Genomic DNA, 105,700 nt, shown 5'->3' on the forward strand with positions numbered 1-105,700 from the left:
TTCGATGAGAACAACCCGCCGCCTTCGGTGCTCCAGGTGCCCGGCGCGATCGACGTCACCGTCGAGTTCACCTCGATGTCGAAGACCTATTCGATGGCCGGCTGGCGCATGGGCTTTGCGGTCGGCAATGACCGTGTCATCGCGGCGCTCGCCCGCGTCAAATCCTATCTCGACTACGGCGCCTTCACGCCGGTGCAGGTCGCCGCGACCGCCGCGCTGAACGGCCCCGATGATTGCATCAAGGAGATGCGCGAGACCTATCGCAAGCGGCGCGACGCGCTGGTGGAATCGTTCGGCCGCGCCGGCTGGGAGATCCCGCCGCCGGAAGCCTCGATGTTCGCCTGGGTGCCGCTGCCGGAGGCCTTCCGCAGCGTCGGCAGCATGCAGTTCGCGACCCTGATGGTGGAGAAATCCGGCGTCGCGGTCTCGCCCGGCGTCGGCTTCGGCGAGCATGGTGAAGGATATGTCCGCATCGCCATGGTGGAAAACGAGCAACGGATCAGGCAGGCCGCCCGCGGCGTGCGCCGCTTCCTTGAAAGCGGCATCGAAACGTTGCACAACGTCGTTCCGCTCGCCAATCGGCGCTAATTCTCTTCTGCAGGTTCTCTAAAGCATCATGGTTGCACCCCTGAAAGTGGGCATAGCGGGGCTCGGCACCGTGGGCGCCGAAGTTGTCCGTTTGATCGAAACGCAAGCGCGCGTGCTCGCGGGCCGCAGCGGCCGCGGCATTCGTGTCGTCGCCGTCACGGCACGTTCGAAAGCGAAGAAGCGCGGTGTCGATCTGCGCGGCGTCGAATGGGCCAAGGATCCGATGGCGCTCGCCACGCATCCCGGCATCGACTGCTTCGTCGAGCTGATGGGCGGCGCGGGCGATCCGGCGCTCTCCGCGGTCGAGGCGGCGCTGGGCTGCGGCAAGTCGGTCGTCACCGCCAACAAGGCATTGCTCGCCAAGCACGGCCTCAAGCTCGCCAAGGCCGCCGAAAAGCACGGCGGCGCGCTGAATTTCGAGGCAGCGGTCGGAGCGGCGATCCCTGTCATCAAAACGTTACGCGAGGGTCTTGCCGGAACCGGCATCGATCGCGTCTACGGCATCCTCAACGGCACCTGCAATTACATCCTGACCCGGATGGAGCAGGAGGGGCTGTCCTTCGCCGAATGCCTCAAGGATGCGCAGCGGCTGGGATATGCCGAAGCCAATCCGTCCTTCGACGTGGACGGCCACGACACCGCGCAGAAGCTCGCGATCCTCGCCAGCCTCGCTTTCGGCACGAAAGTTGCTCAAAGCGCTGTGTATGTCGAAGGTATCTCATCCATTGCACCGGAAGATCTCCGTGCGGCCGACGATCTCGGTTACCGGCTCAAGCTGCTCGGCGTTGCGGTTCGCACCGCCAAGGGCATCGAGCAGCGCGTGCATCCGACCATGGTTCCAAAATCCTCATCGATCGCGCAGGTGATGGGTGTCACCAATGCGGTCACGATCGATGGCGAGGGCATTCCGCCGATCACGCTGGTCGGCCCCGGTGCCGGTGGTGCGGCGACCGCATCCGCCGTGGTCGCCGATATCGCCGACGTCGCGCGCGGCATCCGCGCCAATCCGTTCGGCCGGCCGATTGCGCAGCTCCGCGACACCAAGAAGGCGCCGATGGAGCGCCACGAGGGCGGCTACTACATTCGCCTCCTGGCGCGCGATTTCCCGGGCACTGCGGCTGCGATCGCGACCCGGCTCGCAGAACAGAAGATCTCGATCGAATCGATCGTGCAGCGTCATCCCAATGGCGGCGCTGCCCCCAGTGACGGCAAGGCGGTCCCCGTGCCCGTCATCCTGATCACCTACGCCACGCATGAGGACGCGGTGCGCCGCGCACTCGCCGCCGTGCAGAAGGACAAGGTGATCAGCGGGCGGCCGCAGGTGATCCGGATCGAGAAGAACTGAGCGTGAAGCACGGGATGCGGTTTGAACGAACCGCTGATGTTGCGAGTTGATGCGGACAGAGACCTCTGTCCAAAACCGTTTCGAAGGAGTTAGCCGATGTCGACCCATATTTCAGTCCCGCCGCAAGCACTGCTCGAGCGCATTCTCACGCTGGAGATCGTGCGCGTGACGGAGCGGGCGGCGGTGTCTTCGGCGCGGCTGCGCGGGCACGGCCAGGAGAAGGCGGCCGACCAGGCTGCCGTCGACGCCATGCGGCGCGAGCTTAACAAGCTGCCGATCCAGGGCACCATCGTGATCGGCGAGGGCGAGCGCGACGAGGCGCCGATGCTTTTCATCGGCGAGAAGGTCGGCGTGAACGCCGGTCCGGAAGTCGATATCGCGGTTGATCCGCTCGAGGGCACCACGCTGTGCGCCAAGAACATGCCGGGCTCGATCGCCACGATGGCGATGGCCGACGGCGGCACGCTGCTGCATGCGCCCGACGTTTACATGCAGAAGCTCGCGATCGGTCCCGGCTACGACAAGGGCGTCGTCGATCTCGATGCGAGCCCTGCCGACAACGTCCGCCGCCTCGCCAAGGCCAAGGGCGTCAAGCCCGAAGGCATCACCGTTCTCGTGCTCGACCGTCCGCGCCATGCCAGCATCATCGAGAGCGTGCGCTCGACCGGGGCTGCCGTGCGCCTGATCACCGATGGCGACGTCGCCGGCGTGATCCATTGCGCCGACCCCGACAACACCGGCGTCGACATGTATCTCGGCACCGGCGGTGCGCCGGAAGGCGTGCTCGCGGCCGTGGCGCTGCGTTGCATCGGCGGCCAGATGCAGTGCCGCCTGATCCTCGATTCCGACGAGAAGCGCGAGCGCGCCGCCAAGATGGGCGTCAACGATCCCAAGATGATCTACGGCATCGAGGACATGGCGCGCGGCGACTGCCTGTTCGCCGCCACCGGCGTCACCACGGGCTCACTGCTCTCCGGCGTCAAGTTCCGCAAGGACGGCGTGATCGAGACCGAGACGGTGGTGATGCGCTCGGTGACCGGCACCGTGCGCTACATCAAGGCCGAGCACCGCGAGCTCGCGAAGTTCCATCTGGACTGACGCGCTCCCTCATTCCGGGGCGACGGGACACCGCAATGCGCGCCCCGGAATGACAAAAAGAACAATACAAAAAGAACAATAAGAGGGAAGCGCCATGTCCGATCTCTCCGCCGTCAAAGCCCTCGTCTTCGACGTGTTCGGTACGGTCGTGGACTGGCGCACCAGCCTGATCACCGACTTCATGTGGTGGGCGAGGGGCCGCGGCATCAGTGCCGACTGGACCGCCCTGGTCGACGGCTGGCGCGGCATGTACATGGCCTCGATGGACGACGTGCGCCAGCATCCCGAGCGTGGTTATGTCATGCTCGACGACCTGCATCGCCGCTCGCTGGAAAAGCTGGTCGAGCAGTTCGCGATCAAGGGCTTGACCGAAGCCGATCTCGATTACCTCACCAAGGGCTGGCATCGCCTCAATCCCTGGCCCGACAGCGTCGCAGGCCTGACGCGCCTCAAGACGAAGTTCGTGATCTCCCCGCTGTCGAACGGCAATGTCGCGCTGCTCACCAACATGGCGAAGTTCGCAGGCCTCCCGTGGGACCTCGTCATGTCGGCCGAGCTGTTCGAGCACTACAAGCCCGATCCCGAGACCTATCTTGGCGCAGCAAGGCTGCTGTGCCTGAAGCCGGAAGAGGTGATGATGGTCGCCGCCCACAACGGCGACCTCGCCGCCGCCCAGAAGAACGGGCTGAAGACGGCGTTCGTCGCAAGACCGACAGAGTATGGCCCGCTGCAGAAGGTCGACTTCGAGGCGACCGGCAACTGGGACGTCGTCGCCAAGGATTTTGGTGGGGTTGCCGACAAGTTGGGGTGCTAGCGGCGTACCAGGCTCCTGAACTCCGGAAGACGTCAGATGAAGCAATCAGTGTCTTTGATCGTCGCTGGAATCGCAGCCCTGATGAATACTCTCGTCGCTGCACATGCCGAGGAGCGGGTGATTTCCACCAAATCGGGCGGCCAGGTCGACTTTCAGATCGACGGCAACGGTCCCGTCATCTTGATGATCGCATCGCTGGGGCGCGGCGCTTCCGACTTCGATGATTTGTCAAATCGTCTGGTTGCATCAGGGTTCACGGCTGTTCGTCCGCAGCCGCGTGGGATCGGCAAGAGCACCGGCCCGACCAATGGTGTCACATTGCATGATCTCGCTGCGGATGTCGCAGCGGTCATCGAGTCCCTCGGTGCCAAGCCCGTCATTGCAATCGGTCACGCTTTTGGACAACGGGTCGGACGGACGCTTGCATCTGATCGCCCGGACCTGGTCCGGGCCATGATCATGGTCGCCGCGGGAGGCAAGGCTCCGCTCAAGCCCGGTGCGCAGGAAGCCTTGGCTGGCAGCTTTCGCCTCGATCAACCGATCGAGAAGCGGATGCAGGACGTGAAATTCGCGTTCTTTGCCCCGGGCAACGACGCGAACGTTTGGCGCGAGGGATGGTATCCTGACGTATCGAAGGTCCAGATGTCGGCGTTGCGCGCGACCCCCGTCGAGGGCTGGTGGAATGCCGGTTCGACGACTCCGCTCCTGGTGATCCAGGGATTGCAGGATGCGGTAGCGCCGCCTGCGAACGGCCACATGATGAAAGACGAAATGGGTGATCGCGTCGAATTGGTCGATATCGACGGCGCAGGCCATGCCATGCTGCCCGAGCAGCCGGAAGCAATTGCTTCGGCAATTGTCAATTTCTCGCGCAAGCTGCCCAGCAAGACCCCGAAGCAGTAAGCGCAGGAACGATGACGGTTCGTCTTAATCTCATCACGCTTTAGGCGCCGTCTCGTCGACGCCGCCCGCTTCGCCCATCGTGTCCGGCAGCGTCATCGGCCTGCGGCATGCCGTCTTCGATACGCGCAATAGCTGCGAGCAGATCGCCGCCGGACGCAATCTCGTCGACGCCACGCCGCACGCGGCGCGGCAGCGCCTGCGCCCGATCCTGATGACGTCGCTCGCCTTCATCCTCGGCGTGCTGCCGCTGGCGGTGGCGACCGGGGCGGGCTCCGCCAGCCAGAACGCGGTCGGCATCGGGCTCGCCGGCGGCATGATCGCGGCAACCGTGCTGCGCATCTTCTTCGTCCCCGCGCTGTTCATTCTGGTGAAGGGGATATTCCCCGGCGGGCGAACGGAGACGGCCACCTCGAATCCTCCAACGGCCGCGGAGCTCGCGGAATAGACGGGCACCATGAATCCGGACGGCGCGTGCGCCGCCCGGATTTGATCTGACGAACTACAACGTCATCTGCATCGGTTCGGGATAATAATGGAAGCCCTCTCCGGCCTTGGCGACATGGCCGTAGCCGGGCCAGGCGAAGTGATAGGACATCACCGGCGTCTTGTTGGCCGCAAGCATGGTCAGCAATTTGACGCGCGATTCAGCCGCCTGCTTCGGATCGGTGTCGTAGGAGAATTCCATCCGCGGCCGCTCCAGCAGCAGCACGGAATGGTGCGAGAGGTCGCCGAGGAAGGCAAACGACTTGCCGGCCGACGAGACCATGAAGATGGTGTGGCCAACGGTATGACCGGGCGCCGAGATCGCCTGCACGCCGGGCAAGAATTCCTGACCGTCCTTGAAGAACACGATGCGGTCGCGGACCGGCAGCAGGTTCTTGCGGGCGTGAACCACGAAGTCCTTGGCCGGACTGCCGAGCTTGCCTTCATCGGTCCAGAAGTCGAAATCGGTCTGCGAGATGTAGATCTGCGCGTTCGGAAACAGCGGCTTGCCGCCGTCGTCCACGATGCCGCCGATATGGTCGATATGGGCATGCGAGCACACCACCGCATCGATATCCCCCGGCTTGATGCCGGCCTCGGTCATGCTCTTTTGTTGCCGTCCGGTGGTGGCGCCGAACATCTTGGAGCTGCCCATGCCGGTATCGAAGAGGATGAGCTTGTCGCCGGTGTTCACGATCGGTGAATTCTGCTCGAGCACCACATTGTCCGGCGACAGGAAATTGTCCGCCAACATCTTCTTCACCTCCTCCTTGGGAACGCCGGTGAAGGTCCCGGAGGGATCGCCGAGCGGCAGCGGCCCGTCGGAGACAATGGTGACCTCGGCATCGCCGAGAACGAAGCGGTGCCAGTAGGGAGTCTGAGTGCCGAGTTTGGGAGCCCGCGCCATCGCGCTGCTGCCGAACATGGCACTGGCACCAAGGCCAGCTCCGAGGGCGAGTAGGGACCGACGTGAGACATCGAGTGTCATGCGTTTCCTCCACTTTTCTTTTGATCTGCGCGAGTTTTCGCGCGTCATGTTCGGCCTGAGGCCGGCAGTGGGGATGCTGCGAATGAATGTGTCGCGATTGTGTCTGCTGACCGCGCGTTGCGGCAGGAGCGCACGAATCTTTTGACGTCACGATGGCGCGCGCGTCCCCAGCCGTTCGACGAAGCGCACGAGGTAACCATCCGGGTCCTGGACGAGGAATTCGCGTTGGCCGCATTCGAGCTCGCCGACCCGGTACCAGGCTTCGTTCGGCTGCTCGTAGAGCGGCCAGCTGGCGTCGCCGAGAGTCTTCAGCATCGGATCGATGCGATCGACGACCATCTGGAAATTGACGCCACGTCCGAATGGACGCTGCATCTCGGCGGTCTCCCAGCGTCGGTTCAACTCGCAAAGCATCACCTGCAAACGTCCCCTGACGAGATAGGCAAACCGTGCATCGGGGCGGTCATAAGCGATTTCGAAGCCGAGCAGGTCCCGCCAGAACGACAGGCTGGCTTGAATGCTGGAAACGCCGAGTTCGGGGACGAGATCGGCAAAGCCGCCTTGCGGCGCGCTTCCCGTGCTGTCGGAGGTCGCGCGCGCGACGGGATCTGAGAGCAGCGGGTCGGACATTGCGGCCTGGCCTGAAGTCGTGATCGATGTGCGAGGCGGTTATGGCAGCGAAACGGCACGATGGATAGAAGCCGGATCGTCGAACGGATGTCTCATGCGATCTTCAGCGTGAGGTCGTTGCCTTCCGTTTCGGCAAAGCCCGCCTGCAGCACCTCTTCGCGCTTGTGGCGCAGATGCGCGCGCAGGATGTGGGAGAGGCCGGCACCGTCGCGGCGCTGGAGCGCGTTGAGGATCGCCTCGTGTTCCTTCACGGCGAGCGCCCAGCGTTGCGGCGTCATCGGCGTGACGTAACGCGCGCGGCGAATGCGCGCGGTCACGGACGCATACAGCCCCGCGAGCGCGGGGTTTCCGGCCGCGGCGACGATGGCCTCGTGGATGGCGCGGTTGCCGCGGTAGTACTGGATCAAATCGCCTTCGCGATAATGCTGCACCATGTCCGCATGCGCGGCCGCGATCGCGTCGAGCTCGGCATCGGTGATGCGCTCGCAGGCGAGCTCGCCGGCGAGGGCTTCCAGCCCCTGGCAGACCTCGAACAGGTCGCGCATGTCCTTGTCGGTCAGCTTTGCCGCGCGCGAGCCGCGATGCGGCAGTAGCTGCACGAGCCCTTCGGCGGCGAGCACTTTCAGCGCCTCGCGCAGCGGCGTGCGCGAGATCTGGAGCCGATCGCACAGCTCGCGTTCGGGAATTCGCGCGCCCGGCGTGATTTCGCCGTCGAGCAGGATGGCGCGGATGCGGCCGACGACCTCCTCATGAAGCATGGGATCGATCTCTGTTTTGCATGCAAAAATTGAGAAATAGGCTCATGAGACGAAATTATAGCTTGAATATCTGAATTTTTGCATTCAAAAATGCAGAAAACAAGAGGACATGAGGAAATGGACAGGGCACCGGAGGCGGACGACCTCGTTTTTGAATGCAAGGATGGCATCGGGCGGATCACCTTCAACCGCCCGCAGGCCCGCAACGCCTTCACCTTCGCCATGTACGAGCGCCTCGCGGCGATCTGCGAGGCGGCCAACGACGATCGCTCCCTCAAGGTGCTGGTGCTGCGCGGGGCCGGCGACAAGGCCTTCGCTTCCGGCACCGACATCAACCAGTTCCGCGCGTTCAACACGCCGCAGGACGCCATCGACTACGAGAACCGGATCGACCGTGTGCTGACCACGCTGGAGCAGTGCCGGGTGCCGACCATCGCGGCGATCAACGGGTTCTGCACCGGGGGCGGCGCGGGCATTGCCGCCGCCTGTGACCTCCGCATCGGCACCAGAAGCGCGAAGATCGGATTTCCCATCGCCCGGACGCTCGGCAATTGCCTGTCGATGTCCAATGTCAGCCGTCTCACCGCGCTCATCGGCGCCGCGCGCGTCAAGGACCTGATCTTCACCGCGCGTCTCGTCGAGGCCGAAGAGGCCGCAAGCGTCGGGCTGCTCGGCGAGGTCGTCGAGGATCTTGCTGCGCTCGACAAGCGCGCCGAGGAGGTCGCCCGGCTGCTTGCCGGTCACGCGCCGCTGACGCTGACCGCGACCAAGCAGGCCGTCGCCCGCCTGCAACGGCGGCTGATGCCGGACGAGGGCGAGGACCTCATCCTGATGTGCTACACGAGCCAGGATTTTCGCGAAGGGCTCGATGCTTTCCTCAACAAGCGCGCGCCGCAATGGCGCGGTCAATAGGACGCTCCGATGCAAAGCGATCGATCGCAATCCTCCTCCCGCCGGTCGGGACCGCTCGCCGGCCTCAAGGTCGTCGATCTCACCCATGTCATGGCTGGGCCGACCTGCACGCTGATGCTGGCCGACATGGGCGCCGACGTCATCAAGATCGAGAAATCGCCGAACGGCGACGACACCCGCCATTCGGTGCCGCCGAAGATCGGCGATGAGGCCGCCTCGTTCCTGATGATGAACCGCAACAAGCGCGGCATCGTGCTGGATCTGAAGACCGAGGGCGGCAAGCAGGTGCTGCGGCGGCTGATCGCGGACGCCGACGTGCTGGTCGAGAATTTTGCGCCGGGCGCGATGGAGCGTCTCGGCTTCGGCTATGAGGCGCTACACCAGCAGTTTCCGTCGCTGATCTACTGCTCGTTGTCCGGCTTCGGCCGCACCGGTCCCTACAGGCACCGCAGGGGATTTGACCTCGTCGCGCAGGCCATGAGCGGCATCATGAGCTTTACCGGCGAGCGCCCCGACGGTCCGCCCGTGAAATGCGGCCCGCCGCTGTCGGACATCACCGCCGGACTGCTCGCGAGCATGGGCATCCTCGCGGCCTACACGCACCGCCTCAAGACCGGTGAGGGGCAATGGGTCGAGACCTCGCTTTTCGAAGCCGCGCTGGTGCAGACCTATTGGCAGTCCACGATCGCGCTGGCGGCGGGCACTGCGCCGCGCGCGATGGGCTCGGCGCATCCGCTCAACGCGCCGTATCAGGCGTTCGAGGCTTCCGACGGCTGGCTGGTGGTCGGCGGCGCCAACAAGAAGCACTGGCTGTTGATGCTGGAGGCGCTCGGCGCGAGCGAGCTTGCCGGCGATCCGCGCTTCGTCAACGGATCCGACCGCATGGCGAACCTGACGCAGCTCGAAGCGGTCTTAAGCGAGCGTTTCCGCACAAAATCGCGCGCGCATTGGCTGGCGGCACTGGACGAGAAGGGCGTGCCCTGCGGACCCGTGCACGACATGCTGGAAGCTTTAAGCGATCCGCAGACGCTGGCGCGCGAGATGGTCGTCGAGGTCGAGCACTCCACGCTCGGTCCCGTCAAGACGATCGGTCTTCCCGTGAAGTTTTCGGAGACCCCGGGGAAAGTGCTGACAGGCGCGCCGGTCTATGGTGAGCACACAAGCGAAGTTCTGGCCGAGCACGGGTTCGACCAGAAGCAGATCGAAGCGCTCGAACAAGAAGGCGCGATCGTCCTGGGCTCAGCAAGACGCGAGGAACGCGTCGCCTGAGCCGGCATCGACACAACACAAAGCAAACAAAAGCTGGAGGAAATCATGGGTCGGACGTCAACGTTTCTGCTTTCCGCGGCCGCTTCCGTGCTTGCCGGCACGATGCCGGCGCTCAGCGCCTGGCAGCCGCAAAAGCCGATCGAGTTCATCGCCACTGCCGGCCCGGGCGGCGGCACCGACAATCTCGCGCGTGCCGTGCAGAACATCGTCACCAAGTACAAGCTGACGGAGCAGCCGATCGTCGTCGTCAACAAGGGCGGCGGCAGCGGTGCGGAAGGCTATGTCTACGGCAAGGCGTCCGCCGGCGATCCGCATAAGGTGATCTTCGGCACCTCGAACGCCTGGCAGCAGCCGCTCGTCTCCAAGGTCGCCTTCAACTACACCGATCTCACCCCGATCGCGGCGATGGCGCAGGACGAGTTCTTGCTCTGGGTGAAGCAGGACGCGCCCTACAAGACGGCAGGCGACTATCTCAAGGCGGCCGCATCCGGTGAATTCAAGATGGGCGGCGCGCAGTCCAAGGACACCGACGAGGTGTTGACGCGCATGATCGAGAAGGCCGGCAAGGTCAAGCTGACCTACATCCCCTTCAAGAGCGGCGCCGAGACCGCCGTGCAGCTCGCCGGCGGACACCTCGATTCCCACGTCAACAATCCCAGCGAGAGCCTCGGGCAGTGGCGTGGCGGCACGCAGCGGCCGCTTTGTGTCTTCAGCCCGAAGCGGCTGCCGCAGGGTCCGAAGGTCACCGCGACCGAGGGCTGGAGCGACGTGCCGACCTGCGTCGAGCAGGGGCTCGACATCAAGCAATACGAGCAGCCGCGCACGGTGTGGCTGCCCGGCAAGGTGACGCCGGATCAGTCCGCGTTCTATGTCGACCTCATGAAGAAGGTGCAGGCGACGCCGGAATGGAAGGACTACATCGAGAAGACTTCCCAGGTCGACACCTTCCTGACCGGCGCCGAGCTCGACAAGTTCATCAAGGACGACCTCGAACACGTGAAGCAGGTTGCGGGCGAGCAGGGCTGGCTCGTCAAGTGAGGCGGGGCGGGCACATCGCCTGCGGCTATCCTTCGAGACGCCCGCCTGCGGCGGGCCCTCAGGATGAGGTCGCGCGTTGCGGCGAGATATCAGTCCCTCATGGTGAGGAGCCCGCCAAAGCGGGCGTCTCGAACCATGCAGGCCGAGTTCGTTCGGCGCGCTCGCCGCTATCGCTTGAGACAGCCCATGCCTTCAGAGGTATCGCGCCATGATCTCGCGCCGCGCGCTCGAACTTGCGACCGCTGTCCTCACCGGCGGCTTTGGTATGGCCGTCGTCGTCTCCAGCCTCGACAACGGCATCGGCTGGTCGAGCGCGGGCGTGGATGCCGGCACGTTCCCGTTCCTGACCGGAATCATCATCGTGCTCGGAAGCCTCACCAATCTGGTGCGAGGTGTGCTGCCGGCTGCAACGCTCGCCAGCGTTCCCATCGCCATCACACCGCTTGAGCTGCGCCGTCTCGCCGGCCTGTTCGTGCCGGCGGCGATCTTCGTGGCCGCGATCCCGCTGGCCGGGATGTATGTCGCCTCGTCGCTCTATGTCTTCGCGGTGCTCGCAATCCCCCGGCATCAATCCGTGCCGCGTGCGCTGGGTATGGCGGCGGCCACGGCGCTCGCACTCTACGTCGTGTTCGAGCGCATGTTCCAGGTCAGCCTGCCGCACGGCGCGCTCGCTGCCGCGCTCGGCTTCTGACGGAGCGGTCGATGGATAATCTCCAGGAACTCCTGCACGGCTTCACCATCGCGGTCACCGTGCCGCATCTGCTGCTGATGGCGGTCGGCGTGCTGCTCGGCATTCTCGTCGGTGTGCTGCCGGGGCTGGGCGCGCCGAACGGGGTGTCGCTGCTGTTGCCGCTGACCTTCGGCATGCAGCCGGTCTCGGCGATCATCCTGCTCTCCAGCATGTATTGGGGCGCGCTGTTCGGCGGCTCCGTGACCTCGATCCTGTTCAACATCCCCGGCGAGCCGTCGTCCGTCGCAACCACCTTCGACGGCTACCCGATGGCGCGTGACGGCCGGCCGACCACGGCGCTCGCGACCGCCTTCGGCTCGGCGGCGTTCGGCGCGCTGATCGGCGTCATCCTGATCACCTTCCTGGCCTCCTGGGTGGCGCAGGTCGCGCTCGCCTTCGGACCGGCTGAATATTTCGCGGTCTATTTCCTGGCCTTTGCCAGCTTCGTCGGCATGGGCGGCGCGGCGCCGGTCAAGACCGTCGTGGCACTCGCCATCGGCTTTGCGATCGCCGCGATCGGCATCGACACGGTGTCCGGCAGCGTCCGCCTCACCATGGGCGTGGACGAGCTGGTCAAGGGCGTGAACTTCGTCGTCGCGGTGATGGGCCTGTTCGGCATCGGCGAGCTGCTGGTCGCCGTCGAGGAGGAGTTTCATGCCCGCGCGGTGTCATCGAAAATCGACTGGCGCGAGGTGTTTCGTGCGGTCGGCCGGCTGCCGCGGCATGGCGTGGCGCTGCTGCGCAGCGCGGCGATCGGATGCTGGATGGGGATCACGCCGGGCGGCCCGACCGCGGCATCCTTCATGAGCTATGGCATTGCCCGCCGCTTCTCGCGCCGCGGCCGCTATTTCGGCACCGGCGAGGTCGAAGGCATCATCTCGCCGGAGACGGCCGATCATGCCGCCGGCACCAGCGCGCTGCTGCCGATGCTCTCGCTCGGCATTCCCGGCTCGGCAACCGCGGCCGTGATGATGGGCGGCCTGATGATCTGGGGACTCAACCCCGGACCGATGCTGTTCGTCGACCAGAAGGACTTTGTCTGGGGCCTGATTGCCTCGATGTATGTCGGCAACATCGTCGCGGTCGCGCTGGTGCTGCTGACCGTTCCGGTCTTCGCCGCCCTGATGCGGATTCCCTTCGTGATCATCGCGCCGCTGATCGTGATCATCTGCGTCGTTGGCGCCTATTCGGTGTCGAACTCCTATCTCGACGTCGTCATGATGCTCGGCTTCGGGATCGTCGGCTATCTCTTCAAGAAACTGTTCTATCCGCTGGCGCCGCTCGTCCTCGCGATCGTGATCGGCGACAAGGCCGAGGATGCGTTCCGGCAATCGATGCTGATCTCCAGGGGATCGCTGGGGATCTTCTTTGCCAACAAGCTGGTGACGTGCCTGGTGGTGGGCGGCATCGTGCTGTTGCTGCTTCCGCTGGTGCTTCAGTTTGCGCGTGTCTTCCGCAAGCCCGCGCCATCCACCGACGAGACGACGACCCAAGAGACAACTCGAGAGAAGGTGATCATATGACCGCGAAGTCGCTGATTGCGCTGGCGATGGGAGATCCCGCCGGTATCAGTCCCGAGCTGACCGCAAAGCTCGTGGTGCAGGACGATATTCGCGCCTGCGGCCGGATCGTCGTGATCGGTGACCGCCGCATCTTCGACGCGGGCGCCCGCATCGCCGGCGTCAAGCCGGAGCTAACGGTGGTGAAGCAGGGGAGCGACCTTCAGGCAGCGAAGGGAGAGCTGTTGTTCGTCGATCTCGGCCATCTCGATCCCCAAGACGTCGAACCGAAGACGGCGACCCTCGCCGGCGGAAAATTCGCGCTGGCAAACTACAAGCATGCGCTCGAGCTCGGTCGCGACGGCCGCGTCGATGCCGTCTGCTTCACGCCGTTCAACAAGCAGGCGATGCGGCTGGCCCGCGCCGAGTATGACGACGAGATCGCGTTTTCCGCCGAGGTGGTCGGGCTCAAGACTCCCGCCAGCGAATTCAACGTGCTCGACCGGCTCTGGAACGCGCGCGTCACCTCGCACATTCCGCTGAAGGACGTCGCAGCAAAGCTGTCCAGCGAACGCATCCTTCGCGCGCTTGAGCTGACCGACGCCTGCATGCGCAATGCCGGCTTTGCGCGGCCGCGCATCGCGGTCGCCGGGCTCAATCCGCACGCCGGCGATGGCGGCAATTTTGGCCGCGAGGAGATCGACATCATTGCCCCGGCGGTTGCGGCCGGCCAGCGCGAAGGCATCGCCGCCGAGGGGCCGTTTCCCGCCGATACCGTGTTCCTCCGCGCCAAGGCTGGCTCATTCGATGCGGTGCTGACCATGTACCACGACCAGGGCCAGATCGCGATGAAGCTGATGGGCTTCGATCGCGGCGTGACCTTGCTCGGCGGTTTCCCATTCCCGATCTGCACGCCCGCGCACGGCACGGCCTATGACATTGCCGGGCAGGGTGTCGCGTCCATCGGTGCGAGCCGGGCTGCGCTGCTGCTCGCGGCGGAGATGGCGGCGCGGCGCGTCGCTTGATTTCCTCCGATGGGAGGAGGACGCTTGATTGTGCCTCTGCCGGTCGCGCGCAGCTTCAGGCGTTCCGGGAAAAAGTAGAAACTTCCGTCGTCGTCAAGAGTTGCCGTCCCATGAACGTCTCCATCCCGGAGCTGCAACATGGTCGACGACGACCCGCTACGAATGGCGGTGGATATTGCTTGGTCCGTCTACCGGGCCCGGCATCGCCACGTCGATGCCGCGGATAGTCGTCGTTGCCTGCTCGAGCGTCATCTGCACGGGAGATGGGAAGCGGGCGAGAGCGATGCCGAAGAACTGACGGGATTCGGGATTGCCTACCTCGATCGGCTTCCCGACGACGAATGTTGAGGCTCATGGAGGGGCTCGTCTGCCGGGTCGCGGCCGCAAGTGCCAGGCCGAATTGGACGCTGCTCGCAATTTCGAACCTTCTGTCCGCCGCGATCGTGCTGATCGTGCGTGCGGCGGTTTAGCGGGAGGCTTCCATGCGCATCGCTCAGCTTGCTCCCCTGGCCGAAAGCGTCCCTTCGAAGCTCTACGGCGGCACCGAGCGGGTCGTGGCCTGGCTGGTGGATGGGCTGGTCGAACTCGGCCACGAGGTTACGCTGTTTGCGAGTGGCGATTCCTGGACGAACGGCAAGCTTCATCCGGTCTGGCACGGAAGGTGCGCGCCCGACTCGAGGAGCGCTTCTCCGCGAGCCGAATGGCGAGACAATACGAAGACCAGTACCGCAGGCTGGCTGCCGCCGCAGCTCGGGAATTCAACAAAGAGCCGGCAGAAATGTGAAAGGACACGGCGATGTCGCTCGGAAAAGCGGGGCAGATTTTCGTCTTTCTTCTTTTCGCGCTGGCGGCCCCGCCAGTGTTCGCTGCCGAGATGACCGCGGACGCCATCAATTCCGCCCAGCCATCGAAGAAGACGCTCTCGAATGAAAAACCAACCCCGGCGGGGGTACGGCTGCAGGTCCTTCTGGACAGGGCGCACTTCTCGCCCGGCGAGATCGACGGCAGGTTCGGAGAGAATGCCAAGAAGGCACTGCGAGCCTATGCGGAAGCACGGCAATTACCGAGCTCGGACGTCCTGACAGAGGATGTCTGGAAGGCGATGATGCAGGCGGACGGTCGGCCTGTGATGGCGACCTACACGGTCATGGAGCAGGACGTGGCGGGCCCGTTCCTGCGCAAGCTGCCGTCAAAAATGGAGGACATGAAGGAAATCCCGAAGCTTGGTTTCACCAGCCCGCGCGAGGCGCTCGCCGAGAAATTTCACATGAGCGAGCAATTGTTGATCGCGCTCAACCCGGGACGGCACTTCGATCGTGCCGGCGACAGCATCGTTGTGGTGGACACCTCCAGCGGGGGCGGCGGCGCACCCGCCAAGGCCGATAGGGTCGAGGTCGACAAGGTCAGGCAGACGGTGAAGCTGTTCGACAAGTCGAATGCGCTGATCGGATTTTATCCGGCGACCGTCGGAAGCGAAGAGAAGCCTTCGCCTTCGGGCACGCTCAAGATCACGGAGATTAGCCGCAATCCCTATTACCGTTACAATCCCGCCTATCACTTCAAGGGTGTCCGTTCCCGCAAGCCCTTCACGATCAAGCCCGGTCCGAACAATCCGGTCGGCACGGTGTGGATCAACCTGTCCGCTGAAGGCTACGGCATTCACGGTACGCCTTCGCCCGAAAAGATATCCAAGGCGGAGTCCCATGGCTGCGTGCGTCTCACCAATTGGGACGCCGAACGTGTCGCAGCAAGCGTGTCGAAAGGTACGCCGGTCGCGTTTGCAGAGAGCTCCCCATGATGCAAGCGGCTGTCGGCGGCCGCTCGCTGACACGGCGCTACTTCACGATTGGCGTGGTCAGCTCCTTGTCGGCCGTATCCACCACGAACACGGCCAGCAGCTTTGCGGGCTCGGTGTCGCTGGCATTGGCGCTGACGGCATGGCGGTCGCCGGGCTTTTCGAAGAAGTTCTCGCCCTTGTGAAAGACTTTTGCGGGGCCGTCATTGACCTGGCTGCGGATCGTGCCTTCCAGCACCGTGGCATAGATGAAGGCCGAGGGCGCGTGGATGTGGGCCGGCGACGAGCCTCCGGGACCATACTCGACCAGCACGCCTTTCATGCTCTTGCCGGGCACATTCGGCAGCGCCTGGTCGAACACGACCGACACTTTTGCCTGTGGCGCCGGCTCGGCCGCGTGCGTTGTCAGGATAGATGCGGCATAAACCGCGGTTGCGGCCAGCAATGTACGCATGGGGATCTCCTTCTCAGAGGTTCGCGAGCCATCTTGCGAGCGGGATTTTTCCGAGCCGCGCCTCGCCGAGCGGGTTCAGCGATGTGTCGTCGATGGCGGCGCCGTAATACGGCGCCTTCGAGTCTCCCACCACTGGCCGGGCGTCACCGGACGCCTTCAGGCGGCGCGCGATGAAGTCGTTGAAGGGGGCTTTCTCGGGCCCCGCGATGTCGATCGTGCCGTTGAGCGGCCGGCCCGTTGCGACCTCCGCGAGGCGATCAGCGACGTCTTCGGCGGCGATTGGCTGAAATTGTGCGGACGGGACAACGATCTTTCCTTGGACCACAGCCGTTTCGGCAATGGCGCCGAGGAATTCGAAAAACTGCGTGGCGCGCACGATCGAGTAAGGGACCGAGCCGGATTTGATGATGGTCTCCTGGGCGAGCTTGGCACGGAAATACGCATTGTCGGGAGACCGCTCGGTCCCCACGATCGACAGCGCCACGTGATGCTTCACGCCCGCGGCCGCCTCCGTCGTGACGAGGTTCTTGCTCGACCGCTGGAAGAAATCGAGCACGGCGGCGGGCTCCCAGGACGGCGCGTTGGCGACGTCCACGACGACATCGGCACCCGTCAGCGCCGCAGCGAGGCCTTCACCGGTCACGGCATTCACGCCGGATTTCGGCGAAGCTGCCACGGCGTCTTGGCCCTGCTGCTTCAACTTCGCCACGAGCTTGGACCCGATCAATCCGGTCCCACCAATCACGACGATCTTCATGGCATGTCTCCCTCGGTCAGTCAGGAACGCGAGACGATCACAGTCGGTGGAAACTCGCACGCCCGCGTCAATGAACGTGATGCAGGGGCGACTCTATCCGGCCCATGGCACCGGCTCTTGCCTGGACCGTGCGCGGTTTGCCGAAAAATGCTCAAGCGAGGGCGCGGGAGGTCACGTTGGCGTGGGGCCTATCGTGCCAAACCAAACGGGGAAAAGTGTGGCGCGCCTCACTGACTGCTTTGGGTTGTGAGATGGTTTGGGCCGCATTTCACTTGTCAACGAGCATCGCATTCTGCCGGTGTTTTGCCCGACGAGTCAAAGTGCTTCGAAGACGCCAAACGCCGAGGACGCGCGCCCGAAAACACCAAGGAAAACAATCCCCCGCTTACTGTGCATGGGGTTGTTTTTCCGATTTTTGATCCGGGCGTGGGCTACGCCGTGCGATTTTGGCGCGGGCGCCTCACGCCCCGCAGATGATGACGCCGTACCAGCCGAGGCCCCGATAGGTCTCGTAGCCCGGAGTTGCATGGAACGCGACCATCGTGCCCGAGCGGTCCTGATAGAAGCCGGAGCGCTGGCCGTTGAGCGACAGCGAGATGCGCTCGCTCAAAATACCCTGGCCGTCGGAGGCGGCGATGACCCGAAGGTTCGAGTCGACCAGCAGCACGCGGGCCTTGTCGCTGTCGCCGACGCGGACGCCCTGGACGATGGCGCGGGCCTGCGCCTCCCAGTCGAAATGGATGGCGAGAACGCCGATCGGCGCGCCGCTGGCCTGGCCGCCGGCGCGGACGCTGGCGCAATAGGTGGCGACCTGCGCGTTGCCGAGCAGCGGCTGGTTCTCGACGTCGCCGGCGACGTAGTCGTCGCCGGAGCGCAAGGTCTTCGCCTCGCGAAACCATTTGGTGTGGGCGACGTTCTGGCCGACGGCGCGAAAGCGGTCGGCACGCCCGTTGGCGATGACATTGCCGTCGAGATCGCAGAGCCAGAGGTCGAGATAGACGGTGTAGGCCCCGAGGATCACGCCGAGGCGTTGCGAGACATGGGAGACGGCTGCGGCGCTGGGGGAGGCCGCGCAATCGACCACTGCGGAATCGGTCGCCCACCAGCGCACGTCGCAGGTGCGCTCATAGAGGTTGCGGTCGATCAGCTCGATGGCGTTGAGCGACAGGTCGACCATACGCTCGCCACGCGAGCGCTGGCTCATCCGGTCGATCGAGGCGACGAGATCGCCGGTACGCTTGGTCAGCTGGCTCTCCAGCTCGCGGGCGATGGTCTCGACCTGCTGGCCGACGCCGCGCACCTCCTGCGCCACCACCGCGAAGCCCGCGCCTTGCGCGCCGGCGCGCGAGCTCTCGATCAGCGCATTCAGTGCCAGCATCTTCATCTGGTTGGTGATCTGCTGGATCGATTTGGTCTTGTCGACTGCGATCTGGTTGACCTCCGCAGTGAGGCGATTGATCAGCGCGGAGATGTCGGAATCATCGTCGGCGGGTTCGGCGGCAATCGGCTTGGCTTTCAGACCCAGCGCAGCAGACATCGGGGACTTCCCTTGGCAATGAGGTCTGATCTGCAATGAACCCGGAACAAATCACGTCAGATCGAATACGAATCTTTTTCGAAGATTTCGCCTAACGCCTGCTTAATTTGCTGTTCCTCCGACTGCCCAAATGATAGTCAGCCGGCGCAGCAAAGTGGCAATCCACCGCTTTGTGCGGCGCGGACATTGCAAACCCCAGGGGATTCCGGGTCAATCGTTCCGCCAGCGGATCGATGCGATACCTCCGCCTACGGGTTCCTCAAGCCAACCGCAACTCATGACGCCACCCACCACCGCCTTGCCCGTCGAGACGCCCCAGGCGTTCCTGGGGGTGGCGCGTTCGCTTACCGACAAGCTCTGGCGCGACCGGCTGGATGGGCGCGGGGCGGCCAGGGCGCTTGCCATCGTGCAGCGGCACCAATTGCCCGAGTTGCTGGCGCGGGTGCTGGCGGGCCGCGGCGTCGACATCGACGCGGTCGCCGACTTCCTCGATCCGACCATCCGCAAGCTCCTGCCGGACCCCTATACGGTGACGGAGATGGAGGCTGCTGCGAAGCGGATTGCGGATGCGGCGGCTAGGAGCGAGAAGGTCGCGATCTTCGGCGATTACGACGTCGACGGCGCGACCTCGGCGGCGCTGCTCGCCTGGCATTTGCGCCATTGCGGGCTCGATCCGCTGATCCACATTCCCGACCGCATTTTTGAAGGCTACGGCCCCAATGTCGAGGCCGTGCGCGGGTTGGCGGCCAAGGGCGCCACGCTGCTCGTGACCGTCGATTGCGGCACCACCAGCCTTGAGCCGCTGGCCGAAGCAAAGCGGCTCGGCATGTCCGTGGTCGTGATCGATCATCACCAGGCCGGCGACGTTCTTCCTGAGGTCGACGCACTGGTCAACCCGAACCGGCTCGACGATCTCTCCGGCCTTGGCCATCTCGCCGCAGTCGGCCTCGTGCTGGTGACGCTCGTCGCCGTCAATCGCGAGCTGCGCCAGCGTGGCTTCTGGAGCAGCGAGATGCCCGAGCCGGATCTGCTCGGCATGCTGCATCACGTCGCGCTCGGCACCGTCGCGGATGTGGCGCCGCTGATCGGCCTCAACCGCGCCTTCGTCGCCAAAGGGCTGATCGCGATGCGGCGACGCGACCATGTCGGCCATACTGCGCTGATGGACGTGGCGCGGCTCAACGGCCCGCCGGAGGCCTGGCATCTCGGCTTCATGCTGGGGCCGCGCGTCAATGCCGGGGGTCGCATCGGCCGCGCCGATCTCGGCGTGCGGCTGTTGCTGGAAGGCGATAGCGTCGAGGCCGCGCGGATCGCAGCCGAGCTCGACCGCCTCAACAGCGAGCGCCGCGTCATCGAGCAGGCCGCCGAAGCCCAGGCCGAAGCCGAGGCGCTGGCCTCGATCGGGCTTGAGGACAAGCTCGGCGTGATCGTCACGGCGTCCGAGGGTTGGCATCCCGGCGTGGTCGGCCTCGTCGCCTCCCGGTTGAAGGAGAAGTTTTCGCGGCCCGCCTTTGCCATCGCGCTCGAGCCCGGCGGCATCGGCACCGGCTCGGGCCGCTCGATCGCCGGCGTCGACCTGGGCAAGGCGGTGCGGCAGGCGGTCACTGATGGCATTCTGTTGAAAGGCGGCGGCCACGCGATGGCCGCGGGCGTGACGCTGCGGAAAGAGAAGCTCGCCGAATTCCGCGCCTATCTCGAAAATGCGTTGGCGCAGGACGTCGCCGAGGCGCGTCATGTCAACGAGCTCTATATCGACGGCGCAGTCTCCGCGCGCGCGGTGACAACGGAGCTTGCGGCGACGCTCAACCGCGCGGGGCCGTTCGGCAGCGGCAATCCGGAAGCCGTGCTGGCGCTGCCGGCGCATCAGCTCGTCTATGCCGACGAGGTCGGGCAGGCGCATCTTCGCCTGCGCTTCAAGTCGGGCGACGGTGCCATCGTCAACGGCATCGCGTTCCGTTCGGTCGGCCAGAAGCTCGGCAATGCTTTGGTGGCGAACCGCGGCCAGCAATTGCATGTCGCGGGATCGTTGTCGGTCGACCGCTACCAGGGTGCCGAACGCGTGCAGTTCCGCGTCGTCGATGTCGCACTGCCGGACCAGGGGCCATCCGTGATCAGATAACGCAAGATCCGACGAGGTCATGCGGCAAAAATAAACCGCTCAAACAACAAAAAGGGAGTGAACATGGCAGGGCAGGTTGAGGGCAAGGTCGCGCTGGTGACGGGCGGCGCCTCGGGCATTGGCGAGGCCATCGTCGAGCTGTTCGCCCGCGAAGGCGCAACAGTTGTCATCACCGACATCGACGAACTGCGCGGCCCCGAGCTCGCCAAGCGCGTGACAAAAGCCGGCGGCAAGGCCATCTTCCTGGAGCAGGACGTCACCTCCGAGGAGCGCTGGATCGAGATCGTCGCCGACGTTGCGAAGCGTTACGGCCGACTCGACATCATGGTCTCAAATGCCGGCATCGGCATTGCCGTGCCCTCGATCGTCGACATGACGCTCGCGGACTGGCGCAAGCAGAACGCGATCAACCTCGACGGCGTGTTCCTGTCGGTCAAGCATTGCCTGCCCTTGATGCGCAAGACCGGCGGCGGCTCGATCGTCATGATGTCCTCGCTCGCAGGCCTGCGTGGTTCGCCCGGTCTGTCAGCCTATTCGCTGACCAAAGGCGGCGTGCGGCTGTTCGCCAAATCGATCGCGATGGAATGTGCCGCAGCAGGCGACGGTATTCGCGTCAACTCGGTCCACCCCGGCATCATCGACACGCCGATCTGGGGCAAGATCCCGACCGGGGCGACCGGCGCCGGCCAGAACGCACCGATCGATCCCGAGGAGCGCGCCAAAGTCGTGACGCCGCTCGCCCGCGCCGGCCAGGCTTCGGAGATCGCCAGCGGGGTGCTGTATCTGGCCTCTGATGCCTCGCGCTATGTCACCGGCAGCGAGCTCGTCATCGACGGCGGCATGAACGCGGGTGGCGTGCCGCGTCGGGCGTAGTCGACGCAGGGCAGGGTGGCGGGACGAGGGGCTGACGCTGGCGCGTCCCCCCTGTACAAGGCCGGGAGCCGATCAAACGAGGTTTCTCTCTGCCATGGCGCACAGCCTGTCTCACGCCGCTTCATCCGCGTCCGCAACCGCTTCAGTGGGGTCGAACCGGCCGGATCTCGCCACCGACGCCATTCGCACGGCGCGCGAGGATCTCGCCGCCTGTTTTCGGATGGCGGCGCGCAACGGCTTTGAGGAAGGCATCTGCAACCACTTTTCCGCCGTGGTGCCCGGTCATGACGATCTCTTCCTGGTCAACCCGTACGGCTACGCCTTCCGCGAGCTGACGGCGTCAAAACTGCTGATCTGCGACTTCCACGGCCACGTGCTCGATGGCGAGGGCGTGCCCGAGGCGACCGCCTTCTACATCCACGCCGAGATGCACAGGCGCCTGCCGCGCGCCAAGGTCGCCTTCCACACCCACATGCCCTACGCCACGGCGCTGTCGATGACCGAAGGCGATCCGCTGATTTGGGCCGGCCAGACCGCGCTGAAGTTCTACGGCCGCACCGCAGTAGACCGCGACTATAACGGCCTCGCGCTCGACAACCGCGAGGGCGCGCGCATCGCCTCAAGCGTCGGCGATGCCGACATCGTCTTCATGAAGCATCATGGTGTGATGGTGCTGGCCCCGACCATCGCGGAGGCCTGGGACGATCTCTATTATCTCGAACGCGCCGCCGAGGTGCAGGTGCTGGCGATGTCGACCGGGCGCAAGGTGCTGCCGGTCGACCCCGCGATCGCGGCCGAAACCTACAGGCAGATGCGCGAGGGTGATTCCGAATCCGCGCGGCTGCATCTCGCGGCGATCCGCCGGCAGCTGGATGCCGAGGAGCCGCAGTACAGGCACTGAGGCGGCTTACGACCCCTGCCGCAGCTTCGCCAGCACCTTCAGCCCGCCATAGCCATCCGCCGGCGTGATGCCGGCGCGTTGCTGGAAATCCTTGATCGCCTTCATGGTGTCGTTGCCGACGCGGCCGTCGGTGCCGCCGGTGTCGAAGCCGGCCTTGGTCAGCCGCGTCTGCATCTCCTGCACCTCGGCAAGCGTCAGCGCGCGTTCGGAGCCGGGGAAGGGCTGGATGAAGGGCGGCGCGCCGAGGCAGCGGTCGCCGAGATGGCAGATCGCCAGCGCATAGTTCATCGAGGGATTGTAGCTTTTCACCGAGTAGAAATTCGGTCCGAGCAGGAAGGTCGGCCCGCCCGCGACCGGCGTCCACATCTGCGCGGAGGCATTCGGCTGCGGGAATGGCTGACCGTCGGCACGGCTGACGCCGGCCGCCTGCCAGGCCGCATAGCTCTTGCTGCCACTCATGTTGCCGGCGGCGCGCACCTCGTAGCCCCAATGCTCGCCGCGGTGCCACTTGCCGCGATTGACGAGATATTTTGCGGTCGAACCCAGCGCGTCGTCGGGCTTGCCGAACGGCGACACCTTGCCGTCGCCGTCATAGTCGATGCCGACATTGAGCCAGACCTCCGGCATCCATTGCGAATGCCCCATCGCGCCGGCCCAGGAGCCCTGCATCTGCTCCGGCGTGCTCCAGCCCTTGTCGACGATGCGCAGCGCGTTGATCAGCTCGGTCTCCCAATAGGCCTTGCGGCGCGGCTCGTTCCAGGCGAGCGCGGCGAGTGAGGGAAATACCGGCGTCATGTGGTTCTGCTGCACCAGCGGATCGCCATAGGCGGACTCGACGCCCCACAGCGCCAGCAGCGTGCCGCGCTCGACGCCGAAGTCGCGCTCGATGCGCGCCAGCAGCGCCTCGTTGTTCTTCAGCGCGATCTTGCCGTTGATGATGCGCCAGTCGGAGACACGGCGATTGATGTATTGCCAGACCTGCTCGTGGAATTCGGGCTGGCTGCGCATTTGCTTGAACACGCTCATGTCCGGCTCGACCCGCGCCATCGCCCGCTGCCACGTCGCAGCGGAGATGCCCTTGGCCATGGCGCGTGCGCGAAAACTCTCGCGCCATTCATCGAAGCCCGGAGGCGCGGCGAGGATTTGCGTTGGCGACGCGAGCAGGGCGGCCGCGCCGAGCGTGGATTTGAGCAGGGCGCGGCGGGTGTGATGGGCCGAGGAATCAGCTTGTTTCATGGAGGTATCCTAGCCGGAAACATGGCTCGTGTGAGTCGGTTCCTGGAACGCGGGGAACAGGCCTGTCCGCCGGAACAAAGTGTCGCACTGAGGCATTCCCTCCGCACGACAATGAGGAGGACGAGATGAAGAAATATCTGTTTGCCGCTGCATTAGTCACCGCTGTTGCGGCGCCTGCGTTCGCCGATGAAGTCGGCGTTCATGTCGGCCCGGTCGGCGCCGGCGTGACGGTCGGACAGTCCCACGAATATCGTGAGCGGGACCGTGATCGCGACCGCACCACGGTCATCAAGGAGCGCGAGCCATCGAACCGCACCACCGTGATCAAGAAGGAAGATGAATTCGGCAATCGCAGCAAGACCGTGATTCATCACGACAACGACTGACGGAACAGGGCCCCGGCTTGGCCGGGGCCGCCTTCCGCACGCAGCCTGTTCTCGAGCATTCGGGGTGGAATGAAGATACGCGCACATGCCGAGAGCCATGTCGTCGAACTCGACGACGGATCGCAATGGAAGATTTATCCCGGCGATCTCGCAACGACGCTGAGCTGGAAGCCCGACACCGATCTGCACCTGGAGCGAAGCGGCGAGCGGGTGAGTTCGCATGTGCTGGTGAATGGCACCGATCAAAGCCGCGTACGCGTGATCGCCGCGGGTGAGAGCTGGCCCGACGGCGAGGTTAAGAAAGCGTTGAAGGGTGGCTAGCTCGCGCCTGCGCCGCGCCGGATATCCCCAATTTTAAGCCTGCCGCTTACGGTCGGTTCGCGTCCGTCTGCGTAGGATACGCGCATGCGGGAGCTGTTCGACATCATCCGTGCCAATCCCTGGCCGTTCGGCGCAGGACTGTTCGTCGTGATCCTGATGATCATTGCCGAGAACTTCGGCCGCGGCATTCAAGGCGGCGGCGACCCCGGTGGCGACTTCTCGGATGCCGGCGGATGCGACGGTGGTGACGGAGGCGGCGGCGACTAGGCTTGGTCGTCCTGCAATTCGGTTGCGACGTTAGCGAGCCAGCGGCGAATGCTCGCCTCGGCCTTGGCATCGAGGCCGGCCGCAAGCCGCTTCTCCAGCGCGATCACGCGCTCCCTGCAAGCCTTCAACAATGTCGTGCCCCGCGGCGTCAGCGTCCATTGCTGGATGCGGCCGTGGACGGGATGCGGCGTCATCAGAATCGCGCCGTCGCGCTCGAGATTGCGGATGATCACGCCGACCGTCTGCGGCGTCAGGAAGGTGAGGCGGGCGACGTCGGCGCCCGACAGGCCCGGATAGGCATTCAGCATCGTCAGCACGGCAAATTGCGGCGAGGTCACGCCGAGATCGGCAAGGGTCCGTTCCATCGTCAGCCGGACGGCGGCATGGGCCTGGCGCAGGAGATAGCCGAGATAGCCTTGTTCGCCGCGCTTGCCTTCGCCTGCGGCAGGCACGCGAACGGCGCCGCCCTCGGCGGGCGGCGGCGACTTGCGCAAGGTTTTCGATCTCGTGATGTCAGCGGTCTTGCGTATCATGTAAGAGCTCTTATACAGTGTAAGCACACTTACAATAAGACGAGATGAACGGCAATGTCACACGCCCGCAGCGAATACGAGGATTTCAAGACGATCGCGCCCGATGCGTATGAGCTGGTGCTGGCCCTCGGCCAGCTGGCGGCCAAGGCGGGTCTCGACAAGCAGCTCCTCGAGCTCGTCAAGCTGCGCGCCTCGCAGATCAATGGCTGCGCCTTCTGCGTACAGCATCACATCCTCCTCTCCGAGCGCATCGGCGTTCCCGTGGACAAGCTCAATCTGGTCGCAGTGTGGCGCGAGGCGCCGGTCTTTTCCGCGCGCGAGCGCGCCGCGCTGGCCTGGGCCGAGGCGCTGACCTTCCTGCCCGACGGCGTCAGCGAGGAGGTCTATGCGGAGGCCTCCCGTGAATTTTCCGCGACCGAGCTGATGTACCTGACCTCGGCGGTCGCCTCGATCAATGTCTGGAACCGGTTTGGCGCGGCCTATCGCTGGACCCCGGCGAAGCGACCCGTCGCGAATGCCGCGCCGTCTTGACTGCCACAAGGGGAAAACAAAGGGAGGTTGTCATGACAGCAATCAGTTTGGCCGCCACGCAGCGCCCGATGCCATCGCGCGCGATGGCGTTCGCCGTCGTCGGCGGGCTCGCCTGTGCACTGGCCGTCGGCAAGGCGCTGCCGGTGACGATGGACACGGTGTCCGGCGTGCTGGCGCCGCTGTGTGCGACGGCGGCGGAAAGCTCGCCGCTCGACAAGGTCGAGCCGATCGGCTCCTACGCACTGCCGAACGTGCCGGGCAAGCGCGTCACCATCGTGCGTGTGTTCTACGGTCCCGGCGGATTCTCGCGGCCACATCGTCACGCCGGCTCGGTGACGGCCTACATCACCAAGGGCGAGATCCGCTCCCAGCTCGGCGGCGGTCCGGTCGAGACGTTCGGCGTCGGCCAGTCTTTTTTCGAGCCGCCGGGTTCGACGCATCTGGTCTCGGCCAACGCTAGCATGACGGAGCCCGCGGAATTGATCGCGGTGTTCGTGGCGGATGAGGGCGCGCAGCTCACGACGCTGTTGGAGTAGCCGGCACTCGTAGTCCGGATACAGCGAACAGGAAGGCTAGGATCGCCTCAGCCGTTTCCATGCCGGTGAGAGACCGTATTCGACTGCGGGAATCGCAAGTGCGCCGACAAGCAGGCCAAGCACGCCTGAGATGGCCGCCTCGACCGACCATTCGATGATGCCGGCAACGGATGGAAGAAGGTGTGCGGCAGCCTCTGTTGCTGCGTGGACCGTGCGGCCGATTACGGGCGGGCCATATTGTTCGATGCCGTGCAGGATGATGCCGCCGCCGACCCAGACCATAGCGGCGGTGCCGATAGTGCTCAGCACCGCCAGGAAGGCAGGCATGCCGCGGACCAGCGCGCGCCCAAGCAAGCGGATCGCGCCGCCGATGATTGAGGCGCTGGTATAGCCCGCAAGGGCCACTCCGACATCGTCAGCCTTCACGATCAGGGCCACCACGCCGTAGACCCCGACCGTGATACCGAAGCCGACCAGTGCCAGCACCACCGCCTGTGTCCAGATGTTGCCCGCCGGGAGAGCCGCCAGCGTGATCGCCATGATCTCCGCCGACAGGATGAAATCTGTCTTGATGGCGCTCGCGACCTTCTCGTCCTCGACCGATCGGGCATTCAGCGCAATCGGCTGGAGCTGAGCTTCGTGGTGGTGCGCCTGATGCGGCATCACGGCTTCGAGCACCTTCTCGGCCCCCTCGTAGCAGAGAAAGGCTCCGCCCAGCATCAGCAGCGGCGTGACCGCGGCGGGAAGGAAATAGCCAAGCAGCAGCGCAACGGGAAGCAGGATCAGTAATTTGTTGCGCAGCGAGCCGACCGCAATCTTGCCGACGATCGGCAATTCGCGTTTCGCAGCAAAGCCGATCACGTAGTTCGGCGTGACAGCCGCGTCATCGATGACCACGCCGGCCGCCTTTGTTCCCGCTTTGGCAGCCTGGCTCGCTACATCGTCGAGCGAGGCGGCTGCCACCTTTGCAATCGCCGCGATATCGTCGAGAAGACCGAGCAGGCCGACACTCATCAAGTCTGTCCCTTCATGGTCCGAGCCGGCGGTGCGCGCGACGACACGCTCTTGCCCCCGGCATCGGAACGAGCAAGTCGTCAGTTCTCCTCGCCGCCCGATCCCTCGCGCAGGTCGGGCTTGATCACGTCGTCCGGCAACGCGTGCGCCACCGGCTGCGGCGTGCCGGCGATCTCCGGGCCGACCTCGCGGCCGCGGGCGTGGATCAGGCGTTCATAGGCCGAGACCAGCGTGACGTAGGGGCTGACCCAGATCCAGCCGTCGCGGGTGAACACCTGTACGTCGAAATGCAGGTGCATCGAGGTGCCGGCGGGATGGTCGAGATAATTCGAGACCACGCCGATCTTCTCGCCCTCGGTGACGATGCGGCCGTTGAGCACGCCGTCGGCATTCATCGCCTGCGGGTTCATGTGCATGTAGCGGAATCGGATGTGCTCGGTGCGGCTGTTGACTTGAAGCGTCGCGGCCTGGTCCTTGGAGCTGCGGATCACGATGGCGTCGCGCACGGCGACGACGCCGCGCTGCTTGGGATCGCAGGGGGCGCGGCCTTCGCCGGGCGGCGGGCAGTCGGCGGCACGGATGTCCTCGCCCTGGTGGCCATAGCCGCCGCTGCATTGCCAGACCTCGAAACTGCGGGATTCGCAGAAATTGTCGCGCCAGGGATAGGCGGTCGGGCCGTCGGTCTTGTCGCGCTTGCCGTAGGATTGCGAGCGCACGAATGCCGGCGCCTTTTCGAGCGGAAAGCGGATCTGCGCGTAGGCCATCACATCGGGATGGCCGGCCTTGTTGCGGTAGCCGGTGTTCGGGATGATGTCGCCGCTTGGCCGGTAGATGAAATCCGGCGAACGCATTGAGGGACGATCGATGATGCTGGAGGCCATGTCTGCGAGCGGCCGCAGGCGCTGGCCGCCGGCGATACGGAGCGCTTTCAGGAAGCGCTCGGCAACGGGATAGGCTTCCTTGCAGGCCAGCCGCCGCGGTTTTGCGACGCTGTCCAGGCACTGGATGGAGACGACATAGGCGACGCCGAAGCGGCTGAAGGCGTAGCGCACATAGCCTTCCCGGATGAACCTGCGCAGGTCCGGATAGATTGTCGCGAGCGGCTTGACCGGCTCGCCCTTGCCGCCGGCAGGATCGGCGATGTCGTAAACGAGTGCCGAGCCCGTGATCTGCACCTCGACCGGCCTTGCGTAGACGCGGCTCAGCATGCCGTCACCGGTGCCGGGCTCGAACGAGAAGGTCGCGCTGTAGCCGGCAGGGCCGGCATCGAACATGTCGACAGAATTGAAATCAGCCTGGTAGCGCGACAAAGCGAGAGTCGCGGGCGCGCCGCTGCGCTGCGCCTCGACATACGCGGCGGCGTCGAACGGCAGCAGCACGGGCACGGAGCTGCGCGCGATCCCGGTGAAGAATTGTGAGGAGACCGCGTTGACCTGCACCAGCGCCGGCATCGCGCGCGGATCGTAGCGCGGCACGGAGCGGCGGGGTACGAAGATGAAGTCGCCCGCGACCATCGGGCGGTTGTTGATCTCGGTGCGGAGCTGATCGAGCGCTGCGCGCCAATCGACGCGCAGGGCCGTCAGTGAAGGGCTGCGGATTTCGTCCGCAGCGAGCGGTGAGGCAGTGAAGAGCGAAAGCGACGCCAGAAGCAGCGAGACGAAGCGGAAACTCTTCCCAACCACTGTCTCGCCCCCCGGCGGCACCTGCTGCTCTGATCCCTCGATTAGTCCTTGGCGCGCTCGGAGTAGGAGCCGTCTTCCGTCATCACGACGATGCGGGTGCCGACTGCGATGTGCGGCGGCACCGTGGTGCGGATGCCGTTGGAGAGCACCGCCGGCTTGTAGGACGAGGAGGCGGTCTGGCCCTTGGTCACCGGCTCGGTCTCGACCACTTCCAGCGTCACGCGCTGCGGCAGCGCGAGCGAGACCACATTGACGTCGTGGGTCGACAGCTTGACGGTCATTTCCGGTTGAAGATAGGCGGCGGCGTCGCCGACCACGTCCTTGGGGACCTGGACCTGATCGTAGGTCTCGGGGTTCATGAAGTGGAAGCCGTCGCCGTCTTCGTACAGGAAGGTGAAGTTGCGCTCTTCGATCGTGGCCTTTTCGACCTGGTCGGTGGTCTTGTAGCGCTCGGAGATCTTTACCCCGTCCGAGATTCGGCGCATTTCGATCTGGCTGACCGGCGTGCCCTTGCCGGGATGGATGTTCTCGGCGCTCACGACGACATAGAGCTTGCCGTCTTGCTCGATCACGTTGCCCTTGCGAATAGAACTGGCGATGACTCTCAAAGCTATATTTCCTGCTTGCTTGGCCCGGCTCCGGCCAGGACGTGGTCAAATTTCGGGGGGACTCGGGGCCTCAAATCGGACCTCGGCGCCTGTTTCGGGCCGCAACATACTGATTTTGCCGTTGGATGCCAGCGTTTTGCTGGCCTGCGGAGTGGTCGGTTAATGGCTGGGGACAAGCTGATTTCACCGTTCTGGTCACCCGACCGGCACCTCGACCGGCGGCCGTTCCTCCAGGCCAGGGGGGCCATTACCGGGGCTTTACGGGGCTTTTTCGCCGAGCAGGGGTTTGTCGAGGTCGAAACCTCCATCCTCCAGGTCTCTCCGGGCAACGAGACCCATCTGCACGCCCCTCGGACCGAGATCATGCGGCCCGATGGCAGTCGGGCCAGCCGCTATTTGCGGACCTCGCCGGAATTCGCCTGCAAGAAGCTGCTGGCGGCCGGTGAGGAGCGGATTTTCGAGTTCGCCCGGGTGTTCCGCGACCGCGAGCGCGGCGACCTGCATCTGCCCGAATTCACCATGCTGGAATGGTACCGGGCGAGCGCGCCCTATGACGCCATCATGGCCGATACCGTGGTGGTCATCGCCCGGGCCGCGCAGGCGACCGGGATCGGGACCTTCTCCTTCCGGGGCCGGACCGCCGATCCCTTCGCCGAGCCGGAGCTTCTGACGGTCGCGGGCGCCTTCGAGCGGTTCGCAGGGGTCGACCTGCTGTCGACAATCTCGGGCGACGAGGGTAACCGTGCCGCGCTCGCCCAGGCGGCCGGCGGCAAGGTCCGGGTGGCCGAGGACGACACCTGGTCGGACATCTTCAGCAAGGTCCTGGTCGAGCATGTCGAGCCGCATCTGGGGCAGGGCCGTTTGACCATTCTGTTCGAATACCCATCTCCAGAGGCGGCGCTGGCACGGGCGAAGGCCGATGACCCACGGGTCGCCGAGCGCTTCGAGGTCTACGCCTGCGGTGTCGAGCTCGCCAACGGCTTTGGCGAGCTCACCGATGCCGAGGAGCAGCGCAAGCGCTTCACGGACTCGATGGCGGAGAAGCAGCGCCGCTATGGCGAGGCCTATCCGCTGGACGAGGATTTTCTGGCCGCGGTCGCCGCAATGCCGGAGGCGAGCGGTGTCGCGCTCGGCTTCGACCGGCTGGTGATGCTGGCGAGCGGCGCAGCGAGAATTGATCAGGTGGTGTGGACACCGCCTGCAAATGAAACGTTAAGTGAGACATGACGAAGACCAATCTTGCACGCACCTTGCGTGAGCCGGCCGAGCTTGTGGCCGCGCAGCTTGTCCCCGCTACGGAGTTGCCCGCGCTCGAGCGTGTCGCCGCGCGTTATGCGATCGCGATCACGCCGGCGCTGGTCGAGCTGATCGACAGCTCCGATCCCGATGATCCCATCGCGCGGCAATTTGTTCCGAGCGCAAACGAACTGGAGATGCAACCGGGCGAAAGCGCCGATCCGATCGGCGATCACGCGCACTCGCCGGTATCAGGCATCGTGCATCGCTATCCCGACCGCGTGCTGTTCAAGCTCGTTCACGTCTGCGCGGTCTATTGCCGCTTCTGCTTCCGCCGCGAGATGGTGGGGCCCGGCAAGGAGAATGTGCTTTCGGACAGCGCCTATCGCGCGGCCATCGACTACATCCGCACGCACAGCGAGATCTGGGAGGTGATCCTGACCGGCGGCGATCCCCTGATGCTGTCGCCGCGGCGCATGGGCGAGATCATGGCCGATCTTGCGGGAATCGATCACGTCAAGATCATTCGTCTGCACACCCGTGTGCCCGTGGCCGAGCCCGCGCGCATCAGCGACGAGATGGTGGCGGCGCTGAAGGTCGAGGGCGCGACCACCTGGCTCGCGCTGCATGCCAACCATGCGCGCGAGCTGACGGGACCGGCCCGCGCGGCCTGCGCGCGGATCGTCGATGCCGGGATTCCCATGGTGAGTCAGTCCGTGCTCTTGCGCGGGATCAACGACACCATCGCCGCTTTGTCGGATTTGATGCGGGCGTTCGTCGAATGCCGGATCAAGCCCTATTATCTGCATCACGGCGATCTCGCGCCCGGCACCGCGCATCTGCGCACGACGCTGGCGCACGGGCAGGACTTGATGCGAGAGTTGCGCGGGCGGGTGTCAGGGCTGTGTCAGCCTGACTATGTCATCGACATTCCGGGCGGTTCCGGCAAGTCGCCGGTGGGGCCGAATTACGTGTTGGTGGCACAAAATACCGCAGGCGATGCGCGTGAAGCGGTGGCGGAAACGCGCTATCGTATCGTGGACTATTGCGGCGACGTTCATCTCTACCCGCCCGAGACGTGAGCGGTGAGGGGATGCCGGTTTGAGAATGGAGGATCGGACATGAAGAAGATCATGCTGGCAGCATCGCTCGTGGCCTTGCTCGGCGGCACGGCGATTGCGCAGACCGGCACCAAGGGATCGACGTCGGGCGGCGCCACGTCGGGATCGCTGCCGCAGGCACCGGTCGGTCATCGCCAGCCGCGCGCCAGCGACGTGCCGAGCGAGAAGAATCTGAGCGATCCGAACAATCCCGTAAACAAGGAAGACGCTCTACTCGACAAGAAGATCAAGAGCATCTGCCGCGGCTGCTAAGACCCGACTGAGCCGGCGGGCAGGGCGCGACAGCTCGCCCCGCCCGCGCTTTTCAGGCTTATGCCGTACGCTCGTGCAGCCCCGCACGCTGGGCGTTGCGGCGGATCTCGACCGCGTCAGCGAGCTGCTCGAGGACCGTCGCCGTCGTCGCCCAGTCGATGCAGCCGTCGGTGATGCTCTGGCCGTAGACGAGCGGCTTGCCCGGCACCACGTCCTGGCGGCCGGCGACGAGATTGCTCTCGATCATCACGCCCATGACGCGGTTCTCGCCGCCCGAGATCTGTCCGGCAATGTCGGTCATGACCAGCGGCTGGTTTTCCGGCTTCTTGCTCGAATTGGCGTGGCTCGCATCCACCATCACCAACGGTGCGACGCTCGCCTTCGCCAGATCGTTGCAGGCCGCCGCGACGCTTGCCGCATCGTAGTTCGGCTTGCTGCCACCGCGCAGGATGATGTGGCAGTCCTCGTTGCCCGCGGTCGAGGCGATCGCGGAGCGGCCGAGTTTTGTGACCGCCATGAAGTGATGCGGATGCGAGGCTGATTTGACGGCATCGGCCGCGATGCGCACGTTGCCGTCGGTGCCGTTCTTGAAGCCGACCGGGCAGGAAAGCCCCGAGGCCAGCTCGCGATGGATCTGGCTCTCGGTCGTGCGCGCGCCGATCGCGGCCCAGGACACGAGGTCGGCGATGTATTGCGGCGTCGTCATGTCGAGGAATTCGGTACCCGCGGGCAGGCCGAGATTGTTGACCGCCGACAGCACGTTGCGCGCCAGTCGCAGGCCCTTGTTGATGTCGAAGCTGCCGTCGAGATCGGGATCGTTGATCAGGCCTTTCCAGCCGACGGTGGTGCGCGGCTTCTCGAAATAGACCCGCATCACGATCTCGAGCTGGTCGGCGAGATCCTCGCGCAGGGCTGCGAGGCGCTCGGCATAGTCGAGCGCGGCCTTGGGATCATGGACCGAGCAGGGGCCAACCACGACCAGCAGGCGGTCGTCCTGGCCGTTGAGAATGGCATGGATGGCGTTGCGCGCCGCCATCACCACACGCGTCGCGGTGAGCGTGCGCGGGACTTCCCGCATCACCTCTTCCGGCGTGCTCAGCTCTTTCAGTTCGCGGATACGAAGATCGTCGGTCGTGCTCAGCACGGCGGGCTCCTGTTGTTTCGAGAACCTGCCGGCCAATAAAAAAGCCGCCAGGTCTGGCGGCTTGTTCGGACGTTTGCTTCAATATTCAGATTGAGCGCGATCCTCCTGCCGCCAGCGAGCTGTCGTAGCTAAAGTACCAAAAATAGCTGGTGACGAGGGTGATCATGGCCGCTCATATAGCGTGCGATTGGCGGGTTGTCACCCCCCAAAACGGCGCAGGGCGCGACGAGGCGTCTCAGGTGTTGCTGTTGCGTGCCGCCAACGCCATGCCGATCAAGGTGGCGCCGCCGAACAGCAAATTGATACCGACGAGGATGCCGATCGCCCATTCCGCCGAGCTCGGCAGTCCCGTGATCACCATGAACGAGATCGCGATATCGACGAGGCCCGAGATCAGCAGCCACGTCCAGCGCCCGCTCGGCTCGCGGCGGTGCTCCAGCGCATACATGATGGTGGCGACGCCCTCGGCGAGGAAATAGGCGCCGAGCACGATGGTCAGCGTCAGCACGGCCTGCATCGGCCGGGCCAGCAACAGCATGCCGGCGAGCACGGCGAGCGCGGCCGAGAGCAGCGACCACCAGAAGCCCGGCGTGCTGCGCGCCCAATAGGTCACGATCAGTCCGCCGATACCGCTGATGAGGAACATCCAGCCGAGAAAGATCGCGATCGCAAGGCTTGCGAGCGGCGGCAGGATCAGCGCGGCGATGCCGAGCACGGCCAGCAAAATGCCTTCGAACAGGAATGCCTTCCAGTGCGCCTTCACGGTCTGGCTCATCGCGGATTGCAGCCGTGAAAAATCCTCGGGCGATGTCATCGGCAGGCTCCGTATCGAAAGATGTGTGCCCAATCTACTATGCGTACACCGCTCTTGCCATCCCGCGGCTCAGCCGCCGCCGTGCGCTGACGAAAAACCCTCGCCACTGGTGCGAACGCGGTTGCGGCCGAGAACGTAGATCGCGATCGTGACGATCAGAAGCGCAAGGCCGAGCAGGATCGAGACGAAGCCGATCGGGATCAGGGCCAGCGTCAGATTGCGCTCGGGGTTGATCAGCCAGTGATGGATCGAGGTCAGCACGAAAGCGAGGCCCAGAAAGCCGACGCCGCCGCCGGCGAGCAGCAGCGCCCACATCCGGCGGAGCTGGCTCAGCCGTTCGCGCGCGATGTCGGTCCGCGGCGCGTGGTGGCGCGCAACCCGCCGCACGAGGCGGATGGCGAAGGCGATCGAGCTGAAGCCGATCAGCAGGCTCCCCGCGCCCAGCCACATCCGCAAGCTGGGATCGAGGTCCGGCATGCGCTGGAGCGTGAGCAACGGGAAGTCGAAGGCCGAATGCAGCGCGAGCGGGCCTGCGAAGATCAGCAGGCGGCTGGACAGGCGGGCCCAGTCGCGATGGTGGCGGTTGGCGCCCAGCGCCGTGCCGGCCCGTGCGATCGTCAGGTAAGCGCCGGCGATGATGCCGAGCGCGCCGTGGAACGGCACCGTCAGCACGCTGCGCAAGGCGGCCAGCGAGCGCCACATCTCGGCATGCTGCACCAGATAGGCGAGGTTCTCGTAAGCGGCGAAACCGAGGCCGACCGCGGCGCCATAGACCACGGTATCCATGGGGTTGGCGAAGGTCCGCCGCTTGGCCGAGGAGACCAGCACGATGGCGATCACCTTCACGGCTTCCTCCGGCAGGGCGACGCCGAAGACCGAGTGCATCGCGAGCGCCGCCCAGGGGTCGTCGGGGGCGGCCACCATCTTGGCGAAGGGGGCACGGGCGAGACCCAGCAGCGAAATGCTGGCCGCGCCGAGCAGGAAGGCGGTCCAGACCTGGGCCGGCGGTCCCGGGCGCTCCTCGGCGGCGATGACGAGCCAAAGCATCAGCAGCGCCGGTGCGATGGCGGCAGTTCCGATGACGGTGGGTAACGCTTCAATCAGGTACATCGGCGCCGAAAATAGGTTCCCTTGAGCCGCTAATCTACGCCCAGCGATGCGACCATGTGTCATGCGCTTGCTGTCGGCTCGCTTAACAAGCGCGACAGCCGGCGTTCATCGGGACTGCCAAATGTAGAATACGAGCGTATTCAACCGCATGGCAGAGCCGGCTCGTCACCGACGCCAACAACCGCGCGGCCGTCGGCGGATCGCGATTGGCTAGTCAGATCAAGGTAATGTGCAGGTTTCTTCGATTCACGATGCACCTGCACGGGTGGCGAGTCCAGAGGCGGGATTGACCTCGCCCGGACAACGCGCTGCCGCGCAGATCGGCCCGGTCACGCCTAGTGGGTGGTGAACCGCGGCGGCGCGTCGGGCGCGATATCGAAGGCGCCGAGATGGAACTCCTCACCGATGGTCTCATCCGGCTCGGCATGGTGCGCGAGCAGCGTGAAGGCGGCTTGCGGGTATTGCTTCCAGATATCGAGATCGCCGGCGGTGATGGTCAGCCAGCCGAACGTGTACATGTAGCGCCCGGGCTCGGTGACCCGGCCGACCCTGTCCCAAGTGATCTTATCAACTGTGATTTTGTCGACTGCCATCCGGTCCCCCGATCGCAGGTCTGCAAAAGACGTCCGGCCCGAGGCCGGGACGTTCAAAAGCTGATCCCGCAATGGGGCCGCGATAGGGCAAGGTCGCGGAGGCAAGACGGCCGGTAGCCGGCCGCCGCCTGCCGCTTCGCGCGCCGTCAGGCCGACTGCAGCAGGGGCGTGCGGACAATCAGCCGGACGAGGTCGTCCCGGTGCTGCTTCTCGGCGAACTTGACCGCAAAGCCGTTGTCGAATTTGCGGATGACGCGCCCGACGCAGGCACCGACCGCAAGCGCGGTTCCGATCGGCGGATCGTATTCGCAGGATATCGCGACGCCGGCCGTGGAGACGTCGATGATGAAGCAGGGATGGGTGCTGCGGTCGACGAGGGTCAGGAAGGTGTGGGAGATCTGGGGAACGAAGCGTGCGTCGTTGCGCAGCTCCTGAACGGTAGCGTCCTTCTGCTTCTTTTCCAGCCAGGTCAGCTTTTCCGACATCCAGGCGCGCCGCGCCCGCGTCATGTCGAGCTCCATCAGGAAGCCCGATTTGAGCGTCGCGCTGATGGTACACTGGAATTCGCCGAAATCCTGGAAATAGGAGGTCACGCGCTCGCCGACCTTGCCGACGACGGGCACGTCCACGATCATGCGGAACGGAGAGACACGTTTGGTGCGGCAGGCGAAGGTGCGCAGCTTGCCCTCGCAATCATACCAGCGGGGCAGCGAGTAGCTGCCGTCCACGGTAACGTCCACCGCACGCTGCCTGAGGAACTCGGAGACGGACATAAGCGCCAATCGTGTTTCGGAGGAACTCCCGTAAATCCACGGTAGCGGTCAAATTCTAAGCAAATGATACCGGCGTTCATGAGCAGGGGTAAATTTCCGGTAAATGCGCGCGCGGCACAGAGCCGCGTTTGTTCGGCTCACGGCCTCACGATCGCGTCATCCGAGCAGCACCAGCAGCGCCACTGCGCCAAGGGCCATGACGAGCTTGATCGCCGTCCAGGTCAGGCTGTCCGGCCTGATCGGGAGTCCGAACCACGGCCATGCGCGCCGCATCGCGCGCGTTGCGAATGCTTCGACGATGGCGAGCACGACGGCGAGGCCGGCGATGATAGACCATGTCTCGGTTGGAGGCAGCCACGGTGCGAGCCAGGCGGGCAGGGAGCCTTTCAAGGACGCGAGCAGCGCGAACCACCCGAACAGGGAGACGAAACCCTTGATGATGTCGGGCCCGATCGTATCCGGCTCGAGCCGGATGCCGAGCGTTCCGAGCGCGCGCTCGATGCGCGCGTCATCGCTCAGGAAAAGAAACGCGCCGAGATAGAGCGGGATGCGCGACTGGAAGAACAATGCGATGATTCCGAACAGCACCGTGTAGCCGAAGGCATCGCCGAGAATGTCGACCATGCCGTTCATGCGCGATGGCGCTGCGGCCGTTGCGGCCTGAGGCTGCGGAAGCGATCTGGCGCGCGCCATGTGCTCGAGCATTCCGGCGCGCCGCCCGGGCGCATGGGAGGCCGTACGGCGCATCCAGGCCGGCGGCGCTGGGATGACGCCGGTCTGGCCGTCCGAGGGGGATTTGCGCTGCGCCATGGGCCTTGCACCGGTTCCAATGGAGCATTGGTCGGCGGCGAGGGGTGGGGAGGTTCATGGCGGCCTATTTTGCCGCGTCATCCGATGGGCCGGATGGATGGCGCTCCCTAGCGGAATCGAACCGCTCTCTCCACCGTGAAAGGGTGGCGTCCTAACCGATAGACGAAGGGAGCAACACAGGGCCCCGCCGCTTCCCGCGGCACGGCCGCCGGCCGCCCGAACAGTGCCCGGCGGCTTGCAGCGGGCGAACGTATAGTGGCCTTTCGGCCGTCGGGCAAGCCGTTCGGGAACGGGTTTTTGGCCCCGGTGGATAGCCTCCACCCCGGGATCATTCGGGGGTGATTTCAACGGTTTCTTAGGGGCCCCTGAGATAGCGCTGGAACCGGAGACATTTAAGCCGATGCCACAGCCCAAGAAGCGCGCAGCCCGCAAATCGCTGTCGCAGCACGCCTGGATCACGCTCGACGGCGGATTCGCGGCACGGCATTGCCTGGTCCAGGACATCTCGGCCAGCGGCGCGAAGATCACGATGGACGAGGACGCCAGCCAGCTTCCGGGCGTGATCCGGATGGCGTTCGCGCGCGATGCGCGGACCGGGCGGAGCTGCCAGGTGGTCTGGCGCCGCGGCAAGTCGGCCGGCGTCAAGTTCATCTGATCTCGGGCGAGGCGGGCCCGATGGCGCCTGAGGCCGGTCCGGGCTAGAACGGCTTCATGCGTGCGCCGCTCCTCATCCTCCTCTCATTCGCAGCCACCTCCGCGATGGCGACGGAGAGCCTGCGCCTGCCGCCTGCGGAGCGGCCACAGGCTGACAAGGCGCTGCCGCTGAAGGGCACAAGCGGGGCGGCCAAGGCGGGCTCCTGCGCCTCCTATGGTCCGCGCTTCGTCATGGTCGAGGGCACCGGCACCTGCGTGCAGGTCGGCGGCTCGATCAGGGGCGACACGAGCATCCGGCGCTGAAGCCGCATGCCGCCGGACCTGATGCGGCCCGACATCATCGTCCCCTTCGTGATGTACTGCGCGCTGCTGTGGTGGGTCGGCCGCGGCCTGAGCTGGACGGCGAAGCTCGCCACCGCGGTGGTGACGCTGGTGCTGATCATCTGCGTGCTGCTGGTCGAGCGCGGCTGGGGCTAGGTCCCCAAAACAAAAACTGCGAAAACAACCCCATGCACAGTAGCCGTCAAGGGCCGGCCTCGCGCCGGTTTCCTGCGCCATTCGCGGGATTCATCGCGACATCACCGCAGCTTGCGCCGCGCCGCCGGCTCACGACATTGGCGGTGCGACAAACTGCGCAAAACCGGGGCGTTTGCCCAGATCGGCGAGCCAGCGCGTCAGGTGCGGCTGGGCCGGGCGGGTGATGCCCTCGACGCCGAGCCAGCGCCGCGCATAGGCGCCGATCGCGATGTCGGCGAGCGTGAACGCATCGCCGTCCATGAACGGGCGCGATGAGAGCAGGCGGTCGGCGATGGCCCAGACCTCGGCGGCCGCGTCCGCATCCTTCTGCACCTGGATCATGTCGCGCTCGGCCGGCGCCGTGCGCACGATGCCCCAGAACACGGGACGGTCGACCGGCTGCACCATCGACAGCGTCCAGTCGAGCCAGCGGTCGACGCTGGTGCGCAGCTTTGGCGCCTCCGGATAGATCGGCGTGCCGCGTCCATGCGCGAGGCAGAGATAGCGCATGATCGAATTGGATTCCCACAGCACGAAGTCGCCCTCGACCAGCGTCGGGATCCGCGCATTGGGATTCATCGCGAGATAGTCGGCCTCGCGGGTCTTGCCGAACGCCATGCCGGCATCGATGCGCTCATAGGAGAGGCCAAGTTCGGTGAGGCACCACAGCACCTTCTGCACGTTGACCGAATTGGCACGGCCCCAGATCGTCAGCTTTTGCTCCGGCATGACATCCTCCCGCAGCGTTTCGTTGGCGCGGGTGATAGCGGAATTCACGCGAGCGAGCGAGGCGCGATTGCATCTAGCCCTCATGCAAAAAGCTCCGCCATGGGCGGAGCTTTCCGTCAGCAAGCCGAGCCGGCTTCAGTGGCCGAAGAACAACCACAGCAGAATGATCACCGGGATCGGCACGCCCAGCAGCCACAACAAGATTCCACGTCCCATCGCGTCCTCCTCCAATCGCATTGTCGAAGAAAGAACGCATCGGACGGGGGCTGGTTCCTACTGATAGCCCTTACCAATGGCCGGTGTTGGGCATCGACGACCACGGCTCCTGCGGCGCCTTCGGCTCGCCCTTCTGCAAGAGCTCGATCGAGTGCAGATCCGGCGAGCGGACGAAGGCCATGTTGCCGTCGCGCGGGGGACGGTTGATGGTGACGCCGGCCTTCATCAGCTTCTCGCAAGTGGCGTAGATGTCGTCGACCTCATAGGCGAGATGGCCGAAGAAGCGGTCCTCGCCATAGGTCTCCTCGTCCCAATTGTAAGTGAGCTCGACCAGCGGCGCGCCGCGCGTCTTGGGCTGATCCGTGAGCGCGTCGAGATCGTCCGCCGAGCACAGGAAGACGAGCGTGAACCGCCCCTTGTCGTTCTCGATCCGCCGCACCTCCTTCAAGCCAAGCGCATCCTGGTAAAACTTCAGCGCGACATCGAGATTGCGCACGCGCAGCATGGTGTGGAGGTATCGCATGGTTGTTGCTCCCTTGGACGGGTGGGGTTTTGCTTTGGGCCGGAACGGCGGGGGTAGGAGATAGCAGGAAAGTGGGAGGAGGGGCAGGGGGTCGCTTCGGCTCTGCCACTAACCGGCGCTTAGCGGCCAGCATGCTTTAGGCGATCTAATCCCAGCGACTGCGAGCGATTCCCTTTTGGTCAATTCGATATCTGTCTGCTCGAGCGCGCTCAGCTCTCCCGCCAATTTTTTCGAATCGTCCAATAACTGCTTGCTGGATGTTTGGGCCTGAAGGGCCGCCGAGTGCTGCTGAGCAAAGCTCTCGCTTCGAATTTCAAACGCGGACGCTGCAATCTTATAGGCTTCTTCAAGTTGCTCAAGTTCGGCTAATGCGGAGTCGATGTGCCCGGCAGTCGCAGTCCGAGCCTTGTCCATCGCATCATTCAAAGCCTTCAGCTCGGAGAAATCGTCGACGCCTTCAAATCGAGATAGACGGACATTGAGTATCGAGGTTTTCAGCTTATCGAATCTTTCGCGGTCCGAATCTATGGCCGACCGAACTTCACCTTGATAGCTTTTGCCACGGTCAAATACAGGTTTGTTGGCCAGGATATCGAGCGTGGCTTGTTGAACACCTTCTTTCCTCAGTCGTTCGGAGACAGCAGCAATCCGACGCTTTAAGTCAGAGATGCTGGCCGCCCCCCGCCGGCGTTCCAGCTGGATCTGCCATAGCGCGGCGAGGTCCCGCATCGTTGCGCCGATCTGCCTCTTGATGGCGTCTATAGAGCCATCGATTTCGCGGCGTTGATCCAGTTGCTCCGCTGCTGCAATCCCCGTGATTTGCTCGGCCGCTGCAGCTTCACGGCTCATAGTCGTCGAAAGGCCTTTTTGGTAGAATGCACGAGCTCGGAATCTCCTTTGAGCGTCCGCGATGGTCTCAGCCGTTAGTGTCCCGGAAGCATCTGCGATTGTTATAGTGTCGCGGTCCAATAGATTTCGATGCCATGTCTCCTGAACGCCACCGCGATCGATCACCACTTCCACATATCCATCAACAAGCGTCTCGTTGATCAAGCGCGCTTCGCGGTCGTGAAGAGTTTCTCCATCCAGCGAAGGCAAGTCACTCTCGGTCCGACCGAGCCCAAAGCGAAGGTATTCGAGGAGGGCGCTTTTTCCTGCTCCGCGTCCCCCGATAATGGCGTTGAAGCCTTCATTGAAAGACACCGAGAATTCATTCTGGCCCGTGAGGGACGACATCACTTTGAGTTCTACAATCTTGTCGATTGGGGCGCTTGGGGTGGCATATGCAATGCGAGCTTCGTCCGCTAGCAAGGCCTGCCTTATTCCCTCTATTGAAGCCTCTCCTAACTTGATCCAGCAATCATGAAAGCCGAGCCGCTCCCAATTCGCCTTGCGATTATCGCCAGTCGCGATGAATGCCCGTCGGCGCTTGCCCCACTCTTCAATTTCACCGAAGGCTTTCCGCCTTGTTTCAGGGAGCAAGTCTGAATATTGTTTCTCGATATAAACACCGTCGCAATTTATGTTGCAGAACCGGAGTTGGTGGCCTTCAACATTCAGATGCTTATGAGCGTCGCCATCGCTGAAATGCGGCAACAAGATGCAGTGGTCACGCAGGACGGTATCGTTGGCAACACGCTCAAACAGCGTCTCGATCGTGATGTTGGCAACCTCCGTCTGAGCGATCTTTGCGTCGTTGGCTGGCGCCATCTCGATTTCAGGCAGTTGATGGATTAACCGCGTCCACACAGTTGGATCGGAATCGGGATCGAAAATCGCCAAGCATTGGGTCTTGTCGCTACAAGTCACTTCGATGCCAGGGTAAACGTAAACGGACCCATTCACTTTTGATGCATTGATGACATAGGGAAGGAAGTTGATGTCATGGTGATCTGTGATGGAAATCAACCCGAGCGATCGCTCAACGCATGCGTCTATGAAGGACGTCGCCCAAGCTGCTCGCGCCGCCTCGCCCTCAGCAGAGCCACCCGGGAGGGAGGGCGGATCCTTCCAGTTAGTATCTCGAGGAGAGTGGCATTGAAGGTCGGCTTTACGCCAAGTGGCGCCCGGATGACGCCCCTTCGGAAAAGGCATTGGTCCCTCGTAAAATAATGAATCAAAGGACCATCACAACCAAAAGTAGCTCTAGAGTCAAATGGCTACATAGCCAGTTCGACGAAAGTTGAATTCGAATTACGGTGCACTCTATTGGCTGCCTGCCAAGCATGCGACCGAAGTCGCGGAGTCAGCAGAGCGACGATGGCGATTAAGTGCACTCAATTGGCTTGATCCGCCAAGCGCGGACTGAGCTGCAGAGCAGGGTGGCGATGGCGAGCGAATTTATTGTACTGGCCTCGCGATTCGCCCCATTACTCGCAGCAATGCTCTAGCTGACCAGCGAGATCAGTCGACTGCTGTGAGCTTTTCTTGCTCGATCTGCTTTTCGAAGTAATCATCAGCTCGAATAGCGCGCTCAATGAGCGCCTTCCGATCCTTCTTTGAGATGCCCATATTTTTCGCAAGCTTGATGAGTCTCTCTGCGTTGGCGATTTTCTTTCCGAGGATCACCTGTCGTTTCTCCTCTCGCGCAAGTCGCTTATCTTCTTTGGAGTCCTGCCGCTCGAAAATGTCTCTTATGAACAATCTGATTTCTTTAACGACCTTTCCCAGACCTGTGAGATCGGTGAATCCGGGACTGGCAAAACTAATTTGGCGAACCATTAGCGGAGATGCGGATCGACCGAATCGAGTGCGCTCGAAGTCAGTCGGCCTATTCCTGATCGTCCTGAACTGGACGAACGCGTTCAGCGCATCCAGGCTATCGAATAGATCCGCGAAATCTGCGGCGGTCCACGATCCATCTATCGAGATGCGGATTCTGCCACGATTCCTCGTGCGAGAGATTTTCTTGGTCGCACGTCGGACTAACGCCATCCCAAATACCTCAAATGGCTAGGTAACTGTTCTGTTTTTCACACGGAAAAGGTGATGTTGGCAAGCCTCGCAACCCCGCGGGCCTCGCCGCGTAACCGTAACTAATTCCGCTCGATGCCCCAACCCGGTGCGTGCCTATCGCCGGCATCAATTTCTCTGCTAAGTACAAGCCGTTTGGAATTGGAGGTTTGATGAAATACCTGCTCGTGATTGCGATTGTCCTTGGGGCCGGTCCGGCCCTCGCTCAACAAAAGAAGTCCCAAGCCAAGAAGACCTGCACGTATGAGGAATGCGTGTCGGTCAACAAGGCCAGAGGCTGGAGCGGCGGAGAAGTGAGCCGCTGGTGCACGGCCAATCCCGGCAAATGCGACAATTGATCGAAGGCCGCCCCGACGGGCGGCGTTTTCGCCCGAGAGTCGGTCAAGCCCAGTCCGTATGATGAAGTCGATGTCATAGGAACAAGGAGAAGGACGGCCATCAATCCAAGGCGCATGACAAGCTCCGCACCCAATTGACGGCGCGCTGAAGCGAGCAGGGCATGTTCTACTTGCGGCGGCCCTGCTCGGTCTGGTTGGCCGCGCCGAGCTTGTCCCGGATGTACGCCGTGAGGTCGCCGACCTCTTTCTCCATATCGTTCTGGGCGATGCCTTGCTCCTTGGCGCCTTCGACAAGGCGGCCGACGAGCTCGCTCACCTTCTGCGAAGCGCCGGTCGTCCCGTATTGCTCGGCGGCATGGACGCTGTTCTCGGTCCAGAAGTCGATGTACTCGCGCGCCTTCGTCGGCATGTGATGGTCCCCGTTGAAGGGCAACGCGTGCGAGCGCCGTCGGGTCCGGCTATCGCGTCACTTGGCATAGCCCTGCGAGCGGAGCCAGGCGATCTTGCGGTCGCCATTCATCCAGTCGTCTGCATCTGCCTTGCTGGTGAACCCCGTGATTTCCCGCTGCTCGGCGCCGGGATAATCCGCAAGTATTTTCCAGTCGCCGTCCGCGATCCGTACAACTTTGAAAGTCACTTTTGTTTTGGCCATGCCGCACTATGAAGGAGATTGCCTGAAAAGAGAACCATTCTCGCGGGGGGCGTTCCGTCGTCCGGCTAAAGCCGCGACCCTGCAGGGGCTGCCTGGCGACCGCGGTTGAACCCGAAACGACGCCGGCCCGACCAATCTGCATGCTCCAGGCCCTGCTCAGCGCGATCGTGGATATCCTGCTGTCTGCCGCATGGAGCGCCATCGTCAGGTTCTTCGGGCTGGAAAACGTCGTCGAAATCGCGACGGCGATCTTCGGCCTTGGCTGCATCGTGATTGGCGCTGTGGTGCTTTTGCTGGGGCATTGACGCATCACCCCCTCGCGAAAAACATCTGGCCGGACGATAGCCGGAGCGGCCGCTGCGCGCTGCGCACAGGCGCAAAAAACCGCCCCTGACATGGCCAAGGGCGGCTTTCGAAAAATCCGTCTAGTGACTGGTGCCGGGCTTCGTGGTCTTCGGCGGCTTGCCGTCCTCGACGCGGCCTTCGTTTCTGAGGTCGCGGCCTTCCTGGGCCTTCTTCTGGCTCTCGGGGGGCTTGCCGTGCTCGTAAAGCTCTTCCTTGACGTAGCCGGCTGCTTCCTTGGCCTTGCCTTCAACGCTCATGTCGATCTCCTTGTCTGATATGGAGTCAACTTGCGTGAGAAGTCAGCGTTCCCGGCATGACCATATTGTAAGGTTCACCCGGCAAGGGTCGGCAAGGGTGCACGTGCCGGGAACAGGTTAGTTGTCAGCGCGTACCGATGCGTTGATGTCGCGGGCAGAAACCGGAAAAATGCGCCGCGTCCAACATCTCCGTTGCGTCCGGTTGTCACCCGGCCGTGCGCATGACAACGCCGCTTAACGCGAGGGGGTTTCTAACCGCGGAGCCCCGCGGCGCCGTCCTGCAACTACGCCGCGATCCGTTGCTCGACGGGCGCGGTCAGGAGCTTGAGCGCTTGTGCATGCTGCAGATCGGGAACCGCGATCGCCGTGTGGCTATACATCGTGCTCGTCCGCGAGCTTGCGATCCTGTCGAGGATCTCCTTGCCCTTGATGACGTGAAGGCCCATGCCCTCCTGCGAGGGGAAGATCGCCAGCACCACGTCATAAGCCGCGATCACGGCGCGGAGCGCTTCGGCCTTGTCTTCGGCAATGTCGACAAACACGCGAACGTCGGCCGCGAGTTCACGCAGCTCGTCAAAATCCAGCACTGTGGGGTACTCCAACGCAACGATACTGATGAGGAGAGTGGAGGCGTTAGGTTACCGAAGTCTTGACAAGGTAGGCCGGATTGCAAGTTTCACGGTGAGGTGACGCGGTAGCTGGGGATAAGCGGCGCGCCCTCAGGCGCGATGGAATTAGGCTCAGTCGGCTGCCCGAGTTCTACCTCTCCCACGGGAGAGGTGAACTCACCGCGCTCTAGCGCATGGCTTCTTCCTTGCCGGCCGCCTCGGCCCCGGCCATGAGCGTCAAGGCGCTTCCGTCATAGCCCAGCTTCAGCCCGCGGCCGACGATCCATGTCCATCCGTCGCGGGCGTCCTTGATGGCTTGCGCGTTGAACTGCTCGGAGATCGATTTGACCGCTTCGTCCTGCGGGCCCGGATTGGTCAGCTCGGCATGGACGCGCCGGATCGGGTGCTGAGCGTCGATGTCGTCGCTGGTGACCGTAACCCTGGCGCCGTTGATCTCGCATTCGAGGACGTACGAGCCCTGGCCCTGGCGGCAGCGGTAGCGGCGCTGTGTGACGAGCTTGCTGGTCTCCTCGAAGGTCATGCCGGGCGAGAAGCCGAAGATGTCGGACTTCTTCACCAGGGCGAGGGACGCAGGCTTCAGGAAGTCCGGCCGGACGGCGACAAGGGCGGCGACGGCAACGACGATCACGCCGGCCAGTACAATGGCAATCTTCATCAGCCCCTCATGAACAACGCCCGATCCTATAGCAGCCGGGGCGCGGGCATCCAAAAGCGAAAACCCCGCCTGGGGGAAGCGGGGCTTTCTGATGGGGGTGAAGCTTGGGGACTTCAAGGAGTTAGACGCGCCTGAAGGCGAATGGTTCAAAACAAGACGACGCCGGCCGCATGGGCTTTCAACAGCGCCGCGGAACCCCCGCAGAACCCCTGCTTGTATTTTGGGCCTCGATGGGGTCTAAGCCCCGTGACTTCATGACTTCCGGTATGAATCAGCATCACACTTGCGTGGTTCTGCCGCGTCCTGAGCAAGGATTTGCTCGCCCCCCACACAAGGAATTCAGACATGGCGAAGATGACGAAAACCCAATTGATCGATGCAATTGCCGAGGGCACGCAGCTCTCCAAGAACGACGTGAAGCAGGTGATCGAGTACATGGCCACGGTCGGCTACAAGGAGCTCAACGAGTCCGGCGAGTTCGTCATTCCCGGCTTCGTGAAGATGTCGGTGGTGAACAAGCCCGCGACCGAAGCCCGCATGGGCGTCAATCCCTTCACCAAGGAGCCGATGCAGTTTGCGGCCAAGCCCGCCAGCAAGTCGGTGAAGGCCTCGCCCCTGAAGGTGGCCAAGGACTCCGTCTAAGACACCGGCGATCCAGCGCTCTCGTTGCGGCGGCTTCGTTTCGCGAAGCACCGCAGCGACCGCATTGGCGGACGCTGGAAGGGAACTCGCGGGCGTTATAGGCTTTGCCTCCGAAAGGGAGGAAGCACATGGCGAGCCTGAGCGAGGAAGACATTCGAGACCGCGCCTATCATCTCTGGCGTGAGGCCGGCGAGCCCGCAGGGCGGATGGACACTTACTGGTACCAGGCCGAAAAGGAGCTGCTCGCCGAGCGGACCGAGCCGGGCGAGGTGCCGCCTGGCATGACGGATAATTTGCCGGTCTGACGATTTGCGGCAGCTGGCTGCGATCCAGTCGCTTCAACGGCTGAAGACAAAATGATGCTCGGCAACGGCAATGCCGAACATTGCGACGACACCGAGCACGAACCACAGAATCCGACGGCCGTTCTCTCCGGGCGCGCTCTGCGGCTTGCCGCAATGCGGGCAGATCGCAAGGCCGATCGGGATGTCCTTTTCACAGAACTCGCAAACCATCGCGCCTCCAAGCAAAAGCCAGCAAGAAAAACCCCGCATGCCGCGGGGTTCTTCAGCGCTGACCGGCCGCGTCGCACAGCGGTCAGCAGGATGCTATCGGCCGGACAACGCGGGGAGGGACAACCCGTTCCGCCGTCGGCGCCGTCAAACCGAGACGTCCACGATCGCGGGCGTATCGACCTGGCGTTCACGCCAGACCACGAGATCGCATTTGGGATTGAGCCACTGGTATTCGGCGCCGTGCGCCTTCAGATGCGCGAGCGCGGCATCGTGCGCGCTGGTTTGGTCGGGCGCCTCGACCATGATCTCCACGGTCTCCTCGATCTGACGCACCACCTCGACGGCGTAATATTTTCTGGCCACGGTCCCTCTCTCCGAAGAGAGCAACGGGCAGGGCGCAGCCGCGTTCCCGCGATGTCGCGTGCCCGGCATCGAGCCCGCCGCGCAAAAGAAAAACCCCGCGCTTTCGCACGGGGCTCTTCTGGCCGACGGCGTTGGGATTTCAGCGCCTGGCCGCCAGCCGCATGTTCAAACTTAAGGTTGAAAATCCAAAAAGCAACAGCGCCGCGGTGACGGAATATGTTCGTCCATCGCGGCGCTGCGATATTGACCGGGCGCTGAAATCCCCAGCTTCCATGGGTCCGCGCAGGCCTGAAAAGGTTCAAGGTAACGTGCACAGGAAAACCGGCGGGAGGGCTGGACTTTTTGTTCTCATTTTGTTCTAGTTGGGCATCCACATTGGAGGTGATTCATGACCGTCGAGAAACAGCGCGAAGTGATCAGACTCTGGAATCAGCTCAGGAAGGTCGAAGGCCCGGCCGCCGAAGAGCTCCGCATCCAGATCCTCGAATGTTTTTCCGAGAAGGACAAGGCGAAGCGGGCGGCGTGAGGCGCGGCACCGATTTCCAATCATCGGCCAGCGCGAGATCGTCATCGTGTTTGCGGTCGTCTCGAAATTTCTGCCGCCGAAGAATGAAGACATGACACCGCGTGGCTTCACCGATCGTTAGGAATCGCTGCGCGCTGATTTTCTCGACTCCGATTCGTTCTTTGCGAACGAAATGGAGTCGGATGCAGAACAAGCCGTGGCTTCTGTGTCGAGGCGGGACACGGGCGCCGCATGCGTGATTCTTTGCACAGTCCTATCCTCGTCGCCCCGTTACGCTGTGAGGCAATGGAGAGCGACAATGGATGCGTGCTGGTTTCTAGCCGAGATCGCCAAAGTGTTCTGGTACGACAGGCATCCGCGCCTGCGCAAAGGCAGGCCGTCGGTGCCGCAAGTGCCGCCGCCAGTGCTGAAGTCCGACGAGACGACGTGACGGCCCGATAGGATCGCGCATTCGTTTGTGCGCAAATGATTTGTTAAGAGATGCTCCGTGCCGATTTCTTCGAATCCGATTCGTTCTTCGAGAACGAAATGCGGGCGAAGCTGGAACAAAGCCGGTCGGCAGACGCCCGCGCAACGCCTAACGAAAGTTTGCGCCGATGCCGATAACCCTATTCGGTTAGGTTAAAAGCCCAATCGCGTTGCGTTGGCCGCTGGCTGGAGTAGGTGTTCTTGCAAAGACAAGAACGACTTTGCCAAGAAGCAGCTTTCTCATGACACCTTTTTCAGAACCCACCTTTTATCAAGGCGACCGTCACACCTACCGGCGCGTCGCCCTCGTCGGCTCGCTGTTCTGTCTCGCCTTCGTGGTGATCAGCTTCTCGCTGCGGCCGCAAGCCGAGGACACGCGCGTCGCGGTTAAGGCCGACAGGCTGGTGCGCACCGCAGGGCAGGCGCCGCACGCGAATTAGCGTTCCTCGGCGGAACGGCCCGGGCACGCGGCGCCGCGGCTCGCGAGCGCGACGAAGCCGGCATAGCCGGACAGGTTGAGCAAAACTTCGAGCCACGCGGGCATGTCGGGTCTCACTTGCCGTGAATGTGTCTTGCCGTGAAGCTGTCTTCAACGTGCGCGCGAAACATTCGTTCCGCGCTCGCGAGAATAAACTGCTACAGCGGAGTGGAGGAATCGAGCCGCCGGCCGAGAGTCGCGACGGATGAGCTCGACGGCTGCTCCTTGAGGAACTCGGCGATCGCGCGTGCGAGTTCGCCGTCGCTCATCGGCGTCGGCGGCGGGCGCAGTGCGCCGACACTGAAATTGCGAACGATCTCGTCGTAATGTTGGTCGCGCGATTTGGGGACGAGCCTGCGGATACGGGCCAGCAAGGCGGCTAGTGGCAATGTGTCCTCCTCTGCATCCCCCGTTGGCAGTCCTTATTGGTTGCTGCCATATCTTCCGTGAAATCAAAAACCCCGCCAGCACCGCGGAGGATGCTGACGGGGTCTTCGTGCTGTCGCCTCGACCGGATGGCGGAGGCTTCCGCACTTGAACAGGCAAGTCCGCGGAATGCGCCTTCGTTCCCGGCATGCCGATATTTTTTCCGCATTTCTCGCGACGCTGGGTTCCACGCCTGCGCGCAACCATCGCAGGACCTCAGCGTTATCTTGCCGAGACGCGAAGGAGGAAAGTCATGAAGAAGACACTGGCAGTTCTGGCCACCGTCGCCGCCGTTGGCGTGACCGCGGTTGCTGCGCCGGCCGAGGCGCGCGGTCGCGGCATCGGCCCGGGCCTTGCGTTCGGCCTCGCCGCCGGCGCGATCACCGCAGGCGCGGTCGCAGCGTCCCATCCGTACGGCTATGGTCCGGGCTACGGCTATTATGACGGGCCCGCCTATTACAGCCCCGGCCCGTACGCCTATTATGGCGATGGACCTTACTACCGTCATCGCCACTACTACCGGCACTGGTAAGAGCTGAACAAGCGAAAAGCCCGGAGCGATGCTCCGGGCTTTTTTCATGCGTGGCGATCAAAAAAAAATGTCCTACGGCCAGAGCGAGGGCCGCTCCACCTTGCGCGCATTGTCGAGCGTCGAGACGAAATACTCTTCCCGCTCGCGCTTGAATTTTTCCTGCGTGGCACGGAAGGCGGCGATACGGGCGGCGATCTCTTCGCGTTCGCGGATCTTGCGTTGTTCGTCCTCGGTCATGTCAAATCCCCTCTACGTCAGTATGTGCACACCTGACCTCAAGCACTGCCGCCGCAATCACTTTGAGTCGCGTCAACACATGCATTGGCGCTTCTGATTGGGGCGTCAATGGGGAGGAGGCATTGCAGGATTGTGATAAGCGAAGGTCGGAAAAAATTGCCGCCCAAGTTCTCGCTGATTCAAGTCTTGCGGCGGTGCATAAGAGCGTCAACAATCTTGTCGCTTGCGCACGACGAAAGCCAGCGACACGGCGAAATCGGGAGGCCGCGATTGATTGCATCGGATCTTCGCAGCGGCGTTGAACGTCTCGGCGACATGATCGCCGAGGCGAAGATCATCGTGCCGTTCACCGGCGCCGGCATCTCGACCGAATGCGGCATCCCCGACTTCCGCTCGCCGGGCGGAATTTGGACGCGCTACCGTCCGATCGAGTTCAGCGAATTCGTCGCCAGCCAGGACGCCCGCGATGAATCCTGGCGCCGCCGTTTTGCGATGGAGGAAGTCTTTGCCGCGGCAAAGCCGGGCCGCGGCCACCGCGCGCTGGCCTCGCTCTACCGCGCCGGCAAGGTTCCCGCCCTCATCACCCAGAACATCGACAATCTGCACCAGGCTTCGGGTTTCGCTCCCGAGCACGTGATTGAACTTCACGGAAATACCACTTATGCGCGCTGCATCGGATGCGGCAAGGCCTATCAGCTCGCCTGGGTGAAGCAACGCTTCGACGACGACGGCGCGGCTCCGAACTGCACCCTGTGCGATGAGCCGGTGAAAACCGCGACGATCTCGTTCGGCCAGATGATGCCCGAGGATGAAATGCAGCGTGCAACCGCGCTGTCGCAAGCCTGCGACCTCTTCATCGCGATCGGTTCCTCGCTCGTCGTATGGCCGGCGGCGGGCTTTCCGATGATGGCGAAGAACGCCGGTGCACGTCTGGTGATCATCAATCGCGAGCCGACCGATCAGGACGACATCGCCGACCTCGTCATCCGCCACGACATCGGCGATGCGCTCGGCCCCTTTGTCGGAAATTGAGGCATCAATTTGATTCGCGGCTGTGCAAGCTGTTCATAGGTTCCGGCGAATCTCTTTTTTGTCTATGCCTCGCAACCGGGAGTGTTATCTTTTGAGTCGAAAGATTCGCGTCGCGTCGAATTGAGAACATTCTCTTAAGACGCGTGATTCGAGCGCCGCCAATGTGGCGGGTTGCATGGCAGTGTGGGGTCCGGGGTTATGGGGTCGTCGGACGGATTTGAGTCCAAGAAGTTGGGAGTTCCCGCTGTGGGTGAGCACGGCGGCGGCAGTCGCGACAGCGCGCTCAGCCCCTTCACCGGATTGGGTGAGGCTAGCGCCAACCTTGTCGAAGTTCACGGCGTCATCAAATGGTTCGACGCCTCAAAGGGCTACGGCTTCATCGTTCCCGACAATGGCTGGCCCGACGTGCTCCTGCACGTTACCGTGCTTAGGCGCGACGGCTTCCAGACCGCCTACGAGGGCGCCCGCATCGTCGTCGAGTGCATCCAGCGCGCCAAGGGCTACCAGGCCTTCCGCGTGGTCTCGATGGACGAGTCGACCGCGATCCATCCGGCGCAGATGCTGCCGCCGCGCACCCATGTCACGGTCACCGCGACCAGCGGGCTCGAGCGGGCCCAGGTCAAATGGTTCAACCGGCTGCGGGGCTTCGGCTTCCTGACCTGCGGCGAGGGCACGCCCGACATTTTCGTGCACATGGAGACGTTGCGCCGCTTCGGCATGACCGAGCTCAGGCCCGGCCAATATGTCTTGGTCCGCTTCGGGCCCGGCTCGAAGGGCATGATGGCCGCCGAGATCCATCCCGAGACCGGATCGCCGGGATTGCAGTCGCACTAGCAGACCGCCAATTCCCGCAATCGTGAGCAGAGGCGCGCTGGCTGGTCCGGGCGCCTCTTTCTTTTTTGGCGACCGCCACGTAAGGACTGGTCCAGTCCCACGCCTCGAGTGCCATCCATGAATTTCGATCGAAAGGCCGTCTTCGCCGTTGCGAGGGGCTGGCTTGCCGCCATCCTCGTCATCGCCGGTTGTACTGTTGCCAGCGGACCCGTCCGCGCCGCCAGCTTCCAGCCGCTCGAGATCGTCACCAGGAACGGCGTGCAGGTGTTCTCGGTGGAAATGGCGACGACCGAGGAGGAGAAGCAGACCGGGCTGATGTACCGCAAGGAACTGGCGGACGGTAAAGGCATGCTGTTCGACTTCAAGCCCGAGCAGGAGGTGTCGATGTGGATGAAGAATACCTATGTCTCGCTCGACATGATCTTCATCCGGGCCGACGGCCGCATTCTGCGCATCGCCGAAAACACCGAGCCGATGTCGACGAAGATCATCTCGTCCCGGGGCCCCGCCCGGGCCGTCCTGGAGGTGGTGGCGGGAACGGCACAGAAATACGGCATCCGGCCCGGCGACCGTGTCGGCCACCCGCTGTTCGGCACCAAATAGGGCGATTTGGCGGGGTTATCGCCGCCTGGCTGGCGGCTTGAAAGCTTGCTGGCGCTTTGGGAAGCGTGTATCGACGGGGCTCGCCGGACATTCGGGGTATAGCGCAGCCTGGTAGCGCGGCAGTTTTGGGTACTGCAGGTCGTTGGTTCGAATCCAGCTGCCCCGACCAATAAAATCAACTACTTAAGCTGATGTTCTCAGGCTCTATCTTCCCAGATTTCTCGACTGGGAAGGTTATGGGAAGACAAATTGTCGCGGAGGGGGCATGCGTCGTGACCGAGAACTGATTCATCGCATCCTTCTCGCGATCGAAGCAAAGACATCGACCCGGCCGGAACCGATCGAGATGGCAGGCGAGGATCCGCAGAAGGTCCTCGATCACCTCGCTTTACTTTTTGATGAAGGCCTAATCCAAACCGGACCTCGTCCCCATCGTTCGAGCAGCACCGGTTTGATCGACCAGGTACTCGTACGCGATCTCACACCGGCCGGACGTGATTGGCTGGAGGCTGAGGCTCGACAAGCAGGACATCCACCGTTCATCGCCACAGCCTATGAAAGCGACGTCACGCAAGCCCCAGGAGATGAGAGGCACCCCGGCCATTTGCAGGGCGTGGGCGCTAGGGGGGTGGCTGGTGGCGAAGGCTTGGCGACTGCGACAGGGCAGGTTGGTCCGACGGGAAGCGCCGAGTCGCCTGCCGCGCCATTAGGCCCGAACGGAACGACCGGTCCTAGAAGAATTGGACTGCTCGACGAGGAACCGATTCTTCAGCGTCCGCTGGAAGCAACGGCTCGATATCAAGCCCAAGCAGTGGAATTTTCCGCCGGCGGTGAAGATCGGCCAGAGGTGCTTCACCGATCCCTTATCGCGCGTGTAGCAGTCTTGGAGGCCATAGTCGAAGAGCTTCGCAGGCCTGCAGGGATAGGGATTGGCCACAATCAGCCGCCTCCCGACGCGCATGTTTTTGCTCCAGTCACGGCAGATGATCTCGACGAAATCGATCACTTAATCGTCCTACTCAAAGAGCAGCCGCCTGCTCCGACCACCGTGTCCCCGCAGCTGATCGAGCAAAGTCGAGTGGTTTCGAAGATTGGCACGAAGATCGCTGAGCTTGCTGACATTTACGCAAAGGAGGTTGTGAAATCGGCAGGCCAGGAAACGGGAAAGCGCCTTGTGCAGCTCCCATTTTGGTTGGGCGTTAGCAGCGCGATTGCCGGGGTCGCTTCAGCACTTCAGATCTGGATTTCCGCGTTACCGCATTAGGGCGCGGGACCGAAGCCGCGCTTTCCTGAAGGCTCTCCGATCTTGAACCGCGGTTCGTTTGTCTCGGTTGCGGTAGTCGGGGCGCCCAGGTTCGACCTGACTTTGATCGAGGCAATCCGCAGATTGCGGCCATGGGGTACCGAAACACAGGATGACCAAGGGCTGGGGGCGGCCTTTCGAGGAGCCAATCGATGCAGGCGGCCGCAAGCTGGTCACGCTGCTCGATGCCGGCGAGTACATCGCCGCGTTGCCGAAGACGGAGCACACTGCGCCGGAATGGCAAGCCGCGATGGAAGCCCTGATCCTGATCGCGGAAGGCGGCGGCCCGACGATGTTCGCCCGGATCGGCATCCTGCGCGCGCTGAACCGGCATCATGTCCCGGCGCTCAATCCGAAGGGCAAAGAACCGCACTGGGGCCGGCGCAAGCTGAAGAGGGATCAATGAACGGGAAAGGCCGCAGAGTGGTTCCAGCCCCTACTGCGGCCATCCCGGGCAACTAAAAATTGGCTGATACTCAAATCTCGCCGGTGTTCTCACTGTAGAACACCCCGTTCCGAAAATGGATTCCGTACAACTACCGGAGCGGGATACCCTACGCCTTGTCAGTTAACGGCGAACATGGCACCGCTTGCTTTCCGGCCCCCAATGCTCCCGGCTGCCGGTTCAATTGCGGACCAGAGCGCCGGGAGTGCTAGGCCCGCCAGCGTGAACCGGCGGGCCTTGCGAACAGCCTACTTGCGGTAGAGCCGGATCAGCACGTTGGCTTGGGCTAGGCGATAGTGTTGTGCCCGCTCAGCATCCGTTTCTGGCTTGCCGTACCTGCGCTCAATCTCTTCGAAGTCTTGCGGCTCTGGGCGCGTCTTCAGGATGTCCATGGGGGACCTTTTCCGGTTCGAATGACAAACACACCCAGCGGAAAGCCAGGCGCACGAATGCTGTTTGTGGAGAAGGTCGAGGCTCGTCTTTGTCGCTGGCCGCTCTGGACACTGGCCGCTAGGGGCGCTCGTCGCTCTGGGCTCTGGGCTCTGGACGTTGGTGCGAGAAACCTGCTCGCTCGACCCGACGCGAATCCTAAGCTTCCGACGGCACACATACAAGAGTCGGCGCCGCCGGAGTTGTTGAAAAACTACCGCCTCAGCCGCCGGCGGTGCGTCATCAGCCGCTGCCGGTCGCGCTTCCGGTGTGCTCGGCGCCGGCGCTTCATCCGCGCACTTGGCCGTGCCAGCGCGCGTCGTATTCCTGCTCCAGGGCCTTCAGCATTTCGGCCGAATGGAACACAGCGAACCTCAATTGATCGTCCCCGATGCTGGCGTCGAACATCAGTTGTGCGGCGATGCCGGCCATCCTCATGCAGTCGCGCAGGTTGGTCTCCAGATCGCGGAACGCCTGAGCGTGCAGTTTGTCTACATTGACTGTCGATCGGTCCGGCGGCGGTAGCTCGACTACGTTGCTCATGCCGAGCGCTCCTGGTAACGGCAATTGCGCTCAATCAGCTCGAACAGGGATTGCAGGAATAAGACTTCGAAGTCTTGGAGATTGCGGCCCGATTCCCCATCGCCGTTCTGGTTCATCACCACCTTGGCGACGCTTGCGAGTGACCAGATCTCGACTGTTCGGACAGCTTCTGCCTTGCGCATAAGGCGCGTGAGCTTGCGCAATGTGGCATCTTTTCGCTCGAACACGCCCTCGTTGACGATCTCAGCGACTGTCGAATTGCCGGTGTGCTCAGCGATCCAGGCGCCGTTCAAGGAGCCATTGAGCGCCGTATAGGTCACCGCCGCTCGCATGATCTGGGATTGACGGTCGAGCTCCTCCTCGGATTGTGGCGCGACGGGAAGCGCCGTCACCTCGGCAACGTTGCTTGGAGGAAGGGCTACGGGAGGCGGCGCCACAGCGCGCGCGGCGGACAGGTCTATGACGTTGTTTGGGGACGAGCTTAGACGTGGCGTGCTATGCACGCTGTCAGCTTCGATCATGTGATTACACTCCTATGGTCGAGGTCAGAGCTCGGGGTGGAAGTGGCTGCTTCCCCTCGGCTCGTATTTTCTGTAAACTGAAAATATGAAGAAATCAATTTCCGTAAACAAAAAATCACGAGGACGACCGAAGAAGGCCGGTGGGGTTTACCCCGTCTCGGCGGTTCGGCTTTCCCCCGATGTTGGCGCCGCGGTCGACGTATGGGCTCGCGCCCAGGCAGACACCCCAACGCGCTCCGAGGCGATCCGCCGGCTGGTCGAGATCGGGCTAAAGGCAAAATCGGGCTCCCGGCGCGAGACCGAAGTCTCGAAAACTCGTAAGTCAGCACAGGGGCGCGCTCGCGACATGGCGAGCGACACTATTGACGAGATGTCCGACGCCACAGCAAGCGCGGACGATCAAGCCAGCCGCAAGCGCCGGCTCATTAAGGGGCCCGAGGAATTCCGAAGGGTCCGACGCGACCGAACCGAGAAATGACGGCTATACTGCGAGCCCACTTGCGCTCGCGACGGGGGCGCTCGAGTCGCGGCGGGTAAAAGGTCGAAGGTGCTAATCCACCGTTTTACAACTTGAGGAAAACAGGCTGTAGGTCAGCGGGTCTGTATTTTCCGAATCGATGTTCCATGCTCGCTCCCCTGAGGCTTTGTGTTGAGGGGTTAGGAGTGAGCCAGTTTGTATCCATGCTGCTGCTGGTCGCCGCGGTGGTTCTGACTGTCTGCTTCGGAGTGGCCGCCTGGCGCCTCTCGGCGGACAGAGACGCTGACGTCACCGCCACGATTCCGCATCAGGAATACGGCTGGAGGTCGAGGCCCAACAACTAAAGGCCCCTTGCGCTCGCCTTCTGGTTGAGCTTTGCTTTGGCCTGGGAGGATTGAGAATATGGACAAGCCAGTTTACAAATTCCTCAGGGCACGCGACGTCGATTCAATGATGAGCGGAAGCGTCCTTATCCGGCCTCTCTCGTTCTATCGTCGCCTTGAGGAAGAAGGCGGAAAACCTTGGATTGGTGATCGACTCGAAAATCGATCCGAGGTTTCGGTTGGCCACTTGAGCGACAAGACGCCCGAGCTATTGAAGCGTATTGCGCCAACGGGAATGCCCGCTGCGATTTCGCCGATGGATGGCGCAAAAGATTGGAGCGTCGATAACATCAACTTCACCTACGAATTCGCAAATGACCCTTGGGTTTTCTGCGCCTCTGATGGCGATCTAGAAGCTTTGACGAAGGTGATGTGCGGCGGCGGCGGCGATAGCTACGACGCCTGCGTGCGGATCAAGGATTTCAGTGCATTCCATAGGCATCTACACGAGCGCGGCCACGTTGACGGTGAGCCTTTGGCCAATCTCTTCAAAGCTAGCCACGCTGATCGAGTACGATATGATCGCGTCTCTATCGCTATTGAGGAAGGGCAGCCGCTGGTACCAAACCCCTTTTTGAAGGACATCAAGTTTGCTGACCAAAGGGAAGCTCGATACGCGCTGCTGCCGGCCAATCCAATTGAGAAAGACACACTATTCGTGCGATTTTCCTCCCCTGACAATTATCTTGTAAGGGAGTTCTGAGGTCGCAGGTTGCACGCTCGCATGTAACTAGGGGGAAGCTGTCGCAGCTTGATTGAAATGAAGTGGGTCACAACGCCAGAGTGGACAACCGCCGTTGCTACCGTCGTTCAAACGGTGGCAGTAGTTGCCACCGTGGGCGTCGCCGCTATCGAATACTTCGGCCACAAAAAACAAGACGTTCGCACGGAGCGCGAGTCCGTAATAAAGCTTTTCGCGGAGGAGCCAGCCGAAGTTCAGAAGCTTCGCGAGTTGGCCTTTAAGCTTGCAGAATGTATCAAGGAGAACCCCGAAGATCCCTCTCTTGGCACCCATGGATGTCCGAATCCCTTTCCATCCGAGGATGAAGCATCGCAACAGCTTCAACCCCTTTTGGCATACATCGGCAAAGTTTCTCTGTGCCGTCGGGCAGGCATTTGCGAGATCGAACTTTCAAACGTTCTGTACTGCGAAGATGCTAAAAACGCTGTGGTCGTCACTCAAAGACACCCGGGCATCCTCGTAATTGAAACCGCTCCTCGAAAGGATATGATCGACTACACAGCGTTTTACGATGACTGTCAGAGGGTTGTTTTAAGACCGCGTCCCACGGCCCGTATGACTAATGAAAGAGATAGTTCCGGAAGCGTGGCGGGCGCAAAGCCTTAGCTATGCTTGGCGCGGCCTGATAAGCACGACTTCGAGGCGCTTCTCTATTCCGCAGCATTCGGCGTCACGTCGATCGTCAGCCCGGCCTCGTCGGCCGCCGGCAGTGGCGCGGGCTGGTGCTCGATCGTCTGATTGCCGACATCTGCCACCACTTTGCTGGTGTTGCTGTGATTCACGACAATAACGAACCCCGGCACGCGAGGCCGCTCTTGCGCGAGCAACGGTTTGTTCTCAGGTGAGATGCCGGCCAGACCGAGCATGAATGTGCTAGCACGGTCGCGTACCATGGCGTTATCGCAATCGAGGAGCTCGGTCTTAACAGCACCGGCCCGCGCTGCCGAGATCGATAGGTTTCGGAGCGTTCGATTTCTCAGGACTTCCGCAATGTGAGGTTTTCCGAGCTCGCGCGATAGGTGCTCCCGGCTGAGGCCTGCTTTCCTCGCCGCCGCCGCGATCGTCTTGACGTCGCCGGACACAAGGGCCTCGATAGCCTTCCGGACATTTGCCGTGATCGGCTTTCGCTTCTCTTTGGTCATGGCGAAATTATCTTCATGGGCTCGCCGTCGTTCGGTTCGGTCAGGTCGATGACGTAGCCGGCGCGGATGTTGACGTTCACGCTGACGCTCGGCTGTGGGGTCGGCGCGATGCCAGCCACCCCCAAGACGAAGGTGGATGCTCGGTCGGCAACCATTCCGTTCTCGCTATCGAGTAGCCTGACCTTCGTGGCGCCGGCCTTCATCGCATTGATCGACAGATTGGCGAGCGTTTTGTCGCGCATAACCTGGGCAATGTGAGGCTTACGGAGCTCGCGGGACAGATGCTCACGAGACAAGCCGACGCGTTTGGCGGCTGCCGTAATGTCCTTCGCATCCCCGCTCACCATGAGGTCGATGCCCGTCCGCACCTTCTTGGAGATCGGTTTAGGCCGCTCCGGCTTCTCCGTCGAGGCCGTGGGAACGGGAATATTGCGGGTCATTTAGGTCTCCATGGATTCCAAGCGACTTTTCGTTGAGCGCCACCTCAATTGTACTGTCCGCCCGTGGCGGTCGCTCCAGCGATAGTTCCCGGGAAATAGCTGGCGCCACCACCGGCGGTGTCGATCAGGCCGAGGTTTCGAGCAATGTAGCGCGTGCCGGTCACAGTCCCCGTAACGCTGTAGGTATCGCCTTGGACCAGGATCTGACCGCCGTCAGCGAGGCCGAATGCGCTCGCGAACGTTGGATTTCCGCTGATATTGATGGTCTGGTTCTGCACGCCAACGATACCGAGGCCGTTGACGTTGTAGTGCGCCGACGCGCCGCCAGTGATCTTGTAACTGTCGTTGAAGGCGTCGATTTCAGCAGCGTTGAAAGCTCTCATATGGACGCCGCTTCCGACCGCGCCGAAGTTGACATTTGACACTCGCACGTAATTGCCCGCGCCGAGCACACGAATTGCATCGCCGCCGGTCGTCGTCATTTTCAGGTTCTTGATCCAGACGCTGATCGGCGAGCCTGTTTCGAACCAGCGGAAGCTATCGGAGGCGCCTGTGCTGAGCAGCACGTTGTCGGGCGTGGTGGCATTGCCGTTGATGGTGACACCAAGATAAGGCGCATTCATCGGGCCGAGCGTAGAATTCAGACCGCTCGAATAGAGGCCATCTGCAAGTTGCAGTGTCACAGCTTGGCCGGCAAGGTCTGTGCTGGTGCAAATCGTGGTCCATGCGGCGGTGAGCGTTTGGAATGCGCCAGATCCTGTTGCAAGACCGTCGTTGGCATCGTTCCCGTTCAAGGGATCAACGTGCATCGTTTGGCTGCCCGGCAGCTTCCATCGTCCCGGTGGCAACAATTGCCATGCATTATTCTGCGCGTAAATGATCGCCGTTTGAAGCGGCCACAGGATGAAATTCGAGTAGCCACTGATCGCCAGCTTTTTGCCGCGGCTGGTATCTTCGTTGACGACGAGGAAGGCGCAGGTCGAGGAGTATCCGGAGGCGGCAGTAAGCGTGAGCGTGAACAGCGTTCCTCCGCCGAGGGCGAGCGTGCTTCCGCAATCATTTGCTGACGCGGAATAGTTCGCGATCTGAGCGAGACGGACGTTCGTCAGCATAGTGCTGCACGAAGGACAGCCGATATTTAGCGGATTGGTCCCCGTGACCTGGATAGGGCCGCTTCCGACGATGTTGTTGCTGATCGTCGTCGGGTTGGTGCCCGTGAAGGCGATGCCGTTGCCGGCCACGAAGGTTGAGTTCGGCACCGAGACGCAACTCGTGAGATTGCCGCCGCTGTTGAAGCATGCGCCCTGGTTGGCGCGCGCGGCCAGCACAGGCAGCGTCGCCAGCGTCTCGCCCGGTGGCACGCGGGGAATGCGGCCGGTGACGTCGTTGATCTTGTCCCAGGTTTCGCGGTTCTGCGCCGTGAGATCGGTCAGCACCTGGTTGAGGTCGCGGGCAGCGACGCCGCGGCTTTCCGAGAACTGGCTGGTGCGGCGCGGCCGCCGTGCGCCGACGATCTGCACCGTGCCGGTCTGCACCTGCGTGAAGGTCAGCACTGCATCGGAGATCGGGCGCGGGATGGTTGCGAGCGAGCCGGTCGGGCTGGTGATGGTCCAGTTGCCGGACTGCGGGATCAGCGCGCCATTGACCCAGACCTCGATCCAGTTCGCATAATCGGTGCTGTCGCCGTAGAGCGCGAAGCCGACATTGCAGGCGCATGTCGAGGCGGTGATCGAGTAGGACGTTCGCCGCTCGGTGTCCGGAAGCGCCGGCACCGGCGGCGGGACCTGGGCGAAAGCCGGAGCTAGGCCGGCCATCAGGGCGAATGCGAGGATGAGGCGGCAGGCGAGGCGCATCAGTCGGGGGCTCCACGGTGCAGCCCGGTCGGAAAGCCCTGCGCGTGAAGGGTGATCTTGAGGATCACCGGGGGCACCGTGGAGGTTCAGAAATTCGGCGTCCGCGCATTCGCTTTCCGAGCGAGCGATGCGGGGACCGTGAGTCTTTAGAGGGATGGCTCGCAACGCACTGGAGTGGAGCGCGCCGGCGGGAGATCTTCAGCCGAAGCTGTGGCCGCGCTTCTCTTGAATCACACGCAGATGCGCATGTCCGGCGATCTCGCGCGCTGGTACGACGGGCTGTTCATGCACCAGGCGGGGCGGACTTAGCCGCCGTGCTGGGGCTCGCGATTTTACCGGCTTCAAGCTTTCACGAGCCGCGGCGGCAGCCGCAGTTAGACCTTGGATAATTTCTTCCATGATCAACGGTCGGCATCGATCGAGCAAGGCCTTGCTGACCCGTCCCTTCTCAAGCCGAACGTTCGATGTGTTGCGACCTTCCCAGTGCTCGCGAACCTTCTCCTCTTGCTCGGGATCGGGGACCAGCACCAACTTCATCGCCATGATCGAGAGCAGCATCTGCATCATGAAGGGTGACATGCCCTTCTCGCGGCGCGGGCCGATCACGCGCTCAACGTGGCCTCGCGTGAAGCCTCCGAGCTCGTCGATGGTCGGGAACGACAAATTCCGCACCTCCTTGGCGGTGCGCATGGCCTCGATCAGATCGTCCTGGGTGCGGATGGTGGCGATGATGGCGAGTTCGCTGAGGCTCATGCCTCACCCCACGGCTGCGCGGATCGGTGAAGGCACTGCCGGTTCAGGGCGGCGGCCCAGCAGGCGCTCCTGCGGCACCGCACCCGTCAAGCCGTCATCCAGGTACAGGCGGCCAGCGCGCCACGGGGACTGCGGCAGACGCGATTTCTGATGCGACGTGAAATATTCACGGATCCGGCTTGCGGTCTCGTTCAAGGGGACCATCGACGCGTGCGGCCATGCCGTGGTTTCGATCTCCTCGCCGGCGGCAATCGGGCGCTCCGCGAATTGCCACATGTGCGTGTCCGAGCAGGACGTGAACGGCGGTTCCTGCCGATGGCGCGCATACTGCGACGGCCGCAAATCGATCGAGGCACGATAGCGCGGCGGCTCGCGGTCCCAGCCAGGCGGTAGCGGCTTGGCGAAAGACCACTCGCCGCGCGAATTGCGGGCCAAGTGATCCGCATGCACATGCTCGAGGGTGCGGGCTTCGCCCGTGGACTGGTTGTAGATCGTCGCTGTATCGGTCATCGGCTGGGCTCCTAGATCAGTTCTGGCGTTGACGGCCGTCGATGCCGGGCGGGTTCTTCGCAATCCGCTCGGCCTCGCGCGAGGTCTCGGTAGAACCGCCTCCGCCGGGGCTGTGGTGGTGAGGACCGCTTTGCTTGTCCCCGTCGGAAAACCGCTGAATCTGGCGGGACGGCGCCTTCGGCGGATCGGGGTGGCGAACGATTTTATGGGCCATCGTTTGACTCCGGTTTCAGCGCGCCGACGATCGGCACGGCATTCAGTTCGGCCTCGCGGCGCATGTTGGCCTCGGCCCTCGCCAGCACTTCGTCAGTCCATGGCTCATAGGACCATTCCAGCGGGTGGTTCGACACCGCGGACGCTGCATCCACGCCGTTCATCACCGTCGCGCCGGTGGCCCGGTGGTAGACCGTGCGCGGCTGGATCAGCGACGTCATGCGCGCCTCGGCTGGTTGGCAAGCTCCAGGGCCGACGGAGTCCGGAAGTGCGTGCGGTCGAAGCCCGAGCCCGGTCCCTTGATCGCGTCCTCCGAGAACTCGAAGTAGCCGACAACATGCCCGCCCGAGCACTTCAGCTCGCGCTGCTCCGGCTTGTCGATCGGCGCACCGCTCGCAATGACGTGCGCGGCCCGATGCAACAGAGCCGCGACCTCGTGCGCCTCGGCCGCCGCTGTCTCTCCGAACGAGCCGGTGCGCCGGGTCAGGGTCAAGCGAAAGAACAGCGTAGGCTCAGACATTCAGGCCTCCCAAAAAAAATGCGGTCGACGTTCTCCCCGCAGGTCGACCAGCCACGGACGAAACACAGGGGGACGGGTGGCCGGGCTTTGCGGAGGTCAATCGCGTGCGCGGATTACCATTGGCTCGATCGGCGTCCATATTTTCCCTGGCGGGTCCGCTCAGGCGGGTCCTGAAAGCGAGGGGGCCGGGGAGGGCCTCGCGCGCGAGCGGCCGCGCCTGGTCTGCTGCAACAGAGTGAAGGACTGAGTTGGCACCCGCGCGCGAAATGTCCTCGGCGACGATGGATGCCACCTTTCCCATGGTCTTCCCAATAGCATGGTCAAGCCTGTCCATGCGCCCAAACATCAGTGATTTGCAACGGTTATGCAAGGGCGACCAGCAGTCTTATGCACTGCGGGTAGAGCAAAAGCGCCGGTGCGAAGCGATGTTTCCCAAGCGGATCACGCGCGTGAGTGCCGAACCGCGGTCTGAGCCGGAATTCCTAGGCCGGTCTTGAGGGCGTCAACTACCTATTCCGTGATCCCTCCGGTGTGCTCCTTGTTCATCACTTCCCGGCAAAGGACCGTGAGACAGTATGGTCCCACCAATGGAGACAGATATGCTCTGACCGGACTGTCTCACGCCGATTGAGACAGTATGGTCCGAGCATATAGGTCGAGATGGGCCTCGCGGGCGGGTGTGCGCACTGCGGCGTGCGCGGGTCTTTAAGCTTCTGGGGAGATAGCAGGGAAAGCGCGCGCGAAAACTGTCGGCGGGCTCATTGGAGCTGCGGCGAAGCCTGCTTCTGCCGGCGATACCACGTCGCCTTCGAGATGCCCTCGGCGATCCACGGCTTCGCATGTCCGATGGCACTCGCCTCGTATTCGTGCCGCGGCTTCGCGCCTTTCAAGCGGCGCTTGGCTTCGCGTGAGATGCGCCGGGTCTGGGCCTGGATCGCGGCTGCTTCTTCTCGCGTGATGTCGAACGCCCAGACGGTGCCGATCTTCAGCTTGGTGCGCTCCGCCCAGGTCAGCCGGAGACGCTTGCCCATAGTCTCCGCGCCCCATTTGATCGGCTTCGCGAACACGCGGTCAATCAGGGCGTTGGCCTCGCCGGGCGGCATCCACGGGGCTCTGCGCGCCATCCAGGCGGTCATCCTGTTGAGCGCGTCGCCACCATGGGCGAAATGGTGCAGCATAATCAGCGCATCGTCGCGGCCGGCGTCGTCGTCCGGTAGTTCGCGCCCGTAGCGGTGGACCAGCAAGCGATCGATTTCGGCCAGCCTTTTCGGCGCCATGCTGAACTTGCGGCCGTTCCGGTGGCGGATCTGGATCTCGCGCTTCTTTGCCTTCACGATGTGCGGTGCGGGACGGGTCATCCGAGCAGCACGTCGTTCCAGTCGGTCCCGGTCTCAGGCGGCAGTCTCACGTCGATCTCGACACGGCCAGCCATCCGCGAGGCGAGGGCGTATGCGGCGCGCTGCCCTGTGCCGTTGGCGTCGTGGTCGCCGAAGATGACAAGGCGCTCGGTGCCAACCGGCGGCTCGAACCTCTCGACGCCTCCCGCATCCAGCGCGGACCACGTCGGCACGTCGAACAACATCGTGCAGGCGATCGCAGTCTCGATGCCCTCAGCGATGCCTAGGACCGGCGCCGGTGGCGTGAGACGAACGGCGCCCCCGGGTGGGCGGCTGCCGGGACAGAACATGCGGACGCGGTCAACGGCAGCCTTCTTGCCGCCTGTAGTGATGTAGGTCTTGTGGATGGTGCTGGCCTTGCCGGCGGGATCGGTGACCATGGCCAACATTGCCGGATGCCATGTCACTGGTGGCCCGCTGTGCCGTGCGCGCTGGCATGTGCGCAAGGCGCGCGGGTAACTGTCCAGGCGCAGGCCTCGGCCGGTTATCCACAGGTCGACCGGATCGCCGGGGATCACGGCGCGCCCGCTGCACCACAGCGCATTGAGGGCCGCGCGGTTCTCCTGGTCGGACCGCTGACGGCGCGCCGTATCGATTGGAGCATCGCCCAGAACGCGCTCGATGTGCGCGGCTACATCGCGGAAACTGAGCTTCGTGAATTTCAGGGCCAGCGCAACGCCGTTACCGCCTTGGCACCGGTTGCACCACCACGTGCCCTTGCCCTCGATGTCCGTGAAGCGCCAGCGGTCCTTGCCTCCGCACATAGGGCAGGGGCCGTTCTTCCGCTTCAGGAATCTGCGGTCCATGCCAAGCGCTGGCAAGATGGTTTGCCAGCGTCCGCGGGCCCGCTCGTGCAGCGGCGTCGTCATCACCATGACGCCCCCCGGGTCTTCGCATACGCGATCTGCTTAGAACGGACCCAATTCAAAGTTTCGATCGATGGTTTGAGCGGGGCGAGATAGGTGAGCCCGTTCGGCCAGTGCCCAAACTTGTCCTTGAACTTGTGCGCGACCCAGCCAGAGTTGTACTCGCGGTTGTTGGCGATCCACCGCAGCTCGCGATAGAACTGCGCCTTTTCGGCGGGCTGCTGCTGCGCGCGGGCTCGGAGTTCGACGAGCTCGCCGTCCTTGTTGACGACGTCGCATTTCGGTTGGGGCTTGAAGCCGCACGCGGGGCAGTTCGGCGTCTTTGGCGGCTTCAGAAAGGTGCATTTTGGGCACTTCTTCGGCAACGCCTCCTTGGGCTTTGCTTCCTGCTTCTGGCGCTCGCGGCCGTCGTCGAGCTTGTCGTGCTGGATGTCGGTGACGAAGCCGATACGAAGATGATTGTCGCTATGGTCCAGGATCAGGCAATCGTCCTTGCCGTCGGCAGTGCGCAAGCCGCGCCCGATCATCTGGACGAACAGCATCTGGGACTTCGTTGGGCGAGCGAGGATGATGCAGCAAACATTCCAATCGATGCCAGTGGTGAGACAGCCGACATTGCAGACGACTTCGACCTCACCGGCATGGAAGCGCCGAGCGATGGCTTCACGCTCCGAGGCCTTGGTGTAGGCGTCGATGTATTCCGCGACGACGCCTGCAGCGATGAATTTCTGCTGCAAGTTTTTGGCGTGTACTCGGTCGACCGCGAAGCACAACGTCGGACGTCCGCGGCCGCGTTCCTTCCAGGTGTCGACGACGTCGGCGACCAGACCGGACTTGTCCATCGCCTTCGATAGATCGCCTTCATGATAATCACCGGCGAGGGTGCGCACTCCGGTGAGGTCGGGCGACGAGGGCGCGAACACGCGAAAGCGCGACAGGAAGCCTGCTTCGATCAATTCGTTGGTGGTCGAGCCAATGATCAGCGTGTCGAAGTAGCGGCCGAGCCCGCGGGTCCACGGCGTCGCCGAAAGACCGATGAAGGGAGTGTCGGCCCATTCCGGCCGCGACATCCAGTCCGCATAGAACTCGTACCAGCGGTGAGCCTCGTCGATCATCACGCGGTCCGCGCGCGGAATGATGCGGCGCTGTAGCGTCTGCACGCTGGCCACTTGGATCGGCCGGGCATAATTGGTCAGCATGTGATCGGCTTGGATCACGCCGACGTCATAGATGCCTTCGCGGTAGAATTTCTCGACGGTCTGGTCGACCAGTGAGAGGGCAGGGACCGTGAAGATTGCGCGCTGACCGGCGTCCACCGTCTTACCGGCGATGGCGGCGCCGATGATGGTCTTGCCGCCGCCGGTGGGCAACTGCACCATGATGCGCCGGCGGCCGTCGGCGATCGCCTGGTCGATCTGCTCGAGAATGCGTGTCTGGTGAGGACGGAGGGTCGCGCCCATGTTGTGCCTTTCGGCGGGCGGGCCTTGCGAACGACAGCGGGAACGATTAGGACAGTTGCACTGATTTGGCGGTCAGCAGACTGTGTTCCCGCGGCCCGTGTGCGAAGACCTCGCGCGCGGGTCGTGTCGTTTAGGATGCCTGAGCGAGCTCGCCGCGGTTCAGCTTGCGAAGCAGGCCGACGTTGCAGCCCTTCTTGCCGACGCTAAGCGGGAAGGTCGGAATGGGCGGATTGCGGCGCCATGTGCGCTCAGAAGTGCCATTTGACAGCGCGGCCAGCTTGATCGGCACCGCGGCGCTGTCCGGAAGATGATCCAGGCGCTGAAGGGCGACGATCTCCGCGTCGGTGAGGGGGCGGGCACTCATGGCTCAAAGCTCCATCTGGTTACGATGGACGCGTTTGTGCGCTCTTGGCCGGATAGTTTCGGCCGGGAATGGTCGCCAATGGTCGCTAATTAATTCCCGACTTTTGATCGCCACTCCGCCACAAAGGCAGGGACCTTCTCCTTCAGCGTTGTGAGCTCGGGAGACTTCTGGCCGAACTTGTCTTCGATCGCGCGATAGAGATCAGCAGCCGATCGCCAACCGTCGAGCTGGTCATGCTCTGCAAAATCGCCGCGTGAGGTGAGCTGTTCGAATGTAAATTCTTTGATCGCGTGCCAGTCGTATTTGGCCTTGGCGCCAGCTCTCCGCTCATTCGTTGTTGCAGCCGGTGCCTGCGCCTTCATCACGTAGACCCAATGAGGCACTGGTATTCTGTGGCGCACCGAGACGGGGCGGCCGGTGTCTCGGTCGATCCACATGATCTGAAACGCCCGCAGAGCTGGATCGTCACGGCCGGTTTGGTCGGCCCAAGAGAACTGCGCGGCAGAAATCGGAACAGGCGCCAAATCGCCTTTAGCCTTTGTGCTGTATACGTGCGGGGCCACGTGGCCGTCGAGAATCTGTTGCCAAATATCCTGAGTCGACACGAGCACGTAGTTTGGGAATGGCAACGGCCGGTCTGTCATGATGCTGCCTCGCGAAGGCTGACCACGTTCTCCGAGACGATCGCGGCGAGGTGCTGAGCCCACCTGTTGAGCGCGACGACGCGCTCCCTCAGATACAAGGCCTTGTTGTAGACGCCGCCAACACCTCGCTTGCCGCTTTGGAGGCTGGAGACGTGATTTAAAATCGCTTCAACGACATGGGGCAGCACATCGAGGTCATCGCCCATCTTGGTCGACATGGTCCGGCGCAAGTCGTGCGGGCGCCAGTGCTCCAGCGGTCGGCCAAGATCCTTCTCGATGCGCTCGTCGAGCCGCTCTTTGCACCGCGACCATCCGGAGAAACCGCCCTGGCCGATACCGAACACAAATTCCCGGAGACTGCCGTCAGTGTTCGCCCTCTGCGGCCTGGCGTCGAGCAGAGCCTTTGCCGCGGCCGATAATGGGACGAGGTGAGGGCGCTTGTTTTTTGTCCGCTCGCCGGGCAGATCAATCACGTCGATCTCGAGCGCCGGCTGGTCGGGGGCGCCATCTTCTCCACGCTTCTTCTGAACCTCCACCTTCGCGATCTCGAATCGACTGAGATTGGCGATCTCGTCCGCGCGCTGGCCGGTGAGCATCATCAGTTTCAGGATTGTGCCGTGATCATCATCGCCGGCGTGCTTCCAGATCAGGCGGAGCTCGAATTCCTTGAGCACGCGCTCGCGGCCGGTCTCCTTGGTCTTCGTCGTGCCGGCCACAGGGTTGGCCTCGATACCCTCGATGCCCTCCGACATTGCCCAGCCAAAGAAATCGGAAAGGGTAGAGCGGACCCTGTTGGCGGCAACGGGGCCGGAATTCGTGCGCACCGTTCCGAGCATCTCCGCGACGTCGCGACGGCTAATCTTGGCCGTTTGGAGACCATGAAGGGGTTTGGCGTGCTTCAGGACGTGGCGCTCGATCTCCTCGTAGGTTCCCGGCCGATTGGCCGCCTTCTTGGCAGCCAAAAACTTCTTGGCGATTGCCTCGAATGTGTCCCCAGCGCGCTTGCGGCTTTCGGTTTTCTCGCCGGCCGGATCCTCGCCCAGCTTCACCCGGGCGTGCAGATGGGCCGCTTGTTCCCGAATACCCAGTTTGACCCTGCCGTCGACGTCCCGGATCGATTTGAAGCTTTCCGGGGTCGCCGAACCAAGGGACATCCGCCGCTGCTTGGTTCCGATGCTGTATTGAAAGATCCAGCCCCTCGAGCCGCCGGCGCGCACTCGGAGGCCAAAGCCGGGAATATCGTCGTCGAAGAAAACCTTGTCGGTCTCGCCGGCCCTCAGCCGCGCAGAGCCAAACCCTTTTGCCGTCAGCTTCATCGGTCGCACCCTTCCTGGGAAGACCATGGGAAGATGCAGGCTGTCCGGAGTTGTCCTTTTGTGTCCGCGCAGACTGCTGGTCGGCAGGAATCTGCGTGATTTTTCAACGCTTGGCTAGTCTATTCGTCCTTGGGTGGCCATCTTTTCCACCATCGCCACCTGCTTTGGGTACTGCAGGTCGTTGGTTCGAATCCAGCTGCCCCGACCAGTCCCGAGGCGATGTCGTCAGGCCGGTTCAGAACAACAGCCAATCGGCGAGCCGCCAGGCCAGGTAGCCGAGGGCGCCGATCCAGCCCAGCATGGCGATCCCGGCTAGCCCGAGCCAGCACAGCGCGAACAGCGAATTTCCGCTCTCCGTCGCACCGTCGAGTTTCTCGGTCGTATCAATTTGACTCACAGCGTCCCCTTGCCTTGCGGCCGCTTGTTCATTGGTCTTTGCTCGTTCGTGAAAATTCACAGGCCGCGCTCCAGCTCACACGGACGTGAGACGAGGTGACTGCCCATTCACGTCGGAGGCTGCTTGCAGCCGTCCGTAGCGTTCCTGGACAGATGGGAAGAAGTTGCAACTCGTGGCGCGGTGATTGGTTGCCGATGTCTGCCTGGAAACTGTGCGCCGCGGCGACGATTTTTTCGCAAGGCCAGCGCCTGCTTGGCGCGACCGCCGCGTTGAAGGAGAGAGCAGGGCAGCGCCATCGGCGCTACGCCCCGCTGTTTTCTTCAGGGCGAGGTCTTCATGTCGATCAGTGCGATTGCATCAACCAGTGCGGCGGTGACGACGTCTGCGTCGACCGCAGCGACGTCATCCTCCGCGGCATCATCGACGTCGGCGACGTCATCGACGGACTCCGCGTCGGAGACGTCAGCGACATCGTCCTCGCAATCGGCGGGCGGCAGCTCGGGCTCGGGCGGCGGCGGCAGCTCGGCCAAGACCATCGTCAGCGAGGTCTCCACCACCATCGGCGGCATCACCACCACGACGATTACTTATTCCGACGGCACGACCGAGGTGTCCACTTCGGCGAGCGCGCGAGACAGTCAGAGCAGCCAGGCGGCGGGGCAGACGTATAATGCGCAAGGCGCGCTCAGCGCCAATGCGCAGGGCAGCACCTCGAGCATCTGAGCCAGTGCGATCGCGGGGCGAGGGCAGGCGGCCGATCGCGTCCTGCAGTGCCCGCGAAGCGGGCCTCAGACCCTTGGCGCTCATTCTCCCCGCAATGCGACTTCTGCGCGATTTTTCAAGGTATTGGGCAGAACGATCCGCACAAAATTAACCGGGAATGATCGAACCTTTGGCTGTCGCAGCCGACATATGGGTATTGGGGATTTCAGCGCCCAATGTCTAAACGGACGCCGCCAAGCGATGATATTCCGCTTGAGCGGCGTTGCGCTTTTCAACGATCAGTTCGCCGCGTACCAGCCGAGCGGGAACGGCAAATACGGCCAGGCCAGATGGTTGTCGTTGGCGGGCCTGGGCGCTTCTGAGGCGGATGTCTTGACGCGCGGAGGGGCCGGCGTTGAGCCCAGCGCCAGGCGCAGACTTGCACATTGCAAATTCATTATGGTCGCCCCCGGCCGGTCAATTCTCTTGAAAAATTCGCGTCAGTTCAAAATTGCAAACGCGTGCCTAAAGCGGCGCACACTCATTCTCAAATTGTGCGCGCAGTCTAGAAAAACCGGCGCCGGTTTTCAACCGGTCTGGCCATCCATGCACGAGAAGTAAGGTTGACCGGTTAGGTTAAGGGCGAACGGTGGTTGCGGCCGCATCAGCGGCTGATATCAGGTCGGGAAGGCGCGCAATGGGCTGCCTGTAGCAGGTGCTCACACAGGATCACAGTTCGTCGCGGCGCGCGCATCCTGCGAGTTCTGCGTCATGTCTTTCGATCGCAACGTCCGAAACAGTCGTCCGCAATCGAGCTGGACCGAGATCTGGCACCTCTGGACCGTGATCGTGCCGCGCCGCTCGATCAACGGACAGCTCCTGGTCGGAAAAGTCTGGCGCCGCCACGACGGCCGCAACTGGATCTACAAGAAGTTTACCGAGTACGACAGCGAAGCGGCCTGAAGCCGTATCGCGACCATCAGCTCAGGCCGCTTTCGCAGGCGAGCTGACCGCAGGCTTGGCCGGCGGCTTCAGCGGCTTGTCCTGCTTCTTCGACCAGGAAATGTAATAGGCCACAGTCGTCATGATCGCGATGCCGGCGATGCTGACGAATATCTGCGCGAACAGCGAGCCCGAGCTCATCGACAGCTCGAAATGGCCGACGAAGGACAGGAACACGCCGACGCAGAACACGGCGAGCGATTGCTGGCCGCACACGATCAACGGGTCGAACACCTTCCACTCCAGGCCCGGCCATTCCTTCGGCACGAAGCGGATCACCATGATCACGATCACGACGAAGTGGAGGAAACGGTAAGGCGCAAGATTGGTCTTGTCGTTGGGGTTGAAGGCCGAGAACAGCCATTCCGGGAACATGCCGCCGAGGGTCGGGAAGCGGCCGGCCATGGTCATGACCAGCGCGAAGGCGAGGTAGCCAAGGCAGAACCAAAGCGTAATGGGCGAATTGATCAGCGTCATCGAGCGCCGCGCCCCGCCCATCGCACACCAGGCGCCGAACACGAACAGCACCTGCCAGGCATACGGGTTGAAATACCACTGGCCGGCCGGATAGGCGTTCAGGTTAAGGCCGTAATGGCGTGCGGCGAGCCACAACACGATCGACAGCACCATCGTCAAATCGGGCTTGCGTAGCATGAACCACAGCACCGGTGGAAACAGGCCCATCAGCACGATGTAGAGCGGCAGCACGTCGAGATTGAGCGGCTTGAAGCGCAGGAACAGGCCTTGGCGCAGCGTCTCCGTGGCGTTGTCGACGAGGCCGGCGACGTTGAACTCGTTGATCATCTCGGAATCGCCGAAGCGCAGCGCGAGATAGCTGATCGAGGCGATGTAGATCACGAACAGGATGATGTGGGCGACGTAGAGCTGCCAGACCCGTTTGGTGAGACGGGTGGCGCCGACGATGAAGCCGCGCTCCAGCATCATCCGCGCATAGACGAACGAGGCGGTGTAGCCGGAGATGAAGACGAACAGGTCGGCGGCGTCGGAAAAGCCGTAATTGCGGGTCGTGATCCAGTTCACGACGTTGTCGGGGATATGGTCGAGGAAGATCGCCCAGTTGGCGACGCCGCGAAACAGGTCGAGCCTGAGGTCGCGGCCTTTGTCGGGGAGCGTTGCGCTGACGTTCAGGAAGGCCATACGGCGGGAGCTTTCGAAGAGGGCAGATGCGCTTATGTCGACGAGGCAATGCCGCCGGGCGGGATCCCGGCGCGGAAGGCGGGTACGCAATTGTCACGGTGCAGCATAATGACTATACCCGGTCGGCAGGACACCCTGAGGGGCGGAATCACCGATCTGTTCCCAAAAGGTGTCTCTATACTATGCCCGCGGTTTCCACCAACTGCTACCGTGACGCATCGAAATCGAACGAAAAGACGAGGCCCGGACCGACCATGACCGCACGCATTTTCAAGCCCGCCAAGAACGCGATGCAATCCGGCCGGTCCAAGACCAGGGAATGGCAGCTCGACTACGAGCCCGAGCAGCCGCGGGCGGTCGAACCGCTGATGGGCTGGACCTCGTCCGGCGACATGAAGCAGCAGATCACCTTGCGCTTCCACTCCAAGGAAGAGGCCGTCGCTTATTGCGAGCGCAAGGGCATCGCCTATCAGGTGATCGAGCCCCAGGATTCGATCCGCCGGCCGGCCGCCTATGCGGACAATTTCTCGTTCCGGCGCGGCGAGCCCTGGACGCATTGAGTCCAAACTGTCCCAAGGCGTTTTGCCCGGGCCTGTCCCGGGCATTCGTGTGTTTGCGTCCACTTGAAAGAACGTGGACGGCCGGGACGACCCCGGCCATGACAGACGCGGACAGCTAGCCTCGCAAACCCTTGGCAGCAATTCCGCCGCGTGCTTCGCTACCTCGTATGACACGACCATGACGAGGTGGGGGATGGCGGGGCGTGACCAGCTCGACGGCGTCGATCTGAAGATACTGTCGGAGCTCCAGCAGGACGGGCGTATCCGCAACAACGAACTGGCGCTGCGCGTTGGCGTCTCCGCGCCGAACTGCCTGCGGCGGCTGAAATCGCTATTTAGCCGCGGCGTGATCCGGGCGGTGCGGGCGGTCATCGACGAGCGGCTGCTTGGCTATGAGGTGGTGTCGTTCGTCTCGATCCAGCTCGGCAGCCAGGCCCAGCCGGTGCTGGAGGCGTTCGAGCGTTCGATATCGGCGATCCCGCGCATCCAGCAGTGCTGGCGGATTTCGGGCGATACCGACTATCTCCTCAAATGCGTCGCGCCGAGCGTCGAGAGCATGCGCCAGCAGCTGCTGCATTTCGCCGCGATGCCTGACGTGAAGAACGTGCGCAGCTTCCCCGTGCTGGGCGTTGCCAAGGACGTGCCGCTGCCGGTGCAGGAGGTCGCCGCGGCCGCACCGGCAGGATAGGAGCTGCGCGCGCACCTCAGCGATAGCGACCGCGAAACTCGCGTGGGCTGGCGCCGGTCCAGGTGCGGAACGCACGCGAAAAACTCTTCTCGTTGCGGAAGCCAGCGATTTCCGCGATCCGCTTGATCGGCGTGCGGCCGCGCATCAGCTCCTGCTTGGCGAGCTCGAACTTTGCTTCTTCCTTGAGGTCGCGCAAGGAGGTGGCTTCCTCGCGCAGGCGCCGGTGCATGGTGCGGGTGGAGAGCGCCAGCTCGCGCGCGACATCCTCGGCGCCGAGACTGCGTCCGCGCGCATGGCGCAGCACGCGGCGGACACGCTCGACCAGGAGCCGGTCGCGCCGATAGGGCAGCACCGTCAACCGCAACGCGCCCTTGAGCATGCTGTCGAGATCGGCCGCGTTGCGGGTGAGCGGCAGCGACAGATAATGCTTGTCGAAGATGATGCGGGCCTGGTCCGCATCGAAGCCGATGCTGCGGGAAAAGATCGTTGGATAGACCGAGACATGGCCCGGCTCGGAATACGGAAACTCCGCCGTGCGGAGCGCGATCCTGGAGTCGACCGCCCAGCAGGAGAACCCGAGCACGTAGCGGAGCAGGGTGACCAGGCAGAATTCGCGCAAGGGGCCGAGGTCGCGCTGCTCGCGGATGGACACGATCGCGGTCTCGTCGCCGACCTCGAGATCGAGCAGCACGTCTTCTGTCAGCAGGCGGTGATGCCGGCACCAGCGTTTTAGCGCGACTTCGAGCGTCGGGGCTGTGATCGAGGCGCGGCACAACATGCCATAGGTGCCGAAGGGCAGCCGGCGCGAGAACCAGCCGAGCGCCTCGTCGTCGAGCTCGCGCATGGCATGGCCCGCCAGCGCCTCGAACTGGGCGGCCGTGACCCGCCCGTCCGGAGAATTGACAAGGTCCGGGGTTACCTGGCCCCGGCCCAGCGCTTCGGTGGGATCGCGGCCGTATCGCTCATAGGCGGCAATCACGCCGCGGACGAAGGCGGCGGGGGTCACGGCGCGGCGCGGGATGGCGGTTGCGGCCTGAAAAGGCATCGGAAATCCTCCGGGAAATCCTCGCCAAGTTTGGCGGAAAATGCAACCTTTTCGACTGCAGAAGGGCCCTGACCCCGCTAGGTTCGGAGCCAAATAAGGAGGAATCGCCTTGAACATCCCGAGCATCGATTTCGATCTGGGCGAAGACATCGGCATGCTGCGCGATACGCTCCGCGCCTTCGTGGAGGCGGAGATCGCCCCGCGGGCCGCCGAGATCGAGAAGGCCAATCTGTTCCCGGCGGACCTCTGGAAGCGCCTTGGCGACCTCGGCCTGCTCGGCATGACCGCGCCGGAGCAATATGGCGGCTCGAACATGGGCTATCTCGCCCACATCGTCGCCATGGAGGAGATTTCACGCGGCTCGGCGGCCGTGGGGCTGTCCTACGGCGCGCATTCCAACCTCTGCGTCAACCAGATCCGCCGCAACGGCAATGATGCGCAGCGGCAGCGCTATCTGCCGAAGCTGATCTCCGGCGAGTATGTCGGCGCGCTCGCGATGTCCGAGCCCGGCGCCGGCTCCGACGTGGTCTCGATGAAGCTGCGCGCCGACAAGCGCGGCGACCGCTACGTGCTCAACGGCTCGAAAATGTGGATCACCAATGGCGGCGATGCCGACGTGCTCGTCGTCTACGCCAAGACCGATCCGGAAGCCGGCCCGCGCGGCATGACCGCGTTCCTCATCGAGAAAAGCTTCAAGGGTTTCACCCACGGCCAGCATCTCGACAAGCTCGGCATGCGCGGCTCCAACACCTATCCCTTGTTCTTCGACGAATGCGAGGTGCCGGAGGAGAACGTGCTCGGCAAGGTCGGCGAGGGCGTCAAGGTGCTGATGTCCGGCCTCGACTATGAGCGCGCGGTGCTCTCGGGTGGCCCGCTCGGGATCATGGCGGCCTGCATGGACGCGGTGGTGCCCTACATGCACGAGCGCAAGCAGTTCGGCCAGCCGATCGGCGATTTCCAACTCATGCAGGGCAAGCTCGCCGACATGTATGCGACCTGGCAGGCCACGCGGGCCTATGTCTATGCCGTCGGGCGGGCCTGCGACCGCGCCGATCATGCCCGCACCTTGCGCAAGGATTCCGCCGCCGCGATCCTCTATTCCGCGGAGAAGGCGACGTGGATGGCGGGCGAGGCGATCCAGGCGCTGGGCGGCGTCGGCTATACATCCGAATTTCCGGTCGGCCGCCTGTGGCGCGACGCCAAGCTCTACGAGATCGGCGCCGGCACCTCGGAAGTCCGCCGCATGCTGATCGGTCGCGAACTGATGGCCGAGACGGCTTAATACTTTCACGCAATTGGAATCAACATGCCGCTCCATTCCAGCATCGATACGTCTTCATCGGACTTTGCGCGCAATTCGGACGCCATGCGCACCCTCGTCGCCGATCTGCGCGAAAAGCTCGCCCAGGTCGCCGGCGGCGGCGGCGAGGTCTCGCGCAACCGCCACACCGCGCGCGGCAAGATGCTGGCGCGCGAGCGCGTCGACCTGCTGGTCGATCCCGGCACCTCGTTCCTGGAGCTGTCGCCGCTTGCGGCCTATGGCCTGTATGGCGGCGATGTGCATTCGGCGAGCGTCGTGACGGGGGTGGGGCGCATCTCGGGCCGCGAATGCATGATCGTCGCCAATGACGCCACCATCAAGGGCGGCACCTATTATCCCATGACCGTGAAGAAGCATCTGCGCGCGCAGGACGTGGCGCGGCAGAACAATCTTCCCTGCGTCTACATGGTCGATTCCGGCGGCGCGTTCCTGCCGCTGCAGGACGAGATCTTTCCGGACGAGCGGCATTTCGGCCGCATCTTCTACAACCAGGCGCAGATGTCGTCGCAGGGCATCCCGCAGATCGCGATCGTGATGGGATCTTGCACCGCCGGCGGCGCCTACGTCCCCGCGATGTCGGACGAGAGCATCATCGTGCGCAATCAAGGCACCATCTTCCTCGGCGGTCCGCCGCTGGTGAAGGCAGCGACCGGCGAGGTTGTCAGCGCAGAAGAACTCGGCGGCGCCGATGTGCATTCGCGGCAGTCGGGCGTGACCGATCACTACGCCCAGAACGATGCGCACGCGATCGGCATCGCCCGGCGTGTCATCGGTACACTGAAGCCGTCGGCACGGCCGAACCTCAACATGCATCCGCCGCGCGATCCGCTGTTTGCGGCGGAGGAGATTTATGGCGTGGTGCCGGTCGACGGCCGCAAGCCCTTTGACGTCCGCGACATCATCGCGCGCGTGGTGGACGGCTCGGAGTTCGACGAGTTCAAGAAGCTTTATGGCACGACGCTGGTGTGCGGCTTCGCCCATATCTGGGGCTATCCGGTCGGCATCATCGCCAATAACGGCATTCTCTTCAGCGAGAGCTCGCTGAAGGGCGCGCATTTCATCGAGCTGTGCTGCCAGCGCGGCATTCCGCTGGTGTTCCTGCAAAACATCACCGGCTTCATGGTCGGCAAGAAGTACGAGGCCGGCGGCATCGCGCGCGACGGTGCAAAATTGGTGACGGCGGTTGCGACCGCCTCGGTGCCAAAATTCACCGTCGTGATCGGCGGCTCCTACGGCGCCGGCAATTACGGCATGTGCGGCCGCGCCTATTCGCCGCGCTTCCTCTGGATGTGGCCGAACGCGCGCATCTCGGTGATGGGCGGCGAGCAGGCCTCGATGGTGCTGAGCCAGGTCCGCCGCGACAATATCGAAGCCAAGGGCGACAGCTGGTCGAAGGAGGAAGAAGACAAGTTCCGCAAGCCGATCCGCGACCAATATGAAAGCCAGGGGCATCCCTACTACGCGACCGCGCGCCTGTGGGACGACGGCGTGATCGACCCGGCCGACACGCGCCTCGTGCTCGGGCTCGGCCTCTCGGCGGCGTCGAATGCGCCGATCGAGCCGACGAAATTCGGCCTGTTCAGGATGTGATGCGATGGACCGCTCAAAGCTCTACCGCCGTTTTCGCACGCTCCTGATCGCCAACCGCGGCGAGATCGCCTGCCGCGTCATCCGCACCGCCCGCGCCATGGGCCTGCGCACGGTCGCGGTCTATTCCGAAGCCGACCGCGACGCGATGCATGTCGCACTCGCGGACGAGGCTGTGCTGCTCGGGCCGGCGCGCGCCCGCGACAGCTATCTCAATGTCGAGCGACTGATCGAGGCCGCGAAGAAGACCGGCGCGGAAGCCGTGCATCCCGGCTACGGCTTCCTGTCGGAGAATGCCGAGTTCGCGCAGGCCTGTTACGACGCAGGCCTCGTCTTCGTCGGCCCGACCGCTGACATGATGAATGCGATGGGCTCGAAGTCCGGCTCGAAAGCGCTGATGGAAAAGGCCGGCGTGCCGCTGGTGCCCGGCTATCACGGCAATGCGCAGGACGATGCAACGCTGGCGAAGGCGGCCGAGAAGGTCGGTTTCCCAATCCTGGTGAAGGCTTCGGCCGGCGGCGGCGGCCGCGGCATGCGCATCGTGCGCTCGGCGGCCGAGCTGGCTCCCGCGATCGTCAGCGCCAAGCGCGAGGCCAAGGCCGCGTTCGGCGACGACCGCATGCTGATCGAAAAATATGTCGACAATCCCCGGCACATCGAAGTGCAGATCGTCGGCGACAGCCACGGCAATCTGCTGTCGCTGTTCGAGCGCGAATGCACCTTGCAGCGCCGGCACCAGAAGGTGATCGAGGAAGCGCCGTCGCCGACGCTTAATCCTGCCCAACGCGAGACGGTCTGCGCCGCCGCGCGCAAGGCGGCCGGTGCGGTGAACTATGTCGGCGCCGGCACGATCGAGTTCGTCTCCGACGGCAAGGACGTGTTCTTCATCGAGATGAACACGCGTCTCCAGGTCGAGCATCCCGTGACCGAGCTGATCACCGGCATCGATCTGGTCGAATGGCAGTTGCGCGTCGCCTTCGGCGAGGCGCTGCCGATGAAGCAGGACGAGATCAAACTCAACGGCCACGCGGTCGAGGCGCGCGTCTATGCCGAGAACCCGACCAAGAACTTCATGCCGTCGGTCGGCAGGATCTCGACCTGGCGGCTGCCTTCCGAGACCGGCGGCCTGCGCATCGATGCCGGCTACCGTAAGGGCGATAGCGTCTCGCCGTACTACGACGCGATGCTTGCCAAGATGATCGCATGGGCGCCGACGCGGGATGTCGCGATCGAGCGGCTGAATCGCGGGCTGGAGGAGTCCGACGTCCGCGGCATCGTCACCAACATCCCGTTCCTCTCCGCGCTGATGACGCATCCGAAGGTGCGGACCAATGCGATCGACACCGGCTTCATCGAGCGCGAGCTGGCGGTGCTGACGCAGGCCGCGCCGGCGCCGGGCGAGCTCGAGCTGTGCGCGGCGGTCGCCGCTGTTATCAACGACGAGCGGCAGGCTGCGCAAGCCGAGGCGGCTTCGCCCTGGCAGACCTTCGGCTGGCAGCCGGTCGGCCGCCGCCAGCGCAGCTTTGCGCTTCGCGTCGGCCATGGGCCGGAGCAGAAGGTCACGCTGAACTATGGCAGCGGGCCATCGACGCTTGTCATCGGCGATCGCGAGCTGGCGTTTGCGATTGCACCAAGGGATGGCGGCTTCGATCTGACGCTGGATGGCGTCAAATCGACTGTTGCGGCCGTCATCACCGGCCACGAGCTTTACCTGCGCACCCGGAACGGCCGCTTCGATCTGCATTGGGTCGATCCGTTCGGGGGCGAGAGCGAGGAGCAGACCGGGGCGGACAAGATCGCAGCACCCCTGCCGGGCACGGTTGTTGCTGTGCTCGCCGAGGAAGGAGCAAAACTCGAGAAGGGCGCACCGATCCTTACCCTGGAAGTCATGAAGATGGAGCAGACGCTGCGCGCGCCTTATGCCGGCGTGCTGAAGTCCGTCAAGTGCAAGGTCGGCGACATCGTGCAGGAAGGCGTCGAGCTCGCCGTGGTCGAGCCTTCGGAAGAATGACTTCGTGAGAATGACTTGGGGAGAGTGAGATGAGCGACCCCGTCCGCATCATCGAGATGGGGCCGCGCGACGGCCTCCAGAACGAGAAAACGCCGGTCAGCGTCGAGGCCCGCATTGCTTTCATCGAGGCGCTGGTCGCGGCCGGCCTCGATACGGTCGAGGTCGGCGCCTTCGTCTCGCCCAAGGCGATCCCGCAAATGGCCAGCTCGGATGCCGTCCTGCGCGGCGTGAACCACGTGAAGGATGCCGAATTCCACGTGCTGGTGCCGAACGAGAAGGGCTACGACGCTGCACGCGCCGCCGGCGCGAAGGTCGTCTCCGTGTTCGCCGCGGCCTCCGAGGGCTTCTCCCGCGCCAACATCAACTGCACGGTTGCGGAGTCCATCGAGCGCTTCAAGCCGGTGCTGGCGCGCGCCAAGACCGATGGTGTGAAGGTACGCGGCTATATCTCCTGTGTCCTCGGCTGCCCCTTCGACGGCGAGATCAAGCCGAAGGCGGTCGCCGATCTCGCGAGCACGCTGTGGGAGCTCGGCTGCTACGAGGTCTCGCTCGGCGACACCATCGGCGTCGGCACGCCTGCCAAGGCGAAGGAGATGCTGCGCGCGGTTGCTGCCAACATTCCCGCGGCCAAGCTCGCGATGCATTTCCACGACACCTACGGCCAGGCGCTCGCCAATCTCTATGCCGGCCTGGAGGAAGGCGTCCGTATCATCGACGCCGCCGCCGGCGGTCTCGGCGGTTGTCCCTACGCACCCGGCGCGACCGGCAACGTCGCCACTGAAGATGTCGTCTACATGCTCGAAGGCATGGGCATCAGCATCGGCGTCGACATGGACAAGCTGCTCGCGGCCACCAACGAGATGAGCGGCGTGCTCGGCAAGCCGCCGGTGAGCCGGGTTGCGTCCGCGCTGAACGCGAAGAAGAAGCGGGCTGCTTCGTAGGGTGGGCAAGGGCGCGCAGCGCCGTGCCCACCGTCTTTTCATGATCGAGACAGGTGGTGGGCACGCTTCGCTTTGCCCAACCTACGGGACCTGCTTTCAGGCCGCCTTCAGCCCGACATCCGGCAGGTGCGGCCGGTTCTTGAGCGCCTTGGCCATCATGGCCTCGACCTCGGCCTTCTCCTGCGGCAGCAGCGCCAGGCGCGGCGGGCGCGTCAGCGCGGTGCCGCGGCCCATGATGTGCTCGCACAGCTTGATGCACTGGACGAGGTCCGGGCGGGCGTCGAGATGCAAGAGCGGCATGAACCATTCGTAGATCGGCATCGCCTCGGCCAAGCGGCCGGCCTTGGCGAGGCGAAACAGCGTCTCGCCCTCGCGCGGGAAGGCGTTCGACATGCCGGAGACCCAGCCCACGGCGCCCATGGCGACGCTCTCGACGATGACGTCGTCGAGGCCTGCGAACAGCACGAAGCGGTCGCCGACCATGTTGCGGGTGTCGATGAAACGCCGCGTGTCGCCGGAGGAATCCTTGAAGCAGACCACGGTCTCGACGTCGGCGAGCGAGGCCAGGATATCCGGCGTGACGTCGTTCTTGTAGATCGGCGGATTGTTGTAGAGCATCACCGGCAAATCGGTCGCGCTGGCGACGGCGCGGAAATGCGCGGCGGTCTCGTGCGGCTTGGACGAATAGACCAAAGCCGGCATCACCATCACGCCGTCGATGCCGACGCGGGCGGCTTCCTTGGCGGTCTCGACCGCGAAGGCCGTGGTGAACTCGGCGATGCCGCACAGCACGGGCACGCGGCCCGCGGCGACGGACTTGGCCGTCTCCATGATCGCGACCTTCTCCTTGCGCTCCAGCGAGGTGTTCTCGCCGACCGAGCCGCAGACGATCAGGCCGGAGACGCCGTCGCGGATCAATCCGTCCATCACCTTGGCGGTCGCATCGATATTGAGCGAGAGATCGTCGTTGAATTGCGTGGTGACGGCCGGGAAGACGCCTTCCCAGGAAACGCGGCGGGGCATGAGTTCACTCCAAGTGTATTGCCGGCGGGGGGCTGGGGCCGCCGGCTGTTGTAAAGGGAGATGGCGAATGGGATCAGAGCGTCGCGCCGACCTTGCGCAGCTCGGCGAGAACAGGCGCCTTGGGCAGCCAGATCTTGTCGAACTCGGCGATGACGGCCTCGGTGTCGCCGGCCGGGACCTGGCGGATCGGGATCGGCGCGTTCTTGAAGTTCTCGATCAGCGCCGGCTCGTTGGAGGCCAGCTCGTCGATCTGCGCGTCGAGCGTCGTCTTGATTGTCTTGGTGATCAGCTCGCGGTCGGCGGCCGACAGCGTCTGCCAGACCCGGCCCGAGACGACCGCGGCCATCGGCATGAAGACGGCGTTCATCTGGAGGATCACCTTCGACACCTTGTCGAAGCGCTGGTTCCAGGAGAATTCGAGATCGGCCTCGAGCCCGTCGACCTGGCCGTTGGCCATCGCGTCGAACACTTGCGGCGTCGGGATCGGCGTCGGTGCTGCGCCCAGCGAGGAATAGAAGTCGCGATAGACCGGTGTCGGATTGATGCGCAGCTTCATGCCCTTGATGTCGGCGAGCGAATTCAGGTCCTTCGAGGAGAACACCGCGCGCATGCCGGTGATGCCCCAGCCGAGCCCGATGGTGCCGGTCTCCTGCGGCAGCACCTCGAACAGCTTGACCGCCGCCGGATGCCGCACGAATTTCGCCACCGCCGGCGTCGAGCGGACGATGTAGGGTGCGTTGATCGCAGCGATGTGCGGCACGCGCGAGCCGAGCTCGGCGGCCTGGATGAAGCCCATGTCGAGCGCACCAGACTGGAGCTGCTGCATCATCGCGGGCTCGTTGCCGAGCTGGCCCGAGTGGAACACGGTCAGCGTCAGGCGGCCGTTGGTGGCGGCCTTGAGATCGTCGCCGAACTTGAGCGCGGCCTTGTTCCAGGAATGGCCGTTGGGCGTGATCAGGCCGAGGCGGAATTCCTTGGCCTGGGCGAGCGCAAGCGACGGCGCAAACACCGATGCGGCGGCACTGGCGGCGAGAAAGCGGCGGCGTGTAAGCGGCATGAGCGGGCTTCCTTCTGGATGGGTCTATTTGACGAGGATCAGCGAGAGCGAGGGATAGAGCGAGAGCAGCACGAGCAAGACGCAGGAGATGACGAAGAACGGCAGCGTCACCATGAACATCTTGCCGGGCTTGGCGCCGGTGACGGCGGCGGCGACGAAGAAGCAGAGTCCGACCGGCGGCGACAACAGGCCGAGCACGAGATTGATCACCACCACGACGCCGAAATGCCGGGGATCGATATGGTAGACCTCGGTTGCGACCGGCAGCAGGATCGGTACCGTCATGATCAGGCCGGGAATGCCGTCGATCACCGTGCCGATCACCAGCAGGATCACGTTGCAGATCAGCATGAAGCTGACGGGGTCCTTGGCGGCGGTCTGAATCCAGGCGGCGGTCTCCTGCGGCACCTTGCCGAAGATCAGCACCCAGGAGAACACGGCGGCGGCCGCCACCAGGAACAGCACGATCGCCGAATAGATCGCGCTGCGCAGCATCATCTGCGGCAGCTGCGAGAACTTGAATTCCTTCGTCCAGTATTTGCCAACGAGTACGGCGGCCACGGCGCCGACGGCGGCGGATTCCGTCGCATTGGCGAGGCCGCTCAGAATCGTGCCGACGATGACGATCGGGATCAGCAGGGTCGGCGACGTCCGCAGGATCGTCATGACGCGCTGGCGCGGCGTCTGATAATCCGCGCGGGGGTAGTTGTAGACGTAACCCATCAGCGCGATGACGAGGCAGAACATCACGGTGAGGATGACGCCCGGCACGATGCCGGCGATCAGCATGTCGCTAACCGAGACCTGCGCCAGCACGCTGTAGACCACGAACATCACCGAGGGCGGGATGATCGGGCCGAGCATGCCGCCATAGGCGGTCAGCCCCGCCGCAAAGGTCTTGTCGTAGCCCTTCTTCTCCATCTCCGGCACCATGATCTGGGCCATGATCGCGACTTGCGCGGTCGCAGATCCCAGGATCGAGGAGATGAACATGTTGGCGAGGATGTTGACGTAGGCGAGCCCGCCCTTCAGCGAACCGATGAAGGCCATCGCCATGTCGACGATGCGCCTTGTGATGCCGCCGCCATTCATGATCTCGCCGATCAGGATGAAGAGCGGGATGGCGATCAGGCCGTAGCTGTCGACGCCGCCGAACAGCTGGAGCGGATAGGACTGGAACAGCACCGGATTGCCCGATGCGGCGATGTAGACAAGGCCGGCGAGGCACAGGCAGAGCCCGATCGGCACGCCGACCAGCATGAAAACCATGAAGGCCGCTGACGTGATCATCAATTGACCCCGTCGAGCTCGGAGAGCTGAAAGCCCTTCGGCGGCGTGCGCGGGACCAGCTCGAGGTCTTCCAGCAAATTGGCGAGGCCGTGAATGGTCATCGACACCGCGAAGATCGGCAGCGTCAAATAGAGCACCCAGGTCGGCCAGTTCAGCGTCTGGGTATGCTCGGTGTAGAGGAAGTTGAAGGTTTCGGCGGCGAGCTTGCGCCCGTCGAAGCCGGCGCGGGCGAGGCCAATCGGGTCCATCCAGAGCACGCAGGTGACGGTCAGGGCGATTCCGAACACGACGACGAGGCCGGTCGAGATCACCTTTGCGATCTTCTGGCGCTGCGGCGAGAGACGCTCGGTGAGCATCGTGACCGCGAAGTCGAGCCGCAGCCGCGTCATCGCGGAAGCGCCGACGAAGGTCAGCCAGACCACGCAATAGACCGCGGATTCGTCGATCCAGTAGATCGGAAAGCGGGCGTAGCGGGTGATGACGTTCACCAGGATCAGGCCGGTGAGCAGGTACATCAGGCCCATCAGCGCGAGGCGTTCGACGGCGAGCAGGGCGCTGGAGGCGCGGACGATCATGCGTCGGACGCTGAACGCGCGCGTGGCCGGCATCGTCTGCTCGATCATGAAAGAGGCCCAACCCCTGAAGATTTGTCGTGCGATTGCCAAATGTATAATTTATACATTTTGGGTGTCAAACGAAGATTGCGGTCATTTCGGCGGCACGCCGCGCTTTTGCTGGGCACTCGGGTTTCGCGGGCATTGGCTTTTGCCGGGCGCCCCACCATGCAAGACAGGGACCGCTTCGGCCGAACGAGTCGGGAAGGACGACAGACGATCAGATGAAACAGCCTCTGAAGCATCGCACCCTGTCGGCTGCGATCGTCGACCAGCTCCGGCAGGCGATCCTCGACGGCACCTATCCGGCCGGATCGCAGTTGCGGCAGGATGCGCTTGGCGAGGCCTACGGCGTCAGCCGCATTCCCGTGCGCGAAGCGCTGTTCCAGCTCGAGGCCGAAGGGCTGGTGCGGATCGTTCCGCAGAAAGGCGCCATCGTCTCCGAGCTGTCGCTGGACGAGATCAACGACGTGTTCGATCTGCGCTGCATCCTGGAGCCAAGGCTGCTGGCGCAGTCGGCGCCGCGGTTCACGGCGGAGGATTTCGACGGGCTCGACGACATCCACAAGCAATTCGAGAAGGCAATCAAGGCAAAGAATGTCAGCGACTGGGGACAGCTCAACGCCGACTTCCACGTGGCGCTCTACGTGCACGCCCCGCAGCCGCGCACACGCGCGATCGTGCTGTCATTGCTCCAGACCAGCGACCGCTACACGCGCCTGCAGCTCTCCAACACCAAGGCGATGGGCACCGCTGAGAAGGAGCACGCCCATCTGATCGCGCTGTGCCGCGCCGGGAAGATCGAGGAGGCCTGCCGGTTTTTGGAGCGGCACATCGAGGCCGTGCGCAAGGATCTGTTGCAGGTCGTGGCCGGCAGCGCGATGGCGCCGAAGCCGAGGCGCAAGAGCGAGCGGTAATCGATGTACGCGTAGGGTGGGCAAAGCGAAGCGTGCCCACCACCTTTAGCTGGATCATAGAAAGTTGGTGGGCACGGCGCTGCGCGCCTTTGCCCACCCTACGGCAGTTGCGATTGCCGCTACCTGCTCCCGTCCGGCCCCATCACCAGGTCCGGCAGCCCGGTCGAGATCTCCGGCACGAAGCACAGCAACAGCACCGCGAGCATCATCAGCAGCACGAAGGGCAGGGTGCCCCAGATTACCTCACGCAGGGGAATATCCGGCGCGACGTTGCGGATGACGAAGATGTTGAGGCCAACGGGCGGGTGGATCAGCCCCATCTCCATCACGATGGTCATGACGACGCCGAACCAGATGATGTCGAAATTGGCGGCGCGGAGCGGCGGCAGGATGATCGGCGCGGTCATCAGGATAATCGAGACCGGCGGCAGGAAGAAGCCGAGCACGACGACCATGACGAGGATCGCGAACAGCAGCTCCCAGCGCGGCAGGTGCATCGCGACGATGGATTCGGCGACCGACTGCGAGATGTGCAGATAGCTCATCACGTAGGAGTAGAGCAGCGACATGCCGATGATCATCATCAGCATGGTCGATTCCCGGATCGTCGATTTCATGATCGGCGCGAGGTCGCTCGGCCGCCACACGCTGTAGATCGCCGCGATCAGCGCCAGCGCGAGGAGGCCGCCGAGGCCGGCAGTTTCAGACGGCGTGGCGTAGCCGCCATAGAGCGCGATCATGACGCCGGTGAGCAGCAGCACGAAGGGAATGACGCGCGGCAGCACGCTGAAGCGTTCGGCGAGCGTGTATTCGTCGCGGGCGAGGATCGCCGCCTCCGGGCCGCCGTTCTTGTAGACGGCTTCCGCGGCCGCATATTCCTGGCGGAAGCGGATCACGGCATAGGCGCCGAACAGCGAGACCAGCAGCAGTCCCGGGCCGATGCCGGCGAGGAAGAGCCGCCCGAGCGATTTCTCGGCGGCGACCGCAAACAGGATCATGGTGATCGAGGGTGGCAGCAGAATGCCGAGCGTGCCGCCGGCCGCGATGATGCCGGCAGCAAAGCCGCCGGAATAGCCGCGCTTGCGCATCTCGGGGATGCCGGCCGAGCCGATTGCCGAGCAGGTCGCCGGGCTCGAGCCCGCCATCGCCGCGAACAGCGCGCAGGCGAAGACATTGGCGACGCCGAGGCCGCCTGGGACGCGATGCAGCCAGGCATGCAGGGCCGAGTAGAGATCCTGGCCGGCGCGCGATTTGCCGATCGCGGCGCCCTTCAGGATGAAGAGCGGGATCGACAGCAGCGTGATCGAGGCCATCTCCTCGTAGACATTCTGCGTCACCGTATCGAGGGACGCCGCGGGCATGTAGATGCCCATGAACAGGACCGCGACCGCGCCGAGGGCGAATGCGATCGGCATGCCCGAGAACATGATGACCAGCGTCGCTACGCCGTAGGCGATGCCGATACCGAAAACGCTCATGGTCGCTTGGCTCCTGCGAAAGGCAGCGCAAGCTGCACGAGAATCTGGACGCAGAGCAGGCTCATGCCGAACGCCATCAGGGAATAGGGGATGGCGAGCGGCGGCGACCACATCGAGTTCGAGACCTGGCCGTCGACATAGGCTTCGTGCGCCAGCGTCCAGGACTTCCAGGTGAAGAAGGCACAGAACAGGAAGGTCGCGACGTCGACCAGCCAGAGCCGGATCTTGTTGGCCAGCGGCGAGAGCAGGCCGACGAAGGCCTCGATGCCGATATGGCCGCGGTTCTGCTGCACATAGGCCGCCGTCATGAAGGTGGCGCCGACCAGCAGGAACACGGCGGCCTCGTCCTGCCAGTAATTGGCGGCCTTGAACAAAGCGCGGCTGAGCACGCTGTAGCTCAGGATGGCGCAGGCCGCGACCAGCGCGATCGCGGCGAACACGACGATGATGCTGTTGAGGATGGCAAGACCGCGATCGATCGCTGCCGCAAGGCCGGTCCTTGCGGCAGCGTTGGCGTGATCGTCACGATCCGGAAGCGGACCGTGGCTCATGCCGCGACGTCGGTGGCGAGCTTGAGCAGGTTTGCGGCGGTCGTGGTCTTGGCGCTGTAGTCCTTCCACGCGGTGTCGCGGGCGATGTCACGCCACTTGCCGACGGTGGCGGCATCGAGCGCAGAGACCTTGGCGCCGGCCTTCTCGTAGACCTTTGCGACCTCGACGTCGTCGTCCTGCGCGCCCTTGCGGCCGAAGGCCTCGAGCTCGGTCCCGACCGCGAGCAGCACGTCCTGCTGGTTCTTCGGCAGCTTGTCGAAGATCGCCTTCGACATCATCAGCGGCTCGAGCATGAACCAGTAGGAGGCGCCCGCGCCCGAGGTCAGCGACTTCGCGACCTCTTCGAGGCGGAACGAGATCAGGCTGGTCGAGGAGGTGATGCCGGCATCGCAGGCGCCGGTCTGCATCGCCGCGTAGATTTCGTTCGACGGCACCGAGAGCACCGAGGCGCCGGCGGTCTGGAGCACCATGTCCATCTCGCGCGAGCCGCCGCGCACCTTCAGGCCCTTGGCATCTTCAGGGGCGACGATCGGCTTGGAACGGCTGGCGACGCCGCCGGCCTGCCAGACCCAGGTGAGCAGGATGATGCCCTTGTCGGCGAGGAAGTCGGTCAGCGCCTTGCCGACCGGCTCCTTCTTCCAGCGCATGCCCTGGTCGTAGGTGGTCACGAGCCCGGGCATCAGGCCGATATTGGTCTCCGGCAGCTCGCCGCCGGCGTAGGGCATCGGATAGAGGCTGATGTCGAGCGCGCCCTTGCGCATCGCGGAGAACTGCGCGTTGGTCTTGATCAGCGAGGAGTTCGGATAGATCTCCGCGGCAATGTCGCCATTGCTGCGCTTACTGACTTCGGCGGCGAACATGCGGCAGAGCCGGTCGCGGAAATCGCCTTTGTCGATGGTGCCGCCCGGGAATTGATGGGAGATCTTCAGCGTGGTGGCGGCCTGCGCGGTGCCGGTGCCGAAGCGGAGAATGGCGGGTGCCGCGACTGCGGTCGCGATCAGATGGCGGCGCGTGAGCATGGTGTGATCCCCTTGGACGGTTCTTGTTGGTGTGATCCGGGCTGGTCTTTGAGACCGCGCTGGGGCCCATCCTAGCCGGTCTTTTACCCGATATTCTCTCATCTGATAGTTCGAGACCGAATGCCGCGGCAAGTGCCGGCCTTGCTGCGCTGCACACTGACGGCCCGCCGCTCCCTGCGAGGCTACGCCGAACGAAGGATGGCAACCGGCGCGCAGAAATTTTGTCAGCGGGCGCGTAACAACGCCTGCGGCCAATCCGTCGAGATCAGATAGCGGCGTCCGTCGCTGACCAACACCATCTCGAAGGGAAGATCACCCATGACCATTCGCACCCGCATCGTGCTCGGCGTCTCGGCCGCCGCTCTCTCGCTTGGCCTCGCGCTGTCGCCGGCCGCTTTTGCTCAGGACAAGATGGGCAAGGACGACGGCATGATGAAAAAGGACACGATGTCCAAGGACGGCATGAAGAAGGACACCATGTCCAAGGACGACGGCATGAAGAAGGACCACATGTCGAAGGACGGGATGAAGAAAGACGACGGGATGATGAAGAAGAATTGATCTTCGCCGCCGTCGCGGCGTCGTGACAGGCCGACGCGCGGCTGAACAGTCACGCCGAACAGTCGCGCGACAGTCCTGGGGCGGTCACATGGACCGTCCCAGCGATGCCCGGTTCAATTTCAATTGAACGTGACTTGCGAGCGTTACTTCCGCTTGGCCTTGCGGGCCGCGTAGCGGGCGTCACGCTTGGCCTTCTGCTCGGCCTCGAGTTCAGCCGCCCTGGCGACCGCCTCTTCCGCTTCGCGAGCGAGTCGTGTGGCCTCGGCGGCCGCAGCTTCTTCCGCGATGCGCTTCTGCTCGGCCTTTTCGGCTTCGCGCACGGCCTTGGCCTCGGCGCGCTTCGCCGCGAGGGCCTCGCGTTCGGCACGCTTCGCCGCGACCGCGGGATCATCGGCCCCGGGCTGCGACTTGAATTTGTTCAAAAGATTTTTGCGTGCGTCCTGCGCCGCCTTTTGCCGGTCTGCGAAGCCGGGTTCCCTGAATCCACTCATCGACGAGCCTTGTCTTCCTCGCTTCCGATCCTACATCACTTCAGTTGGTACGTCGGCTGGGCATAGCAGGCGCCACGCGACGCAGAAGCGTGTACATCGCCGCGTGTCGCGACGCCACCCATAATCGCAGCCGATCAGGTAGACGATAAATCGCCAGCCCCGACGATCTCTCGTAGCCCCGAAAAACTGCCGAATTGTGATGTCCCTCATAGAGGGCCACGCGGAGCGGCGCCTAGCGTCCGCCCCGATACGCGACGGAGCACGGGGATGACGATCTCAAGACTGAGCCTGAAGGCGCTCGCGATCACCGTTGCGGTGGCCGCCATCGCCGGCGCTGCGCTGCTGCTCGCCCGTCCCCAGCCGGTCGACAGCGCGGTCCTGGGCGCCGACTGGGAGTGCACCCAGACTGCATTCGTGCTCACGACCTGCGCGCCGCGGGCGACCCCGGCGGTCGAAACCTCGCGCAAGGATCTGATCCGGCCGACCCGAGGGTGACTGCCCGAGGGTGAACTGTCTGAGCGGGATGTGACGCCAGGTCGCAGAGGTGATAAAGCCGGCTCGCCTCTGTGATCGGTTAGCCATGTCCGAGCCAAAGCCCGAGCCGGGCGAGAAGCCCAGAACCCCGCGAAAACCTCAATCCGGTGACAACCGTCGCGGCGCGATCGCGGGGTTGATCATCGCGGTTCTGATCCTCGGCGTCGGCTGGTGGCTCGCCCGGGACCTTACGGCCGCCAGCAAGATGCAGGACTGCCTGATGTCCGGGCGGAGCAATTGCAACGTGATCGAGCCGGCCCGCTAGACCCGCTCCCGTGCGACCCCCGGCAGCCCGCCGGGGCCGAAAAATTGCCGTGATCTTAAACATTTGTAACGGGACATGCCTGCCGAAGCAGGTCTGTTATGTCAGCCGGCATCAGCCCAGCGCGAGGCGAATCGTCTATTCGCGCGTGGGGTCACGGCAATCGAGAGAGTAGGGGGTCAAGCACGCATGAGTGCGTCCAGCCGCATGAAGATCATCGTTCCCGTGGTTTCGGCCATGTCGTTGCTCGCGTTCTCCGCGCAGGCGCAGGACTCCGGCCCGAGGCGGGAGGGTTCGCCGCCGCAGGGCCATGGCGCAGGTGCGCCGCCCCAGAACAATCAGAACGTGCGCAGGGGCCCGCCGCCGCAGCAGGCGGCCCGGCCCGCGCCGCAGCCTGGCGGGCAGCCTCAGGCCGCCGGCCCCGGTCGCGCTGGCCCCGGTCCCGATCGTGCTGGCCCTGGTCCCGATCGCGGTCCTCGCCCACAAAATGCCGGCGGTCCGCCGCCCGGACGCAATTACGCACGCGGCCCGGCACCGCAGGCGCGCGACTGGGGCGGTCACGCCTATCGCGGCAATCGCGCCTGGGATGGCGGCCGCTGGCGCCACGAGGTCCGCAACGGCCGTTCCGGCTGGTGGTGGGACGTTGGCGGTGTCTGGTATTATTATCCGCAGCGGATGGCCGGTCCGCCCGCCTATATCTCCGAGGATTATTACGACGACGTGCCGGTGGCTTATGCGCCGCCGCCGGCGGCCTACTACGAACCGCCTCCGCCGCCGCCGGCTGATCCTGGCGCCAGCGCGCTCGGCGGTGCCATCGTCGGCGGTGTGCTGGGCGGCCTGATCTCGGGCAATGCCTCGGGTGCGGCCGCGGGTGCCGTGATCGGCGGCGCCACCGGCGCGATCGCCGGCGCGACGGCTGCCTCGCGTCCCGGCTATTATCTGGCCCAGGGCAATTGCTATTACCGCTACCCGAGCGGCCAGTATGTGCAGGCCGATCCGCGTGCGTGCTACTGAGGCTTCAGGCCGGATCCGAATCGAAGGAGGCGGGCGCAGGTCCGCCTCTTTTGTTTTGGCTGTTTTGGCTATGGCTGATCGCGTGATCTGATCGCCGTCATACCAGCCAATTGAAGAACGCGATCGCGGCCCAGACCAGACCTGAGATCCAGACCAGCATCACGATACCGATCCCGGCAAGAAACGTGACGCCGAACAGGCCGGATCTCTCTCGACGTGTCGGGACGTGAACCTCGGCTGCTGCGGCTTCCTGCGTCATGACGGACCACCCTTGCCCTCTCGCGGCGGTGCGAGCGGTTAAGACGATGTTTACCGGAGGCGCCGCGCGCCGGCTGTGACGTAATTCACAGATAGGTTCCGGACGAAATCCGTCCCATCGTACCGCACCGGATATGTCTGGAAACAACCGCCTTGGCTTGGGTCGTCAGGCTATCCGCATTAACCGAAATGGTCAGCAAGCCACCCCGCATTCATACGGACGAAATTGCCATCCGCTTGTCCAGATCGGGCGGATAATGTCGGACTCATGTGCACGAAGTACGACCCGCAACATGAGGCCGAAGCGGCGATGAAGCGCGCCGCGGCATCCTCCGATGGCGACGACCGGCAGAGGCTGATCCAACTGGCCTTGGCCTGGCACGAACTCGCGCGCGACCGGCGCGACGAGCGGACGGACTGAGCGCATTTTCACGGCGGATCTCGCATCGATCGATCCCGGGCTGGGCGGGGCAGCGGGCATGAGAAAGCCCCGTGCTCGGGGGACAAGCACGGGGCCCTTCAAAGCCGACCGGGGCTGGCGGGTCGGCACCACTCTGTTTCGCTGCATCCAACGTGGCAGGGGTGATGTCGTTCCGCAGCTCTCGGCATTTTCTCATGCCGGTTCGTTGCATGTTGCGCCGCTAGGAACATCCGTTCTTGGCCGGCGTTGGCCGGTCATGACCGACACCGAGTTACGCGCACAGTCTTTCGAGATTGCCTGGAGATATCTCGACCAGTCAGGTCTGCTCACCGGCGAGCACAGGGACGCGGCCCGCTTCATCCTGAACAGAATCGATCGGATGATGCTGCGCGGCGAGCGGCGCAGACTCTTGCTGTCGAACGCCGCGATCGATGCGTACCGTTTGCGGCCGGTGCTCGTGTCGCTCGACGCCTGATCATTTCAACGGTCGAAACGCGGCGTTAAGAATCGCTCGGATGCCGATTTGGCAATCTCGATTCGTGCTTTGCGAACGAAGCGGAGTCGGACCGTGAACAAACAAAAAGCCCCCGAAGGGGCTCAGTGTGTCAGGCTGCTTCGGCCTTTGGGACCGCATCGGCATTCACCGACAGCTTGACGACATCGCCTTCGACGGAGCCGACATATTTCGTGTCGATGTAGTGATGATGGTCCTTGTGGCCTTCCGGGCTGTCCTTCCGCGTCAGCTTGATGCGATTGCCCTCGACGCGATCGACGGTGCCGACATGCGCGCCGTCCTTGCCGACGATTTTCATATGCTCTTTGACTTCCGACATGCTGTCCTCCTTGCCTGACATCAACCGCGCTGATGCAGCTTCGTTGCAAGCGCGTGCGACGCGACAAATAGGACCTCCGGCACGCGCCATACGTTGAAAATCCAAGACGGCGGAACCTAACCAAGATTCGTATCAAGAGACGCATGGAGACCATCGAGGCCTATCTGGAGCGGAAGCACAGGGAAATCGGGCTGCTGAACGATTGCCTGAGAAGCCCGCAGCATCTGCCTCGTCCACGATCGGTGGAGGAGGTCATCAAGTCGAAATTCCAGCTCACTGCACGGCTGCGCGCGGAGCACGAGCTGCTCGACTGGAAGGCGACGGAGACGGCGTGGTCGAGAACCGCGAGTCCGGCGAGCGGTCCGTTCATATTCGATTACGACTATCAGCGCGCCGACCTCAGCGTCCGCGGGCCCTCGTTCTACGAAACTGCGTGCGGCGGCAGCAGCGAGGCCATCTATACCGCGTCCGGCATGGCCGCGATCTCGGCGCTGCTGCTGGCTTGCGTCAGGATCATGGCCGAGAGCGACATAGTGGTCCTGCCGGGTTCCTACGGCGAGACGCTGGAGTTGATCGAGCGCTTTGTCCCGACCTTGCGGCTTGTCACCCCGAAGCTGCCGCCGCCCGATGGGTTGGCCCGGGCCGGCGTGCCGCGCATTCTGCTGCTGGATTCATGCGTCTCCGCCAGCACGTTCGAGGCCGTCCTGCGCTGCGACGGTCCGGCTCTCGACCTGCTGGTGTTCGACACGACTTGCTTTGCCGGCTGCTCGGGGCGCATCCGGCGCGTGCTGCACTGGGCGCGACGATATGGAATTCCTGTCGCGATGGTGCGAAGTCATAACAAGCTGGATTCATTGGGCGCCGAATATGGCAGGCTCGGCTCCGCGGTGTTCGTCAACTGGAGCGAGCAGGGGGCGGGCCGTTCGATGGTCGATCGGCTGGCCGCCGAAACCCGCGACGCGGTCCGGCTTCTCGGGGGCGCAGCGCTTCCGGCGCATTTTCCGCCCTATGTAGGCAGCGAGGCCTATTGGACGTTAACGAAGCAGCGTGTTGCTGCCATCCTGCGCAATGGCCGACACGCAGCCCGGCTTTTTGCCCGCGAGCTTCCCTCGCTGGCGGCCGAGCTCCACTTCACCCACGGCCTCTACGTCACCCTTCGTGCCTGGGGTCCCCTCAATGAGGCCAGCGCACGGCAAGCCGCCGAGGCCATGAGCGGCGATCTGAGCCGGGCCGGATACCCCATCCGACACGCCGGCAGTTTTGGTTTCGACTTCGCCGCGACCGAGTGGTTTCACGACGCCACCACGGATCGCTACAGCGTCCGCGTCGCGGTGCCGGATCTGCCGACAGAGCTGTGGAACGATCTCGCCGCAGCGATTGCCGATTGGTGGACGGCGAATCAACGCGGCCCTGGAGAGGGATGAAACGGTGTCCGTGAGGCTGGCTCGGTAACGCCGGATTGATTGCTGCGCCGGCTGTCAATCAACCGCCAGGCAATGCTCCAAAGCTGGCTTCTGCTGATCGCGCCGCGCCCATGCCTGAACGGCGAAGGCGAGGTGATGCTGGCCCATCCCGACATCCGAGATGGAGGCCTTCACCACATCGATGCGTTTTGTGACGACGCTGGTATTTACGACGCCTGCGTCGATGGCCAAATACGACATAGCGATTACGGCAACCGCAGATGCGATAGCCATTTTCGTCCACTCGTATGCCGGCATTGGTAGTCCTTCTCGGGCGCAATTCACCCGACGCTTAGATAGGGCTCGTTTGTCCCACTCAAAGGGGGAAGCGAGCCCACCCCACGCGTTCGTGAAGCATGTTGGAGTTGGGTAACGCGTCCGCCTGTCAATTGACGAACGCCGGGGCGAGGGCTTGTTCGTCATCTCCAGACGATGGCGATCCCAGCAGGACTCGAACCTGCAACCCGCGGAGTAGAAATCCGCTACTCTATCCAGTTGAGCTATGGGACCGTCTTGAGCCGCCTCGTTTGGAGGCTGGCTGTTCATCTACCACGTCAATATGAAAAATCTGGTGTTTCGCCAAGTCTGAACCGAACCGTTTTCCCACCCGAAGCGACAAAGCGGAACGGTGGGGTGTCAGGGTGCCGGGTTGAGCGGCAGCGGACTGGACGATGGGTCACATCGCCGGGAACGCTGGTCAGCTTCCGGGACATGGCCGCCGGTCGACTGGTCTGGTCTTGCTGCGCCCAAGGACGGCGTGCGCGGCGGCGCCTTGATCGGTCTCCTCTGGGCTTGCCTTGTCATGGCGAATGCGACGATTTGCAGCTTTGGTTCCATCGCCTTGAGTCCGTCACCTTTCCGCGCACTTCATGCGCCCGCGGCGTTCGCCGTGATTTCCGGGAGTCCCTCATGATCGGTCTGGTTCGCGCCGTCACGTTCTGCGCCACGCTGGCGTTCGGCCTCGCCACTGCACAGGCTGCCGACAAGGCGTTCAAGCGCGACGATCTCGCTGATTCCGCGATCAAGCTGGAGGCGCAGATCAAGAGCGAGGCGGGGCCGGTCGCCAAGACCAGCGCGACGCTGCGCACCGACGCCGACGCCGCCTTCCGCCGCAACGACTACCGCACCGGCCTGTCGGTGCTCGGCCAGATCGCGGCGACCACACCCGAGGATACCGGCAACTGGCTGCGGCTGGCCAAGGTGATCTTCCAGATCTCGCCCAAGAGCTCGAGCGAGCAGACGTTCCTGCTGGAGCGCGCCTCGACGGCCGCCTACATCGCTTACATGCGCGCCGGCAACCCGGGCGAGGAGGCCGATGCGCTCGCCGTGCTCGGAAAATCGCTGGCGGAGCGAAAACTGTGGCGGCCAGCGCTGGATGCGCTGCGGCTGTCGCTGGACATGCGCGAGGTCGCCGACGTCCGCGGCCAGTATGAAAAGATGCGCGACGAGCACGGTTTCCGGCTGCTCGACTATACCGTGGACTCGGATTCGGCGAGCCCGCGCGCCTGCTTCCAGTTCTCGGAAGAGCTGGCCAAGCGCACCGATTTCGCGCCGTTCCTGGCGCTGGCAGGGCAAGACAAGCCGGCGCTGTCGGCCGAGGGCAAGCAGCTCTGCGTCGACGGCCTCAATCACGGCGAGCGCTACAACATCAATCTGCGCGCCGGCCTGCCGTCCACCGTCAAGGAGGGCCTGCCGAAATCGGCCGAGTTCAACGTCTATGTACGCGATCGCAAGCCATTCGTGCGCTTCACCAGCCGCGCCTATGTGCTGCCCAGGACCGGTCAGCGCGGCATTCCCGTGGTCAGCGTCAACACGCCCGCGGTCAGCGTCGACGTGTTTCGGATCGGCGACCGCAATCTGATCAACACGGTGGTCGACAGCGACTTCCAGAAGACGCTGTCCAAATATCAGCTCTCCGATCTCGGCGACCAGCGCGGCGTCAAGGTGTGGTCCGGCGAACTCGCGACCGAGATGACGCTGAACCAGGACGTCACCACCGCATTTCCGGTCGACCAGGCGCTCGGCGATCTCCAGCCGGGCGTCTACGTGATGACCGCCGCCGCCAAGGGCCCGGGCTCGGACGACGAGTACCAGCTCGCCACGCAATGGTTCATCGTCTCGGATCTCGGCGTCACCGCCTATTCCGGCAATGACGGCATCCACGTCTTCGTGAACTCGCTGGCCTCGACCGATCCGGTCGGGAAAGTCGAGGTGCGCCTGGTCGCCCGCAACAACGAGATTTTGGCGACGCGCAAGACCGACGACAGCGGCCATGTCCTGTTCGAGGCGGGCCTTGCGCGCGGCGAGGGTGGGCTGTCGCCGGCGATGCTGACGGTTACCGGCGAGAAGGCCGACTATGCCTTCCTCAGCCTGAAGACCTCGGCCTTCGCCCTGTCCGACCGCGGCGTCACCGGGCGCGTGGCGCCCGCGGGCGCCGATGCCTTCGTCTATGCCGAGCGCGGCGTTTACCGCTCCAACGAGACCGTTTATCTCACCGCGCTCTTGCGCGACGGGCAGGGCAATGCCGTCAACGGCGGCCCGCTGACGCTGGTGATCGAACGACCGGACGGCGTCGAATTCCGCCGCGCCGTTCTGCCCGACCAGGGCGCCGGCGGCCGCACGCTCTCCGTGCCGCTCAACTCGGCCGTGCCGACCGGGACCTGGCGCGCGCGGGCCTTTACCGATCCGAAGGGCGCGTCCGTCGGCGAGACCACTTTCATGGTCGAGGATTACGTTCCCGACAGGATCGAATTCGATTTGTCTGCCAAGGACAAGCTGATCAAAGCTAACGTTCCTGTGGAGCTCAAGGCGGACGGCCATTTCCTTTACGGCGCACCGGCCTCGGGCCTTGCGCTCGAAGGCGACCTGCTGATCGCACCCGCAAAGGAACGTCCGGGCTTCACCGGCTACCAGTTCGGCGTCGACGACGAGCAGACCACCTCGAACGAGCGCACGCCGCTGGAGGGCCTGCCCGAGGCCGACGCCAACGGCGTCGCCACCTTCCCGGTGACGCTGGACAAGCAGCCGGCCTCGACGCGCCCGCAGGAAGCACAGATCTTCGTCCGCATGGTCGAGACGGGGGGACGCGCCGTCGAGCGCAAGCTCGTGCTGCCGGTCGCACCGGCGACTGCGCTGATTGGCGTCAAGCCGCTGTTCGGCGAGAGGAACGTTGCGGAAGGCGACAAGGCCGAGTTCGACGTCGTGTTCGTCTCGCCCGAGGGTGAGAAGCTGCGCCGCGACGGCCTGCGCTATGAGCTGTTGAAGATGGAGTCGCGCTACCAATGGTATCGCCAGAGCAATTACTGGGAGTACGAACCGGTCAAGTCGACCTCGCGCATCGCCGACGGCGATCTCGCCATTGCCGCGGACAAGCCCTCGCGCATCTCGCTGAGCCCGCAGCCTGGCCGCTACCGGCTCGACGTCAAGTCGAACGATGCAGACGGCCCGGTGACCTCGGTGCAGTTCGACGTCGGCTGGTATTCCGACGGCAGCGCCGACACGCCTGACCTTTTGGAAACCTCGATCGACAAGCCGCAATATGCCTCCGGCGACACCATGACGGTGTCGGTGAACGCGCGCAGCGCCGGCAAGCTCACCGTCAACGTGGTTGGCGACCGCCTGCTGACGACGCAGACCATCGACGTCAAGGAAGGCACCGCGCAGGTCAAGCTCCCGGTCGGCAAGGACTGGGGCACCGGCGCCTATGTGGTGGCGACGCTGCGCCGTCCGCTCGATGCCGCGGCCCAGCGCATGCCGGGCCGGGCGATCGGGCTGAAATGGTTCGGCATCGACAAGCAGGCGCGCACGCTCCAGGTGAAGCTTTCGCCACCGGATCTGATCCGACCGAATGCGATGCTGAAGATCCCGGTCAAGCTCGACGGGCTCAATCCGGGCGAGGACGCCAAGGTGGTCATCGCTGCGGTCGATGTCGGCATCCTCAACCTCACCAATTACAAGCCGCCGGCGCCGGACGATTACTATCTCGGCCAGCGCCAGTTGAGTGCGGAGATCCGCGATCTCTATGGGCAGCTGATCGACGGCATGTCCGGCACGCGCGGCCAGATCAAGTCCGGCGGCGACGCCGGTGCCGGCGAATTGCAGGGCTCGCCGCCGGCGCAGAAGCCGCTGGCACTCTACTCGGGCATCGTCACTGTTGCCGCCGACGGCACCGCCGAAGTGAGCTTCGACATTCCCGAGTTCGCCGGCACCGCGCGCGTGATGGCGGTGGCGTGGACCGCGACCAAGCTCGGCCGCGCCAACACCGATGTGGTGATCCGCGATCCCGTGGTGCTGACCACGACCCTGCCGCGCTTCCTGCTCAACGGCGACCATGGCACGGTCAATCTCGAGATCGACAATGTCGAGGGCCAGGCCGGCGACTACGTCATCAACGTGAAGACGGGCGGCCCGGTGAAGATGACGGGCAACCCCGCAACCACGGTCAAGCTCGCCGCCAAGCAGCGCAATTCGTTCGCGCTCGCGATCGATGCGACCGCGGCGGGGCAGGCGAGCCTCGACGTCGACATCAAGGGACCGAACGGTCTTGCGCTGGCGCGCCATTATGCACTCGACGTCAAGGCGGCGACGCAGGTGCTGGCGCGCCGCTCGATCCGGACGCTGGCGAAGGGCGAAAGCCTGACGCTGACCTCGGACATGTTCTCCGATCTCGTGCCGGGCACCGGCAGCGTCTCGGTCTCGGCCAGCCTGTCCACCGCGCTCGATGCAGCGACGATCCTGAAGGCGCTGGACCGTTATCCCTATGGCTGCTCGGAGCAGATCACTAGCCGCGCGATGCCGCTGCTCTACGTCAACGACCTCGCGGCCGGTGCACACCTCGCCATGGACACCGAAGTCGACCAGCGCATCCGGGACGCGATCGAGCGGCTTTTGGCCCGTCAGGGCTCCAATGGCTCGTTCGGCCTGTGGTCGGCCGGCGGCGACGACGCGTGGCTCGATGCCTATGTGACGGACTTCCTGACCCGCGCGCGCGAAAAGGGCTTTGTGGTGCCTGATGTGCTGTTCAAGAACGCGCTGGATCGTATCCGCAACTCCGTCGTCAACGGCAACGAGCCGGAGAAGGACGGCGGGCGCGATCTTGCGTATGGCCTCTACGTGCTCGCGCGCAATGGCGCTGCGCCCATCGGCGATCTCCGCTATCTCGCCGATACCAAGCTCGGCAACCTTGCCACCCCGATCGCGAAGTCGCAGCTCGCGGCGGCGCTGGCGCTGGTCGGCGACCGCAACCGCGCCGAGCGGGTCTATGGCGCCGCGCTCGACTCGCTCGCGCCAAAACCGGTGCTGGAGTTCGGCCGCACCGACTACGGCTCGCAGCTCCGCGATGCCGCCGCGCTGGTCTCGCTCGCCAGCGAAGGCAACGCGCCGAAGGCGACGCTGACGCAGGCGGTGACCCGGGTCGAGACCGCGCGCGGGCTGACGCCGTACACCTCCACGCAGGAGAATGCGTGGCTGGTGCTGGCGGCACGCGCACTGGCCAAGGAAAACCTCTCGATCGAGGTTGACGGCCAGTCGGTCAAGACCGCGCTCTATCGCAGCTACAAGGCGGATACGCTGAGCGGCAAGCCGCTGAAGATCACCAACACCGGCGATGCGCCGATCCAGGCGGTGGTCTCGGTGTCGGGCTCGCCGGTGACGCCGGAGCCGGCCGCGTCGAACGGCTTCAAGATCGAGCGCAGCTATTTCACGCTCGACGGCAAGCCCGCCGACATCAGCAAGGTCAAGCAGAACCAGCGTTTTGCGGTGGTGCTGAAGATCACCGAGGCGAAACCCGAGTACGGCCACATCATGGTGTCCGACTATCTGCCGGCCGGCCTCGAGATCGACAACCCGAGGCTGGTGTCGTCGGGCGACAGCGGCACGCTGGACTGGATCGAGGACGGCGAGGAGCCTGAGGACACCTCGTTCCGCGACGACCGCTTCACCGCGGCGGTTGATCGGGCCTCGGATTCCAAGTCGGTCTTCACCGTCGCCTATGTCGTGCGCGCAGTCTCGCCCGGCAAATATGTGCTGCCGCAAGCCTATGTCGAGGATATGTACAATCCCTCGCGGTACGGGCGGACGGGGACGGGGTCTGTCGAGGTGCGGGCGGCGAAGTGAGTGAGATGAACGAGGTTGATCGCGTTTCCCGGAACGCCGGCGGCGGAACAACGCGCGGCGTTATGCGCCTCGTTTCCGCCGCCGCACTTTCGATCATCCTCGCCATCATCGGCTTCGTCGGGTGGGTCTACTCCCTCGGTCCGTTGCCGCTCGACGAGGCGCGCCAAGTCTCCACCACCATCGTCGACCGTAACGGAAAACTGCTGCGCGCCTATGCCATGGCCGACGGGCGCTGGCGGCTGCCGGTCGACGCCAAAGCGAGCGTCGATCCGACCTATCTGAAGCTGTTGCTGGCCTATGAGGACCAGCGCTTCTACGCGCATAACGGTCTCGATCCGCTCGCGCTGGGGCGCGCCGCCTTGCAGCTTGCAACGCGCGGCCACATCGTCTCGGGCGGCTCGACCATCTCGATGCAGCTCGCGCGGCTGATGGAGCCGCGGCGGCAGCGCTCGCTCTATGCCAAGCTGCGGCAGATCGTGCGTGCGATCGAGATCGAGCGCAGCATGAGCAAGGAGCAGATCCTCGACCTCTATCTCGCGCTGGCGCCTTATGGCGGCAATCTCGAAGGCATCCGCGCAGCCTCGATCGCCTATCTCGGCAAGGAGCCGAAGCGCCTGTCGCTGGCCGAAGCCGCATTGCTGGTGGCGCTGCCGCAATCGCCGGAGACACGCCGGCTCGATCGCTATCCCGAGGCCGCGCGCAAGGCGCGCGACCGCGTGCTCGATCGCATGGTCGAGGAGCATGTGGTGAGCGCGGACGACGCGACGCAGGCCAAGACCGTTCCGGTGCCAAAACTGCGCAAGCCGATGCCGATCCTGGCCCCGCACGCCTCCGACACCGCGCTGTCGACCGTCAAGGACACGCCGGTCATCAAGCTGACGCTGGATGCGAATTTGCAGAAGGTGCTGGAGCCGCTGGCGCGCGACCGCGCCGTTGCGCTGGGACCGAACATCTCGGTCGGCATCATCGTCGTCGACAATGAGAGCGGCGACGTGCTCGCGCGCGTCGGCTCGGCGGACTATTTCGACGAGAGCCGGGCAGGGCAGGTCGATATGACCCGCGCGATCCGCTCGCCGGGCTCGACGCTGAAGCCGTTCATCTATGGCCTCGCCTTCGAGGACGGCTTTGTTCACCCCGACAGTCTGATCGACGACCGGCCGGTCCGCTTCGGCTCCTACGCGCCGGAAAATTTCGACATGACTTTCCAGGGCACGGTGCCGGTGAAGAAGGCGCTGCAGCTCTCGCTGAACGTGCCGGCCATCGTCCTGCTCGACCGGGTCGGATCGAGCCGGCTGGCCTCGCGGCTGCGGCAGGCCGGCGGCAATCTGGTTCTGCCCAAGGACGAGGCGCCGGGACTGGCGATGGGCCTTGGCGGCGTCGGCGTGACGCTCCAGGATCTCACCCAGCTCTATACGGGCTTCGCCCGGCTCGGCACCACCAGGCCGTTGCGCGAGGTCATGGCGGCCAGCGACGACCGCGAGCCGCTGCGGCTGCTGGATCAGGCTGCGGCCTGGCAGGTCGGCAATGTGCTGCTCGGCACGCCGCCGCCGGAGAACGCCGCGCACAACCGCATCGCCTTCAAGACCGGCACCTCCTACGGCTATCGCGACGCCTGGTCGGTCGGCTTCGACGGGCGCATGACCATCGGCGTCTGGGTCGGCCGGCCCGACGGCGCGCCGGTTCCCGGCCTGATCGGACGCGTCGCGGCAGCGCCGATCCTGTTCGACGCCTTCGCCCGCACCGGCAAGACGCTCGCGCCATTGCCGAAGCCGCCCAAGGGAACCCTGGTGGCCAGCAACGCGAAGTTGCTGCTGCCGCTCAAGCGGTTCCGCCCTGTTGGCGAGTTGGTGCGGACGGGTGGGGAGCAGGCGCTGCATATCCAGTTTCCGCTGAACGGCTCGCGGATCGATGTCGACCGCTCGAGCGGCCCAGAGGCGGCAGCGATGCCGGTGAAGGTCGCCGGCGGCGTCCTGCCCATGACCGTCATGGTTAACGGAATGTCGCTCGGCGAGATCGACGGACGCCGCCAGCGGCTGATCGAGCCGCCCGGTCCCGGCTTCGCGCGGCTCACCGTGATCGATGCCACTGGCGCCGCGGACACAGTTGTCATTCGAATTCAGTGACCCTGCCTCAAGCGGTTGTGGCGATGGCGGTTTCAGCGTAAGCGGAACCAATGGCCGAGACCTACCCAAGCCCCCGTTTTGGAGCTCCCCGCGAGCCGAAATCGCCCGTCAATCCGGGCAGCGGGCTCGTGCGCGTGCTCGAATTCGCCACGGCCAGCCACGCCCGTGCCGTCGCCTTCCTGGTGCTGTGCGCGCTGCTGATCTTCCTGCCGGGCTTCTTCACCATTCCGCCGATCGATCGCGACGAGGCGCGCTTTGCCCAGGCCACCAAGCAGATGGTCGAGAGCGGCGACTATGTCGACATCCGCTTCCAGGAAGACGTCCGTTACAAGAAGCCGGTCGGCATCTACTGGCTGCAATCCGCCGCGGTCGAAACCGCCGCTGCGCTAAAACTGCCGAAGGCCGAATTGCGGATCTGGGTCTACCGGCTCCCGTCCTTGATCGGCGCGATCGGCGCGGTGCTCATGACCTATTGGGCCGCGCTCGGCTTCGTCACGCGGCGCGCTGCGGTGCTCGCGGCACTGCTGATGTGCGCCTCCGTGTTGCTCGGCGTCGAGGCGCGGCTCGCGAAGACCGACGCGATGTTGCTGTTCTGCGTGACCGCCGCGATGGGCGCGATGGCGCGCGCTTACCTCTCGTGGCAGCGCGCCGAGGACGAGACCCATCCGCCGTGGAGCTGGCCTGCGATCTTCTGGACCGCGATCGCGGTCGGCATCCTGATCAAGGGTCCGCTGATCCTGATGTTCGCCGGCTTTACCATCGTCGTGCTCGCGATCCAGGACCGCGATGCCTCCTGGCTGTGGAAGCTGCGCCCGCTCTGGGGCCTGATGTGGATGCTGGTGCTGGTGCTGCCCTGGTTCATCGCGATCTTCTGGCGCGCCGGCGATGCTTTCTTCGCCGATTCCGTCGGCGGCGACATGCTGAGCAAGATCGGGGCCCAGGAATCCCATGGCGCGCCGCCCGGGCTTTACCTGGCGCTGTTCTGGATCACGTTCTGGCCGGGGGCGCCGCTCGCGGCAATGGCGGCACCTGCGGTGTGGCGGGCACGGCGTGAGCCCGGCGCGCAGTTCCTGCTGGCCTGGCTGATCCCGTCCTGGATCGTGTTCGAGGCGGTGCTGACCAAGCTGCCGCATTACGTGCTGCCGCTGTATCCGGCGATTGCGATCCTCACCGTCGGTGCGCTGGAGCGGAACGTGCTGTCGCGCTCCTGGCTCGCGCGCGGCTCGGCCTGGTGGTTCGCGATCCCCGCGGCGGCCTCGATCATCGCGGTGGTCGGCGCGGTGATGCTGACGCGGCAGCCGGCCTTCGTGGCGTGGCCGTTCATCGCGGCGGCACTGATTTTCGGCCTGTTCGCCTGGTGGCTCTACGACACCAACCGCGCCGAGCGTTCGGTGCTGAACGCGCTGGTCGCAGCTTTGATGCTCGCGTTCACGGTCTACGGCATCGTGCTGCCGTCGCTGACGCCGCTGTTTCCGAGCATCGAGATCGCGCGCGCGCTTCGCAACGTCACCTGCGTTGGGCCGAAGGCGGCCGCGGCCGGCTATCACGAGCCGAGCCTGGTCTTCCTGACCGGCACCCAGACGCTGCTCACCGACGGCTCGGGCGCTGCCGACTTCCTGCGGCAGGGGAGCTGCCGCTTCGCGCTGATCGAGCAGCGCTCGGAGCGCAGCTTCGCGCAGCGCGCCGAGGCGATCGGGCTTCGCTACAAGGTCGGCACGCGCATCGACGGCTATAATTTCTCGCAAGGGCGCGCGATCTCGATCTCGATCTTCCGCTCCGAAGGCACCGAGTAGGATGCCCGTTACGACCGACATCGCGCCGCGTCCGGGCTATCCCGCGCAATTGCTCGCGGTGTCGGGCCGTGCGCTGGCGCAGCTCGTGCGGTCGCCATCGCATTCGCGCCGCGCCGCGGCCGCGCGAAAGCTGGCGCGGCATTCGCTGTGGCTGAGCGCGGCCGGCGCGGCCCTCGTCATCGTGCTGATGGTTGCATTCGACCTGACCGAGATCCAGTTGATGCCGGCGCGTGGCACGCCAAGCCTGTGGCCGATCCGCATCCTCACCGATTTCGGCAAGGACGAGTATGTGCTCTCGCTGCTCGGGATTGCGCTGGTGGCGTTGGCGCTGGTTGCGGCAGGACTTCAAGGCCCCCGTCGTGCGCTTCTGCTCGGCCTCGGGACGCGACTGCAATTCGTGTTTCTGTCTGTTGCCGTGCCTGTGCTCGTCACCGAGATCCTGAAATATCTCATCGGGCGCGGACGGCCGTTCGTCGGCGGCCAGGCCAATCCGTTCAACTTCATCCCGCTCGAGGGAACGGGGGCGTATGCCAGCCTGCCGTCGGGCCATGCCGTGACGGCGTTCGCGCTGGCCTTTGCGGTCTCGGCGCTGTGGCCGCGCCTGCGCGTGTTCATGTTCACTTACGCGATTGTGATCCTGCTGACGCGCCTGGTGCTGCTCGCACACCACCCAAGCGACGTCGTCGCCGGCGCGCTGGTCGGCATGGTCGGCGCCATGGCGGTGCGCTACTGGTTTGCGGCCCGAAGGCTGGGCTTTGCCATCCGCGCCGACGGCACCATCGTGCCTCTTCCGGGGGCCATCCCGGGCCGCCTCAAAAGGGTTGCCCACGGGGCATCCGCCCCATAAAAGCGGCTGCTTGCCGGGGCCGCCGGTTCCATCTGCCGCAGGCCCATTCCAACCACGAGCTTTCGATTTGTCGTCGCCCCAGCCTTCGGTTTCCATCGTCGTTCCCGTGCGTAACGAAGCCGACAACATCGCGCCGCTGATCGCCGAGATCGGTGCGGCGCTCGACGGCCGCTGGGCCTATGAGATCATCTACGTCAATGACGGCTCGACGGATGCGACCGGCGAGCGGCTCGCTTCCATCGTGCAGCAGCGGGACAATCTGCGGCAGCTTCGCCATGCGAGGTCGGCCGGGCAGTCGGCGGCGGTGCGCAGCGGCGTGCGTGCGGCGCGCGGCGCCATCGTGGCGACGCTCGACGGCGACGGCCAGAACAATCCGGCGTTCCTGCCGGATCTGATCTCAGCCGTCGAGAAGGGAGCTGGGCGGGTCGGCCTTGCCGCGGGCCAGCGCATCGGCCGCAAGGACACCGGTTTCAAGAAATTCCAGTCGCGTGTGGCGAATGGCGTTCGCAACGCCATCCTGAAGGACGGCACGCGCGATACCGGATGCGGACTGAAGGCGTTCCAGCGCGACGTCTTCCTGACGCTGCCCTATTTCGACGGCCTGCATCGTTTCCTGCCGGCACTGATGCGCCGCGAGGGTTACGAGATCGCCTATGTCGACGTAATCGACCGGCCGC

The 105,700-nt window shown here is 63.9% G+C and carries 127 protein-coding genes, 3 tRNA genes and 1 pseudogene (2 of these 131 running past the window's edge); 67 read left to right on the plus strand and 64 right to left on the minus strand.

The window, feature by feature from the left end; genetic code table 11:
- The 6 genes from I3J27_RS17975 to I3J27_RS18000 form a co-directional block, all read left to right on the plus strand.
- A protein-coding gene (locus tag I3J27_RS17975; protein WP_270171924.1) for an LL-diaminopimelate aminotransferase crosses the window boundary here: on the plus strand, positions 1-588 show its final stretch. Its footprint begins 633 nt before the window's first position; only the last 588 of its 1,221 coding nucleotides appear in the window; the start codon falls outside the window, past its left edge; its stop codon occupies positions 586-588.
- A 28-nt stretch (positions 589-616) separates the two neighbouring features.
- A complete protein-coding gene (locus tag I3J27_RS17980) occupies positions 617-1,933 on the plus strand; it encodes a homoserine dehydrogenase (RefSeq protein WP_270171926.1) in 1,317 nt (438 codons plus the stop codon).
- Positions 1,934-2,029: 96 nt separating this feature from the next.
- Positions 2,030-3,031 carry a class II fructose-bisphosphatase gene (gene glpX / locus I3J27_RS17985; RefSeq protein WP_270171929.1) on the plus strand — a complete coding sequence of 334 codons (1,002 nt, stop codon included), beginning with the start codon at positions 2,030-2,032 and terminating at the stop codon, positions 3,029-3,031.
- 94 nt (positions 3,032-3,125) lie between these two features.
- Positions 3,126-3,845, plus strand: coding sequence for a haloacid dehalogenase type II (locus I3J27_RS17990; protein ID WP_270171931.1), 720 nt, complete (start codon positions 3,126-3,128; stop codon positions 3,843-3,845).
- Positions 3,846-3,881: 36 nt separating this feature from the next.
- A complete protein-coding gene (locus tag I3J27_RS17995; RefSeq protein WP_270171933.1) occupies positions 3,882-4,748 on the plus strand; it encodes an alpha/beta fold hydrolase in 867 nt (288 codons plus the stop codon).
- A gap of 79 nt (positions 4,749-4,827) precedes the next feature.
- On the plus strand, positions 4,828-5,193 hold the full coding sequence (locus I3J27_RS18000) for an efflux RND transporter permease subunit (RefSeq protein WP_370691962.1): 366 nt from the start codon (positions 4,828-4,830) through the stop codon (positions 5,191-5,193).
- Between the two features lie 54 nt (positions 5,194-5,247).
- On the opposite strand, the gene I3J27_RS18005 is transcribed toward I3J27_RS18000, so the two are convergent.
- The 3 genes from I3J27_RS18005 to I3J27_RS18015 all read right to left on the minus strand — a co-directional run bounded on the left by I3J27_RS18005 (position 5,248) and on the right by I3J27_RS18015 (position 7,607).
- A complete protein-coding gene (locus I3J27_RS18005) occupies positions 5,248-6,219 on the minus strand; it encodes an MBL fold metallo-hydrolase (RefSeq protein WP_270171935.1) in 972 nt (323 codons plus the stop codon).
- Positions 6,220-6,366: 147 nt separating this feature from the next.
- Positions 6,367-6,849, minus strand: a complete 483-nt coding sequence (locus tag I3J27_RS18010) for a bleomycin resistance protein (RefSeq protein ID WP_270171937.1) — start codon at positions 6,847-6,849, stop codon at positions 6,367-6,369.
- 92 nt (positions 6,850-6,941) lie between these two features.
- Positions 6,942-7,607: a GntR family transcriptional regulator gene (locus tag I3J27_RS18015; RefSeq protein WP_270171939.1), complete on the minus strand. Its 666-nt coding sequence runs from the start codon at positions 7,605-7,607 to the stop codon at positions 6,942-6,944.
- A gap of 117 nt (positions 7,608-7,724) precedes the next feature.
- Here I3J27_RS18015 and I3J27_RS18020 point away from each other — a divergent pair, with 117 nt between their 5' ends.
- The 9 genes and pseudogenes from I3J27_RS18020 to I3J27_RS18060 all read left to right on the plus strand — a co-directional run bounded on the left by I3J27_RS18020 (position 7,725) and on the right by I3J27_RS18060 (position 15,878).
- The gene (locus I3J27_RS18020) at positions 7,725-8,519 is read left to right on the plus strand and encodes an enoyl-CoA hydratase/isomerase family protein (RefSeq protein WP_270171941.1); all 795 of its coding nucleotides are present in this window, start codon (positions 7,725-7,727) and stop codon (positions 8,517-8,519) included.
- Positions 8,520-8,528: 9 nt separating this feature from the next.
- Positions 8,529-9,788 carry a CaiB/BaiF CoA transferase family protein gene (locus I3J27_RS18025; protein ID WP_270171943.1) on the plus strand — a complete coding sequence of 420 codons (1,260 nt, stop codon included), beginning with the start codon at positions 8,529-8,531 and terminating at the stop codon, positions 9,786-9,788.
- A gap of 45 nt (positions 9,789-9,833) precedes the next feature.
- Positions 9,834-10,826, plus strand: a complete 993-nt coding sequence (locus tag I3J27_RS18030; RefSeq protein WP_270171945.1) for a Bug family tripartite tricarboxylate transporter substrate binding protein — start codon at positions 9,834-9,836, stop codon at positions 10,824-10,826.
- Between the two features lie 208 nt (positions 10,827-11,034).
- The gene (locus I3J27_RS18035) at positions 11,035-11,517 is read left to right on the plus strand and encodes a tripartite tricarboxylate transporter TctB family protein (RefSeq protein ID WP_270171947.1); all 483 of its coding nucleotides are present in this window, start codon (positions 11,035-11,037) and stop codon (positions 11,515-11,517) included.
- Positions 11,518-11,528: 11 nt separating this feature from the next.
- Complete coding sequence (locus I3J27_RS18040; protein ID WP_270171949.1) at positions 11,529-13,079, plus strand: tripartite tricarboxylate transporter permease; 1,551 nt, start codon at positions 11,529-11,531, stop codon at positions 13,077-13,079.
- Positions 13,076-14,080, plus strand: coding sequence for a 4-hydroxythreonine-4-phosphate dehydrogenase PdxA (locus I3J27_RS18045; RefSeq protein WP_270171951.1), 1,005 nt, complete (start codon positions 13,076-13,078; stop codon positions 14,078-14,080). Before I3J27_RS18040 ends, I3J27_RS18045 begins: the two co-directional genes overlap by 4 nt.
- Positions 14,081-14,218: 138 nt before the next feature.
- Positions 14,219-14,428 (plus strand): hypothetical protein, encoded by a 210-nt coding sequence (locus tag I3J27_RS18050; RefSeq protein WP_270171953.1) that lies wholly within the window; start codon positions 14,219-14,221, stop codon positions 14,426-14,428.
- Between the two features lie 134 nt (positions 14,429-14,562).
- Positions 14,563-14,778, plus strand: a pseudogene (locus I3J27_RS18055) (glycosyltransferase family 4 protein); the annotation flags it as partial.
- A gap of 98 nt (positions 14,779-14,876) precedes the next feature.
- Entirely contained in the window at positions 14,877-15,878 is a 1,002-nt protein-coding gene (locus I3J27_RS18060) for a L,D-transpeptidase family protein (RefSeq protein ID WP_270171955.1), read from the plus strand.
- Positions 15,879-15,915: 37 nt separating this feature from the next.
- On the opposite strand, the gene I3J27_RS18065 is transcribed toward I3J27_RS18060, so the two are convergent.
- The 3 genes from I3J27_RS18065 to I3J27_RS18075 form a co-directional block, all read right to left on the minus strand.
- Positions 15,916-16,329 carry a cupin domain-containing protein gene (locus tag I3J27_RS18065; protein ID WP_270171957.1) on the minus strand — a complete coding sequence of 138 codons (414 nt, stop codon included), beginning with the start codon at positions 16,327-16,329 and terminating at the stop codon, positions 15,916-15,918.
- Between the two features lie 13 nt (positions 16,330-16,342).
- On the minus strand, positions 16,343-17,086 hold the full coding sequence (locus I3J27_RS18070; protein WP_270171960.1) for an SDR family oxidoreductase: 744 nt from the start codon (positions 17,084-17,086) through the stop codon (positions 16,343-16,345).
- Between the two features lie 460 nt (positions 17,087-17,546).
- Positions 17,547-18,623: a methyl-accepting chemotaxis protein gene (locus I3J27_RS18075; protein ID WP_270171962.1), complete on the minus strand. Its 1,077-nt coding sequence runs from the start codon at positions 18,621-18,623 to the stop codon at positions 17,547-17,549.
- A gap of 277 nt (positions 18,624-18,900) precedes the next feature.
- Here I3J27_RS18075 and recJ point away from each other — a divergent pair, with 277 nt between their 5' ends.
- The 3 genes from recJ (at position 18,901) to I3J27_RS18090 (ending at position 22,516) form a co-directional block, all read left to right on the plus strand.
- Positions 18,901-20,742 (plus strand): single-stranded-DNA-specific exonuclease RecJ, encoded by a 1,842-nt coding sequence (recJ, locus tag I3J27_RS18080; RefSeq protein WP_270171964.1) that lies wholly within the window; start codon positions 18,901-18,903, stop codon positions 20,740-20,742.
- Between the two features lie 63 nt (positions 20,743-20,805).
- On the plus strand, positions 20,806-21,615 hold the full coding sequence (locus tag I3J27_RS18085) for an SDR family NAD(P)-dependent oxidoreductase (RefSeq protein WP_270171974.1): 810 nt from the start codon (positions 20,806-20,808) through the stop codon (positions 21,613-21,615).
- Positions 21,616-21,709: 94 nt separating this feature from the next.
- Complete coding sequence (locus I3J27_RS18090) at positions 21,710-22,516, plus strand: aldolase (RefSeq protein WP_270171976.1); 807 nt, start codon at positions 21,710-21,712, stop codon at positions 22,514-22,516.
- Between the two features lie 6 nt (positions 22,517-22,522).
- Here the strand turns inward: I3J27_RS18090 and I3J27_RS18095 are convergent, their stop codons facing one another.
- Complete coding sequence (locus I3J27_RS18095; RefSeq protein ID WP_270171979.1) at positions 22,523-23,752, minus strand: lytic murein transglycosylase; 1,230 nt, start codon at positions 23,750-23,752, stop codon at positions 22,523-22,525.
- Between the two features lie 125 nt (positions 23,753-23,877).
- Between I3J27_RS18095 and I3J27_RS18100 the strand changes: the two genes are divergently transcribed.
- From I3J27_RS18100 to I3J27_RS18110, 3 genes are all read left to right on the plus strand, one after another.
- Entirely contained in the window at positions 23,878-24,138 is a 261-nt protein-coding gene (locus I3J27_RS18100; RefSeq protein WP_270171981.1) for a hypothetical protein, read from the plus strand.
- A gap of 69 nt (positions 24,139-24,207) precedes the next feature.
- Complete coding sequence (locus I3J27_RS18105) at positions 24,208-24,459, plus strand: hypothetical protein (RefSeq protein ID WP_270171983.1); 252 nt, start codon at positions 24,208-24,210, stop codon at positions 24,457-24,459.
- Between the two features lie 84 nt (positions 24,460-24,543).
- The gene (locus I3J27_RS18110) at positions 24,544-24,726 is read left to right on the plus strand and encodes a hypothetical protein (RefSeq protein WP_270171985.1); all 183 of its coding nucleotides are present in this window, start codon (positions 24,544-24,546) and stop codon (positions 24,724-24,726) included.
- Here the strand turns inward: I3J27_RS18110 and I3J27_RS18115 are convergent.
- Entirely contained in the window at positions 24,723-25,259 is a 537-nt protein-coding gene (locus I3J27_RS18115) for a MarR family winged helix-turn-helix transcriptional regulator (RefSeq protein WP_270171987.1), read from the minus strand. The genes I3J27_RS18110 and I3J27_RS18115 overlap by 4 nt on opposite strands.
- 54 nt (positions 25,260-25,313) lie before the next feature.
- On the opposite strand from I3J27_RS18115, the gene I3J27_RS18120 reads away from it, so the two are divergent.
- Entirely contained in the window at positions 25,314-25,790 is a 477-nt protein-coding gene (locus tag I3J27_RS18120) for a carboxymuconolactone decarboxylase family protein (protein ID WP_270171989.1), read from the plus strand.
- Positions 25,791-25,822: 32 nt separating this feature from the next.
- Entirely contained in the window at positions 25,823-26,326 is a 504-nt protein-coding gene (locus tag I3J27_RS18125) for a cupin domain-containing protein (protein ID WP_270171992.1), read from the plus strand.
- A gap of 36 nt (positions 26,327-26,362) precedes the next feature.
- Here the strand turns inward: I3J27_RS18125 and I3J27_RS18130 are convergent, their stop codons facing one another.
- From I3J27_RS18130 to efp, 3 genes are all read right to left on the minus strand, one after another.
- The gene (locus tag I3J27_RS18130) at positions 26,363-27,340 is read right to left on the minus strand and encodes a DUF808 domain-containing protein (RefSeq protein ID WP_270171994.1); all 978 of its coding nucleotides are present in this window, start codon (positions 27,338-27,340) and stop codon (positions 26,363-26,365) included.
- A gap of 80 nt (positions 27,341-27,420) precedes the next feature.
- Entirely contained in the window at positions 27,421-29,043 is a 1,623-nt protein-coding gene (locus I3J27_RS18135; RefSeq protein WP_270171996.1) for a M23 family peptidase, read from the minus strand.
- A 20-nt stretch (positions 29,044-29,063) separates the two neighbouring features.
- Positions 29,064-29,630, minus strand: coding sequence for an elongation factor P (gene efp, locus I3J27_RS18140; protein WP_270171998.1), 567 nt, complete (start codon positions 29,628-29,630; stop codon positions 29,064-29,066).
- A gap of 162 nt (positions 29,631-29,792) precedes the next feature.
- On the opposite strand from efp, the gene epmA reads away from it, so the two are divergent.
- Genes epmA through I3J27_RS18155 form a run of 3 tightly spaced genes read left to right on the plus strand, consistent with a single transcriptional unit; the run spans position 29,793 to position 32,239 of the window.
- Positions 29,793-30,857, plus strand: coding sequence for an EF-P lysine aminoacylase EpmA (gene epmA / locus I3J27_RS18145; protein WP_270172000.1), 1,065 nt, complete (start codon positions 29,793-29,795; stop codon positions 30,855-30,857).
- Positions 30,854-31,948 (plus strand): lysine-2,3-aminomutase-like protein, encoded by a 1,095-nt coding sequence (locus I3J27_RS18150; RefSeq protein ID WP_270172002.1) that lies wholly within the window; start codon positions 30,854-30,856, stop codon positions 31,946-31,948. The genes epmA and I3J27_RS18150 overlap by 4 nt, the downstream gene beginning before the upstream one ends.
- A gap of 39 nt (positions 31,949-31,987) precedes the next feature.
- Positions 31,988-32,239, plus strand: coding sequence for a hypothetical protein (locus I3J27_RS18155; RefSeq protein WP_270172003.1), 252 nt, complete (start codon positions 31,988-31,990; stop codon positions 32,237-32,239).
- A 58-nt stretch (positions 32,240-32,297) separates the two neighbouring features.
- Here the strand turns inward: I3J27_RS18155 and I3J27_RS18160 are convergent, their stop codons facing one another.
- From I3J27_RS18160 to I3J27_RS18190, 7 genes are all read right to left on the minus strand, one after another.
- Positions 32,298-33,383, minus strand: a complete 1,086-nt coding sequence (locus I3J27_RS18160; RefSeq protein WP_270172004.1) for a 3-deoxy-7-phosphoheptulonate synthase — start codon at positions 33,381-33,383, stop codon at positions 32,298-32,300.
- A gap of 235 nt (positions 33,384-33,618) precedes the next feature.
- Positions 33,619-34,197 (minus strand): HdeD family acid-resistance protein, encoded by a 579-nt coding sequence (locus I3J27_RS18165; protein WP_270172005.1) that lies wholly within the window; start codon positions 34,195-34,197, stop codon positions 33,619-33,621.
- A 69-nt stretch (positions 34,198-34,266) separates the two neighbouring features.
- Positions 34,267-35,307 (minus strand): PrsW family glutamic-type intramembrane protease, encoded by a 1,041-nt coding sequence (locus I3J27_RS18170; RefSeq protein WP_270172006.1) that lies wholly within the window; start codon positions 35,305-35,307, stop codon positions 34,267-34,269.
- 335 nt (positions 35,308-35,642) lie between these two features.
- On the minus strand, positions 35,643-35,900 hold the full coding sequence (locus I3J27_RS18175; RefSeq protein ID WP_270172007.1) for a hypothetical protein: 258 nt from the start codon (positions 35,898-35,900) through the stop codon (positions 35,643-35,645).
- 146 nt (positions 35,901-36,046) lie between these two features.
- Positions 36,047-36,673, minus strand: a complete 627-nt coding sequence (locus tag I3J27_RS18180) for a PilZ domain-containing protein (protein WP_270172008.1) — start codon at positions 36,671-36,673, stop codon at positions 36,047-36,049.
- Positions 36,674-36,829: 156 nt separating this feature from the next.
- Positions 36,830-37,483, minus strand: coding sequence for a hypothetical protein (locus tag I3J27_RS18185; RefSeq protein ID WP_270172009.1), 654 nt, complete (start codon positions 37,481-37,483; stop codon positions 36,830-36,832).
- 98 nt (positions 37,484-37,581) lie between these two features.
- Positions 37,582-37,656: transfer RNA gene (locus I3J27_RS18190), tRNA-Glu, on the minus strand.
- 227 nt (positions 37,657-37,883) lie between these two features.
- Between I3J27_RS18190 and I3J27_RS18195 the strand changes: the two genes are divergently transcribed.
- The 3 genes from I3J27_RS18195 to I3J27_RS18205 are packed head-to-tail and all read left to right on the plus strand — an operon-like array spanning position 37,884 to position 38,614.
- Positions 37,884-38,138: a PilZ domain-containing protein gene (locus I3J27_RS18195; protein ID WP_270172010.1), complete on the plus strand. Its 255-nt coding sequence runs from the start codon at positions 37,884-37,886 to the stop codon at positions 38,136-38,138.
- Between the two features lie 56 nt (positions 38,139-38,194).
- Entirely contained in the window at positions 38,195-38,440 is a 246-nt protein-coding gene (locus I3J27_RS18200) for a hypothetical protein (RefSeq protein ID WP_270172011.1), read from the plus strand.
- A gap of 6 nt (positions 38,441-38,446) precedes the next feature.
- Positions 38,447-38,614 (plus strand): hypothetical protein, encoded by a 168-nt coding sequence (locus tag I3J27_RS18205; RefSeq protein WP_270172012.1) that lies wholly within the window; start codon positions 38,447-38,449, stop codon positions 38,612-38,614.
- A 129-nt stretch (positions 38,615-38,743) separates the two neighbouring features.
- On the opposite strand, the gene I3J27_RS18210 is transcribed toward I3J27_RS18205, so the two are convergent.
- The 4 genes from I3J27_RS18210 to I3J27_RS18225 all read right to left on the minus strand — a co-directional run bounded on the left by I3J27_RS18210 (position 38,744) and on the right by I3J27_RS18225 (position 42,842).
- A complete protein-coding gene (locus I3J27_RS18210) occupies positions 38,744-39,382 on the minus strand; it encodes a glutathione S-transferase family protein (protein ID WP_270172013.1) in 639 nt (212 codons plus the stop codon).
- Positions 39,383-39,668: 286 nt separating this feature from the next.
- A complete protein-coding gene (locus tag I3J27_RS18215) occupies positions 39,669-40,121 on the minus strand; it encodes a VOC family protein (RefSeq protein ID WP_270172014.1) in 453 nt (150 codons plus the stop codon).
- Between the two features lie 108 nt (positions 40,122-40,229).
- A complete protein-coding gene (locus I3J27_RS18220; protein ID WP_270172015.1) occupies positions 40,230-42,029 on the minus strand; it encodes an AAA family ATPase in 1,800 nt (599 codons plus the stop codon).
- A 495-nt stretch (positions 42,030-42,524) separates the two neighbouring features.
- The gene (locus I3J27_RS18225; RefSeq protein WP_270172016.1) at positions 42,525-42,842 is read right to left on the minus strand and encodes a hypothetical protein; all 318 of its coding nucleotides are present in this window, start codon (positions 42,840-42,842) and stop codon (positions 42,525-42,527) included.
- A 404-nt stretch (positions 42,843-43,246) separates the two neighbouring features.
- On the opposite strand from I3J27_RS18225, the gene I3J27_RS18230 reads away from it, so the two are divergent.
- On the plus strand, positions 43,247-43,432 hold the full coding sequence (locus I3J27_RS18230) for a hypothetical protein (RefSeq protein ID WP_270172017.1): 186 nt from the start codon (positions 43,247-43,249) through the stop codon (positions 43,430-43,432).
- A 166-nt stretch (positions 43,433-43,598) separates the two neighbouring features.
- Here I3J27_RS18230 and I3J27_RS18235 read toward each other — a convergent pair whose 3' ends face one another.
- Positions 43,599-43,841, minus strand: coding sequence for a hypothetical protein (locus I3J27_RS18235; protein WP_270172019.1), 243 nt, complete (start codon positions 43,839-43,841; stop codon positions 43,599-43,601).
- A gap of 57 nt (positions 43,842-43,898) precedes the next feature.
- The gene (locus I3J27_RS18240; protein ID WP_270172021.1) at positions 43,899-44,084 is read right to left on the minus strand and encodes a hypothetical protein; all 186 of its coding nucleotides are present in this window, start codon (positions 44,082-44,084) and stop codon (positions 43,899-43,901) included.
- Between the two features lie 140 nt (positions 44,085-44,224).
- Between I3J27_RS18240 and I3J27_RS18245 the strand changes: the two genes are divergently transcribed.
- Entirely contained in the window at positions 44,225-44,389 is a 165-nt protein-coding gene (locus tag I3J27_RS18245; protein ID WP_270172023.1) for a hypothetical protein, read from the plus strand.
- A gap of 120 nt (positions 44,390-44,509) precedes the next feature.
- On the opposite strand, the gene I3J27_RS18250 is transcribed toward I3J27_RS18245, so the two are convergent.
- The 3 genes from I3J27_RS18250 to I3J27_RS18260 form a co-directional block, all read right to left on the minus strand.
- On the minus strand, positions 44,510-44,686 hold the full coding sequence (locus I3J27_RS18250) for a hypothetical protein (protein ID WP_270172025.1): 177 nt from the start codon (positions 44,684-44,686) through the stop codon (positions 44,510-44,512).
- A gap of 284 nt (positions 44,687-44,970) precedes the next feature.
- Positions 44,971-45,273: a hypothetical protein gene (locus I3J27_RS18255; RefSeq protein WP_270172027.1), complete on the minus strand. Its 303-nt coding sequence runs from the start codon at positions 45,271-45,273 to the stop codon at positions 44,971-44,973.
- A 208-nt stretch (positions 45,274-45,481) separates the two neighbouring features.
- Entirely contained in the window at positions 45,482-45,970 is a 489-nt protein-coding gene (locus I3J27_RS18260; protein WP_270172029.1) for a hypothetical protein, read from the minus strand.
- Positions 45,971-46,315: 345 nt separating this feature from the next.
- Here I3J27_RS18260 and I3J27_RS18265 point away from each other — a divergent pair, with 345 nt between their 5' ends.
- Positions 46,316-46,612 carry an HU family DNA-binding protein gene (locus tag I3J27_RS18265; protein ID WP_270172031.1) on the plus strand — a complete coding sequence of 99 codons (297 nt, stop codon included), beginning with the start codon at positions 46,316-46,318 and terminating at the stop codon, positions 46,610-46,612.
- A gap of 128 nt (positions 46,613-46,740) precedes the next feature.
- Positions 46,741-46,917 (plus strand): DUF2934 domain-containing protein, encoded by a 177-nt coding sequence (locus tag I3J27_RS18270; RefSeq protein ID WP_270172033.1) that lies wholly within the window; start codon positions 46,741-46,743, stop codon positions 46,915-46,917.
- A gap of 33 nt (positions 46,918-46,950) precedes the next feature.
- Here the strand turns inward: I3J27_RS18270 and I3J27_RS18275 are convergent, their stop codons facing one another.
- Complete coding sequence (locus I3J27_RS18275; protein ID WP_270172035.1) at positions 46,951-47,127, minus strand: hypothetical protein; 177 nt, start codon at positions 47,125-47,127, stop codon at positions 46,951-46,953.
- A gap of 144 nt (positions 47,128-47,271) precedes the next feature.
- Positions 47,272-47,490, minus strand: a complete 219-nt coding sequence (locus tag I3J27_RS18280) for a hypothetical protein (protein WP_270172037.1) — start codon at positions 47,488-47,490, stop codon at positions 47,272-47,274.
- Between the two features lie 388 nt (positions 47,491-47,878).
- On the opposite strand from I3J27_RS18280, the gene I3J27_RS18285 reads away from it, so the two are divergent.
- From I3J27_RS18285 to I3J27_RS18295, 3 genes are all read left to right on the plus strand, one after another.
- Positions 47,879-48,016, plus strand: a complete 138-nt coding sequence (locus I3J27_RS18285) for a hypothetical protein (RefSeq protein ID WP_270172039.1) — start codon at positions 47,879-47,881, stop codon at positions 48,014-48,016.
- Between the two features lie 298 nt (positions 48,017-48,314).
- Positions 48,315-48,446: a hypothetical protein gene (locus tag I3J27_RS18290; RefSeq protein ID WP_270172041.1), complete on the plus strand. Its 132-nt coding sequence runs from the start codon at positions 48,315-48,317 to the stop codon at positions 48,444-48,446.
- A gap of 280 nt (positions 48,447-48,726) precedes the next feature.
- On the plus strand, positions 48,727-48,924 hold the full coding sequence (locus I3J27_RS18295) for a hypothetical protein (protein ID WP_270172043.1): 198 nt from the start codon (positions 48,727-48,729) through the stop codon (positions 48,922-48,924).
- A gap of 196 nt (positions 48,925-49,120) precedes the next feature.
- Here the strand turns inward: I3J27_RS18295 and I3J27_RS18300 are convergent, their stop codons facing one another.
- A complete protein-coding gene (locus tag I3J27_RS18300; protein ID WP_270172045.1) occupies positions 49,121-49,351 on the minus strand; it encodes a hypothetical protein in 231 nt (76 codons plus the stop codon).
- 290 nt (positions 49,352-49,641) lie between these two features.
- Here I3J27_RS18300 and I3J27_RS18305 point away from each other — a divergent pair, with 290 nt between their 5' ends.
- On the plus strand, positions 49,642-49,920 hold the full coding sequence (locus tag I3J27_RS18305; protein ID WP_270172047.1) for a hypothetical protein: 279 nt from the start codon (positions 49,642-49,644) through the stop codon (positions 49,918-49,920).
- A 72-nt stretch (positions 49,921-49,992) separates the two neighbouring features.
- Here the strand turns inward: I3J27_RS18305 and I3J27_RS18310 are convergent, their stop codons facing one another.
- Positions 49,993-50,157: a hypothetical protein gene (locus I3J27_RS18310; RefSeq protein WP_270172049.1), complete on the minus strand. Its 165-nt coding sequence runs from the start codon at positions 50,155-50,157 to the stop codon at positions 49,993-49,995.
- 270 nt (positions 50,158-50,427) lie between these two features.
- Between I3J27_RS18310 and I3J27_RS18315 the strand changes: the two genes are divergently transcribed.
- The 6 genes from I3J27_RS18315 (at position 50,428) to I3J27_RS18340 (ending at position 54,335) form a co-directional block, all read left to right on the plus strand.
- Positions 50,428-51,189, plus strand: coding sequence for an SIR2 family NAD-dependent protein deacylase (locus I3J27_RS18315; protein WP_270172050.1), 762 nt, complete (start codon positions 50,428-50,430; stop codon positions 51,187-51,189).
- 198 nt (positions 51,190-51,387) lie between these two features.
- Positions 51,388-52,023, plus strand: a complete 636-nt coding sequence (locus I3J27_RS18320; RefSeq protein WP_270172052.1) for a cold-shock protein — start codon at positions 51,388-51,390, stop codon at positions 52,021-52,023.
- A gap of 117 nt (positions 52,024-52,140) precedes the next feature.
- Positions 52,141-52,626 (plus strand): DUF192 domain-containing protein, encoded by a 486-nt coding sequence (locus I3J27_RS18325; RefSeq protein WP_270172054.1) that lies wholly within the window; start codon positions 52,141-52,143, stop codon positions 52,624-52,626.
- A gap of 92 nt (positions 52,627-52,718) precedes the next feature.
- Positions 52,719-52,795: transfer RNA gene (locus I3J27_RS18330), tRNA-Pro, on the plus strand.
- A 96-nt stretch (positions 52,796-52,891) separates the two neighbouring features.
- Complete coding sequence (locus I3J27_RS18335) at positions 52,892-53,890, plus strand: DUF2513 domain-containing protein (RefSeq protein WP_270172056.1); 999 nt, start codon at positions 52,892-52,894, stop codon at positions 53,888-53,890.
- A 151-nt stretch (positions 53,891-54,041) separates the two neighbouring features.
- Positions 54,042-54,335, plus strand: coding sequence for a hypothetical protein (locus I3J27_RS18340; RefSeq protein ID WP_270172058.1), 294 nt, complete (start codon positions 54,042-54,044; stop codon positions 54,333-54,335).
- A gap of 287 nt (positions 54,336-54,622) precedes the next feature.
- Here the strand turns inward: I3J27_RS18340 and I3J27_RS18345 are convergent, their stop codons facing one another.
- The 3 genes from I3J27_RS18345 to I3J27_RS18355 all read right to left on the minus strand — a co-directional run bounded on the left by I3J27_RS18345 (position 54,623) and on the right by I3J27_RS18355 (position 55,867).
- Positions 54,623-54,766 (minus strand): hypothetical protein, encoded by a 144-nt coding sequence (locus I3J27_RS18345; protein ID WP_270172064.1) that lies wholly within the window; start codon positions 54,764-54,766, stop codon positions 54,623-54,625.
- Positions 54,767-55,091: 325 nt separating this feature from the next.
- Positions 55,092-55,346 carry a hypothetical protein gene (locus I3J27_RS18350; RefSeq protein WP_270172067.1) on the minus strand — a complete coding sequence of 85 codons (255 nt, stop codon included), beginning with the start codon at positions 55,344-55,346 and terminating at the stop codon, positions 55,092-55,094.
- Complete coding sequence (locus tag I3J27_RS18355; protein WP_270172069.1) at positions 55,343-55,867, minus strand: hypothetical protein; 525 nt, start codon at positions 55,865-55,867, stop codon at positions 55,343-55,345. Before I3J27_RS18355 ends, I3J27_RS18350 begins: the two co-directional genes overlap by 4 nt.
- A gap of 85 nt (positions 55,868-55,952) precedes the next feature.
- Between I3J27_RS18355 and I3J27_RS18360 the strand changes: the two genes are divergently transcribed.
- The 4 genes from I3J27_RS18360 (at position 55,953) to I3J27_RS18375 (ending at position 58,076) form a co-directional block, all read left to right on the plus strand.
- Entirely contained in the window at positions 55,953-56,345 is a 393-nt protein-coding gene (locus I3J27_RS18360) for a hypothetical protein (RefSeq protein WP_270172071.1), read from the plus strand.
- A 185-nt stretch (positions 56,346-56,530) separates the two neighbouring features.
- Complete coding sequence (locus I3J27_RS18365) at positions 56,531-56,689, plus strand: hypothetical protein (protein ID WP_270172073.1); 159 nt, start codon at positions 56,531-56,533, stop codon at positions 56,687-56,689.
- A gap of 58 nt (positions 56,690-56,747) precedes the next feature.
- Positions 56,748-57,431: a hypothetical protein gene (locus I3J27_RS18370; RefSeq protein WP_270172075.1), complete on the plus strand. Its 684-nt coding sequence runs from the start codon at positions 56,748-56,750 to the stop codon at positions 57,429-57,431.
- Between the two features lie 48 nt (positions 57,432-57,479).
- Positions 57,480-58,076, plus strand: coding sequence for a hypothetical protein (locus I3J27_RS18375; RefSeq protein ID WP_270172077.1), 597 nt, complete (start codon positions 57,480-57,482; stop codon positions 58,074-58,076).
- Positions 58,077-58,120: 44 nt separating this feature from the next.
- Here I3J27_RS18375 and I3J27_RS18380 read toward each other — a convergent pair whose 3' ends face one another.
- The 16 genes from I3J27_RS18380 to I3J27_RS18455 form a co-directional block, all read right to left on the minus strand.
- Positions 58,121-58,612, minus strand: a complete 492-nt coding sequence (locus tag I3J27_RS18380) for a hypothetical protein (RefSeq protein ID WP_270172079.1) — start codon at positions 58,610-58,612, stop codon at positions 58,121-58,123.
- A complete protein-coding gene (locus tag I3J27_RS18385) occupies positions 58,609-59,052 on the minus strand; it encodes a hypothetical protein (protein ID WP_270172081.1) in 444 nt (147 codons plus the stop codon). Before I3J27_RS18385 ends, I3J27_RS18380 begins: the two co-directional genes overlap by 4 nt.
- 44 nt (positions 59,053-59,096) lie before the next feature.
- Positions 59,097-60,905 (minus strand): hypothetical protein, encoded by a 1,809-nt coding sequence (locus tag I3J27_RS18390; RefSeq protein ID WP_270172083.1) that lies wholly within the window; start codon positions 60,903-60,905, stop codon positions 59,097-59,099.
- Positions 60,906-61,103: 198 nt separating this feature from the next.
- On the minus strand, positions 61,104-61,658 hold the full coding sequence (locus I3J27_RS18395; protein WP_270172085.1) for a hypothetical protein: 555 nt from the start codon (positions 61,656-61,658) through the stop codon (positions 61,104-61,106).
- A gap of 3 nt (positions 61,659-61,661) precedes the next feature.
- Entirely contained in the window at positions 61,662-62,168 is a 507-nt protein-coding gene (locus I3J27_RS18400; protein ID WP_270172087.1) for a hypothetical protein, read from the minus strand.
- A gap of 16 nt (positions 62,169-62,184) precedes the next feature.
- Complete coding sequence (locus tag I3J27_RS18405) at positions 62,185-62,382, minus strand: hypothetical protein (RefSeq protein WP_270172089.1); 198 nt, start codon at positions 62,380-62,382, stop codon at positions 62,185-62,187.
- Positions 62,372-62,602 carry a hypothetical protein gene (locus I3J27_RS18410; RefSeq protein WP_270172090.1) on the minus strand — a complete coding sequence of 77 codons (231 nt, stop codon included), beginning with the start codon at positions 62,600-62,602 and terminating at the stop codon, positions 62,372-62,374. Before I3J27_RS18410 ends, I3J27_RS18405 begins: the two co-directional genes overlap by 11 nt.
- The gene (locus I3J27_RS18415; protein ID WP_270172092.1) at positions 62,599-62,901 is read right to left on the minus strand and encodes a hypothetical protein; all 303 of its coding nucleotides are present in this window, start codon (positions 62,899-62,901) and stop codon (positions 62,599-62,601) included. The genes I3J27_RS18410 and I3J27_RS18415 overlap by 4 nt, the downstream gene beginning before the upstream one ends.
- Positions 62,902-63,659: 758 nt before the next feature.
- Positions 63,660-64,259: a hypothetical protein gene (locus tag I3J27_RS18420; RefSeq protein WP_270172094.1), complete on the minus strand. Its 600-nt coding sequence runs from the start codon at positions 64,257-64,259 to the stop codon at positions 63,660-63,662.
- Complete coding sequence (locus tag I3J27_RS18425; RefSeq protein ID WP_270172096.1) at positions 64,256-65,173, minus strand: DUF7146 domain-containing protein; 918 nt, start codon at positions 65,171-65,173, stop codon at positions 64,256-64,258. Before I3J27_RS18425 ends, I3J27_RS18420 begins: the two co-directional genes overlap by 4 nt.
- On the minus strand, positions 65,167-66,624 hold the full coding sequence (locus I3J27_RS18430; RefSeq protein ID WP_270172099.1) for a DEAD/DEAH box helicase: 1,458 nt from the start codon (positions 66,622-66,624) through the stop codon (positions 65,167-65,169). Before I3J27_RS18430 ends, I3J27_RS18425 begins: the two co-directional genes overlap by 7 nt.
- A 130-nt stretch (positions 66,625-66,754) precedes the next feature.
- Positions 66,755-66,988, minus strand: a complete 234-nt coding sequence (locus I3J27_RS18435; RefSeq protein WP_270172101.1) for a hypothetical protein — start codon at positions 66,986-66,988, stop codon at positions 66,755-66,757.
- A gap of 89 nt (positions 66,989-67,077) precedes the next feature.
- Positions 67,078-67,632, minus strand: coding sequence for a hypothetical protein (locus I3J27_RS18440; protein WP_270172104.1), 555 nt, complete (start codon positions 67,630-67,632; stop codon positions 67,078-67,080).
- Complete coding sequence (locus I3J27_RS18445) at positions 67,629-68,948, minus strand: tyrosine-type recombinase/integrase (RefSeq protein ID WP_270172107.1); 1,320 nt, start codon at positions 68,946-68,948, stop codon at positions 67,629-67,631. The genes I3J27_RS18440 and I3J27_RS18445 overlap by 4 nt, the downstream gene beginning before the upstream one ends.
- 235 nt (positions 68,949-69,183) lie before the next feature.
- Positions 69,184-69,405, minus strand: coding sequence for an RNA-binding protein (locus tag I3J27_RS18450; RefSeq protein ID WP_270172109.1), 222 nt, complete (start codon positions 69,403-69,405; stop codon positions 69,184-69,186).
- Positions 69,406-69,665: 260 nt separating this feature from the next.
- A complete protein-coding gene (locus I3J27_RS18455) occupies positions 69,666-69,914 on the minus strand; it encodes a hypothetical protein (protein ID WP_270172830.1) in 249 nt (82 codons plus the stop codon).
- Between the two features lie 904 nt (positions 69,915-70,818).
- Here I3J27_RS18455 and I3J27_RS18460 point away from each other — a divergent pair.
- Positions 70,819-71,010: a hypothetical protein gene (locus I3J27_RS18460; protein WP_270172112.1), complete on the plus strand. Its 192-nt coding sequence runs from the start codon at positions 70,819-70,821 to the stop codon at positions 71,008-71,010.
- Positions 71,011-71,031: 21 nt separating this feature from the next.
- On the opposite strand, the gene I3J27_RS18465 is transcribed toward I3J27_RS18460, so the two are convergent.
- On the minus strand, positions 71,032-72,207 hold the full coding sequence (locus I3J27_RS18465; RefSeq protein ID WP_270172114.1) for an OpgC domain-containing protein: 1,176 nt from the start codon (positions 72,205-72,207) through the stop codon (positions 71,032-71,034).
- Positions 72,208-72,461: 254 nt separating this feature from the next.
- On the opposite strand from I3J27_RS18465, the gene I3J27_RS18470 reads away from it, so the two are divergent.
- Together I3J27_RS18470 and I3J27_RS18475 are read left to right on the plus strand one after the other, a co-directional pair.
- The gene (locus tag I3J27_RS18470; RefSeq protein ID WP_270172116.1) at positions 72,462-72,767 is read left to right on the plus strand and encodes an ETC complex I subunit; all 306 of its coding nucleotides are present in this window, start codon (positions 72,462-72,464) and stop codon (positions 72,765-72,767) included.
- A gap of 193 nt (positions 72,768-72,960) precedes the next feature.
- Positions 72,961-73,455: an Lrp/AsnC family transcriptional regulator gene (locus tag I3J27_RS18475; protein WP_270172122.1), complete on the plus strand. Its 495-nt coding sequence runs from the start codon at positions 72,961-72,963 to the stop codon at positions 73,453-73,455.
- A gap of 16 nt (positions 73,456-73,471) precedes the next feature.
- Here the strand turns inward: I3J27_RS18475 and I3J27_RS18480 are convergent, their stop codons facing one another.
- A complete protein-coding gene (locus I3J27_RS18480) occupies positions 73,472-74,500 on the minus strand; it encodes an AraC family transcriptional regulator (protein WP_270172125.1) in 1,029 nt (342 codons plus the stop codon).
- 154 nt (positions 74,501-74,654) lie between these two features.
- Between I3J27_RS18480 and I3J27_RS18485 the strand changes: the two genes are divergently transcribed.
- Genes I3J27_RS18485 through I3J27_RS18500 form a run of 4 tightly spaced genes read left to right on the plus strand, consistent with a single transcriptional unit; the run spans position 74,655 to position 80,360 of the window.
- A complete protein-coding gene (locus I3J27_RS18485; RefSeq protein WP_270172831.1) occupies positions 74,655-75,782 on the plus strand; it encodes an isovaleryl-CoA dehydrogenase in 1,128 nt (375 codons plus the stop codon).
- Between the two features lie 24 nt (positions 75,783-75,806).
- Entirely contained in the window at positions 75,807-77,411 is a 1,605-nt protein-coding gene (locus I3J27_RS18490; protein ID WP_270172127.1) for a carboxyl transferase domain-containing protein, read from the plus strand.
- A gap of 4 nt (positions 77,412-77,415) precedes the next feature.
- Positions 77,416-79,419 (plus strand): acetyl/propionyl/methylcrotonyl-CoA carboxylase subunit alpha, encoded by a 2,004-nt coding sequence (locus tag I3J27_RS18495; RefSeq protein ID WP_270172129.1) that lies wholly within the window; start codon positions 77,416-77,418, stop codon positions 79,417-79,419.
- 29 nt (positions 79,420-79,448) lie between these two features.
- On the plus strand, positions 79,449-80,360 hold the full coding sequence (locus I3J27_RS18500; protein ID WP_270172135.1) for a hydroxymethylglutaryl-CoA lyase: 912 nt from the start codon (positions 79,449-79,451) through the stop codon (positions 80,358-80,360).
- 96 nt (positions 80,361-80,456) lie between these two features.
- Here I3J27_RS18500 and I3J27_RS18505 read toward each other — a convergent pair whose 3' ends face one another.
- From I3J27_RS18505 to I3J27_RS18520, 4 genes are all read right to left on the minus strand, one after another.
- Positions 80,457-81,383: a dihydrodipicolinate synthase family protein gene (locus I3J27_RS18505; RefSeq protein ID WP_270172147.1), complete on the minus strand. Its 927-nt coding sequence runs from the start codon at positions 81,381-81,383 to the stop codon at positions 80,457-80,459.
- A gap of 73 nt (positions 81,384-81,456) precedes the next feature.
- Positions 81,457-82,440: a TRAP transporter substrate-binding protein gene (locus tag I3J27_RS18510; RefSeq protein ID WP_270172149.1), complete on the minus strand. Its 984-nt coding sequence runs from the start codon at positions 82,438-82,440 to the stop codon at positions 81,457-81,459.
- Positions 82,441-82,464: 24 nt separating this feature from the next.
- Positions 82,465-83,730: a TRAP transporter large permease gene (locus I3J27_RS18515; RefSeq protein ID WP_270172151.1), complete on the minus strand. Its 1,266-nt coding sequence runs from the start codon at positions 83,728-83,730 to the stop codon at positions 82,465-82,467.
- Positions 83,730-84,338, minus strand: a complete 609-nt coding sequence (locus I3J27_RS18520) for a TRAP transporter small permease (RefSeq protein WP_270172832.1) — start codon at positions 84,336-84,338, stop codon at positions 83,730-83,732. The genes I3J27_RS18515 and I3J27_RS18520 overlap by 1 nt, the downstream gene beginning before the upstream one ends.
- Before the next feature lie 230 nt (positions 84,339-84,568).
- Between I3J27_RS18520 and I3J27_RS18525 the strand changes: the two genes are divergently transcribed.
- Positions 84,569-85,261, plus strand: coding sequence for a GntR family transcriptional regulator (locus I3J27_RS18525; RefSeq protein WP_270172153.1), 693 nt, complete (start codon positions 84,569-84,571; stop codon positions 85,259-85,261).
- Between the two features lie 119 nt (positions 85,262-85,380).
- On the opposite strand, the gene I3J27_RS18530 is transcribed toward I3J27_RS18525, so the two are convergent.
- The 3 genes from I3J27_RS18530 to I3J27_RS18540 are packed head-to-tail and all read right to left on the minus strand — an operon-like array spanning position 85,381 to position 88,309.
- On the minus strand, positions 85,381-86,739 hold the full coding sequence (locus I3J27_RS18530) for a TRAP transporter large permease (protein WP_270172155.1): 1,359 nt from the start codon (positions 86,737-86,739) through the stop codon (positions 85,381-85,383).
- A complete protein-coding gene (locus I3J27_RS18535) occupies positions 86,736-87,290 on the minus strand; it encodes a TRAP transporter small permease (protein ID WP_270172159.1) in 555 nt (184 codons plus the stop codon). The genes I3J27_RS18530 and I3J27_RS18535 overlap by 4 nt, the downstream gene beginning before the upstream one ends.
- Positions 87,287-88,309, minus strand: a complete 1,023-nt coding sequence (locus tag I3J27_RS18540) for a TRAP transporter substrate-binding protein (protein WP_270172162.1) — start codon at positions 88,307-88,309, stop codon at positions 87,287-87,289. Before I3J27_RS18540 ends, I3J27_RS18535 begins: the two co-directional genes overlap by 4 nt.
- A gap of 318 nt (positions 88,310-88,627) precedes the next feature.
- Between I3J27_RS18540 and I3J27_RS18545 the strand changes: the two genes are divergently transcribed.
- Positions 88,628-88,870: a pentapeptide MXKDX repeat protein gene (locus I3J27_RS18545; protein WP_028150975.1), complete on the plus strand. Its 243-nt coding sequence runs from the start codon at positions 88,628-88,630 to the stop codon at positions 88,868-88,870.
- A 143-nt stretch (positions 88,871-89,013) separates the two neighbouring features.
- Here I3J27_RS18545 and I3J27_RS18550 read toward each other — a convergent pair whose 3' ends face one another.
- Complete coding sequence (locus tag I3J27_RS18550) at positions 89,014-89,361, minus strand: DUF6481 family protein (protein WP_270172169.1); 348 nt, start codon at positions 89,359-89,361, stop codon at positions 89,014-89,016.
- A 267-nt stretch (positions 89,362-89,628) separates the two neighbouring features.
- Between I3J27_RS18550 and I3J27_RS18555 the strand changes: the two genes are divergently transcribed.
- The 3 genes from I3J27_RS18555 to I3J27_RS18565 all read left to right on the plus strand — a co-directional run bounded on the left by I3J27_RS18555 (position 89,629) and on the right by I3J27_RS18565 (position 91,171).
- Positions 89,629-89,856, plus strand: coding sequence for a hypothetical protein (locus I3J27_RS18555; RefSeq protein WP_270172171.1), 228 nt, complete (start codon positions 89,629-89,631; stop codon positions 89,854-89,856).
- A gap of 85 nt (positions 89,857-89,941) precedes the next feature.
- Positions 89,942-90,160 carry a DUF2273 domain-containing protein gene (locus I3J27_RS18560; protein ID WP_270172173.1) on the plus strand — a complete coding sequence of 73 codons (219 nt, stop codon included), beginning with the start codon at positions 89,942-89,944 and terminating at the stop codon, positions 90,158-90,160.
- Between the two features lie 186 nt (positions 90,161-90,346).
- Positions 90,347-91,171 (plus strand): hypothetical protein, encoded by an 825-nt coding sequence (locus I3J27_RS18565; protein WP_270172176.1) that lies wholly within the window; start codon positions 90,347-90,349, stop codon positions 91,169-91,171.
- 97 nt (positions 91,172-91,268) lie between these two features.
- On the opposite strand, the gene I3J27_RS18570 is transcribed toward I3J27_RS18565, so the two are convergent.
- Positions 91,269-91,430, minus strand: coding sequence for a hypothetical protein (locus tag I3J27_RS18570; RefSeq protein WP_270172179.1), 162 nt, complete (start codon positions 91,428-91,430; stop codon positions 91,269-91,271).
- A 267-nt stretch (positions 91,431-91,697) separates the two neighbouring features.
- Between I3J27_RS18570 and I3J27_RS18575 the strand changes: the two genes are divergently transcribed.
- Both I3J27_RS18575 and I3J27_RS18580 read left to right on the plus strand, forming a co-directional pair.
- Positions 91,698-91,850, plus strand: coding sequence for a hypothetical protein (locus tag I3J27_RS18575; RefSeq protein ID WP_270172181.1), 153 nt, complete (start codon positions 91,698-91,700; stop codon positions 91,848-91,850).
- 256 nt (positions 91,851-92,106) lie between these two features.
- On the plus strand, positions 92,107-92,325 hold the full coding sequence (locus tag I3J27_RS18580; protein WP_270172183.1) for a hypothetical protein: 219 nt from the start codon (positions 92,107-92,109) through the stop codon (positions 92,323-92,325).
- Between the two features lie 130 nt (positions 92,326-92,455).
- Here I3J27_RS18580 and I3J27_RS18585 read toward each other — a convergent pair whose 3' ends face one another.
- Positions 92,456-92,683, minus strand: a complete 228-nt coding sequence (locus I3J27_RS18585) for a DUF2171 domain-containing protein (RefSeq protein WP_270172186.1) — start codon at positions 92,681-92,683, stop codon at positions 92,456-92,458.
- 143 nt (positions 92,684-92,826) lie between these two features.
- Between I3J27_RS18585 and I3J27_RS18590 the strand changes: the two genes are divergently transcribed.
- Positions 92,827-94,107, plus strand: a complete 1,281-nt coding sequence (locus I3J27_RS18590; RefSeq protein ID WP_270172188.1) for a hypothetical protein — start codon at positions 92,827-92,829, stop codon at positions 94,105-94,107.
- Positions 94,108-94,161: 54 nt separating this feature from the next.
- Here I3J27_RS18590 and I3J27_RS18595 read toward each other — a convergent pair whose 3' ends face one another.
- Both I3J27_RS18595 and I3J27_RS18600 read right to left on the minus strand, forming a co-directional pair.
- Positions 94,162-94,380 carry a hypothetical protein gene (locus tag I3J27_RS18595; protein ID WP_270172190.1) on the minus strand — a complete coding sequence of 73 codons (219 nt, stop codon included), beginning with the start codon at positions 94,378-94,380 and terminating at the stop codon, positions 94,162-94,164.
- Between the two features lie 199 nt (positions 94,381-94,579).
- Positions 94,580-94,656, minus strand: a tRNA-Arg gene (locus I3J27_RS18600).
- A 399-nt stretch (positions 94,657-95,055) separates the two neighbouring features.
- Between I3J27_RS18600 and I3J27_RS18605 the strand changes: the two genes are divergently transcribed.
- The 5 genes from I3J27_RS18605 to I3J27_RS18625 all read left to right on the plus strand — a co-directional run.
- A complete protein-coding gene (locus I3J27_RS18605; protein ID WP_270172191.1) occupies positions 95,056-100,260 on the plus strand; it encodes an alpha-2-macroglobulin family protein in 5,205 nt (1,734 codons plus the stop codon).
- Between the two features lie 5 nt (positions 100,261-100,265).
- A complete protein-coding gene (gene pbpC / locus I3J27_RS18610; RefSeq protein ID WP_270172193.1) occupies positions 100,266-102,383 on the plus strand; it encodes a penicillin-binding protein 1C in 2,118 nt (705 codons plus the stop codon).
- 50 nt (positions 102,384-102,433) lie between these two features.
- Positions 102,434-104,176, plus strand: a complete 1,743-nt coding sequence (locus I3J27_RS18615) for an ArnT family glycosyltransferase (RefSeq protein ID WP_270172195.1) — start codon at positions 102,434-102,436, stop codon at positions 104,174-104,176.
- Position 104,177: 1 nt separating this feature from the next.
- A complete protein-coding gene (locus tag I3J27_RS18620; RefSeq protein ID WP_270172197.1) occupies positions 104,178-105,023 on the plus strand; it encodes a phosphatase PAP2 family protein in 846 nt (281 codons plus the stop codon).
- Positions 105,024-105,090: 67 nt separating this feature from the next.
- A protein-coding gene (locus tag I3J27_RS18625) for a glycosyltransferase family 2 protein (protein WP_270172200.1) crosses the window boundary here: on the plus strand, positions 105,091-105,700 show its 5' portion. It continues 128 nt past the right edge of the window; only the first 610 of its 738 coding nucleotides appear in the window; it begins with the start codon at positions 105,091-105,093; its stop codon lies off the right edge, out of view.

The organism is Bradyrhizobium xenonodulans (assembly GCF_027594865.1).
Classification (GTDB): Bacteria; Pseudomonadota; Alphaproteobacteria; order Rhizobiales; family Xanthobacteraceae; genus Bradyrhizobium; species Bradyrhizobium xenonodulans.

What these genes read in the sequence shown, in the direction of transcription:
- I3J27_RS18530 (WP_270172155.1), bottom strand. Translation starts at nt 86,739, where the DNA reads ATGAGCGTTTTCGGTATCGGCATCGCCTACGGCGTAGCGACGCTGGTC.
- I3J27_RS18580 (WP_270172183.1), top strand. Translation starts at nt 92,107, where the DNA reads ATGACCGACACCGAGTTACGCGCACAGTCTTTCGAGATTGCCTGGAGA.
- I3J27_RS18240 (WP_270172021.1), bottom strand. Translation starts at nt 44,084, where the DNA reads ATGGCCAAAACAAAAGTGACTTTCAAAGTTGTACGGATCGCGGACGGC.
- I3J27_RS17980 (WP_270171926.1), top strand. Translation starts at nt 617, where the DNA reads ATGGTTGCACCCCTGAAAGTGGGCATAGCGGGGCTCGGCACCGTGGGC.
- I3J27_RS18435 (WP_270172101.1), bottom strand. Translation starts at nt 66,988, where the DNA reads ATGAGTGCCCGCCCCCTCACCGACGCGGAGATCGTCGCCCTTCAGCGC.
- I3J27_RS18205 (WP_270172012.1), top strand. Translation starts at nt 38,447, where the DNA reads ATGCCGCCGGACCTGATGCGGCCCGACATCATCGTCCCCTTCGTGATG.
- I3J27_RS18570 (WP_270172179.1), bottom strand. Translation starts at nt 91,430, where the DNA reads ATGACGCAGGAAGCCGCAGCAGCCGAGGTTCACGTCCCGACACGTCGA.
- I3J27_RS18525 (WP_270172153.1), top strand. Translation starts at nt 84,569, where the DNA reads ATGAAACAGCCTCTGAAGCATCGCACCCTGTCGGCTGCGATCGTCGAC.
- I3J27_RS18210 (WP_270172013.1), bottom strand. Translation starts at nt 39,382, where the DNA reads ATGCCGGAGCAAAAGCTGACGATCTGGGGCCGTGCCAATTCGGTCAAC.
- I3J27_RS18250 (WP_270172025.1), bottom strand. Translation starts at nt 44,686, where the DNA reads ATGAGCGTTGAAGGCAAGGCCAAGGAAGCAGCCGGCTACGTCAAGGAA.
- I3J27_RS18585 (WP_270172186.1), bottom strand. Translation starts at nt 92,683, where the DNA reads ATGTCGGAAGTCAAAGAGCATATGAAAATCGTCGGCAAGGACGGCGCG.
- I3J27_RS18030 (WP_270171945.1), top strand. Translation starts at nt 9,834, where the DNA reads ATGGGTCGGACGTCAACGTTTCTGCTTTCCGCGGCCGCTTCCGTGCTT.
- I3J27_RS18105 (WP_270171983.1), top strand. Translation starts at nt 24,208, where the DNA reads ATGAAGATACGCGCACATGCCGAGAGCCATGTCGTCGAACTCGACGAC.
- I3J27_RS18150 (WP_270172002.1), top strand. Translation starts at nt 30,854, where the DNA reads ATGACGAAGACCAATCTTGCACGCACCTTGCGTGAGCCGGCCGAGCTT.
- I3J27_RS18560 (WP_270172173.1), top strand. Translation starts at nt 89,942, where the DNA reads ATGTCCGAGCCAAAGCCCGAGCCGGGCGAGAAGCCCAGAACCCCGCGA.
- I3J27_RS18075 (WP_270171962.1), bottom strand. Translation starts at nt 18,623, where the DNA reads ATGTCTGCTGCGCTGGGTCTGAAAGCCAAGCCGATTGCCGCCGAACCC.
- I3J27_RS18575 (WP_270172181.1), top strand. Translation starts at nt 91,698, where the DNA reads ATGTGCACGAAGTACGACCCGCAACATGAGGCCGAAGCGGCGATGAAG.
- recJ (WP_270171964.1), top strand. Translation starts at nt 18,901, where the DNA reads ATGACGCCACCCACCACCGCCTTGCCCGTCGAGACGCCCCAGGCGTTC.
- pbpC (WP_270172193.1), top strand. Translation starts at nt 100,266, where the DNA reads ATGAACGAGGTTGATCGCGTTTCCCGGAACGCCGGCGGCGGAACAACG.
- I3J27_RS18555 (WP_270172171.1), top strand. Translation starts at nt 89,629, where the DNA reads ATGACGATCTCAAGACTGAGCCTGAAGGCGCTCGCGATCACCGTTGCG.
- I3J27_RS18130 (WP_270171994.1), bottom strand. Translation starts at nt 27,340, where the DNA reads ATGAGTGTCGGCCTGCTCGGTCTTCTCGACGATATCGCGGCGATTGCA.
- I3J27_RS18420 (WP_270172094.1), bottom strand. Translation starts at nt 64,259, where the DNA reads ATGACCCGTCCCGCACCGCACATCGTGAAGGCAAAGAAGCGCGAGATC.
- I3J27_RS18260 (WP_270172029.1), bottom strand. Translation starts at nt 45,970, where the DNA reads ATGAAGATTGCCATTGTACTGGCCGGCGTGATCGTCGTTGCCGTCGCC.
- I3J27_RS18445 (WP_270172107.1), bottom strand. Translation starts at nt 68,948, where the DNA reads ATGAAGCTGACGGCAAAAGGGTTTGGCTCTGCGCGGCTGAGGGCCGGC.
- I3J27_RS18085 (WP_270171974.1), top strand. Translation starts at nt 20,806, where the DNA reads ATGGCAGGGCAGGTTGAGGGCAAGGTCGCGCTGGTGACGGGCGGCGCC.
- I3J27_RS18355 (WP_270172069.1), bottom strand. Translation starts at nt 55,867, where the DNA reads ATGATCGAAGCTGACAGCGTGCATAGCACGCCACGTCTAAGCTCGTCC.
- I3J27_RS18395 (WP_270172085.1), bottom strand. Translation starts at nt 61,658, where the DNA reads ATGAGCCTCAGCGAACTCGCCATCATCGCCACCATCCGCACCCAGGAC.
- I3J27_RS18405 (WP_270172089.1), bottom strand. Translation starts at nt 62,382, where the DNA reads ATGGCCCATAAAATCGTTCGCCACCCCGATCCGCCGAAGGCGCCGTCC.
- I3J27_RS18500 (WP_270172135.1), top strand. Translation starts at nt 79,449, where the DNA reads ATGAGCGACCCCGTCCGCATCATCGAGATGGGGCCGCGCGACGGCCTC.
- I3J27_RS18485 (WP_270172831.1), top strand. Translation starts at nt 74,655, where the DNA reads ATGCTGCGCGATACGCTCCGCGCCTTCGTGGAGGCGGAGATCGCCCCG.
- I3J27_RS18385 (WP_270172081.1), bottom strand. Translation starts at nt 59,052, where the DNA reads ATGACCCGCAATATTCCCGTTCCCACGGCCTCGACGGAGAAGCCGGAG.
- I3J27_RS18470 (WP_270172116.1), top strand. Translation starts at nt 72,462, where the DNA reads ATGACCGCACGCATTTTCAAGCCCGCCAAGAACGCGATGCAATCCGGC.
- I3J27_RS18165 (WP_270172005.1), bottom strand. Translation starts at nt 34,197, where the DNA reads ATGACATCGCCCGAGGATTTTTCACGGCTGCAATCCGCGATGAGCCAG.
- I3J27_RS18415 (WP_270172092.1), bottom strand. Translation starts at nt 62,901, where the DNA reads ATGTCTGAGCCTACGCTGTTCTTTCGCTTGACCCTGACCCGGCGCACC.
- I3J27_RS18120 (WP_270171989.1), top strand. Translation starts at nt 25,314, where the DNA reads ATGTCACACGCCCGCAGCGAATACGAGGATTTCAAGACGATCGCGCCC.
- I3J27_RS18020 (WP_270171941.1), top strand. Translation starts at nt 7,725, where the DNA reads ATGGACAGGGCACCGGAGGCGGACGACCTCGTTTTTGAATGCAAGGAT.
- I3J27_RS18335 (WP_270172056.1), top strand. Translation starts at nt 52,892, where the DNA reads ATGCGTCGTGACCGAGAACTGATTCATCGCATCCTTCTCGCGATCGAA.
- I3J27_RS18010 (WP_270171937.1), bottom strand. Translation starts at nt 6,849, where the DNA reads ATGTCCGACCCGCTGCTCTCAGATCCCGTCGCGCGCGCGACCTCCGAC.
- I3J27_RS18370 (WP_270172075.1), top strand. Translation starts at nt 56,748, where the DNA reads ATGGACAAGCCAGTTTACAAATTCCTCAGGGCACGCGACGTCGATTCA.
- I3J27_RS18125 (WP_270171992.1), top strand. Translation starts at nt 25,823, where the DNA reads ATGACAGCAATCAGTTTGGCCGCCACGCAGCGCCCGATGCCATCGCGC.
- I3J27_RS18350 (WP_270172067.1), bottom strand. Translation starts at nt 55,346, where the DNA reads ATGAGCAACGTAGTCGAGCTACCGCCGCCGGACCGATCGACAGTCAAT.
- I3J27_RS18325 (WP_270172054.1), top strand. Translation starts at nt 52,141, where the DNA reads ATGAATTTCGATCGAAAGGCCGTCTTCGCCGTTGCGAGGGGCTGGCTT.
- I3J27_RS18095 (WP_270171979.1), bottom strand. Translation starts at nt 23,752, where the DNA reads ATGAAACAAGCTGATTCCTCGGCCCATCACACCCGCCGCGCCCTGCTC.
- I3J27_RS18040 (WP_270171949.1), top strand. Translation starts at nt 11,529, where the DNA reads ATGGATAATCTCCAGGAACTCCTGCACGGCTTCACCATCGCGGTCACC.
- I3J27_RS18565 (WP_270172176.1), top strand. Translation starts at nt 90,347, where the DNA reads ATGAGTGCGTCCAGCCGCATGAAGATCATCGTTCCCGTGGTTTCGGCC.
- I3J27_RS18200 (WP_270172011.1), top strand. Translation starts at nt 38,195, where the DNA reads ATGCGTGCGCCGCTCCTCATCCTCCTCTCATTCGCAGCCACCTCCGCG.
- I3J27_RS18340 (WP_270172058.1), top strand. Translation starts at nt 54,042, where the DNA reads ATGACCAAGGGCTGGGGGCGGCCTTTCGAGGAGCCAATCGATGCAGGC.
- I3J27_RS18175 (WP_270172007.1), bottom strand. Translation starts at nt 35,900, where the DNA reads ATGGCAGTCGACAAAATCACAGTTGATAAGATCACTTGGGACAGGGTC.
- I3J27_RS18060 (WP_270171955.1), top strand. Translation starts at nt 14,877, where the DNA reads ATGTCGCTCGGAAAAGCGGGGCAGATTTTCGTCTTTCTTCTTTTCGCG.
- I3J27_RS18430 (WP_270172099.1), bottom strand. Translation starts at nt 66,624, where the DNA reads ATGGGCGCGACCCTCCGTCCTCACCAGACACGCATTCTCGAGCAGATC.
- I3J27_RS18180 (WP_270172008.1), bottom strand. Translation starts at nt 36,673, where the DNA reads ATGTCCGTCTCCGAGTTCCTCAGGCAGCGTGCGGTGGACGTTACCGTG.
- I3J27_RS18015 (WP_270171939.1), bottom strand. Translation starts at nt 7,607, where the DNA reads ATGCTTCATGAGGAGGTCGTCGGCCGCATCCGCGCCATCCTGCTCGAC.
- I3J27_RS18245 (WP_270172023.1), top strand. Translation starts at nt 44,225, where the DNA reads ATGCTCCAGGCCCTGCTCAGCGCGATCGTGGATATCCTGCTGTCTGCC.
- I3J27_RS18380 (WP_270172079.1), bottom strand. Translation starts at nt 58,612, where the DNA reads ATGACCAAAGAGAAGCGAAAGCCGATCACGGCAAATGTCCGGAAGGCT.
- I3J27_RS18170 (WP_270172006.1), bottom strand. Translation starts at nt 35,307, where the DNA reads ATGTACCTGATTGAAGCGTTACCCACCGTCATCGGAACTGCCGCCATC.
- I3J27_RS18595 (WP_270172190.1), bottom strand. Translation starts at nt 94,380, where the DNA reads ATGGCTATCGCATCTGCGGTTGCCGTAATCGCTATGTCGTATTTGGCC.
- I3J27_RS18490 (WP_270172127.1), top strand. Translation starts at nt 75,807, where the DNA reads ATGCCGCTCCATTCCAGCATCGATACGTCTTCATCGGACTTTGCGCGC.
- I3J27_RS18360 (WP_270172071.1), top strand. Translation starts at nt 55,953, where the DNA reads ATGAAGAAATCAATTTCCGTAAACAAAAAATCACGAGGACGACCGAAG.
- I3J27_RS18480 (WP_270172125.1), bottom strand. Translation starts at nt 74,500, where the DNA reads ATGCCTTTTCAGGCCGCAACCGCCATCCCGCGCCGCGCCGTGACCCCC.
- I3J27_RS18400 (WP_270172087.1), bottom strand. Translation starts at nt 62,168, where the DNA reads ATGACCGATACAGCGACGATCTACAACCAGTCCACGGGCGAAGCCCGC.
- I3J27_RS18590 (WP_270172188.1), top strand. Translation starts at nt 92,827, where the DNA reads ATGGAGACCATCGAGGCCTATCTGGAGCGGAAGCACAGGGAAATCGGG.
- I3J27_RS18115 (WP_270171987.1), bottom strand. Translation starts at nt 25,259, where the DNA reads ATGATACGCAAGACCGCTGACATCACGAGATCGAAAACCTTGCGCAAG.
- I3J27_RS18035 (WP_270171947.1), top strand. Translation starts at nt 11,035, where the DNA reads ATGATCTCGCGCCGCGCGCTCGAACTTGCGACCGCTGTCCTCACCGGC.
- I3J27_RS18615 (WP_270172195.1), top strand. Translation starts at nt 102,434, where the DNA reads ATGGCCGAGACCTACCCAAGCCCCCGTTTTGGAGCTCCCCGCGAGCCG.
- I3J27_RS17990 (WP_270171931.1), top strand. Translation starts at nt 3,126, where the DNA reads ATGTCCGATCTCTCCGCCGTCAAAGCCCTCGTCTTCGACGTGTTCGGT.
- I3J27_RS18185 (WP_270172009.1), bottom strand. Translation starts at nt 37,483, where the DNA reads ATGGCGCAGCGCAAATCCCCCTCGGACGGCCAGACCGGCGTCATCCCA.
- I3J27_RS18460 (WP_270172112.1), top strand. Translation starts at nt 70,819, where the DNA reads ATGTCTTTCGATCGCAACGTCCGAAACAGTCGTCCGCAATCGAGCTGG.
- I3J27_RS18065 (WP_270171957.1), bottom strand. Translation starts at nt 16,329, where the DNA reads ATGCGTACATTGCTGGCCGCAACCGCGGTTTATGCCGCATCTATCCTG.
- I3J27_RS18425 (WP_270172096.1), bottom strand. Translation starts at nt 65,173, where the DNA reads ATGGTGATGACGACGCCGCTGCACGAGCGGGCCCGCGGACGCTGGCAA.
- I3J27_RS18235 (WP_270172019.1), bottom strand. Translation starts at nt 43,841, where the DNA reads ATGCCGACGAAGGCGCGCGAGTACATCGACTTCTGGACCGAGAACAGC.
- I3J27_RS18605 (WP_270172191.1), top strand. Translation starts at nt 95,056, where the DNA reads ATGATCGGTCTGGTTCGCGCCGTCACGTTCTGCGCCACGCTGGCGTTC.
- I3J27_RS18265 (WP_270172031.1), top strand. Translation starts at nt 46,316, where the DNA reads ATGGCGAAGATGACGAAAACCCAATTGATCGATGCAATTGCCGAGGGC.
- I3J27_RS18305 (WP_270172047.1), top strand. Translation starts at nt 49,642, where the DNA reads ATGAAGAAGACACTGGCAGTTCTGGCCACCGTCGCCGCCGTTGGCGTG.
- I3J27_RS18550 (WP_270172169.1), bottom strand. Translation starts at nt 89,361, where the DNA reads ATGAGTGGATTCAGGGAACCCGGCTTCGCAGACCGGCAAAAGGCGGCG.
- I3J27_RS18510 (WP_270172149.1), bottom strand. Translation starts at nt 82,440, where the DNA reads ATGCCGCTTACACGCCGCCGCTTTCTCGCCGCCAGTGCCGCCGCATCG.
- I3J27_RS18275 (WP_270172035.1), bottom strand. Translation starts at nt 47,127, where the DNA reads ATGGTTTGCGAGTTCTGTGAAAAGGACATCCCGATCGGCCTTGCGATC.
- I3J27_RS18110 (WP_270171985.1), top strand. Translation starts at nt 24,544, where the DNA reads ATGCGGGAGCTGTTCGACATCATCCGTGCCAATCCCTGGCCGTTCGGC.
- I3J27_RS18090 (WP_270171976.1), top strand. Translation starts at nt 21,710, where the DNA reads ATGGCGCACAGCCTGTCTCACGCCGCTTCATCCGCGTCCGCAACCGCT.
- I3J27_RS18025 (WP_270171943.1), top strand. Translation starts at nt 8,529, where the DNA reads ATGCAAAGCGATCGATCGCAATCCTCCTCCCGCCGGTCGGGACCGCTC.
- I3J27_RS18295 (WP_270172043.1), top strand. Translation starts at nt 48,727, where the DNA reads ATGACACCTTTTTCAGAACCCACCTTTTATCAAGGCGACCGTCACACC.
- I3J27_RS17995 (WP_270171933.1), top strand. Translation starts at nt 3,882, where the DNA reads ATGAAGCAATCAGTGTCTTTGATCGTCGCTGGAATCGCAGCCCTGATG.
- I3J27_RS18215 (WP_270172014.1), bottom strand. Translation starts at nt 40,121, where the DNA reads ATGCGATACCTCCACACCATGCTGCGCGTGCGCAATCTCGATGTCGCG.
- I3J27_RS18465 (WP_270172114.1), bottom strand. Translation starts at nt 72,207, where the DNA reads ATGGCCTTCCTGAACGTCAGCGCAACGCTCCCCGACAAAGGCCGCGAC.
- I3J27_RS18100 (WP_270171981.1), top strand. Translation starts at nt 23,878, where the DNA reads ATGAAGAAATATCTGTTTGCCGCTGCATTAGTCACCGCTGTTGCGGCG.
- I3J27_RS18620 (WP_270172197.1), top strand. Translation starts at nt 104,178, where the DNA reads ATGCCCGTTACGACCGACATCGCGCCGCGTCCGGGCTATCCCGCGCAA.
- I3J27_RS18155 (WP_270172003.1), top strand. Translation starts at nt 31,988, where the DNA reads ATGAAGAAGATCATGCTGGCAGCATCGCTCGTGGCCTTGCTCGGCGGC.
- I3J27_RS18345 (WP_270172064.1), bottom strand. Translation starts at nt 54,766, where the DNA reads ATGGACATCCTGAAGACGCGCCCAGAGCCGCAAGACTTCGAAGAGATT.
- I3J27_RS18310 (WP_270172049.1), bottom strand. Translation starts at nt 50,157, where the DNA reads ATGACCGAGGACGAACAACGCAAGATCCGCGAACGCGAAGAGATCGCC.
- I3J27_RS18495 (WP_270172129.1), top strand. Translation starts at nt 77,416, where the DNA reads ATGGACCGCTCAAAGCTCTACCGCCGTTTTCGCACGCTCCTGATCGCC.
- glpX (WP_270171929.1), top strand. Translation starts at nt 2,030, where the DNA reads ATGTCGACCCATATTTCAGTCCCGCCGCAAGCACTGCTCGAGCGCATT.
- I3J27_RS18475 (WP_270172122.1), top strand. Translation starts at nt 72,961, where the DNA reads ATGGCGGGGCGTGACCAGCTCGACGGCGTCGATCTGAAGATACTGTCG.
- I3J27_RS18195 (WP_270172010.1), top strand. Translation starts at nt 37,884, where the DNA reads ATGCCACAGCCCAAGAAGCGCGCAGCCCGCAAATCGCTGTCGCAGCAC.
- I3J27_RS18225 (WP_270172016.1), bottom strand. Translation starts at nt 42,842, where the DNA reads ATGGTTCGCCAAATTAGTTTTGCCAGTCCCGGATTCACCGATCTCACA.
- I3J27_RS18050 (WP_270171953.1), top strand. Translation starts at nt 14,219, where the DNA reads ATGGTCGACGACGACCCGCTACGAATGGCGGTGGATATTGCTTGGTCC.
- I3J27_RS18230 (WP_270172017.1), top strand. Translation starts at nt 43,247, where the DNA reads ATGAAATACCTGCTCGTGATTGCGATTGTCCTTGGGGCCGGTCCGGCC.
- I3J27_RS18320 (WP_270172052.1), top strand. Translation starts at nt 51,388, where the DNA reads ATGGGGTCGTCGGACGGATTTGAGTCCAAGAAGTTGGGAGTTCCCGCT.
- I3J27_RS18410 (WP_270172090.1), bottom strand. Translation starts at nt 62,602, where the DNA reads ATGACGTCGCTGATCCAGCCGCGCACGGTCTACCACCGGGCCACCGGC.
- I3J27_RS18520 (WP_270172832.1), bottom strand. Translation starts at nt 84,338, where the DNA reads ATGCCGGCCACGCGCGCGTTCAGCGTCCGACGCATGATCGTCCGCGCC.
- I3J27_RS18440 (WP_270172104.1), bottom strand. Translation starts at nt 67,632, where the DNA reads ATGACAGACCGGCCGTTGCCATTCCCAAACTACGTGCTCGTGTCGACT.
- I3J27_RS18005 (WP_270171935.1), bottom strand. Translation starts at nt 6,219, where the DNA reads ATGACACTCGATGTCTCACGTCGGTCCCTACTCGCCCTCGGAGCTGGC.
- I3J27_RS18070 (WP_270171960.1), bottom strand. Translation starts at nt 17,086, where the DNA reads ATGAAGATCGTCGTGATTGGTGGGACCGGATTGATCGGGTCCAAGCTC.
- I3J27_RS18290 (WP_270172041.1), top strand. Translation starts at nt 48,315, where the DNA reads ATGGATGCGTGCTGGTTTCTAGCCGAGATCGCCAAAGTGTTCTGGTAC.
- I3J27_RS18515 (WP_270172151.1), bottom strand. Translation starts at nt 83,730, where the DNA reads ATGATCACGTCAGCGGCCTTCATGGTTTTCATGCTGGTCGGCGTGCCG.
- I3J27_RS18535 (WP_270172159.1), bottom strand. Translation starts at nt 87,290, where the DNA reads ATGAGCCACGGTCCGCTTCCGGATCGTGACGATCACGCCAACGCTGCC.
- I3J27_RS18540 (WP_270172162.1), bottom strand. Translation starts at nt 88,309, where the DNA reads ATGCTCACGCGCCGCCATCTGATCGCGACCGCAGTCGCGGCACCCGCC.
- I3J27_RS18045 (WP_270171951.1), top strand. Translation starts at nt 13,076, where the DNA reads ATGACCGCGAAGTCGCTGATTGCGCTGGCGATGGGAGATCCCGCCGGT.
- epmA (WP_270172000.1), top strand. Translation starts at nt 29,793, where the DNA reads ATGGCTGGGGACAAGCTGATTTCACCGTTCTGGTCACCCGACCGGCAC.
- I3J27_RS18505 (WP_270172147.1), bottom strand. Translation starts at nt 81,383, where the DNA reads ATGCCCCGCCGCGTTTCCTGGGAAGGCGTCTTCCCGGCCGTCACCACG.
- I3J27_RS18390 (WP_270172083.1), bottom strand. Translation starts at nt 60,905, where the DNA reads ATGCGCCTCGCCTGCCGCCTCATCCTCGCATTCGCCCTGATGGCCGGC.
- I3J27_RS18455 (WP_270172830.1), bottom strand. Translation starts at nt 69,914, where the DNA reads ATGCCGCCGATGGTGGTGGAGACCTCGCTGACGATGGTCTTGGCCGAG.
- I3J27_RS18270 (WP_270172033.1), top strand. Translation starts at nt 46,741, where the DNA reads ATGGCGAGCCTGAGCGAGGAAGACATTCGAGACCGCGCCTATCATCTC.
- I3J27_RS18545 (WP_028150975.1), top strand. Translation starts at nt 88,628, where the DNA reads ATGACCATTCGCACCCGCATCGTGCTCGGCGTCTCGGCCGCCGCTCTC.
- I3J27_RS18285 (WP_270172039.1), top strand. Translation starts at nt 47,879, where the DNA reads ATGACCGTCGAGAAACAGCGCGAAGTGATCAGACTCTGGAATCAGCTC.